Source organism: Lysinibacillus sp. GW247-5R2A, assembly GCF_059424475.1.
Map to the genome: position 1 here is coordinate 57,672 of NZ_JBWKZL010000007.1, position 115,343 is coordinate 173,014.

Consider the following 115,343-nt stretch of genomic DNA (forward strand, 5'->3'; position numbering starts at 1 on the left):
GTAATAAATCATAGATTAAATGGCGGTATACTTCAGTTTGTCGACGCACTAAAGCCTGTGTACGTTCTGCGATTTTAGCTAATTGTTCCTTCGGTGTTAACCCAGATTTATTCTCAGCTTTATGGAATCCTGCACGAATTTGATCTTGTAAGCCAGCGACACGCACCATAAAAAACTCATCGAGATTTGAGCTAAATATAGCTAAAAATTTCAATCGTTCGAGCAGAGGATTATTCACATCCTCCGCTTCCTCTAATACACGTTCATTAAAAGCAAGCCAGCTTAACTCTCGATTATTATAATACTGAGGCTTCGCAATCTCCTCTAATAATCGACTATGATTTTTTAAAAACTCTTCCTCATTCAGCTCGTTATTAGTAATTTCAGTTGTCATCCGTATTCCATCCTTCTTCAATAAAATTGATTGTCATTGGGATTTTTAATGCTCGCTCTAAATGTTTTTTATGTCGATTAGCTTGAAACTTTTCAGCTGCTGCATTGTTCTTTACATAAATATTGAGCTGTACATAATCTTCCTCTGGATGCATCTCAATTGCATGTACAACATTTCGCTTTGAGACATTTAAAGCATAGACAAATTTTAATAACGCTCCAAAATCTCGTATTTTTCGATAGTCCTCACGATTCATCCACGTGGAGAACGGGGCAGCAAATCGTTGAAAATAATCTTTGTTTTTATAAGAAGCTAGAAGGGCTAGTTTGACTCTTTCTGGGTGATTTAGACCATCAATAGATTGGTTCGCAATCAAATAAAAGGTGTGTTGGCTTGAAGAGCTTAATTCGATATATTCACCAATATTAAAAACCTTCGCTGCTTTTCTGATTAACTGCAAATCTTCTGCATGATATGGTAAATAGCCTAAATGACAACATTCGCGATACAATTGATCAGCTAAATGCATCAAATAATCAACCTCTTTTTCCGTTCGACCATACTGTCGTGCAAGCCTTCTGGCATTTCCTTCAAACACATTATATTTATCAAAGGCATTGCTATCTGTTTGCAAAATCTTTTTAATAATCAGTCCCTCACGTAAACCCTTCTTCGTAAGCTGAAATGACTTGCTTCCTACAGTATCCATTAACACTCTAAATACCTCTAAGGCAGGTAAAATAATATCAGCACGGTCTGATGACAGGCCATCCAGCTGCTTTAATTCTTGAAAGCTTAATTGACCTAAAAATAAGCTTAATTCATCTAAATTTTCTTTTGTCATTTCGTATCCATGGACACTAGCAATGGGATAGTCATGTTTTTGTTGATGAATCTGTGCAATATTACGTGCACTTCCCCCAATTGCGATAATCGGTAAACCACTATTTTGAATCCATGATAATGTTTGAAATTGCTCTTTTATAAAGGCAATAAGCTCCTTCCTTTCACCGCTATTCATGATGTCGCCCTTCACAAAACGTTGCTTTAACGAAACTGTCCCGAATGGAAAGCTATGTGATTGCTGAATTTCTTTATTTTCAAACAGCGTAATTTCGGTACTACCACCACCAATATCAATCGTAACTCCCGATTTGGTTCCACTGGAATAAGCAACAGCTACAAAACCAAAATACGCTTCTTCTTCTTCTGATAAAAGCTCAATTTGAATACCAGTTCGTACTTTCATTTCTGCAATTATTTGGTCACGATTAGACGCCTGACGGATAGCAGCCGTTGCCGCCGCTTTCACATCTGTCACTTCAAAATCTTCTAACATCGCTTTAAATGTTTGTAATGTCTCGGCTAACACATCGATACCTTCTTCAGACATCTCACCAGAGGGTTGTATATATGTACGTAAACGTGCCACCGTTTTAATATTGCCTAGTTCATGGAGTCCCTCTTCATTGTTGTACTGATATAACACTAAGCGAATAGTATTGGAGCCGATATCAATAATGGCTGTTTTAAGTTCATTCAAATAATCACATCCTTCAAGCATCTTCTGATTATTTTGTTCACAATATGTAGACCTATACAAAAAAGTCGGATACTTTAAAGGCATCCGACTTTACTTTCATTTATTTATACTTTCAGGATACCCATTATTAAAATTGTGAAGTATCATGTAAAGCACAACTATTACAGAATTAATTGGTCAACACGTAGGATGAGCTCTGCAATTTCTGGCTTACTAATTTGATCTTCTGCTCCTACCTGATCACCTTTATGACGAAGGTCATCCGTAATTAGACTTGAGAATATAATAACTGGAAGTTTTTGAAGATCAGGATGCTCTTTGATTTTTCTAGTCAAATGATGCCCATCCATTTGTGGCATTTCAATATCTGTTACGACTAATTGAATATGTTCTGCGATATCACTACCGCTCTTCGCAATTCCTTCTAAGTATTCATATGCATCTCGGCCATTTTCAAAGAACTCTACATTGTCATAGCCTGCTTCATTCATCGTATCAAATAATAACTTCCGTAATAATGGTGAATCCTCTGCAATTAAAATACGTTTACCAGTACGTTCACGTTTGCCTAGCTTTTTAACAGATTCCACACTTATGCCCGATTCAGGATTAATATCCACCATAATTCTTTCGAAATCGAGTAGTAGAATCATTTGCTCGTTTTGTTTAATAACACCTATAACTTGTGATGTTCCGCCTTGATACATATCTGAAGGCTTTTCAATTTGATTCCATGATATACGGTGAATTTGTGTCACGTTATCCACATGGAACACAACACGCTGCTTATTAAATTCAGCAACAATATATTTTTGTTGCGGGTTACGCTCAGTACTCTGAATTCCAAGTACCCGTAGCATATCCACAACTGGTAATACTTCACCTCGTAATTGAATGATTCCTTCTACATGCGGGTGCGCGTGTGGAATAAATGTTACTGGAATCGGTTGAATGATTTCTTTTACTTTAATTACATTGATACCAAATTTATTGTTAGCTACTTCAAATTCAACGATTTCTAGCTCATTTGTGCCACTTTCTAATAATATTCCTTTATGTTCCAATGCAACCCCGCTCCTTTCTCTACTTCAATTTATAATTCAATTGTATCATAGGCAATACATTTCTCCTACTTGCTATTTCCATTTTTATCATTAACTTTTAGATGTACCAATAGGCCAATGACTGTCATTACGATTAGCGTCGATAGTGCGACACGACTAGCTAATGTACCGTAATCCTTCATCCATAATGTAACTGTCCCGTATACGGCTGGCCCAATAATAGATGATACTTTCCCAGAGAAAGCAAACAAGCCAAAGAACTGTCCACGTTTCTCATCTGGTGACAATTCAATAATATAGGTCCTAGACGTTACCCACATAGAACCAAGTGATATACCAAAAAGACTACCTGCAAGCCAAAACATCCATTGTGCTGTCGCAAATACAGCAAACACTAAAGCGACAATCATAATAAGGGCTACCATAGTAATCGCGCGTTTAGCGCCTACTGACTTTGTAATATAGCCAAATGCCAAAGACCCAATGATCGTGGATACAGTAGAAACTAAATAAAGAATGATAAATTGACCCGAGCTAAAACCGACAATAGCCGTCGCGTAAACGGCCATCATTGCAATCGTAGTAGCGATAGCATCATTCAAAAAGAAATAAGCAATCATAAAAGTAAAGATCGCCTTATATTGTTTCATGTCCTTAAAGGTTTCAATAATTTCTTTATAGCCATCTAAAAATTTTAAAGACTTCCTCTGTGCTTTGGGAATTGGCGTATCTTTATTGATCAAAAATAAAGGCAGTGAAAATAATAAATATAAAATTGCCGTAGGAATAAATGCACGATGAAAATCACTGTTGCCAACATACAAATAAACAAGAAGACCAAAAAGTGTACCCAAATACCCAATTGCAACGCCATAGCCAGATATAAGTGGCATTTCTTCTTTCGACCCTAAATCTGGCATCATGGAATCATAGAATACTAGACTTGAATTAAAGAAGAACTTTGCAATGACAAAACTTGCCACGACTAAAAATAAACTAAGAGGTACCCCTGAGTAATGAGTGGTTGTCTGTAGCTCCGCAAATATCCCCATCATAAAAGTGAAAAGAATGGAAATTGAAGCAAACCAGACAATAAATCTTTTTTTATAGCCAGTATTATCAATCCACACTCCGAAAAGTGGAGAAAATACTACCAGTAATAAGCTAGCAATGGCATTCGCATACGAAATAAATGTACTAGCTACTTGTTGCATAACTTCATTTGTTCCTAATACCTCATCCATATAAAACGGGAAAAAAATCGTATTAATATTTGAAGAAAAAATTGTATTAGCAAAATCATAGAAAGCCCATGAAAGTATTGGTAATGATAAGTAAATCGCTAACTGACTTCGATGCTGGACGTCTATTGCTGAACTCGTTTTCATAAAACCCTCCCTTACATTCTCTATAATAATCAATTAATTTCTTTCCGTAATGAAAAATTCCTTTTTTTAAAGAAAATTAATATTATTTACAATATAACAGTAAATTCATTGAAACATAACTGCTAAAAGATCGATAAATAATGCCTTCTTCAAACAAAAAAGATATCCAAGCCCCTCGCTTGAATATCTTTTTTATTATTCTTCTGTTATTGCTACCCATTCAGAAGACCATTGCTCAATTGCTTTTAGTACAGGTGCAAGTGCGTATCCCTTTTCAGTAAGTTCATACTCAATGACGACTGGGGTAGAAGGAATGACAGTACGTAATACAATCTCCTCGATTTCTAGCTCCTTTAATCGCTCAGTTAATACGCGGCTGCTTATATTTAACTGATTTTTAATAACTGAATACCGCTGAGGACCATCTAATAATTGAAAAATGAGTAAAGTATTCCAGCGATGATTGACTATTTTTAGCGCCTTTTCAAATCGAGGACAAATTTTTTTTTGATCCACGTTACAAGCCTCCATTGTTAGTAGTTCATATACAACAGTATAACACTTCTTTCAATATTCAGTTCTTAAAACACATTTAGTTACTTGACAAAAGTTATTTTTAAAAATAAACTAAGTTACAAATTGTAAGTTAAAGAAAAAGGAGATATTTTAGAATGCAAAACATTGGTTCAACTATTTTACGTGTCGTTCTCGGCATTATTTTTGCGGTACATGGTTTTCAAAAATTTCAAGGAGGTATTAGCTACACGGCAGACTTCTTTGATAGTTTAGGTATACCAGGATTTATGGCGTATATCGTTGCAATTATTGAGTTAGTGGGAGGTATTGCCCTTATTTTAGGTTTAGCAACAAGAATTTTTGGAGCATTACTAACAATGACTATGATTGTAGCCATTTTCACAGCTAAGCTAAGTATTGGCTTTATTGGGGCTGATGGTTTAGCCGGATACGAATTAGATTTAGCCTTGGGTGCAATTGCTCTATACTTCACTCTAGCTGGTGCTTCTAGCTTTTCATTGGACGCCCAACTATTTGGGAAAGAGTAACAAAAAAACCTGAAGTCTCTCCAAAAAGAAGAAACTTCAGGTTCTTGTTTATCCAAATAAGGTTTTTATTATCTATAACGGTGAAGAAGAGCCTGTGTCCCATTATCACCATAGCCCTCTTCGATCAACTTTTCATACATTTCATAGGCTAACGCCAACCCTGGCAAAGTAATCCCCATTGTCTTGGATTCATCCAAAGCTATTTTCATATCCTTCACAAAATGTTTGATATAAAAACCTGGTGCAAAGTCTTCTTTGATCATGCGTGGTGCCAAATTACTTAGAGACCACGAACCTGCCGCACCTGATGCAATGGACTGCAATACGGTTGGTAAATCTAGCCCTGCCTTGAGACCGTAAGCAAGCGATTCGCATACCCCAATCATGCCTGAAGCTATGGCAATTTGATTGCACATCTTTGCATGTTGACCAGCCCCTGCCTCACCTTGATAAACGATATTTTCTCCGAAATGCTTCATCAGCGGTAAAGCCTTATCGTAAGTTGTTAAATCGCCACCGACCATAATCGACAATGTACCATTTTGCGCACCGATATCACCACCTGAAACAGGTGCATCTAAAGACTCTACACCAATAGTTTGTGCATGCTCATATATTTTCTTGGCTAAAGATGGCTCTGAAGTCGTCATATCAATGATAAGGTTGTCAGGTTCAGCTGTTTTGAAAAGGCCATTTTCTCCAAAATAAACCTCTTCAACATCTGAGGGGTAGCCAACCATTGTAAATGCAATGTCTTGATGTTTAAACGCTTCTGCTGGCGAACTAGCCCATGTTGCTCCTAAAGCTACTAGCGGCTCTGCTTTTTCTTTAGTACGAGTGTACACCGTCACCTCATGGTCATTTTTCAATAAGTGTTTAATAATACTTGTCCCCATTACACCAGTTCCGATAAATGCAATACGTTGCTTTTTCATATGTATATACTCCTTCGTCATAAAAGTTAGGATTCTTTCACCTACGTGACTTGATGTTTTCAGTTTAGGCGAATAAATAAAATAATTCAAACTCTCCCTATAACTTGTACTAATCATTAGATAACTTGCATATATACCGAATAAGCAAAAAAAAAAGAGAGCAAGTGATTGGGGGATCACTGCTCTAAAGGGGGAAATGAGAATGTTGCTGTGTTCATAGTAAGTTATTCCCCATTAAAATGCATTTTAAACATCTATTTTTAAAATGTTATTACTCTGAATACTGGAACAATCTTTTTATTCGTCTTGGTCTTTTTCTTCATCAAATGCTGTCTGTCTATAATAGGTATTCATTAACTGGTCTAATCTGCGACTCAGTTGAATGGTTTTTGCATTTTGTAACCCGTTTTCAACACCAGAGCGAATCATCAACTCACGAGTTTGTTCCATTTGTTTCAAGAGTAGATTGACCATTCATACAACCCTCCACACACAAATAATCATACCATTATTATACATTTATATTTCATTTCTTACAGCATTAACTTACGACAATGTTCGACAAATTAACTCCTAGGTATTTCGTTAAAAGTATAGATAATTCGTCCATTTTGCTTGGCCTCACCTCTGAAATGTTTAAATAAAGGATGCGCTACAAGAATTTCTCGAAATTCGTAAAAATCTTCCTTTTGAATTTCAATACTTCCTATTTCCCCATTTTGTAATTGTTTAAGCATATTTTCGTATCTTTCCATTAGTTTTATTCCTTTCTTTTCATCTTTTGTGTAATAAATTATGAATTATTTAAAAAAAGCTTTACGTTTACCATTTTTTCGTGCAAACTGTATATTATTAGTCGATGAAGGAGCTGACTGTCTGTGAAAATAGCTGAAGTTGGAAATATTATCGAGTTTAAAAATGGTCTCCAAGGCATTGTCGAAAAGGTAAATGAAAATTCGGTGATCGTTAACTTAACATATATGGAGAATTTTGATTCCCTTGAAATTGAAGAAAAAACGGTCGTCAATCATAAACGTTACAAAATTTTATATACGAATGAAGCTTAATAGTCTGAATAGTCCCTATTTGTCTTTATAGATGATATGGGGCTTTTTTTTTGATAAAATTAAAGCATGGAGGTCGTATATGCTAACAAATTCAAAACAAACAGTACTATTACTCCTTTCTCTATTATTCGTTTATGGCATGCTTGCCTTTACCTTTGCTAACCAAGCAGTATTTTGGTACATGTATGCATTTACCTTACTAGTATGTATTGCCATTGCCATATTAGCTGGTTCTATTGAAGATCAATTACCCACATGGCAATTTTTACTCTTTGGGATTGGATACGGTACCATCACTTATGGTATTATTCGCTTCGGTTATTGGCTTGCTCCATTTATTAATAATAACTTAGTACAATCCGTTCATAAATTTTTAACAAACTATGGACCACAAAATATTTGGCACTATGCATTACTTGTTTTTATTGTTGCCATCGGCGAAGAATTATTTTGGCGTGGTTATGTTCAGCAACAATTAAAACGCTTTATGCGTCCTACTCTGGCTATCCTAGTGACGGCAGTTTTATGTGCAATCTCCATCGCCCTGAGTGGTTTTATTTTAGGCGTGGTTGCTGCACTGGTGACAAGTATTATTTGGGGCTTCTTGTATGAATGGAAGAGAAGTATGCCACTTGTTATTGTAGCTCATGTTGTTTTTGTACTATTATTATTTTTAGTGTTACCTTTAACATCATAACATTATTATTTGGAAACATTTTAGCTTTACTAACGTTTAATTTAGAAAAGGAGGGTTTTTTATGCAAAAAAAATTATTTTCAATTCTTGCATTATTATTAACAGCAGTACTAGTAGTAGGTTGTAATACCTCTGAAAAAACAGAGGGTTCAGATACTCAGCAAAATGAGCCGTCTGATACTGCTGCCGATCAAAAACCATCTGGCGATGAAACAGCAGGTGAAGCACAAGAGGAAGAGAATACAGATACACCTGCATCAAATGAAACAAATACTGGGGATGCTTCTAAACAGCCTCAGCAAGATGTGACTTACAAACAAAATGGTGTAGATAAAACAGAAAAGGCAACTGAATCTAAAAGTGTTGACCAAAGCTATAAGCTACAACAACTTCCAGGGTTCACATTAACGCAAGAAGAGCCAGGTAAAGATATGCTAGTATCTAATGATGATGACGAAGTGTTTATGCGTATTGAAACAATTGAGGCATCACAATCAAGCTTTACTGAAGTAAAAACAGCTATGCAAGATTATATGAATGCTGTAGGTGAAACAGTAGCTTTAACTACTGATGAATTAGCTGCATTCAAGGATGTTCAAAATATTGAAGGTTATGTTGTAGACTTTGACACAGAGAAAGTAATCGGGGTTGTTTTTGAAAATGATGGTCTCATTACAAAATTAACGATTCACGATAATGATAAGCAAGATTTAACGAATGCTATGATGAACATGGCAGCAACTATTTCTAAAAAATAATAATTCGTAATACAAGAAGGACGATAGACAAAGCATTGTCGATCGTCCTTTTATGTATGTTTGAGATTTTTTTATCCACATGATTAAAAAGTTGTCTCAAATGAATGAGACAACTTTTTTAATACGATAAATCTTTAATAGAAAGGCCCATTTTCTTTAATAACGTAATAGCCTGCTCTTTTTCTTCTGAAGATAATACGCTCATTATTTCATGTAAATGCTGCTCATGCTTTGGGAATAGTTCTCCCATAAACGCTTCGCCTTCATCCGTGATTTCTGCATATGTCACACGACGATCCGCTGGACAGGACACACGCAATAAATAGCCTCTTTTTTCAAGCTTATCAATGACATACGTAATAGACCCACTGGCAAGTAAAATTTTATTGCCAATTTGCTGTAATGGCTGTCTTCCTTTATGATAAAGAAGCTCGAGAACAGCAAATTCAGTTGGGTTTAAACCATTATCCTGAAATAATTGATGTGTTGTCTCATTGATAGCTTTAAGTGCACGTGACAATACAATATATAATTTTAAAGATTGTTTTAAGTCTTCTGACGTCATATTCTTTTCCTCTCACTTCGCTCTTTATACTTGACATTATAGCGATATTAGAAAAGCATTGTCAAAAGCATTATCCGATTTAGAAGGTTATATTGTTGTTATCCAACCATTTTTACTCTCTTTATGTTACTAAATAGGCAGAATCTTTTGTGGATACTTCCATTGTATCCACTTGGTTAAATGTATAAATTGGGAACTGTAGATGGAAGCATGTCCCCTTCTGTAATTCACTACTAACACCTATAACTCCATCGTGCTCTTCGATAACTTTTTTCACGAAAGCAAGGCCCAGTCCTGTCCCTGTTGATTTTGTCGTGTAAAAAGGCTGGAATAGGTTTTGAAGGGTTGTGCTATCCATTCCAACGCCTTCGTCTTTAATTGTAAGTTCAACAATCGCGCAGTCATTTGTTGTCATTTCTACAGTAATCGTACCACCATTATTCATGGATTCCATCGCATTTTTGATGAGATTCATTAATACTTGCTTTAATCGATTTTCACTTCCACCAATATAAACTTGATTAGGAATTGAAATGTACTGAATCATAATATTTTTCATGAGTGCATCTGGTAACATGAACTCAATGACTTGTTTTACAATATGATCTAGTTCCAATAACTCCACTTTCATAGTTGATGGCTTGGACAAAACTAATAGCTCTGATAAGATTTGTTCCATTCGTTGAAGCTCGCTATCAATGACAGAAAGGTACATGCGTGATTCATCGTCAGCATTTATTTTTAATAAATCAGTAAAACCCTTTAAAGAAGTTAATGGATTACGAATTTCATGCGCAATACTCGCAGCCATTTGTCCAACAACATTCAAAGCTTGTTGATGCTCCACCTTATGTTGAAGTTGCTTCTTCTCTGTTTCATCATTAATAACCGTGACAATAATGTTATTGTATTCATCGAAAATACTGGAAATTTCATAATAGCAAGTTCTACTTACTTGTGTTTCATCGACAACGTGAAGACTTGCATGTTTGTCACCCATTAATTTAGAAAGGTAGGATGTAATTTGCCCTTTTTTCAATGTAAATAGATCAAATATATGCTGATGAGCTTTATGAAGCAGCTGCGAGCTTTCTACTTTGAGAAACATTTCTGCATACTTATTAAGCCCAAGAATAATACCGCTAGCATCACTTACAATAACAGCATAAGGTAAGTAATCATATGCATTAAAAGATTGGGATCTTTCATGCTCTTGACTAACGTATAATTTATGGGGGACATCTTCATTTATTGTTGAAATTTGCGCAACAATTTCTTCTGCATTTGGGTCATAGAAACATTTAAATGATAACATTTCATACTCATTTCCTACTGTGCGAATGTTGAAAATTTCTTCCGATCGTAAATCCTTTTGTAGTTGTTGGACGAACTTCGCCCATTTAAATTTAGATGGCTCGTCCATAGCCAAATTGCCAATATACGTTAAATTAAAATTAAATAGTTGGATAGCAGCCTCATTGACGTTCAAAATTTTCCCTGCTTTATTGAGTATAAGTGTTGGTGACGAAGTACTTTTCATAAGATTTCCAAAACATTGATTAATATCATTTTGCTTCAACTTTCTCACCGAACCTTTCAAAAGAGTAAAAAACCTCTAAATCGAATTTTGAGCCTTTACTATACATTATGACAGCACGATTCTATTATTACAAAATTTAGTAAATTTAAGTATTTTAAATTATTTCACGAACTGTTCACAAAATAAATAGGTAAAAAGAATTATATTGTATGTCAAATACTTGACTGATACAATTAGATACTGAAAGGAAGATTATTGTATGAATACTATTTTAACTACTTTAAACGCAAAGTATATACACACAAATCTAGCATTGCGCTATTTAAAAGGTGCCGCTGCACCCGAATTCAATCCAATTATAGCAGAATATACAATTAAAGACCCTGCTTTTAATATTGTATCAGATTTGTTCCAAAAAAAACCTGATATCGTTGGATTTAGTTGTTATATTTGGAATATTGAAGAAACAATTCATGTTATTAAAATGTTAAAAACGGTCTGTCCAGATGTTAAAATTTTGCTTGGAGGTCCTGAGGTTTCTTACGATTCTCACCATTGGCTACGCCGTATACCTGAAGTAGATTTCATAGTGATGGGTGAAGGAGAAACTTCATTTAAGCAATTGTTACGTTATTTACACGGTGAAATATTACTGGAGGATGTCCCTGGAATTTGCTATTTGGAGGACGGTAAAGTTAAGATTCACGCTCAACCACCTAAAATAGATTTGCGTGATTTAGCGAGTCCGTTTCGCTTTGAAGAGGATCTTCCTCACCTTGGGAAACGTATTCAGTACATTGAAACAAGCAGAGGCTGTCCATTTAGCTGTCAATTCTGTTTATCTTCTATAGAGGTTGGTGTTCGATACTTTAACCGAGAAAAAATTAAGGAAGATATTCGTTTCTTAATGGATAATGGCGCTAGAACTATAAAATTCGTGGATCGAACGTTTAATATAAGCCGTAGCTACGCTATGGAAATGTTCCAGTTTTTAATTGATGAACATAAACCAGGTGTTGTATTCCAGTTTGAAATTACTGCCGATATTATGCGTCCGGAAGTTATCCAATTTTTAAATGACAATGCGCCGAGTGGTTTGTTCCGCTTCGAAATTGGTGTTCAGTCCACAAATGATTTAACCAATACACTTGTACAGCGTCGCCAAAACTTTGAAAAACTAAAGAGAACAGTGACAATGGTTAAAGATGGTGGAAAAATCGATCAACACTTAGACTTAATAGCAGGTTTGCCTGAAGAGGATTACGCAAGCTTCCGTCAAACCTTTAATGACGTTTTTGCCATGCGACCAGAAGAACTCCAGCTTGGTTTTTTAAAGCTTTTACGCGGTACAGGGCTTCGAGTGGAGGCTGAGAAGTTTGGTTATACTTACGTCGATCTAGCGCCTTATGAAATCTTTTCTAATAATGTCCTTACATTTGATGATATTGTTCGCATTAAACATGCAGAGGATGTTCTGGAGAAATACTGGAATGATCATCGTATGGATCATACAATCGAATATTTAGTAACCGAGGTCTTTGAAACACCATTTGACTTTTTCCAAAGCTTCGGTACGTATTGGGAAACTAAGGGATGGTCCCGTATTGGCCATCAATTAGAAGATTTATTCCGTCGTTTACTAATGTTCTTAGAAACTGTAGATGGTGCGAATTTAAACATTATACAAAGCTTAATGCAACTGGATTATCTAACAGCTCAGCAATTCCAGCCCCGTAAACTATGGTGGAAGGAACGCCCAACAATAGAGCAACAAAAAACAATCTACCAGACACTACGTGAAAATCCGGCTATCGCTGGTGAGGCTTTTGCAGACTTTAAACTTACTGAGAAAGAGCTGTTTAAGCATACTTTGGTAATCCCACATGCTCTCAATTATGATGATTTCTTAAATGGCAAAATTGTACAAAAAGATGGCTATCTTTTAACTTATTTCCGTCATGGTCAAGCGCCTTACTTTGCAACAATCCCCACACTTTAATAACATACGCTAGTCCTGTATGAACGATCAGGACTAGCTTTTTTTATGGTCTTAAACAATTCTTAAAGATGCACTGAAAAAGAAACGGGTAGCTGTTTTATATCGTTTCTGCCTTTTTAATCTATTAGTCAAGTATTCATAGCGATTCTAAAAAAATTTAGGGCAAATTTCTTAAAAACAAACAATCTATACGTTGAAAATATACCCACTTCAAATGTTCACATTCGGGAAAAACAATTTTAAATTTTCCGAAAATTTTGTGACAACTTACACATTTAGGCGTTTTAGTACAAATGGAGCCCTCTTATTCTATATCAGACACGTTTATTTATTTGTTTATTTTTATGTATTTTATATTGTATTGGAACTACCTATTTCATTCAATAGTTAATATTAAATTCCTAAAAATGTATAGAATTAGTATAGATGGTTTTTTAATGTATATACAGTTGTAATGACAACTTTCGACAATTTTATCTCTTTTTACCCCTATATAATAGAAGAAAGTCAATTACTATTAAATGCCCTCTCTAGCTATCGAAAAGAGAATACATTCGTGTATGACTGCTTCAATATGAATACACGCTCACACAGCTATGTAACTCCCAAAGTAGCTCCCAAACAAGTACATTATTACTTAACACGTTTGACGAAAAAAGGGGCAATCTCAAGATTACCCCTCAACAAATCCTTATATATCAATGTTCTGTGTGCGTTACCCAATTATTACGCGTTCCTTTGGATAATGGAATTTCGATTTCTTTCCACGTCCACCACCACCTAGTGTATACAGGAAGGAAATCAAACCAACCCGACCAATGAACATTAACATAATAATTATTACCTTGCCAATGACCGATAAATCTGAAGTTATTCCTAATGACATCCCACAAGTACCGAACGCAGAGGTGATTTCAAAAATAATTTGAATAAGAGAGGCATGAGGCTCTGTAATAAGCAAAATAATCGTTGCAATTAAAACCATGAAAAAGGCTAATAAAATGACAACGAAGGAGCGGAAAACATCAATTAAATGAATTTCTCGCCCGAACACTTGAATATCCTCTCTTCCTCTTGCAAATGTAATTAAAAATAAAATAGCTATGGCAAAAGTAGTTGTTCGAATTCCTCCCCCCACTGAACTTGGTGAGGAACCTATGAACATGAGAAAACTCATAAAAATATCTGTCGCCTCACTAAACGTCGTCACATCGTAAGTTGTCAGCCCAGCAGATCTCGTCGACACAGAATGGAACATCGCTGAAAAAAGCGCCTCATGCCAGGACATTTCCTTGAAAGAATGGAAAGATTCGAGAAGTAAAATGACTAGAGCACCAACAACAAATAAAATGGCATAAGTAGACGTAGTGATTTTTGTAAACAAGCTAAATCGAAAATTCGCATGACGTTTGAGTAAAAAAGTTTTTAGTTCAATTAAGACAGGGAAACCGATTGCCCCTAACACAATAAGTAACATTGTCACCAGCTGAACAAAATAATCATCATGGAATGGCAATAAGCTCATTCCCGTAATGTCAAATCCCCCATTGGTCGTAGCAGAAATTGAAGCAAATACTCCGTGTAAGAATGCTTCTTCTAACGTATCAAAATAATTGGTAAAATGTAGAGTTAAAATAAACGTACCTGCTACCTCAATACCAATTAAGATTTTTAAGATTTCACGTATTAATTTCACAACACCAGACAAATTGTACTGGTTGTGGTCAATCATAATTAACTGACGCTCACGCATCCCTATTTTTTTCCCGACTAAGAGCCACACAAAGGTACCCAGTGACATAATACCAATTGCGCCTAACTGTAAAATAACAAGAATCATCACAAGTCCAAATGTCGTATACGTTTCAGAAATATTAATAGTTGTTAAACCAGTAACACTTACTGCACTTACTGCCGTAAATAGACTATCTAAAAAGGAAACCTCTACCCCTTCTTGATGAACGCCTGGAAGCCGTAATAACAGGAAGGAAATCGCTATAGCTATAAAATAATAAGAAACAAGTACCTGAAATGGTGTGACAAGTCTATTGGAAGATTTTTTCCAAGGCACTTTAACAACCCCTCCTACATATGATGCCCAACTAGATAGATTATAGTATAGAAAAAATACAAGAAAAAAGAAAGAGGAATAGTTATTACTATACTTTTTGAGAATGAGACGATATCTGAACAAAAATGCATTTTTATTTTGGAGGTGAAATTTTGAATAAGTGGTTAAAGGCTTGGAGTATATTTATTTTTACAATCGGAGGATTATTAGTATTACTAATAATTGCGAGTGTTTTGCTTTTTTTGCATCTTAAAGCTAATTTACATCCAGATGAATCTGAAGAAGCAAAGGTACTTTTACAAACATACTATCCAACGATGACATACGAAATTTCTGGTGTTGAAGCAATTTGCAAAGAAAATTTCATATCTTCTATTGAGTATTTTCATTATGATTTACCTATCGAACATACACAGGTAAAGATTTTCTCACACTGCACAATGGGTTAAGGTCAAAAAAGCTCGAAGTATGTAGGTGGAGTGACTATGTAGAAGTTGATCGGAACGTAGGGTGTCGACTCCTATGGGAAAAGCGTCCTCCCGTAGTGGAGATTAAAGGCTATACTTTATAAATTAAAATCTCATAGAGAATGAAATACCAAAAGCCATCGATCATCATACGTTCGATGGCTTTCGACTACAGGCTGGATAATTCAATCTAAGCTATTTTTTATTTCGAACACCTACTAGATAGCCTACAAATGCTATGCCGAGTAGGACAATCCAGAATGTTAACTCCCATGCAGTGGAATGTGGGAATTCTGCAGGTAATATCCCTACTTTTTCATGGGCTAATGTTAGGACAACGAGCTTCACACCTACCCAGCCTACAATTAAAAATGCAGCTGTTTCAAGTGAAGGATAATCATTTAATACTTTGACAAACCATTGGGCAGCAAAACGCATCATAATAACCCCGATAAACCCACCAAGGAGCATGACGATAAATTGTCCACCATTAATGCCACCGATATCAAAATTCCCCAAATGAGGCAATGTGACAGCGATAGCTACTGCAGCCAACATGGAATCAATAGCAAATGCAATGTCTGCAGCTTCTACTTTGAGTACTGTTAACCAGAATCCAGAACCCTTTTTCCCAGTCTTTTCACTCGTCTCTTCTTCTTCATCATCTTTATGTTTACGTAAATCATAAATATTTTTAGCCGACATAAATAGCAGATAAGCTGCACCTACTGCTTGTATTTGCCAATAGTTTACTAAAACTGTAATGACAAAAAGAGCAGCGAATCGAAAAATCAGGGCGCCAAATAGTCCATAAAATAACGCCTTTTTTTGTTGTTCTTGCGGTAAATGTTTGACCATTACAGCCATTACTACTGCATTATCAGCTGCTAGTAATCCCTCTAATACAACTAGGACAATTAAAACCCAGCCATATTGTAATATTATTGCTTCCATTTATGCTAGTGCCTCCTCTAAGCTCGAAATACCCAAATGACTAGTTCCACTAAAGTACAAAAGAAAAAAACCCCTGCCATATGTAGGCAAAGGTCTCGCTAAGTAAATTAGTACCTTATTGGTACATCAATCTACACGTCATCAGTCATCATTTTACGCATAGAGCCATTCACTATCACATCCGATGGTTAAACCATGTCTTGACGAATGTGAAACCAGGTAAAATAATTACAAAACCTGTTAGCTACTCCCCTTTGACAAAGTGTCGAAGGTATCTTCTTTCAAACATTATAGCACTATCATTTACAGCTGACAAAAATATCTATATTGTTTTTTCATTACTTAATTTGTATCTGGTAGCTCTTATCTTCTTTATGCGCTAAATAAAAATCAATCATTCGCGGCATCGTCCGAATAAAATCAGGACATGTAATGCCACCTTTTTGTAAAATTTGCTGGGCTTCAGTCGTGTCGAATGTGGCATTCCATGTTAAATAATCTAATGTCTCCTGCTCCACCCCTAGCTTTCTCCGAATAAATGGAATTTGCAAGGATAGCTTTGCCCACGCAAACGGTAAACGTCCCTTCGGATAAGCATTCGTCACTAGTTTCACCATAGTACGATATACTTCCTGTACAGGGTGAGGATTCGGATCTGTTAAATGAAAGGTCTTGCCTTCAGCCTCTTGTTCTGATGCCAAAAAAGTTGAGGCATTTAATATATAGTCTACTGGTACTACATTGATCGTAGATGTAGATTGACCGATATAAGGAATTATAGGTAAACATTTTAAACGTTCTACTAAATTTAAAAAGAAATAGGGGCCATCAAACTTAATGGTTTCACCCGTTTCCGAATGTCCCCTCACAATGCCAGGTCTAATAATGGTTAATGGAATTTCGGATTTTAAATCTTCTACTCGGAGCTCAGCCTCATACTTTGTCTCTTCATAATAATTTTTAAATGCCATTGGTCGAATCAGTTCATTTTCACGCAGTACCCCCTCACGTGAACCCGCCACATAAGCCGTACTAAAGTACATATAGCGTTTTAAATGGGGTAAAGTGCGCACAAATTCATTCACCATTGTTGTCCCATGTACATTCACTTTCCAGGCAATATCACGTGGTACTGCTAAATCGTATATAGCAGCTAAATGCCAGAGCACTTCAATTTGAGGTACGATTTCTTCAATCACTTGATTATCTAAGCCGAGGTTCGGCAAGGTAATATCACCCTCAACGATACGAATCGAACCATTAGGAAACTCCTTTAATATTTTATTTTTCTCTCGATGAGCCTTAATGGTTTCACCAGCTAATACGATTGCTATAACCTGTTGTGTTTGTTTTTTTTGGAACAATGTCCTAATTAATTGACTTGAAATGAAACCAGGAAAACCAGTAAAAAAATGAACTTTCATCTCCCATTCCCCCTCGATTCTAACGCATCTTTCTTGTTTCCTTATCCACTAAACTATAAACAATCGGTACAATATATAGTGTTAATAACGTGGACGTCACAAGACCTCCAATCACTGCAATTCCCATCGGTTGATTCATCTCTGTTCCTTCCCCAATGCCAAGTGCAAGGGGAAGCAATCCTAAAATAGTCGTTAACGCGGTCATTAAGATTGGACGGAGACGATCCTGAGTAGCCAGTAAAATGGCTTCATACGCAGACATACCATTCGCTTTTTGCTGGTTAATATAATCTACTAAGACAATACCGTTATTTACAACAATCCCTACAAGCACTAAAATTCCGATTACAGATGTCACACCTATTAATGTATTTGTGGCAAACATGGCAATTGCAACACCTATGATCATTAATGGCACCGTAAACATAATGACAAACGGATATTTGAATGATTCAAATTGAGCAGCCATCACAATATAAACTAATATAATTGCCAGAATAACGGCTAATAGCATATCATCGATTGCACTATCATAAAGCTCTCGATCACCGCTAAATACAATTTGCGTAGTAGGTGATAAATGAGCACTCTCTATTGCTTTATCTACCTTTGCTGATATTCCGCCTAAAGATTCCTTCGTTTCATATTCAACAAAAAATGCCACTGCTGCAGCCTGCTCAGAACGTCGAATAGAGACGGGACCCTCTTCTATAGAAACGGTAGCAACATCCTCTAATTTCACAAACAAGCCCGCAGGAGAACGAAGCTGCATTGCTTTTAGTGAATCCACACTATCGTTGAAGGTCTGTCCGAAACCTGTGTAGACAGGCAACACAGCACCATCCTCTGCGATTAATTGGGACGTTAATTGCCCTCTTGTCATTTGATTGACAGACTGTGCAATTTGGGCTGGTACAAAACCATAATCTTTTGCATTCTCTCGATTGACTTCAATTTGAATTTCTTGAACCGTATTATCTAAATCTGTGGAAACTTTCGTCACTTCATCAATCGCTTGTAGCTCTTGTTGTACTTTATTAACAGCCTGTTGGAGCCTTCCTTCATCAGAGTCAGTTAATCTAAACGTTAAAGTATGTGGTGATGAGCCAGTTGCTGTCGATACATTAAATGTCAGTTCAGTCTTATCTTCTAACTCTCCCTGCAAATCTTGCTCTAATTCTTCGACAAATTCAAAAATTGAACGTTCTCTATCCGCTAAAGGCACTAGCTTTACATACATTTCTGCTTGATTCGGGCTTGTTTGTCCACGTGATTGAGATTGTTGTGTGCCACCAATTAAACTAACATAAACATCTACATCTTTTTCCTGCTTTAAACGGTCCTCGATCTTCCTAACAACCTTTTCAGTTTCAGATACAGCTACACCCTTTTCAAGATTGACGCTAATGGTTGTGAATCCTTCATCGGTAGGTGGTAAAAATTCAGTACCAATTCTAGTCAATCCGAATAATGATAGACCAAAGCAAGCTACTGTGAAAATTAGTATGAGCATACGATGCTTCAGAACCCAAACAATAGACGATTTGTATCGCTTATAAAATTGAGATTGACTACGCTGCTCGTAAAAGTTAATACTTTTCATTTTTAAAAGGCGACTCGCTAGCATCGGCACTACTGTAAGGGCAACTACTAAAGAGGCAATTAAACTAAATGAAATTGTGAGAGCAAATTCTGTGAAAATCTGTCCAATCAATCCTTCGATGAACATAACAGGAATAAAGACAGCTATTGTTGTTAGTGTTGAAGCTGTGATAGCAAGAGCAACTTCCCTTGTCCCTTCCTGTGCTGCTGTAATAGGATCTTTCCCTAGCCCTAAGTGTCTTTCAATATTTTCAATAACAACAATCGCATTATCCACTAGCATGCCAATACCCAAAGCTAGAGCACCTAAAGTCATAATATTGAGTGAAAAGTCAGCAAAAAACATCAATACAAATGTCACTATAACTGAATAGGGGATGGCGATACCAATAATGATAGGGCTCTTTACACTGCGTAAAAACACAAAAAGGACGAACATTGCAAACAATCCACCTAAAATTAAGGAAGAGCCGATATTACTAATAGCAACATCCACGTAGTTGCCCTGATCTACTAATATGTCTGCTGTTATTCCCCTGTATTGCTCTTTCTCTAGCAGATCATTTAAGGTTTGTTGAAACTCCTTTGACACTTCTGCAGTATTCGCACCCGATTCCTGTATGACAGACATAAGAACTGCTGCATGCTCATTGGCACGAGTTGTCGTTACTGATGGCTGTTCTGCCCTTTTAACAGAGCCGAGATGGCCAACTGTTAACGCTTCCCCTGTTAAAGGATTCACAGAAACAATTAAATCGGCTATTTCTTCAGGGGAGGTTAATGTACTAACAATCCGTGTTGTTAACATTTTTCCATCATCAGTTAAAACAGGTTCACCAGGAAGTGATACATTGTTCGCTTGAACGATTTGAATAATATCTGCCTGTGTTAAGCCTTTTTCGACCAGCTTTCCCTCATCTAATGTAATTTGTATTTCCTCTATCAGCTTCCCAGAAACATTCACACTGGCGACACCCTCTGTCCGGCGAAGCTCCTTTTCTAAATCCTCTGCTAACAAGCGCACATCAACGTTTTCATTTTCTGCGCGCAATGATAGCTGAATAATCGGAAATTGAGATGGATCAAATTTTAAAAAGCTTGGCTTGCCCGCATCATTGGGGAGAGGCGTCATATCAATTCTTTGTAAAATATCAAGTTGGACATCTTCTAGGTTGGTGGACCAATTGAATTCTAGGACGATTAAATTGCTTCCTTCTTGCGAGGTTGACTGTAGTTTCTTAATGCCTGGTAAGGTGGCTAGTGTTGCCTCTAAAGGCTTCGTTACCCTCTCATTCACCTCTGTTGGGCTTGCTCCAGGATAGGAGGTGACTACTACACCTATCGGAGGATTTAACTCCGGAATTAAAGTAATTGGTATTTTTAATAACGATACACCGCCTAATAAAATGACAAAAAGCATCGTTACAATTGTAAAGACCGGTCTTTTAATTGAAAAATTACTAATGTTCATATGATAAACTCCTTTTTCTACCTCTTCCTTTCTATGATAGCCGAAAAGGGGATTATTTTATAAATAGGCTAATTTTCTACCATCTAGCGTGGGGCAATCTTAAATTTCCTAATACTGTATATATTCTACAGTCGGTGTCAAATTTCCTTGCAAAAAAACACGAATCGCAAAATTGTCGATTCGTGTTTGACTATTAAAGAAGGCTATAAAGTTTAATGTTCTCGTTTTTATCGTTAAACCAACGCATGGCAAATTCATTTTCGAATAAAAACACAAGGCTGTCAAAACGGTCTTTCACCAGCATTGAACGACCAGAGGACATGGACTCTTTAACATCCTCTTCATTTTCAATCCATCGTGCAATTTTTGAACCAATCGGCTCCATTCTTACTTCCACATTGTATTCATTTTTCATACGATGTTCGAATACTTCAAATTGTAGTTGACCTACTGCTCCAAGAATAACTTCCTCTGTGTGCAGTGTTTTATAATATTGAATAGCACCTTCCTGTACTAATTGTAAAATACCTTTATGGAATTGCTTCGATTTCATTACGTTTTTAGCCGTTACACGGACAAATAATTCTGGTGTAAACTGTGGTAATTTTTCAAATTGGAATGTTTTCTTACCACCCACAACTGTGTCTCCAATTTGATAAGTCCCCGTGTCATATAACCCGATAATATCTCCAGCAACTGCTTCATCTACAGTCTCACGATCATCAGCTAGGAATTGTGTAGATTGCGTAACCTTAAAGGATTTGCCTGTACGAGACAATGTCATATTCATGCCACGCTCAAATTTACCAGAAACAATACGTACAAAGGCAATACGGTCACGGTGTGCAGGATTCATATTAGCTTGAATTTTGAATATGAATCCTGAAAATTCTTCTTGTTCAAGCGGATCAATAAACTGCTCATCTTCCGTAATTCTAGGCTGTGGGATTGGTGCAAATTGTAAGTAAGTTTCTAGGAATGTTTGTACCCCAAAGTTTGTTAAAGCTGAACCAAAGAATACTGGTGTTAATTCGCCACGACGAATTTTTTCCTCCGAATATTCATTACCAGCCTCGTCTAGTAGTAAAATATCGTCCATTGCTTGAGAATAATAAGAAGTGACTTTCATTGGATGTTCAACAGCAAGTTCACCATTTCCATCTATCGGTAGAAAGCGCTCTGTCTCATCCGTACGGAACTGCTCAATACGCTTATTGTAACGATCATAAATACCAAGAAACTCTTTCCCCATACCAATCGGCCAGTTCATTGGATACGCATTAATCCCTAGTACTTCCTCAAGCTCTTCAATTAGCTCAAGCGGCTCTTTCCCTTGGCGGTCTAATTTATTAATAAAAGTGAAAATCGGAATACCGCGCATTTTACAAACCTTAAATAGCTTTAATGTTTGTGCCTCAATCCCTTTAGCGGCATCCACAACCATGACAGCACTATCTACTGCCATTAGTGTACGATACGTATCTTCTGAGAAGTCTTGGTGCCCAGGGGTATCCAAGATGTTTACACGTGAGCCATTATAGTCAAACTGCATCACGGAAGAAGTTACGGAGATACCACGCTGCTTTTCGATTTCCATCCAGTCAGATGTTGCAAACTTACCTGATTTTTTTCCTTTTACTGTCCCTGCGTCACGAATGGCGCCACCAAAAAGTAGAAGCTTTTCTGTAATCGTCGTTTTCCCAGCATCAGGGTGACTGATAATGGCAAAAGTACGACGCGATTGTATATCTTTTTCTAAATTTGAATTCATCTCGTCATTCTCCTTTTTTCATACTTAATAATAATAAAAGAAGACTTGCCTTTCGTACAACCTTTTTACATGAAATCGCCAAAAAGAAAACCCTTTAGTACTATCTAAAAGGGTTTCCTAAGATCTTATATTCCATCAAACGAATTTCAATCGGCCAGCTTCTATTGCTATTTCTGCATCACTATGTGGAAATTTTGTATTTTCAATAATTTGATAATCCTCATGGCCTTTACCAGCAAAAATGATCATATCGCCTGGTTCAGCAACCTCAATGGCATGTCGGACTGCCTCTGCTCGATCCCCAATGCAAGCAAAATTGTCATGTAACATCCCTTTGGCCAAATCACCTGTAATACTATTATAGTCCTCATAGCGTGGGTCATCTGTTGTCAGAATGACATACTCTGCTGCCGACGCCTTCTCAGCCATTGCAGGACGTTTTGATTTATCGCGGTTACCACCTGTCCCAACTAAGAAAATAAGTTTGCCCTTTTTATACGGTTGTGCTGCTTCAATTGCTTTTTCAATGGCATCAGGTGTATGTGCATAATCAACAAACATTTGAACAGGTAGATCAGAGCATACTTTTTCCATACGACCTTTAACTGGTGGGAGTTGCTCGATTTGCTCAATAATGGCTTCCATAGTATAGCCACGACCATAAAATGCCACCATCGCTGCTAACACATTATAAATGTTAAATTCACCTAATAAATTCATTTTCACACGATAAATTCCTTCTGACATCTCCACATCAAAGGATGTCATATAATCGTGATATTCACAGTTAATGGCACGGAAATCTGCTGTTTCATTTTTTAAACCATATGTCCACACTGGAAATGGTGTCATAGCTGCATATCGCTCTGACCACGCATCATCGGCATTTAGCACAACAAATTTATTTTTTTCTAAATCTTGTCCAAGCTGGGAGAATAATAAACCTTTAGCATGGCCATATTCCTCCATCGTACCATGGAAATCAAGATGATCGTGCGTTAGATTTGTAAAAATAGCAACATCATAGTCAACACCTGCTAAACGTCCAAGTGCTAAGCCATGGGATGAAACCTCCATCGTCATTAAACGACAGCCTTCCATTTTTGCTCTAAAAATCATTTGTTGCGTCGATAACGCATCACTCGTTGTATTGGCAGATTCATATAGAATTCCATTTAAATTAAAGCCAATTGTGCCAGATAGGGCAGATTTTTCACCCATACCATGCATGATATTTTGAATAATACCCGTCACAGATGTTTTACCATTCGTTCCCGTTACCCCAATCATCGCTATATCTTTGGAAGGATAATCAAAAAACTTTGCGGCTAATAAGCCAACTGCACGGTCCGTGTCTTTCACAATTACTTGAGCAATAGTCTCACCTAATGGTAATTTTCGCTCCGTTACAACAATCGTAGCCCCGCCATCTACAGCCTTTTGAGCATAATCATGTCCATCCACTGTATAACCTTTAATACAAACAAACATACTATTTGGCTGTACACTTCTTGAATCCACTACGATATCAGTTACTTGGTCTGGCAACATGCCAATTATTTTTTTCAAAGGTAATGCACTTAACAATTCCTCTGCATACATTTCATAGTCCTCCAATCAATCTCTACACTCACGTCATCATTTTTGGTTATACGACAAAAAACGACAATATGAATTCCCCCACGATCTATTGAACTTATTTTACTACTTATTTCGTGATAAATAAAATGTCTCTGTGCTGTTTTTTCAACGAAAACGCTTTCATTTGAACAAAAAACGCGTTTTCTTCGAAATTTTCATAAATAATCACAAATCGGCATTTTTCGACACACCTAGGATGGGATTTTTGGGAACATTTTTCTATACAAAGGAGGGGGTTTTTTGAATGAGGGTATCTTCATTTGAAAAAAGATACCCCCATTTTACTATTTCATAATAGAGCGTACAATTTTTACCTTTTGATTATAGGGTGGAAAAAGTACATTCGTCTCAAGCTTAGAAGATTTCTTTAAAATGGATTTTGAATGTGTAAAGTTTTCAAAGCTCGCTTTACCATGATAGGCTTTCACACCTGAGGGACCAACACCTCCAAATGGTAAATGTAAGTTACCAACATGGGTAATAGTATCATTAATACATCCTCCACCGAATGGCAATTCCTCTAAAAAGTATTGAGTCGCTTTTTCGTGCTCTGAGAAGAAATATGCCGCTAGTGGTTTCGGCAATTGGCGAATTTGATGGATAGCTAGTGGTAAATCATTATACATCATAACAGGTAGGATAGGACCAAAAAGCTCTTCCTGCATCGATGGACTTGTCCACTTTACATATTCGATGATTGTTGGTTCAATATATAAATCATCTCGATCTATCCGCCCACCAAATGTTATAGCATCTCGCTCTTCCTTAATAATTTGCTGTAAACGATCAAACTGTCTAAGATTTACGATACGTCCGTAATCAGGGCTTTTTAATGGGTTCTTCCCATAAAAAGAACGTATTGTTTCTTTTAAAATTTTCATAAAGCGATCATACACATCTTTGTGAACAAGTAAATAATCTGGTGCCACACATGTTTGCCCAGTATTTGTAAATTTACCCCATACAATCCGCTTTGCTGCTACTTCTAGGTTCGCTGTTTGATCGACAATAGCTGGACTTTTCCCTCCAAGTTCTAAAGCAATAGGAGTTAATCGTTCTGCTGCTGCCTTAGCTACCACTTTGCCGACTGCAACACTTCCTGTAAAAAAGATATAGTCAAAGGAAGCATGGATTAAGGCAGTAACCTCATCTTTTTCCCCTTCCACTACACGTACATAGGACGGGTGGAATGTTTCTTCAATTACTTTTTTTACGATGGCTGCAGTGTGCACAGATGTTTCTGACGGTTTGACAATAGCTGTATTACCACCAACAATCGCACCTACCAATGGTTCCATGACCAATTGGAATGGGTAATTGAATGGTCCAATTATTAATGTAACACCATATGGTTCACGAACAATAAAGCTCTTACCCATCTGATATTGAATAGGTGTTTTGACAGCTTCTGGCTCCATCCATTCTTCCACATGCTTCACCATATGCGAAATACTATCTAAGACAATGCCAATTTCAGTTGCATAAGCTTCAAACTCACTTTTCCGAAGGTCTAAGTATAGGGCGTTCAGTATTTCCTTTTCATATTTCAAAATGGATTTCTTTAGTTTTTTTAATTGCTCTTTTCGAAACTTGACACTTTTAGTGGCACGAGAAAAATAAAATTGACGCTGCTCTGTTATCATATTTTCCACATCTTGAGACGTAAAATTCATCAATAAAGCACCCCTTTTTCAAAAATGGCATACATAGTTTTTTCATTTCGAAACAAACTATCATTGTCTATACGATACAACATCAGGAGGGAAAAATCCTCTTTCTACATCAGGGAGGATGAAATTTGAGTATGTAAAATGTTTTAGTTTTTTTATCTCGGGAAATATACAACTACATATTAATTAAAACGGGGGCGTAGATGAATGACAACAACAACGACATGGTGGGAGTCTATTTTTTCAGGACCATTATCGCATGGGATTTGTGAAGAAAAATTAATGCTTTTACAAGATGAGGCTTTCTTATATCTTTCTTCAGCACCGGTAGAAACAGAAGAAGATCTTGAAGTAAATTAAAAGAAAGCGCATTATAGGGTGCCCCTATAATGCGCTTTTATCATATTTAATTAGCAATTAATACTCGTTGCAACTGCTTTAACTCTGCTTCCAATCTGTTGATTGCTTCTTCTTCGATGGCAAAGCCTCCTTCATCCAGACGAATAATTTGTTTATCCACAATATAAACTGAGTGTGATATTGTGGTCGCCCCGAGTACAGCCAAAACGGGCTTTAATGCATACTCTAATGCTAATAAATGACCAATAGAACCTCCAACAGCAATAGGTAGTATAATCTTGTCATGCAGAGCTTTCTGGGGTAGTACATCTAAATAAGTCTTCAATATCCCTGTAAAGGATGCTTTGTATATTGGGGTTAAAATGATCACTATTTGTGCTTCCTCGACCCATTTATTCTCTAGTTGGATACTTTCACTCCCAAAATTGGCTGTCATTAAATCTTTTGCTGGTAGCTCATGAACATAATTAGAATGGACTCCTACTCCTTGTGCCAGTAGATAATTTACAACCTTTTCATGAATTGCCGTAACTCTAGAGCTTTTCGAGTTACTTCCATTAATAATTACTGCTTTTGTCATTTCCCCACTCCTTTTATTTTTTTAAGCCATTAAAAAAGCTCCTATTTTACAATCAAACGGAAACCGCCTTGTAAAATAGAAGCCTCTAGATGCCTAGTCAACTTTAAAACCAAGTATTCTTATAAAATTAATCTAACATATATTTCTTTAAAGTCAATAGCTTTTTTATTGGTGAATGGCTTTTCCAAAAACGGCCTTGGCTGCATCTCCAATATGCTCACAGACAGTCGGATGTGGGAAGATCATTTGTGCTAATGAAAGAGCTGTACCACCTGCATTTTTTGCCGCCAATATCGCATTCAGCATTTCTGTTGCACCATTTCCAACAACACAAGCACCTAGAATTTGACCGCTACCCTTTTCTGTAATTAGCTTCACAAAGCCTTCTGTATTCCCTTCCATTAAACCTTTTGGATTTGTCTTTAAAGGCATTTTTGTCATCGTGTAAGGTACTTTTACTTGCTCTTCTAATAAACCAAATGTGGCAATCTCAGGATGTGTATAGACACAACGTGGGATAGATGCTTGGTCAATTGATGATGGTTGATTACCCACAATATAATCTACAGCATAGATTCCTTCTGCACTCGCTGAATGTGCTAGCTGATAACCACCGACCAAATCACCAATTGCATACAGATGGGGCTGACTCGTCTGTAAATGCTCATTGACGGCAATTAAACGTCCTTCAAATGCTAGCCCTAAATGCTGGGCGATCTCTGTATTAGGACGACGCCCTGTGGCAAATAGAAGATTTTCATATGTATATGTACCTTTAGTTGTATGAATAGTATGGCCTTCAAATTTTTCAAATTGGAAATCTGTTACAAGTTCAATACCAAGTTTCTTCATCTTTTCTCGAATAAGAGGTCTTGATTCTGGTTCTTCCGTTTGTAAAATATCCGTACTATGATTAAGCATGGTAATTTTCGTTCCTAAAGGTGCTAAACTAAAGGCCATTTCTACTGCAATGACACCCCCACCAATAATCGTTAACTGTGCTGGTAGCTCTTTAAGATTGAAAAACGTATCTGTTGTATAGTAAGTAGCAGTCTCTAAACCTTCAAATGGCGGGATAAATGGATGACTGCCTGTTGCCAATATAATATCCGTTGCTGTCAAAGTTTCATTTCCAACTGTTATTAGCAAGTTTTTAGTTAATGTGGCTTCACCACGATATAAAGTTATATCGTGGTTGATGATATAGTGCTCAATATTTGTTAGAAGCTCTTGAATAATTGTATCTTTTCTTTGCATCAATCGAGGAAAATTTATTCGCACATTGTCCGATTCGATTCCCCAATTTTTCCCTTGATTGATTGCCTGTACTAGTTTACTATGCTCCAATAAAATTTTAGATGGAATGCAGCCGACATTATAGCAGGCTCCTCCTAATTTATCTCGTTCAATCAACGCAACTCTTTTGCCATTTTTCGCCGCATGAATGGCCGCTACATAACCTCCTGGCCCTGCGCCAATAATCGCTATATCAAAATTTTCCATATTCCTCACCTCATGTAACACCTTATCATTTGGAAAAATTGAATGCAATATTATCAGGAATGTCTTAGAGAGGGTTTTTAAAAGAAATGCCCATAAAGTAGAATAATTCGAAAAGCTTAAAAATGACAATAACAAAAGCCATCGAGAGAAAGAACTTCTCGATAGCTTTTGTCCACAATCTAAGCCTTATACGTTTATATTTTCCTATGCTTAATAAATATTGCGTTGCCAAAATCTTTGTTGTGCGATCGCGCCTACAAATTTTTTAGCAAAATCCTTATTACCAGTTGCTAAAACAATGCCTGGTCCCACATTCGCATTAGACATATTGAAAAACGTTGTACCTGTAACAGCAAACCCAATAGGTTTATAGTGGCGATATGCCTCATTAATATAATTCACGATATGTGTATTAAATTTAGCTTGATTACTTGCCTTTACCCCTACCACATATAACGAGTCAAATAAAACGGCATCGGTTGTAATAAATGTGTCGGTTGCCGTTAATTGAACACCATTATTCCCTGTCACAACACCTAGCCGATCAGAAATAATGCTGTAACGCACACCTTGCCTTGTTAAATATTTCAATACTTCCCCTACCTCATTGGCATCGAATCCATCACCAATTAAAACACCTACCTTAAGCGTATAAGGCAATTTAATGGTATTGGCTTGACTAAGTGCAGGTGAAGAGGCTGTTACCTTGGACTGTTCCCCACTAGGAGGGTTAACACCAACATTTTCAGCAACAGTTGTAGCCATTGCTTTATCCACACGAACAAACATATCCACAACTTGTTGTCGCACCGATTTACTTTTTACTTTTCCAACCTCAAAGCTAAAAGCATCTATAATATGTTGTTTTTCAGGTGGGGACATACTGTTCCAAAAGAGCCGAGCTTGCGAAAAGTGATCGTCAAAGGATTTACTACGTGCTCTTGTGATCCGCCCTTCAACCTTTTCTTCATAATGAACGTATCCCCCTTCCCTTGCAGTAGATGTTGCAGGCGTATTATTGGCCAATGAATTTTTATGATAGCTTACTCTACCAAGATTAATTGCCTGTCGACTAAAACCATTCCGTTGATTATTATGCACAGGACAAAGAGGGCGATTAATAGGGATTTCCGCAAAGTTTGGCCCCCCGAGACGAATTAATTGTGTATCTAAATAGGAGAAGAGTCGACCTTGTAACAGTGGATCATTAGTAAAATCAATGCCTGGTACAACATTCCCTGGGTGGAAGGCAACTTGCTCCGTTTCAGCAAATACATTATCCACATTACGATTCAAGGTCATTTTCCCAATTTTCTTTACGGGTATTAATTCTTCTGGCCAAAGCTTAGTGGCATCTAAAATATCAAAATCAAATTTAAATTCGTCTTCTGGTTCAAGTATTTGTACCCCTAACTCAAACTCTGGATAATCACCAATTTCAATGGCCTCCCATAAATCCCGTCGCTGAAAATCTGTGTCTTTCCCTGCAATTATCTGTGCTTCATCCCAAACTAGTGAATGCACACCTAGTACAGGCTTCCAATGAAACTTCACAAATCTAGATCGTCCTCTGTCATTAACAAAACGGAATGTATGCACCCCGAAACCTTCCATCATACGGAAGCTTCTAGGTATTGTTCGATCAGACATATGCCACATAATCATATGTGCTATCTCTTGATTGTTCGCAACGAAATCCCAAAACGTATCATGGGCAGAGGCTGCTTGCGGCATCTCATTATGGGGCTCTGGCTTTACAGCATGAATTAAATCTGGAAATTTAATAGCATCCTGAATAAAAAAGACTGGAATATTATTGCCTACTAAATCATAATTTCCTTCATCCGTGTAAAATTTTGTTGCAAACCCCCGTACATCACGAGCTGTGTCCATCGAGCCTAAACTACCTACTACTGTCGAGAATCTAACAAACACTGGTGTTTTCTTTTTTGGGTCTTGCAAAAATTTCGCCTTCGTATACTCTCTCATTGACTCATATAATTCGAATTCACCATGCGCTGCAAATCCTCTAGCATGCACGACTCTTTCTGGAATTCGTTCGTGGTCAAAATGTGTAATTTTTTCTCGAAGGTGAAAATCCTCCATAATTGTTGGTCCGCGGACTCCTGCTTTTAAGGAATCCTCATCGTTCGACACTCTAAGGCCCTGATTCGTCGTCATTTTTGTGCCTTCGTTCTCTACACGAAATGGCTCTAGTTGCTGATCCTTGGCATTATCCTCTATATTTTTGCGTTGATTCGAATTTGGCTTATCCACGCAATCCCCTTTCATACTATTACTGATTTCGCTCAATAGACACTATATGTTTGTTTGGAATAAACATGCATTTATTTGACAATCTATCTCCGCTAAAGTAAAAAGTAGGTTCCCTATTTAACATAAAGAACCTACCAATCTTAAAATATGTATCGTATCATTTCATGTATGTTACAGTAGGGGTTGTCACGGCTCTCCGTACTACGAAGAGCCATCATGTCCGTACAATTTTTAATCGCTACCTCATGTCGTAATGCAATAGGGGCAATAAGAGACTCATCTGCCTTATGACGGAAATATCGACTCACACCAAGATGTTGTTCCATTTTGTCATTTAAGACAGCTCTTGGATATTTTTCCGAGCTATCCACTTCTTCAAAATGCAAAAGTAACCACAATTCAAAAGCTTCATTTGAATAAGCAATATGAATCCCTTTTTCCTCACAAAATTGATTTACTTCCTCCAATTGCTTTTCAGTTAAATCATCCTTATCAAAAACAATCCAGACCTCGTCAAAATATTGATAACTTGAATCCCGATAAGCATGTTGAGCAAGCTTAATTGCAGAACGTTTAACGTTTTTTATTTTCACACTCACCATTTTAGAGCGCTTCAAAATACGTAGCTGCTCAAAATAAATACGTTCCGTTTCACCTTCACAATAAATTAAAATAGTTTTCCGCAGTGTTCGGTTTCCTTGTTGTCGTACTCTCACTGCTCAGATACCTCCGTTTCATCTAAATATTGTTCAGATAAATATTCATTAATAACGGGTGTTGCGCCAAATTCTCCTTTTAAATAACGTTTTGCATATGAAAGGTCGCCACGCTTTTTTTTCAAGTCTGCAAAATCAAATAAAGAATAAAGCTCAGATTCATTTTTAAAGGTTTTATTAACAAACCAAATTTGATCGGACCGCAATGGCTGATCCAATAATTCTATTTCATGACTCGTCACGACAAATTGATTACTCGTATTGCGTTTACTATTCATGATTGCCATTAGAAATTCACAAATTGACACATGAAAAGCTGTATCAAATTCATCAATAAAAATAGTTTTTCCTTTATTATAAGCATCTACCATCACACAAGCTAAATGCAACATGCGCACAGTACCTTTAGAATCCATCGTCCAATTGATCGTCTCTGTCCCGATGGGAGCACCTGCTTCATCGAATGATAAATAATGCAGATCGATATCAACTTCTTGAATGATCTCAGGGGTGTCAAATTCGTAGCCAATGGTATTTTTTTCTCTGCGTTCCACACGTCTTGCTGTGACATCTTGAATCGAAAAATCGGCAATTTTAAGAAGTTTGATGACTTCTTTTTTAAAAGGCTCTTCTTCAAGTTTACGAATAAGGGGATGACTTGATAACCGATTCGCTTCATCGAGAAACAGGATTTTATGTAAAAACCAATCGAATACCTTTAACGCATCTGAATCGTTAAAAACATGGAGCACTGATAAAAAGGCTGTATTATTACGTGTATATTTTGTTAATTCCTGTGCCGTCGAATGAGCTGTGTCATACGAATAGTCCACACCATCCCAACGTCGGACAAAAATCTCTTCCTTCAAATTATTCGTTGTCTTGTGAAGGCGCTCATATAAAACTAAGGAAGCATTGTACTGAATTTCATAATCATACAGAGCTCCGTCCAAAAATAGGGAAATCATAAATTCTGTTGGTTTGCCCTGCTGACCTCCTAGCTTAAATGGTTGATAAGGTAGACGTAACTGTTTAATATTGTTTAAATTCTCAAAGTTAAAAAGTAAGGACCGCAAAACCTTAATTGCGGTAAAAAGATTGGATTTACCACTTCCATTTGGCCCAAAAATAAATGCACTTTTCACTACACGTAGTGAATCATCCAATTGCATGGTATGGGTATCCTTCCATTTTCTTAGACGACTTCCCGCTACCATTGAAAATAATGTATCCTCTTTATAGCTTAGACAATTGTTTACTCTAAAATCTACAAGCATATGTAAGCCTCCGTCCACATCCATTTCTTTAATGAATTATTATACTATAGACATAGAAAAAGACATATTACACAGTGTAATATGCCAAATCCTCTATTTCGTTAAATTTCCGCTAATTTATCGACTTGTAAAGCATTCAGCGTACGTTCAATTCCCTCTGCAAAAGAAATTTTGGGCCTCCAACCAATTGCATTAGCTAATTTGTCATTATTTAAAAATGAATGTTCAATATCTCCTTCTCGCGCGGGGGCATATTGAATTTCAAGAGGATGATTTAAATGCTGAAGTAGCAAAATAACTTGATGAAGTGACCATGCTTCATTTGTGGACACATTATAGATACCCTGCAATCGTGCATGGACACCAGCATAAATGGCGTCTGCAATATCATCGACGTAAATAAAATCACGTGTCTGTTCACCATCACCATAAATCGTAAAGGGTTTTCCCTCCATACTGCTTTTTAACATGCTTGGGATGACAGCAGCTTCACCTTGCATTTGTTGTCTTGGACCGAAAACATTGGCGAATCTATAAATAAGAATAGGTAACCGATAATCCTTTTGCCATTTCTCACAATAGGTTTCTCCAATGCTCTTGTTTAATCCATACATAGATATTGGTTCACAGACATCTGTTTCTTCTAGTGGCGGATAGTGACTATTTCCATACACAGCAGCTGAGGAGGCAAAAACAAAGTGCTTTACCTTATATTTAGATGATAAAAAGAGCATTTGACTTAGCCCAACAATATTCGTCAAAATATCCTTTACTGGCTCCTGTAAGGATTGTTGAACACTTGTTTGCGCTGCACAATGAATCACCACATCGAAATGTGTCTCTTTAAAAAGGTGCTCACAAACCTCATCTTCCACATTTAAAAGATAAGATTTATGCTCAAAGTCAACATTTCGTAAGTGACCCGTACTTAAATTATCAATAATATAAACCGATGCTCCTTCTTCAAAAAAACGCCTACCTACTGCACTGCCAATAAAACCATAGCCACCTGTCACTAATACATTCATCCTATCGCCCCCAAAAACAATATGATGATTTATATGCAGTATTTGCTAAAAATATGCAAGAAACTTATTCGGTGGGATTTTTTTACAAAATATCAATACTAGACTATATTATAAGCACATCCCTATTTAGAGACATATAAAAAGCATGCTTGAAAATTACTTCAAGCATGCAAGGAAAAATCTCTTTATTAAGCTGGGTTAATTTCTAACTCAACTGATACTTTAATATCTTTACCTACAAGTACTCCACCCGTTTCTAAGGCAGCATTCCAAGTTAAACCAAAGTCTTCACGATTGATCGTTGTTTCCGCTTCAAAACCATATACTTCTTGCCCCCATGGATTTGTACCTTTACCGTTAAACTCCGTATCAAATGTTACTGATTTTGTTACACCTTTAATTGTTAAGTCACCTGTTACTGAATATTCATCGCTAGATTTTTTTGTAATATTTGTTGATTTAAACGTAATGGTTGGATATTGTTCAGCATCAAAGAAATCTGCTGCTTTTAAATGGTTATCACGATCTTCACTACGTGTATTAATGCTTGCTGGGTCAATTGTAAAGCTGATGTTAGCAGTAGTTAAGTCTGCAAGATCTGCCGCCTCAATGTCCGCTGTGTATTTGTCAAATACACCTTTCACTTTTGATACCATCATGTGTTTTACTTGAAAGTTAATTGCTGAGTGCCCTAAATCAATATTCCATTTTGCCATTTTAAATTTCCTCCAATAAGTTGATTTTATCTCGATTTCGAGATATATTTTAAAATATGAAGCAACTACTGTAATTATGTTACCCAACATTATTTAGGATAAACATTTGTAGTTACTTATCTTTTTTTACCACTTTAGCTATAAAAAGCATTTGATTACTTTATGTAACTTACTATATATTAATAATTTAATTACGTCAAGTAATTAAATTATTTTTTTATTAAATGTTCATGTTGAAAACTGAGATATCCTATTCCTCTGAACATGTATACCTTTATCCATAGCCGAAGTAGCAAAAAAAGGATGGCGGTATAGAGACTTTTACAGATACTTAAAATAGTAGGTTGTTGTATAATTCTGCGAAGAACACTTGATATCAAGGAGGTATAACATATGAAAATCAATCGAATGGATCATGTGAGTATAAACGTAAATGATCTTTCAGAGGCTACAGCATTTTTTCTTGAGCTAGGACTTGAGGTAAAAGCAGAATGGGAATTGGAAGGAGAACAATTAAGCCGAATAGTTGGGCTTAATCATGCTAAAACGGCATGTGTAGGTTTGGGGATGCCTGATGGTCAAACATGGATAGAGCTAGTGAAATTTTATTCACCAACAGATGAAAAAGATATTCAGCAACCTCTTGCCAATACGCTAGGAATCCGACATATTTGCTTTAATGTTGAAGATATTGAAGGAATTATAGCTAAATTGAAAAAAAGGGGTACAGAAATTTTTAGTGAGATACAGCAATATGAAGATAGTTATAAATTATGTTACGTTCGTGGTCCAGAGGGAATTATTTTAGAGCTGGGAGAGAAAATCAACTAAAAAGAAACTGAAATAATGTAGCATATAAACGTAGACAGCTGCTTATTGAGAGTAGTCATTATGGCTTAAAAAAAAAATGGAGAACCTTGACAATAATGGTTCTCCTCCATAAAGGGTGTCGAACTTTTCGTCCTTTCCTACTATTCTTATTCTCCACGTTTTACTAATTTACCCTGCACAACAAAGCGATGATCGTCACTCATCACTGAATCCTTACAAGTAGACAATGTCAGGATTTTATCACTGGGACTTATATCGACATTCATTTGTATGGATGAGCGCTTCTGAATGTCCTCTAGAAATTGCTGATAAGCTCCGTCACTTGTAAAGTCCGTTGCAATATAATAGAAGTCAATAGTGGTCTCATATGCAGCAAATACCTCGATATCATACCCTTCATATAAGGTATCTAAATAAATAATTGGATGGTCATCTGCATAATCTTGCTTTAAATAATTTTTTAGACTACCAAACATCGTATTGTTTTTCATAGCATGACCATATAGAATTGTATTTCGATTCATCGAAAGAATATTATTCCGATAATCCATAAAGACACTGCCTGCACGACTTTCCTCGTCTCTAAAATTATGATTTAAATAAAACTCATTATTGTCAGCTTGTAGCACTGGATTATTTAACTTTGTTTCATCCACTGAAATCCATCCCACAATTTGTCGGTTCATTGCTAACAAATCTTGGAATTGAGGTCTTATCGTTGAAGGAGCTTGAGTTTCTTCCTCTTGATGTACTGGCTGATCCTCAATAGTGCTTAATGTAGCTTGGTATATATCCTGCACTTCCTTCAGTGATTTTGATGTCTCATAGTACGTATATAAATACTTTGTCAGGGAAAATGCAGAAAATAAAAATATCGCTAAATATAGAAATGTCACTAACTTTGACGCCTTCTTTTTCATCCTATCACCAATCATATTCCTATTGGCATCATATAATAGCCAAGTTGTTTATCTTCATTAAATACCGCGTCAACCCCATAAACCTCTTTAATAACATCTTTCGTGATCACATCACGCGGAGCACCCTCTGCGAATAGTTGACCATCCTTCATTAAAATAATATGGTCGCTATAGCGAATAGCTTGATTAATATCATGAAGCACCATGATAATCGTTAAGCCATGCTGCTCGTTTAATGTTTTGACAAGCTCTAATAATTCTAGTTGATAATAAATATCCAAATACGTTGTCGGCTCGTCCAAGCATAGTATTTCAGATTGTTGTGCCAAAGCCATAGCAATCCAGACACGTTGGCGCTCGCCACCTGATAACGCCTCTAAATTTGTTGTACTCTTTTGTAGTAAATTTGTACAAGCCAGTGCCCATTCAATGGCTTTTGCATCTCCTTCACTGTCTTTTTTCAGCAATGTTTGATGTGGAAGACGACCAAAGCCGACTAATTTTTCAATTGTTAAATCTTTCGGTATATCGTTTTGCTGATACACTATCGCTAGTTTTTTAGCGAATTCCTTAGGCTTATAGTTTAGTAGATCTTTATTTTCTAACAGGACATTCCCTGATTTAGGTAAATGAAGACGTGAGATAACACTTAATAAAGTTGATTTCCCACAGCCATTCGGGCCAATAATAGTAGTAATTTTGCCCTTTGTAATGGATGTTGAAACGCCATTTAGATGGTTACGTGTATTATCATGCGATACAATGATGTCTTGTATATCCATGTTTGTCACTCTTTTCGTAATAAGAATATGAGGAAGGGTCCACCAATAATTGCCATAATTGTGGACGCTGGAATTTCAAGTGGTGCGACAATTGTACGTCCAATTGTATCTGCTACTAAAATTAATAATGCTCCTGCCAGTGCAGTAAACGGAATAAGCACAGCATGATCATGACCAACCAATCTGCGAGCAATGTGAGGTACTAATAGTCCCACAAATGAAATAACACCTGCAACAACAACTGAAACGGCTGCTAATAAAACAGCCACGGCTGCAATTAATAACCGTGCTCGCGCAACTTGAAATCCTAAACTTTTAACAGTTTTGTCTTGTAATACGAGTAAATTACACCAACTATATAAAGCAAAAGCCCCTATTAATCCGATTGAACCATATGTCACAATTGTGGAAACATCTTTCCATGTTCGCATTGTTAGATTAGAACCAATCACACTAGATGCGGACATATTTAAGGAGCCACCTAAGCTAATCATAGCCTCGGTTAAGCCTGTAAACATAGCGTTAATCGCTATCCCTACTAAAATCAATTTGAGAGGGCTTAGGCCAGATTTCCAAGATAGTGCAAAAACAAGCATACAGGCTAAGGCTCCGCCCATAAATGCTAAAACGGGTGTCATAAAAAATAATGTGGGGAAAAAGGCAACAATAAATAATTGAACAAATGCTGCACCCGAAGATATTCCGATAATCCCTGCATCTGCCAATGGATTACGCATCACCGATTGTAAAAGCACCCCAGAAACTGAAAGTGCGGCACCTGCAAATAATGCGACGATGATACGTGGGAAGCGTAAATCACGGATTGCCTCCATTTGACTATTTCCTTCATCAAATAATGCCCCTATAAACTCAAAAAAGCCCATTTTAATGCTACCTGTTGTGGCTGAATAAATAACTGTCACAAGTAATAGAAAAATTACAAGTAAAAAACTGACGATTCTTTTTGTCATATCGGACTTCCTTTTTCTTTTTTTATTCCATATAGGATAAGAAAAACGCTCTATGACGAGTAAAATACTGATCATACGAGCGACATTCAAGTTACTATTTACGATAGAAAATTTCCATCAGCTGCCCTAAAGCCTGTGGTACCTGCAAGGAGGATGTCGTCCCGAATAATTCTTCCTCTAAATCATAGACTTTATCGTTTTTCACTGCTTCGAAATGTTTCCAAATATCATTTGTTTTAAATTCTTCATCAAACATTTTCACAACTTCATCCGGCATACCATGTGATAAGCGCAAAATAATATCCGGATTACTATTATGGAGATATTCCGTATTAGAAGATAGATATTCTGCATCCTGCCCTTCCATTACATTGACACCTCCTGCTCGTTTCACAAGATCCCCAGCATATGAATTTTCTGTTGCTACTAGATAACTCCCTGGTATACCTAGTAAAATTAATACGCGAGGACCTTCTTTATTCGCAGCTACACTTTGGACTGCCTCGATATTCTTCTGTAGATCTTTAACTAATGCATCGGCTTGGGCTTGACGATCATAGCGTTCTCCTAGCGATGTTATTTCCTTCAGCATGGCATCAACACTTTGGAAATTAAGAAAATCAACAGGAATATTAAGTTGTTTAAATTTATCCTGTAAATCGTATTCTAAAGTTGAAACGGATAATACTTCTGTCGGATTTAATGACTTAACTATTTCCATATCCGGCTCCATCGCATTACCGATTGTTGGCAGACCATCATAACGCTTTGCTAATTGCTTTTCTGTTTCTGGTACAGCAATTGCGTCAAGCTCCAGCTTATCTAGGATATCTGCTATAACTACCGTCCCTGCAATGATACGTTGCTCATTATCTTCTGTTACCTGTTCTTTATCAGTAACTGTCTCTTTCTTTTCTGCTTGATCACTGCTACTACATGCAACGAGAATTAGTGATAGTAATGTCAACAACAGTAACTTCAGTTTCCAATCTTTTTTCATTGTGTCATCCCCCACTTATTTCTGCTCAGTCGTCTCATTTTTGGTTTTTCTAATACGCTTTATAAGTAGCCAGCCTGATACGAGACATATAACGATTAGCCCAATAATTTTTGCGATGTTTAACGGTTCAATTGGCTGTTCTGCAGTCGTATTATTCACTACTTTATTGTCCGTAGTTTCCTCCATCGTTTGGTTATCCTCTAATGTTTCGTCTAAAGTTTCATCAGTTGGTTCATCAAGTGTACGATCAAATGTTAATTTTTCTTCCCTTGGTATAAGCAATGGTGATTGAATAACTGGTAATGTCTGTGTAGCTTTGCTAGATACACTCTCTTTACTTATTTGTGCTTGTGGCTTTTGTACCTGCTCCTTAACCGTTTCCACTGACTTGTCAGGTACAACTTGCGTAGTAGGTTTTTCGTTGATAGGTTTTTGTAAAAGCAATGCGACCTGTTTTTGATTGAATGCTAGCTGAACATAGTATTGATGATGATATGAAATGTCAGGAATATCGATTTTCACCCACATTCGTAACGGCTGTGTTAAGTCCTCAACCTCAAATTCCACTATGCGTACATTATCTAAAAGTGAAACTTGCTTCGGTTCAATCTGATTTCCCTTATCATCTACTTGTAGACCTGTCACCCAAGCTGCTTGTAAAATGGTCATTTGCGCATAGTATCTACCATCCTTTTCAATCACCTTTGCGGTTGGATTCACATAGTTATTCATCATAGAAGGTTCATTTTTACCATCCGCTAATAATACATAATCCACTGCCCATTCTTGGCCCTTTGTTTCTTCTACAACTACGTTTTCAGCATCATCTGTCTTGTTTTCTTCCTGAGGAACGGTTGGTATAAGTCCCGCCATCTCAATGCGTAGCTCTTGAGTGAATGCAAAATAAGATTCCTCAGCTGCAAGCTCTATATTGCCCTTTATAACAATCGGGTCCTGTAATGCCGAAACATCAAACTGAACTAAATTTTCTATATCTTGAGTCCAAGAAATTTCATTACCAAGCTGTTCGATATGTATATCACGTACAGAATATGGCTGTTCAAGTGCCAAAGCTAATTGATACTGTCCATCCTTTACGGTGAGAGTTGCTTTATGTTTAAAAAGATTTTCTTCAAAGCCCTCAATAGGAGAAAAACTTAGTTCAACTTGATAACTACCATCTATTATGCCAAGGTTTTCAGCTTTTGCTTGCATAAAAATGGATGGAGGAAAAACAAGCAATAAAACTGCCAAAATACAAATGTGCTTTTTTATGATTGTCATTGCATAGTCTCCTCCCATTTTAAACACATAGGAACTTCCTCCCCCATAAAATATGAGAAAGGAAGTTGCTGTAAAAATTCTTATTATTTATTCATGTATTGCAAAGAGCCATTTAAAATTTTCGCCATATGTGAACGTTTTAATGGACTATTTGCATCAATAACTGTTTTACCATCAGCAGTTGGAGAGCCAGTCATTACTTTACCTGCATATAGAAGGGCAAAGGCTTTTTTTGCTTCTTCATCTTTCACTTTTGCTCCATCAGCATAGTAAGAAAGACTTGTATCACCAAAGCTCATTTCTTTTCCTGCTACATGTGTTACAGTGCGATAAATCATTACAGCTGCTTGTTGACGAGTAAGTGTATCATTTGGATTGAAGTTTGTAGCTTTTTTAACAATCCCAGCTTCAGCTAATGCATTAATAGCTTGAACAGCTTCCGCACTAAGCTTGCCTGTATCTTTAAATCCAGCATCTTTTGTAGAAGTTACGTTCAATGAACGTGCTACCATTAAAGCAAATTGAGAACGTGTAATGTTGTCATTTGGTCTAAAATTATCTTGTGCCTTCACAATACCTAAGCTGTAAAGTGATAGGATGGCATCTTTATTCGCATCTTTACTAATGTCCTTAAATGGATTAATAACTGGCTTCACTGCACCTTCCACAGCAAAGCTAAATTGTACTGTATGATTCGAATCATACTTCACACCTTGTGCTGGTTCATTTACAACGATGTGTAATTGAGCATTTACCAGTTTCTTCAAATCTGCAACTTCAAATGAATATGTGCGTGCATTTGTTGTATCATCTTGTTTCACTAAAGTTGCTTCCTTACCCTCTACAGTGAAACCTTTTACATATTGACCTTGAGGGAATGTCATTGTTACAACATTTTTACCGTCTTTTACAGTAATCCCTACTTTTGATGCGATATACTGTTTCATCATCGACTCTTCTGTTGTACCATCTTTGTAAACAGTGACAGCTACTTCATTCACTTTCACTTCTTCTTTTACTTCTTTCACTGCTTTTAAATCAAAGTCATACCATTTATCCATATTTGCGGACGGAACGACTACATGAATTTTTGCTGATTTAACTTCATCAACAACAACAGGGAAACTGTATGTAATTGTACCGTCGTTATTTTTTACTTCTTTAGCATCTACAAATGTATCGCCTTGTTTTGTTTGCAGACCTGCAATCATTGGTGCAGATTTAGCTGTAATTGTTAATTGAGCTTCAAACTTACCGTCTTTTTCAACGATTGTTCCTTGTGGTACTAAATGAGAACTAATTGCAGGCTGTGCTTCTGTCGTACCTGTTTTAAAAATTTGGAAATTAATAACTGAATCTGTTTTAGCAGCTTTCGTTGTTTCTGCTTTCACTTCTGTATTTGTCGTTACTAATTCTGCCGCAGATGCAAAGGAAGGAACTGTAAGAGATGCTGCTAACAATGAAGCTAGTACTATTTTAGTTGCGCGTGATTGACGTTTTTTAGCCATTTTATTGACCCTCCGTTTTTGTTTGTAGTTTTTTTCTATAAAGTAAAAATGCTGACCCCACTAATGCAACGATTAATAGATAAGGTGTTGCATCATCTGTTTGTGGGTTGGGCACTTGACTTTCAGTTGTAGTTGCTGAAGAAGTTGGTTGTGATTTACTGGATTCTGTTTTTTGAGTAGAAGCCGTTGCTGAGCTTGCGATTGATGTGGCATCAAATACAAGTGATACACTGTATTCATGATGATAATTGATATCATCAATATCAATTTTCATCGCTGTTACTACAGGTTTTGTTAGGTCTTTAACGGTGAATTGTACAGTTCGTGTATCTGCTGCTTGATCTTCACTTACTACAGTAGCTCCACCTGGTGGTTGAAATTTCGTAATCCATGCACTGTTTTTTAATGTAATTTGTACTACCGCCGTACCATTTTTAACCGTAACTTTCGCAGGTTTTACAAAATAATCATTAGCAATTGATGCGGAATTACTTTCAGGTTTATTGACCTGATATTTTATCGAATGAGTGCCATCAGCTAGTTGAGCAGATGCTTGTGTTAACCCGAAGTTAACGACAAAAATACTAACAAGCATGATCAACATGAGCATTTTCTTCATGTGTTGCACGCCTCCCTTAGTCATAATAAAACATCCTAATTGATAGATTCACTTCCACGAAAACACTTTCATGTAAACGAAAATAATTCTCAATTACGATTCTACTCCCAAGAATAATCGTTACTGCCAGTCAATGTCAACCGTTAATCCAAATTCGTCCTCAATATGTCAAATTTTCCTCCTAATAAAAAGAATATCACCAAAATTTGGTGATATTCTTGCTCTTAATTTATTTAGCAAAAATCTCTAAAATACCGATCAACAATAATAGCCATCCTGAAATGGCTGTTGAGTGCCTCCCAATAAACGTTTTGGAGAGCAATGCACCACATTGACTGCCTACCCCCACCGTAACAAATGAGAAGACACCAATGGAAATTACTGTCCATATTGCAGAAATGCCATTAGCACCGATGGCAATACCTCCTGCTAAGCAATTAGCTGACAATACAAATCCGAGTGCCATTGCCTCTCGAGTTGAGATGACTAAATTTTTATCTTCATCAAATAGCTCAGGGTTACCTGCTATGCGTTGATTAGAAAAGTTATTGGACATCAAGGTCCATATCCCAATAACACATAATAGTAAACTTCCTAATAAATTGGCAGTATGCGGTGAAATATATTCAACAACAGTGCTGCCAGCTGTTACTGCGACATATGTGACAATCATTGACATGCCAGCGATCACTGCATTCGATAAAATAGGAATTTTAACTTGCTTGACACCATAGGCTAGGCCAATCCCCAAATTATCTAGATTTGCAGCAATTCCTATTAGAATAATAGTAATCCAGTGCACACTAAGCCTCCTCAAAACCCAGTCTCCATTTTCACCTATCATATGTAATCGTGTTAAAAATCTATGGGCATTTTAGAACCCTATTCAGAACCTTTTCCGTAATGAATCCCCCATTTTATTGCATGCGTTGCATGAATCATCAATTTGACAAAGGTAACAACTTCTATATAAAATTAAGTTGTTACTTGTTAATATTTATTAATTTTCACTAGGATGTAAGTAATTATTGAAAGGGGAATTTGATGAGATATTTAAAAATATGGAAGATAGGATTTGCTTTATCATGCCTACTACTATTAGCTGCATGTGGTTCTGCTGATGCGGGTACAAAAGATAAAAAAGAAATTAACTTGGCGTATGTGGAATGGGATACAGAGGTTGCTTCTACCCATGTTATAGGACAAGTTTTAGAGAATTTGGGATATGATGTGACGCTCACACCATTAGACAATGGCATTATGTGGGAGGCACTTGCGAACGGTGAGGTTGACGGTATGGTATCTGCCTGGTTACCCCAAACACACGCTCCGCAAGTAGAGAAATACAAAGATAAAATTGAGAATTTAGGCGAAAACCTTACTGGTGCTAAAATTGGCTTAGTCGTTCCAAGTTATATGGACGTTAATTCCATTGAAGACTTAACAAATCAAGCCAATAAAACAATTACAGGTATTGAACCAGGAGCTAATATGATGGCCACAACAGAAAATGCCTATAAGGAATATCATAATCTAGAGGGCTGGAATGTACTAACCTCTTCTGCCGGTGCCATGACCGCAGCCCTTAGTCAAGCCATTTCAAATAATGAAGAGATCATCATTACAGGTTGGTCTCCCCACTGGATCTTTAATGCCTACGATTTAAAATATTTAGAAGACCCAAAAGGTTTATATGGTACGGAAGAATATATTGGTACATTTGCCCGTAAAGGATTAAAGGAAGATGCTTCCGAGGCATATGATGTCCTAAATCGTTTCCATTGGACTGCCGAAGATATTGAAAGTGTGATGTTTGATATTATGGAAGGTATGAGTGCCACGGAAGCTGCAAAAAAATGGATTAACAATAACCAAGATAAAGTAGCTGATTGGACAAAAGATGTAAAGACACCATAATCGAAAAAGATCCATTTACTAATCGCTAGTAAATGGATTTTTTCTATGGAACTCTTCGGCTTGGCAATTTCCTTGTTGAAATGAAAAGAGCAACTTGTTGATTTTTCACTGATAAGTTATTAAGGACGACTTTGTGTTTTTCTATCATATAAAATAATCTACCTATTTCCTGTAAAAAGAGCTGCAACTTCTACGACTACGATCTTTACAAGCTACAGAAAAAAACTCTAAAATTTTGTAACTAATAAACAGCAATCGGCCCATAAGGACCTTCGATAATTTCTATTTTTGTTTCAAAGATATCCGTCAGAATATTTGAGTCCATTACCTCTTCTACTGTTCCGAAGGCAGCAATTTGTCCATCCTTCATAGCACAGATTCTATCTGAATACTTGGCTGCAAAATTTATATCATGCATAACCGTCAGAATGGTTCTTCCAAATTCATTAGCCGCACGTCTCAAATGCTCCATCATTTGAACAGAACGAGCAACATCAAGATTGTTCAAAGGCTCGTCCAACAGTACATATTCAGTTTCTTGGCATAAAACCATTGCTACATATGCCCTTTGTCTTTGACCACCAGAAAGCTCATCTAAATATCTATTTTCCAAATCCGTTAGGTCTAAAAAATCGATATATTTAGAAATGATAACCTCATCCTCTTTAGTTAATCGTCCCTTTGAATAAGGAAAGCGTCCAAATCCAACTAGTTGTCTAATTGTAAGCCTAGTGACAAAATGATTTTCTTGTCGCAGTATAGTCAAAATCTTTGCTAAATCCTTCGATTTAGATTCAGAAATGTCCATATTTGCCACTTGAATTTGTCCTTCCTCCATATCCAAGAGTCTTCCAATCATCAAAAGTGTCGTAGATTTTCCAGCGCCATTTGGACCAATTAAAGAAGTAAAGCCTGCCTTTGGTATTTCAATATCCAAAGGTCCGATTTTTACTTCATCCGTATAGAACTTTTTAACATTTTCAATTTTTATCATAATGCCCTCTTCCTTAAAATCACAATTAAGAATATGATTCCACCGAATAATTCAATAATAACTGAAACTACACCTTGAGCATGGAATACATGATACATTAAAAAGTATGCACTCGTTATGATTAAGAAACCGATAGCTAATGCCATTGGAAAAATATATCTATGATCATAGGTCGATGCCGCTTGATAGCTCAATGTTGCTACTAAAAAGCCATAGAACGTAAGTGGTCCGATCAAAGCCGTTGAAATGGACATTAAAATAGCAACTAATATAAGCGTATAAATTACACTAGGTTGATATTTGACTCCAAAAGTAGTAGCAACATCCTTGCCTAATGACAATATATTCAAATTCTTAGAATGAGCAAGAAGTAATATCGCTACAATAATCACCAGTGGAATAACAATAGGAAAATAGGCAGAATCTGCATTATTAACCGAACCAAACAATTTAGCCTGTAAAATATCAAACTCTGAAGGCGCAAGAAGTCTTCTCATGAAAGTTGACACAGAATTTAGCCCAGTCCCTATAATAATCCCAACTAAAAGCATCAATTGTAAATTTCCATATTTACCGGAAAGCAGCCATCCATACAGAATCAAACTCATCAAGACCATAACAACAACCTGAAACAGAAATGATCCAATACCACTAAAATTTATTAATGCACTAGCACCAAAGAAAAATATGGTACTCGTATGAATGGTTGAATAAAGCGATTCGAAGCCTAACAGTGAAGGAGTTATAATTCTATTATTTGTAATTGATTGAAAAGCAACAGTCGACAGACTCTGGCAAACTGCGGCAATAATCATTGCGACAAGCGCTACTATTCGTCTCATTACAACAGGGATAAATGAAGGCGAATCTATTGGAACTGGATTGTTATACACTAAAAGCCCATATGAAGAAAGGATACCTAAAGTAATCAATGTTATCAGTATAATCCAATAGCGCCTTTCTTCCTTCTTAGAACGAAAAGCTCTAGCTGATCTATTTCCATTCTGAAGGCTAGCATCGATTTCGACATTATCTTTATTTCTATATTCGAATGTGGTCATCGTAGCCTCCTTGGTTTTCTTTGTCTCAATAAAATCGTTATAAATACGACCGCTCCTACTGTTCCAAGTATTAAAGAAACAGGTACTTCAAAAGGCATGATAATTGTACGAGAAATAATGTCACAGGCTGTTATAGTCCCCATTCCTATCAGACATACCCAAGGTAAATTACTCCTAAGATCATCGCCTCTAAACATGGAAACAATATTTGGGACAATTAAACCCAAGAAAGGTAAGTTACCAATAACAGCTGCAACAATCCCAACTGCAAAAGAAATAAGGGCTGTCCCCAAAAGAACAATCCTATTGTAATTCACGCCAAGGCTGGTTGCGACATCTTCTCCTAGTCCAGCTAAAGTCAGTCTATTAGCATAAATAAAAATAAGTAAAGTAACGATAACAATTAGCCATAAATATTCATATCTTCCCACCTGAACTGACGCAAAAGAACCTACAAACCAAGCTTCAATACTTTGCGTCATTTGAAAAAGAAGTCCCGTAAAAGTGGATACTGCTGAAACAACAGCTCCAAGCATTAATCCAATAATAGGAACAATTAAAGACGACCGAAGTTTAACTCTTCTTAAAAATAAAAAGAAAATCATCGTTCCTATAAAAGAAAAAATGATTGCCCCCGTCATTCGTTGAACTAAAGTTGGAGAAGGAAATAATAAATAAACTAGGAGCAGCCCTAACCCTGACCATTCAATAGTCCCCGTTGTAGTAGGCTCAACAAAGCGATTCTGTGTAATCATTTGCATGACGAGTCCTGCCATTGCCATTGCAGCTCCCGTAAGCATTAATGCAGCTGTTCTTGGAACACGAGTTATGAAAAACATCTCCATTCCATCCTCTTGTCCACGTATATCATAAACTCCAGTAAACAGTGATATAATGCCTAAAATAATAACAACTATAATCGTTAATATAAAAGGTTTTGTACATATTTTATTGTGGTTATAAAACTGGGGTTGAGAAAAATTCTCAACCCTAGAAATTATATTTTTTGGCACTATTCATACCCCTCTACACTACTTAGCTAAAGTATTTGTAAGATTTTCAAATAACTCTATATAAGTCTGAATGGATTCATTAGTGTAAGTATCTGCTGGTGCATAGATAATCTGTTCTTTAGAAACAGCAGTTGTTTTTTGAAGAGCAGGTGCGTTAGCAATAACATCCTGAGCAGGAGTAGAAGTAGCGGCATCAGATGTACCTGCATCACGATCTAATACGAAAAGCCAATCAGGATTACTTTGTGCAATAGCTTCAACAGAAACTTCATCACCTTTATGATCGGTAGTTGAATCAGTAACTTCTAATGCTGGAACCCATCCGAAAATTTCATACATTGGTCCCCATACACGTCCAGAATGAGGTGCTGCAAAACCAATATCTCCACCAGAAACAATAACACTCATCACTTTATCTGTTCCGTTATATGCAGATTTAGCATCTTGGATCACTTTATCAAAATCAGCTACCAATTGCTTAGCTTCTTCATTTTTATCAAAAATTTTCCCTAAAGAAATTGTAGAATTTTTAAGTCCATTTACTAGGTTTTCTCCAGGCGTTGAAGCTTCCTCAGAAACATCAACATTAAGATCAATAACAGTTGCATTTGGCACTAATTTTTTGATTTCTTCGTAATAGTCAGCAAATCTTTGACCGACAATGACAAGTTCAGGGTCTGCTGCCGCTAGAATTTCAAGGTTTGGTTCACGGTGATTCCCAATATTTTTGACTGAATCATCACTTTTATATGATATACCCTCAGGCATTACATCCTTTGGAACAGCTGCTAGTTCAATTTTCCAATCAGCTAAAGTTTCAAATGTTCTATTATCCAAAGCGACTACATTTTTTGGATTGACTGGAACAGTAACAGTTCCATGGGCATCAGTGATTTCTACTGTTGTTGGTTTTACCACCTCTTCACTTCCGTTAGCTTCAGAAGACTTTGTTTCTTCCTTACCTTCATTACTTGAACTTGAGCAAGCTGCTAGCATCAACGTCAAGACAGCCATAAGGACAACTAATTTTAAAGACATAAATTTTTTCATGCATATACTCCTTATAATGTAATTTATTTTGAAAATGATAAAATCTAATGATTAAATGGGATATTATTCACTTTCCAAGCTAATCGTTATTGATAATCATTTTCATTTGAACGTCCTGTGGAATAGTATAGTCATTAATTATGTGAAAATCTTGTGAAGCGTGTAAGTTAATAAATAATGTTACTACAAGAACAAATTAGCTATAGAAAGTGATAAGGAAAGTATTTTTTGTCTAGTCTCCTTCATACTTTCCACAAAAAAACGAGCAAAACTGGTTAAAACAGTTTTACTCGTTTTTTCTCCATTATTTTAATATTGATTACTGTGACAAACTAAAATTGTTCTCTTAGCTATTCAATCATTGAATAGCCCCTACCATGTATTGTATGAATATATCTATTTTTTTTCTCACACTTTAGCTTTTTTCTTAGATAACCGATATATAAATCCACTACATTTGGATTTACGGCTACATCATATCCCCAGACCTGGTTCAAAAGTATTTCACGGCTCAGTATCCTGTTTTTATTTTTGATTAAAAAAACAAGTAGGTCATACTCTCGCTTAGTAAGTAAGAAATTTTTTCCATTTTTAGTCACAATACTATGGGATGTATCAACCGAGAGATCTTTAAAACGAACAAAATTTGTTTCGATTGGCTGGATAGCGTCCCATCTTCTTAAAATGACTTTTATCCTTGCTACTAATTCTTCTTTCACAAAGGGCTTTCGTATATAATCATCTGCTCCTGCTTGTAACCCTGCTATGCAATCCTTGCTAGACACATTATCGGTTACAATGATGATTGGTGTCGTTTTAACCGCTCGTATTAATTTGCAAATTTCCGGTCCAGATATACTTAACGAATCCCAATCCAATACGATAATATCCCAATCTTGCTCATACACTATATTCAAACCTTTATTTTCATTGTGAAGTGTTAAAATGAAACAGCCTTCCTTCGTTAGACCACTTACGATTTTCTTTGCTAAAGACCGTTCATTCTTAATTACTAACACCTGCTTCACCTTTGATTCACCTCACTTCATAACATAAAGTTAGTATTCTCAAAAAAAATCTCGAATTTCTAAAATTCTATTATAACAACTAATTGTGATAGATATGAGCAAATTTACACAAATTATGTATAAAATACACTTATTTCAAAACTGAAAAACGCTTTCATATAAAGTAACCAAAATATTGGTATACTGTAAACAGAAGTTTACTCAACAACTATTTTGTTAAAGGAAATGCTACGAGTAAGAATGTTTAGGAGAAAAATAGAAGCTAAAGAGTCATTTCAACAGGTTGAACGATAAGAGATGGAATACATAACAAGTACTTTATAATAAAAAACCCGCCTTTTTGAAATTAGCCTAATCAAAATGAGTGGGTTTAAATTTATATATATATAGTTTAATATAAATCACTTTAAATATCTTGCTTCAAACATATATTGATCGTATAGTTTACCACTTTCAAATTGGCTTATTGAATCCAGAATAGACTCTAACATTCCAATTTTCCATGTTATCTCTATATCAGAGCTTGTCCTTACTGCTTTATTCGTTCGTTTATATTTTTCTAACTCTAAACTTCTTTCTATCAGTTCTTTATATGCTTTTAGGGAATTTCCTCCATGCTCAAAAGGTCTACTTAAATCAATCTCAACGATTTCTTTTTTGTACTTTTCCATTGCTTCTCTACTCTTTAAAGCAGCCCTATCTGCTTTCATTTGCATAGGTCCGAATCTAAATTTTGAACGCCAAGCTGTAAAGGTTTGCAAGGGGACACCTAGTAATTCTGCCCCCTCCCACTTCTCCAATTCTTTTTCTACACAAACTTCATGCATTATTTCCCTAAGAGATTTACCAAATGTTTCTTCTACAATGATTTTATAATCCACACCTATCACTCCTAAATCATTCGGAATTATTACACCTATTTTGAATCAAAGTACAATTTTAAATTAGCTTCTCTTAATTTATTCGCTTCTTGAATGAAGTTGATTTTTTTCTCATGAATTTTTTTTAGTGAGCTTATTGCATTTTCTACGATTGCCGGAGCATCCTTTCCTAAATTCGGAAAGTTTTGATTTAAATATTCGTATATAGCCTGTTTTTCCATATCGGATGGAACGATTGGTGCTAGAGGCAATTCGAATGGAGAGCTGTTATCTGACAATTGTGGAGGCGTATTATATATAAACTGAAAGGCATTCTGGAGCTGCCTTTTTTTGCTTTCATCTGTCACCTCATACACTCCTTGTGAGTCAAGAGTAATTCTGTTAAATTCAACCATCACTAATTTGTCTGGTTTTCTATTTTTGGTTCTGTAATACAGCATAGCCTTTAAAACATCCTGCTCAGACAGCTCTTTTATTTCTTTATATCTCCCATTTTTAGGATTAGGAACCTTATAAATTTTATATTCTTTAGAAATAAACAACCATTTTATGCCGCCCATAATCAACCCTCCTAATAAAATAAGTGAAAGTACACTGTGAGCATTTATATTAAAACAAAAGAAATTTCACCCATTGATCTAATCTGGAGTTAAATCAATGTTTTTAAAAAATCCACGAGGATTTACCCCATGGATTTTCTACTTTAGTGAAATTGGATGAATGTAACGCTTCTAATTTTTTAGGATTTCTTTTTCCCAGTTTGAGAATCTAAATGCTGCATTTGTCTGAAAGAAATCTTCTTCAATTATTGGCTTTGTCAACAGTTTCCTATCAGTTTACTTTACGGAAAAGTATAGCCCTATCTTCTGTGAAAATCTTGTGAAACCATATTACTAAAGGAAAATATAGGAATAATTACTCGAAGTAAAATATGAAGTTTTAGTTCCCCACATGAACAAGACCTTACTATATTAGTAGCCTGTTGACAAAATACCTCACGAAATTCCGTTTCCTTGGCCTTTGCCTTATATCTCCCGACAATAAATATAAATGAGTGAATTTACTTATACTTCTTAACTTTTTTAACCTCAAGATTTATGATTACTAGTAATGATAGAAAATTTTAAAGCATGTTTTTGGTCATCATCTTTTATATAGCTTTTCCCGCACAGCCTTTCAGTTACATCTTTTACTATATATCGAAAGAAAAGGAGTCTTTCATGAACTTAAATCTCAAAGCATTGTTTCCTTCCTATCGTTATTTCCGTTCAAAGCCAACTCAACTATCCCATGATTCTCATATTTTTTATCATCACGAAACTAAGGAATGGTTTTCTATTTCCAAGCATGAGGTTTCACAGCGGGACTTCGAATGGTTGACGGTTTTTTATACTGAAGTTACCTCTTCGCTAGTTCAGGCATCAGATTTATGGTATGAATTTATTTATTCAAATGGTGACATTCCATCCAAGTTAACGTTTAACAAAGCACGGGTTATTCAAATAACGTTTATTAACGAAAACCCTCCTTTAGAAGCTTTAAAAGAAGCGCTTTATAATTTTTTTCAGGAGGATACGGTATTCCTTCAAGTTGCTAAAAATCAATTTTTACTTATTGAACCTGAAAAACATTCAATATGTGAGAAGGAAGATTTTATTGCCCTTATCCGGACGATTGAAGCCGATTTTTATGTACGCATTCATTTATATTTGGGAGAATTTTATGCCATCAATCAAGATTTTTCCGTTAAATTCCAAAGGGAAGCACAATGGTTCAAGGAATGTTTACATCTAAGATTTGCTGAACCTTATTATTCATTTCAAACAATATTCCCTATTTTACTAACTGAACAATTGCCCACTTCTATTCTTACATTTATCGAGGAGCAAATTATTATACCTTTAAAATCTGACAAGGAATTACTGGAAACGGTTAAAACCTTTTGTGAATGTGGTTTCAATATTTCTTTGACATCAAAAAAATTACATATGCATCGTAATACGCTTACCTATCGATTATCCAAGTTCCAAGAAATCACCAATATTCATATCAAAAATTTAGATGGTGTTATTCTTGTTTACTTTGCTAGTTATCTTTGGTCATTTTCACAACATGCACAAAAATAATTAACTGAAAATTATGCACATTAGACATTGGTTTTCTTCATTACTTTATTTACACTGAATAAAAGGACAAAGGGGATTAGACATGGAGAAAATTGTACTTAATCATATTTATAAAATATATGATGGCGGTGTAACAGCTGTATCTGATTTTAATTTAACTGTTCAGGATCAAGAGTTTATTGTACTTGTTGGTCCTTCAGGTTGTGGAAAGTCAACAACATTACGTATGATCGCTGGGTTAGAGGAAATTTCGGAAGGCGATTTTTTAATTGATAACAAGAAAATGAATGATGTGCCATCTAAGGAACGTGATATTGCGATGGTTTTTCAAAACTATGCTCTCTATCCACATATGACGGTTTATGACAACATGGCATTTGGCTTAAAGCTCCGTAAGTTTTCAAAACAACAAATTCAAGAACGTGTCCACAATGCAGCAGCCATACTGGATTTAGAAAAGTATTTAGATCGTAAGCCTAAAGCTTTATCAGGTGGTCAGAGACAACGAGTTGCCCTTGGACGAGCAATTGTTCGAGATGCAAATATTTTCTTAATGGACGAACCATTGTCCAATTTAGATGCAAAACTACGAGTGCAAATGCGTGCAGAAATTACTAAGCTCCATCGACGATTAAAAACAACGACAATCTACGTAACACATGACCAAACTGAAGCCATGACAATGGCAACACGTCTTGTTGTCATGAAAGACGGTATTGTTCAACAAGTCGGTACTCCTGAAGAAGTATACGGTCTACCTGAAAATAAATTCGTTGGTGGTTTTATAGGCTCACCATCGATGAACTTTTTTAAAGGGATTTTCCATGAAAAAGGGTTTCAAATAGGATCTATTTCATTAACCCTCCCTGCAGAAAAATCCAAATTATTAGTAGAAAAAGGTTATTTACAAAAAGAGCTGATCTTGGGCATTCGTCCTGAACATATTTATGAAAATTCTTCTGTCCATTCAGAGCCGTTCTTCTCAGCTATTGAGGCAGATATCGATGTATCCGAATTAACAGGGGCTGAGCTGATGTTACATTCACAGTTAAATGGTCAGCCCTATATTGCACGTGTAAACTCTGATACTCGAATAACTCAGGGTCAGGTAGCAAACCTACTATTTGATATGTCACGCGCTCATTTCTTTGACTTAGAATCAGAACAGCGTATTCGGTAGAGTAAAAGCTTTATTGAAAGGGATTCAGATAACGAGTCTGTTTCCCTTTTACAGTTCAACATTGGTTTTTTAGCTATGTTGATTCCATTTTAGAAGGCGATTAGTGTTTCCCCATTGGAACAACCACATTTATCTTCCTAACAGTTCGCCATCCTCCGCTACCTTACGTCAATCAAAATGTTGACGAAAAAAACCCAATTTCTCAATATAAGCTATATAAAGAAGCTGGGTCTTTGTATGAAATTTTTATCGCTGTAATTTTCCATTTTCCTCATCACGCCACTGTTTTTGATTACTTCAATGCTGCCCCATACAGTCCCGTCTCACCTTTAAGAATACTACTCTCTATAATTTGCTCTTTCCCTTCAAAAGGAGTATTCAACAGGCGCTGCTGAATTACGTCTTTAATCAGTTCAATAATTTTCGGCTGATGATTGAAAAAACCTCCGCCTAATACTATGCAGTGTGGATCAAGCATTAAAATCATTTGATGTAACTGTTTTTCCATGCAATAAATGATTTGCTGCAATACTTTCTCCATAATAGGGTCACCCTTGTAATAGAGCTCCATCATATCTTTTAATCGGATATTTGAATTTCCCAGTAATGTTCTTCCCAGCTTTTCTATAACTGGCCCTGCGACACTTTCTTCTAAAGTTTCACCAGCTTGACCGACAATATTAAAACCTATTTCACCAGCTAATCCTGTTCCTCGTAAAAACTCACCATTGGCAATGGTACAACAGGATATCCCTGTACTTAATGTTAAATATACCATCGTTTCCTTCCGAAATCCTCTAGCATTATACTCTCCCCAAGTAGCCATATGCACATCGTTATCCATCATAATCTGTGCATGGGGGAAAAATTCAGTTAATCGTTCACAAATCGGAAAGTTACTCCACGGTATATTATTTTGGTAGACGGCTAGACCCTTTTGAATATCAACAATACCAGGTACACCAATACAAACCTTAGAAACTTCATTAAAAGAGAGCTTCTTCTCCGTACAGAGCATTTCAAAGCTATCAATTAAACAATGGAATAAAGCTTCTCTTGTGGAAATATCACTTGGTACCTCTCTTTTAATTAAAATCTGCTGATGTTGGTTGAATAAAGCCGTGGCTAATTTTGTTCCACCAACATCTGCTACTAAAATATGACTCATCTTTACATCACCAGTTCTCCCCACAGGATTTACTTAAATTCAAAATTATCAGAAAGTAATAAGTGGAATAATATCTATTACTTCTTGAATAGGTTTTTATTATGAAAGTTTAACGACTTGTGTTAAATTACGTGGTTTATCGGGGTTACGCCCTTTAAATATTGCATGTTGATAAGCTAAAAGTTGAAAGTAAGGGACCGCTTCAACAAGGCGATTTATATCATTTACTTCTGCTGATAGCTTAAAAATTAAATCCGCTTCTAATTCCTCTGAAGCTATACCAATAATAACAACGAAGCCTCCAAGCCTTTGAATATCCTTTACTAAAGCCTGATCATATTCCATTGTTTCATTTTGTGTAAATATAATAACAACCGTTTCCTTATCAACGATAGAAATTGGTCCATGTCGGAATTCCAGATTTGAGTAACTTTCACATTCCGTTTGAGTCATTTCTTTTAGCTTTAAGGTTGCTTCTTTAGCCAGCCCATTATAAGCACCGGACCCTAAAAAGATAAAGCGCTTTTTTGAAGCATCTTCCGTCACCTGCGTTAATTGTTGTCCATTGCCTAAAGCTGATTGAACAAGAGCGGGGATTTTCTCTAACTGTTCCAACATATCCGCGCGTCCACTAATTTTCGCAGCATATAATTGCAAGGCGTATAGCATATTAGAAAATGATTGTGTCATGACCACACTTTTTTCTGATATATCATTTAAAGCAATCAATTCATTTGTTAATTTAGCCATAGGTGTGTCGCCATTACATGTTACTGCCATAGTACGGATATTTTTCGCACCATTCAAATGCTCTAAGGACATAATAATTTCCGAAGTTGTCCCCGACCGTGAAATTCCAATAATTAGATACTTTTTATGCGTTAAAATAAATGTGTCTGTGTGTAAAAATAACTCAGATGCGGGTACAGCAATGGCAAACGCTCCAGTAACAGTTTGATAATAACGTGCTGCTGCAATCGCTAAATAATAGGATGTTCCACATCCTGTGAAAAGCACTACATCTACAGCATCTTTATTGAAAGTCATTAATTGCACAATGTCTTTTGTTCTTTCTAACTTTTGTCCCTGTGCCATAATTTCATTGTAAGTGTACATAAGCAAATCCCTACTTCTCTTTTATTTTAGTTATTTGTATCTCCTCTAAGAGTTTTTCCACTGTATCTCTTTGGACTTTGGCAATCTCTTTATGTGCTGCATTCGCTGAGCCACATGCAACAGCCCATTTATATGCCTCTGTATGGTCTGAACCATGTGAGAGCTTATAAATAAGTCCACCTAAAAAGGCATCACCACTTCCTACTGTATTGACCACATTTATCCGTGGTGCATTCACTTTGTAAACCCCTGACGGATGAACAAATAGAGCGCCTTGCTCGCCCAATGAAAAGCATACATGCTCAATGCCTAATTTTTGAAATTTTATACCCGCCTGAACTAAGTCTTCATGAGTTAAAGCAGGTCTACCGATTAATTGAGTAATTTCATCCTCATTTGGCTTAATAATGAAAGGTATTGCTGTAATACCTTTTCTCAAAGCATCGCCACTTGTATCAAGTGCGACTCTAATACCTTTTTCCTTTAATAAATGGATAATCGTTGCATATGCCGTTTTTTGTATACCTTGAGGAAGGCTCCCTGACAATACAAAATAGGTAGCATGTTCTGCTTTAGTTTCAATCCACTTTAACATGTCTATCCATTCTTGCTCATGAATGGTTGGCCCTACCTCTAACAGCTCGCTCATTTCCTTCGTTTGCTGATTAATAATCGTTAAACAAATGCGATTTTCTTCCTCTATTTGTATGAACTCTGTTTGGAGATTTTCTTCCTGTAAAAGCTCGACTATTTTACTGCCATTTAATCCACCAACGAAACCGCCAATATTCACTTCACCACCAAGTGATGCAATTACACGAGCTACGTTAACCCCTTTCCCACCACCTTGTTGTGATTTCTGCAATACACGATTTGTTTGACCAATCATTAAAGAGTCCAGCTCATATACTTGGTCAATGGCTGCGTTTAAGGTTAATGTAGTAATCATTTTTGTAACATCACAATCTTTTGCTCTACTAATTTAATTAAAGATTCACGTGCAGGAAGGAAATACTTTCTTGGATCATTTTCTGTTGGATGATCATTAAAATAAGCTCTTAATTCTTCAGCAAATAAGTCTTTCAGCTCGGTAGAAAAATTCACTTTTGCAATTCCATACTTCAAAGATTCACGTACATCCTCTTCTGGCACCCCAGAGGCTCCATGCATGACTAATGGAATATTAGTAGAGCTATGGATTTCTTGTAAAAGCTCAAATAGCAATTTTGGCTTTTGCTGATACTTACCGTGTGCTGTACCAAAAGCAGGGGCAAATGAATGAATTCCTGTAACTTTCACAAAATGCTCCGCTTGCTTTGGGTCAGTAAAGAATGCATTCTCTTCCTCTACGCTTACACTATCCTCGACACCACCAATTGTCCCAAGCTCTGCTTCAACAGGCACATTTACCGCACTTGCAGCTTCAACAACTTTTTTTACTAATAAAATATTTTCCTCATAAGGTAAGGAAGATCCATCAATCATTACTGAGGTGTAGCCTGCTCGTAAACATTCCATAACAGTATGATAAGATTCGCCATGATCCAAATGTAATGCCACCGGTACTTTTGCCTGTTCCGCTGCTGTTTTTGCCAGCGCAATTAGATAAGGCATCTCTACATATTTATACGTGCTTGAAGTTGTTTGCAAAATTACAGGTGCTCCCACTTTTTCTGCCCCAGCAATTACAGCTTTAATTACTTCTAAATTATGTGCTCCAAAAGCACCGATTGCATAATTATTTTTATAAGCGTCTTCTAACATATCTTTAGTTGTCACTAATGGCATTATAGAATTCCTCCCTCAATGGGTTGTTGGTATAATCTAAAACAAAAATAAATAAAGCAAACGATTAGATTTTAATTTAATTCCGTATAAAAACGGCAACGATCCCCTCTTACAATTGAAATACAGAACTCCACTGGTTTTCCTGAAGTATCAAACGCAGTCCTTTCTAGCAATAAAGCTGGTTTTCCAGCATCTGTTTTCAATAAAGGTGCTTCGTCTTTATTGATAAGGACCGGTTCGAAGGCTTCTCTGGCCCTTACAACAATAATGTTAAAACGTTCGGCTAATAAGCTGTATAATGATGAAGATGTTACTTCTCTTAAAATGTCAATATCCTTAATAAGGCGTAAAGGTAAAAAAGATGATTCCAAAATAATCGGCTCATTATCGGCAAATCGTAAACGCTTCATTTCTACAACTTGTTCATTTTCCTCTAATGCTAAATTCGTTCTAACCTTAGTTGATGGATACACCTTTTGTATTTCTAATACCTCATCTTTTTGATTAAATCCTTTTTCTTGAATCATCCGACTAAAGCTATAAAACCCTCCAAGAGATTGTTCAAGTCTTGGCTTGGAAACAAAGGTTCCTTTTCCTTGAATACGATATAATTTATCTTCCTTTACTAATTCCTCAATTGCTTTTTTTACTGTATTTCGACTAACATGGAACATCTCCATCAATTGATTTTCCGAGTCAATTTTATCTCCAGGTTTCCATTCACCTGATTGAATTTTTCCAAATAAAATTTGTTTCAATTGATGATATAATGGGATTACACTAGATTGATCTAATAAATGCATCTTTTTTCCTTCCTTCTCTAGGTTTTGTAATCAATATACCATCTATATAATACGATGCCTATTGATATATCAATCCTTTTCAAAGGCAAGATTCCCTAGGCAAAAGGTTTTTTCTACGTCTCCTTCTTCGTTCAACCAAACGATATCTGCGTCTTTTCCTAGTGCAATAGACCCTTTTCGATTATCTATACCTAAATGCTCTGCTTGATTTAAAGTAACAACACGTATTTGCTCAGCCAGTGAAAGTGTAAGCCACTCTTCTATGTTTTGCCTTGCGGTATTCATATTTAACACACTTCCTGCTAAAGATCCTGTTTTACGTTGAATACATTGATTATTCATGACTTCTACCTCATTACCACCTAATTGATACAAACCATCTGGCATCCCCTTGGCACGCATACCATCTGTTATGACGAGCAATCGATTTAAGCCCATCATTTTGTAAACCATTGGTAGTAGATCTTTATGAAAATGGACATTATCTGGAATTATCTCCACATACACATCTTCGGCTAGAAGTACTGCTCCCACAACACCTGGATCACGGTGATGTAGTCCACTCATGCCATTAAATAGGTGTGTTACATGGGTAATACCAGCTTTTATTGCTTGTTGTGCTATATCATAGTCAGCGTCGGAGTGACCAATAGATGCAATAACTCCTTTACTAGTTAATTCGTGTAGTAATTCAAAACCGCTATCTTCCTCTGGTGCAAATGTGACAAGGCGAATTGAATGATGAGACTTATCATACAAATCATTAAATTGGTGAACATTTGGTTTTAAAATAAACGCTTCGGATTGAGCCCCTTTTTTAGCTTGACTAATAAATGGACCTTCTAAATGAATTCCTAACATCTCAGGTACTGCTGTTGGTTGGTTTTTATAATAATAGGCAAGTGCCTCAACAGCAGCTTCGATCTCAGACATAGGACCTGTCATCGTTGTAGCCAAGAAAGCAGTTACGCCCTCACTTGCTAAGTATTTGGCTATTTTCGAATAATAAATATGGCTCGCATCCATAAAATCATGACCTACAGCACCATGAATATGGATATCAATCATTCCAGGGATGATATAGCCTTTTTGCTGACAGTCTATTACATTCTCTCTTAAAGCGAATGAAGGGCAATTTGCCATTTGATCAATTACTGTAATTTTCCCTTCCGACATTTCTAGAAATCCGTTAGTCATAATTTTATTTTCCATTACGATATTCGCATTAATAATCCATTTTTTATTCATGAGGTGATCCCTCTCCCAGCAGAGTAATATAGATTAGTATGTTCCTCTGCTTCTCTATCATTCTTAAATATATGGGATGACATCCACGTTAAAAATAAGGCAGCTAAACTAACACCGAAAAACGGTATTAGGCCTGGAAACCAGCTATATAGTTTATAAAGAATTATAAGCCCAATAATATTGCTAATCATTTGTAATGGATACGCAATACTAAATATGATGGAAGCAGCAAAGTAGCGCAATGTTGGTAAATCATAATGAGCGTATAGCTGAAATATATTCACGACAATCATAACGAACAGTATACTAATAGAAATAAACACTGTGAGTAATAGTAAGCCTAGTAAGCCATGTAACGATGAAACTATTTGAAAATTAATCGTTAAAAAGTAGCCAACACTCAGTAAGATCATACCTATTTTATTTGATGGAATAAATTCAACTTTATATGTATTCCAATAGATTTTGACTAATTGTTTTAAGCCATCTTCTCCTTGTAATCTTTTCCGTAAAGTAGTAAACATGGCAACAGTCGCTGGGGCTACTCCAAATAGCAAAAGTCCAAGTAAAGTTAAACCTGTCCATAGTAACTGTAATACTGCTAATAATGTGATCCATTCTACAAACCAGTATAGTTTACCTTTCCACCCTTCCAATTCCATGCCCATTACCTCCCTACGATTTACATATTACTATCTCTACATTTTTTTCATTTACAATCGCTACATCCATCAATAGAAGGTTCAACAAGCGTGCGTCACATAAGCCAAGTTGAATGGTAATCTTTCAGCTTATGTGACCTTCTACTTGTTAAGTTTGAAGAAATTGAACCTCCTTATTTGGAACGGTCATATGCCCCTTGTGCTACTTCCATATAGTCTTGCAAGCCCATTTTTTCAATTGTATTCTTATAGTCATTCCATTTATCGAAGCTTTCTTTTCCTGTAATAAAGCTTGCTGTCATTTCATTTACATAGGTTTGAATGTCTGTTAAAACAGCGGACACTCGATCATTTTCTTCCACTGTGAAATTCAAGCCTGGAATAATATCTTCATCCTTCAAAGCATATGGCATAACTTGCTTGGCATTGTTAAGAGAGTTTTCCTTAGCCTCTGCTCCTTGGAAATACTTTTGCGTTACAATCCCAGGATAATAACCACCCGGCCATGTTAAATAATCGCTTATTGCTTGGTCTAAATTTTTGCCATCTGGATTATTCGTAATATTGTCGATATATTGAATTGTTCCATCCTCATTTTCTTCGTAAGTGACACCTTCAAAGCCCATAAAGAACATTTTAGCTCCCTCATCACCATATAAATGGTCAATCCAACGAACCATTGCTTCAGGATTTTTTGCTTTATCTGTTACTACAAACATCCCTAGATTCCCAAGACCATTAGACATGGCAGTGTATTGTCGATCCCCATTTGGTCCTTCTAATACTTGTGCACCCGTATAACCATCCAGCTTAAATAACTCTTTAGGATCTACTTCACTAAGCATGCCAAACGTTCCTTTGGCTGCTTCTGCTGCAAATTTTTGAGGCTCTGTCGTAAATACATCCTTATTAATTAAACCTTCTTTATAAAGCTTATTTAAATATTCAAGTAATTGTTTATATTCGTCGGTCGTTGGCACGAATCGGAATTCCTCAGTACCTTCTTTAAAATCTAAATTCAGATTCATCGTTCCTTGTTTGTTCAAGCCAAATGATCCTCTTAAGTAATTAATAATTTGATTCACACCATAACCCGTTCCCCAGCCTTGCTCATCTTGTAAACCATTACCATTCGGATCATTTTCTTTAAATGCCTTTAGTACTTTATACAAATCATCTGTTGTTTCTGGTGATGGCAAGCCTAGATGATCAAGCCATTCCTGGTTAATCCACGGCGCTCCAACGCGAAGTGATGAAAATTTCGGATCATAAATTGTTGGGAAGCCATAAATATTTCCATCTGCCATCGTCACACCCTGCTCGACAGATGGGTATTCTTCTAATAGCTTTTTAAAATTGGGTGCATATTGATCGATGTATTCATTCAACGGCAAGAATACACCTTGTTGACCGTATTTGATTAAATCTGTTTTTGAAAATGCCGATGCAAAAAATATTTCTGGATAATTCCCTGAAGCTAAAAGCAAGTTCTTTTTGTCCGCTAATACCTCCGTCTGAACAGTTGTCCAATTCATATGGATATTAGACATTTTCTCGTATTCTTCCCATAACATTAGTTGATTCCAATCCTGAGATGCAAAAAACTTTGCTGCAAAACCATCTACTTCAATTTTCTCCTTTGTAATCGGCATATCGGTCGCATTCAAATTATCGATATTTTCACTTTTCACTCCACTAGTTGCTTTATCATCCGAACATGCTCCTAGCAAATTTGTAGCTAACATTAGGCTTGCTACGATACCATAAACACGCTTTTTTCTCATTTCCACTTAAATCGCTCCTATTCTTTAACCTTTTAATGAACCAATCATGACACCTTTTACAAAATATCTTTGTAAAAATGGATAAAGCATTAACATTGGTAGGTTAGCAACGATTAAAACTGCGTATTTTAACCCTTCAACGCTAAGTTTTTGAGCTAAAAAGCTTTCTGACGTCGCTTGAATCATATCGTCAGCTTGTCCTTGAATTAATATTTGCCTCAGGATAAGTTGTAGTGGAAACTTATCTTGGTCTTGCAAGTAGATCAATGCCTGGAAATAAGAGTTCCAATGCCCTACAGCGTAAAATAAAACCATGACTGCCATAACAGGTAATGATAGTGGTAGAACGATACTCCATAAAATACGGAAGTTCCCTGCGCCATCGATCATGGCTGATTCCTCTAACTCATAAGGAATGGATTGGAAAAATGTTCGCATAATAATGATGTTCCATACAGCCACTGCATTCGGAATAATCATGACCCAAAATGTATTTATCATACCCAAATCACGGATTAATAGATATGTAGGAATTAGTCCCCCACTGAAAAACATGGTGAATACCATAAATGCCATAATAAAGCCCTTCCCTTTTAAATTTTTACGTGAAAGAGGATAAGCTGCACAAATGGTCATCACGATATTTAGTAATGTTCCAAAGAATGTGTATTTCAAAGTGTTGATAAATCCATTAATAATATCTGGATTTTGGAATACTTTTTTGTAAGCCTCCACTGTAAATTCCTTTGGCCATAGCCATAAATCCCCTGAAATGACGTACTCGGGATTACTAAGAGAAGCACTTAAAACAAAAATAAGTGGATACAAAACAACAACTGCTACGATTGCTAAAAAAATATAATTAAAGATAGTAAATGCACGATCGCCCTTTGATTCTTTCATGTCAATCTCTCCTTTACCATAAACTTGTATCACTCACTTTTTTGGCTATTCTGTTAACCATAATAAGGAGGATAAAATTAATGATAGAGTTGAAGAAGCCCACTGCTGCTGAAAAGCTATACTGTGCTTCTAAAATTCCGCTACGATAAACAAAAGTGGATATAACATCTGATGCCGACATATTTAAGTCATTTTGCATTAAAAATACTTTCTCAAAACCAATAGCCATGACAGACCCAACATTTAAGATGAATAAAATGATAATTGTCGGCATAATCGCAGGAATATTAATATGAATAATCCTTTGAAATTTTGATGCCCCATCTATCATTGCCGCCTCATGCTGTGCCGGATCTACGGCAGCTAAAGCGGCAATATATATGATGGAACTCCATCCCATCGTTTGCCAAACATCCGACAGTACATAGATGGATTTAAACCAGGCTGGTTCTGAAATAAAATCAATGGGTGTACCCCCAAACAGCATAATGATTTGGTTGATCATCCCATCTGATTTTAAAAATAGTAATAGCATCCCAACTACGACTACTGTTGATAAAAAATGTGGGGCATAAATGACTGTTTGTACAAATTTCTTAAAGCGAAGACTCTTCACTTCATTTAAAAGCAATGCAATGATGATTGGTACAGGAAAAGATATAAGTAACGTGAATACACCAATCCCAATTGTATTTTTGATTAAACGCCAAAAATAATAACTATCAAAAAAACGTTCAAAATGCTTTAATCCTACCCATGGACTCCCCGTAATTCCCTTTGTAGCAATAAAATCTTTAAAGGCAATTTGCAACCCATATAGTGGGTAATAATGGAAAATCAAAAAGTAAAGTATAACAGGGGCTAGTAATAAATAAAGCTCCCAATTTTTCTTGATAGATTTTTTCCACTCTACCAGGTGATTTTTCTTTACCTTTGATTGCTTTTTGAAAAAACGTTTTGTTTTAGAAGATTTATCCTCAACGGTTGTTTTATCTAAAAGCGTCATAACTACACCCCCTATTTATCAATGTTGCAGAATGGTAGATTCCTGCTTTATCTCAATAACCTTACCTCCGTTACGAATAGATTCTGTTGCTGCACAGCCCACCGCGACACTCATACGTCCTGCAAATGGCGTTGTCAAAGGTTTTTTATCGTAGAGGATGAGTTCTACAAAATCTTGGGCAATTTTCGGATCAGCTCCGCCATGGCTACCTTCCTCAGGCTTCATTTCATACACAACATCACTCAATTCCTCCCAAGAATTTGATTTACGTGTTTTTAAATAAATTTTATTATTGATATCATCATTTTCGAGACGCCCCTTCGTACCGATAAATGTATAATTTCGCGAATAGTCAGGTGTAAAGTGACATTGTAAATAAGAAGCCTTTATGCCACCTTCCAACTCCATCATGACCATATTATTATCCTCTACATCAATTTCTTCACGGAACGCACATTCTGTAAATGTATGGGCAACATATTCTGGACAAGTTTTTTTCTGATCACAGGTTGGACATGTTAATGTATTAGGTTGATTTCCACCGTAATAATCTAAGCTTCCAAACGCAGATACTTTCTGTGTATATTTCCCTGAAATCCAATGAATAACATCTAAATCATGTGAGCCTTTTTGAAGTAATAAGGAGGTTGTATTTTTTGAATTACCATGCCAATCGTGGTAATAGAAATAACCACCGAATCCAACAAAATGACGCACCCATATTGCCTTTAATTCTCCAATGGCCCCTGAATCGATAATGCCTTTCATCGTTTGATACATACTCATATAACGCATATTAAAGCCAACCATCAGATGCTTTCCTGATTTTTCCCAAGCATCTAATATTCGATCGCAGCCTTCCACCGTAATAGCTAATGGTTTTTCCGCATACACATGCTTACCCGCTTGTAAACAAGTAATAATATGCTCCTCATGTAAATAATCTGGCGATAAAACCGCAATTGCATCGATGTCATCTCTTGTTAATAACTCTTTATAGTCCTTTGTTAAAAATAACGGTGTATCAAATTTTTCCTGAAATTTTTCTAAACGTTCCTGAGAAATATCGGCTAATGCTACTATTTCTGATTCCCCATTAGGTTTATGCCAGTATTGTGCCAAGCCCCCCCTTAAGCCAGCTCCAATCACACCTATTCGTATTTTCTTCATGTTAGATCCCCCTCGTTTCATCCTTGTGTCTCTGTATTTCGTAAACGTTTGCAACAAAATTTATATTATCCGAAACAACACAACTACACGTCAACACGTTGTAGGTACAAGTTAATATATAATGAATATTCAAAAAATTTAACTGGAATAAATATATAATTCCAATACTTAGTATGTCAATACCCTAGATTATGGTTGCTTGAATGCACCAACTGCTATCAACATGAGTTGACCCATCCAAAAATTTAGAATATAAAACACTTCTTCAAGAGCTCAATCTACCACTCCTTTTGTTTAAAATTTTTTCTGACATGCTATATTCTTCAGCAGTACCCTAGCTACTTTAAATACAATCCCCCCTGTTTGACCTAAGCAAAAAAATATCTGAATTTAGGAGTTGACCTGACTCAAATATTATATTAGGAGCTTCTTCAGCTTCTTTAACTGAACGATAATGTTAATATAATTTTTAAGCGTAAAGATTAAGATGCTGGTATCAAGGACTTTACTATAATTGAGGTAGTAATTCTCGATCCTTTTGATAAACCCATTCCAACAGACGAAGTCATAAAATTGTATTCTCTAGACAAATAATATAAAACAAAGGGAGATGGTTTCTCTCAACTTAGAAACCATCTCCTTTTTTTACTTCAGTTTTCACTAGTGCCCGTTTATACCTCTTAGCGTAAACACTGAACATGCCGCTAGAAGTATGTAATGCCTGATTTTATTGCTTAGCTGGAATAAACCCAGCGGCTTTTGCTTCTTCTTCCGTACAGAACATCTCTTCTGCTATTGTATTCTCATAGTCCCGTTGCCCTGGCATATGATAAATTTTATTACCCTTGGAGTTAATATTTCCTTTGATATGGCAACTGCCCTTGTTGTTATTGGTATTCGATTTATCCTCAACTATGTTAGACGGATTTTCATTTTTTATAGCAGCATAATATACATCTTTATCGTATCCACGATTTGTTACATAGTCTTCAACTGACCATATCCCAATAGCTGACTGTTGTGCAGTTTTTTGAATCGATTTAAACCACTCTACATGCTTCGTATTTGGATCATATATATAGGCAACACGTGCTAATCCATTTTTCAATAACTGCTCCTGAACACTTATACCTTCTTTCGTATAAATATAGGCAAGTAGTCTTTTATATTTATCACGATAAGAAACGTCAAATTCTAAATAGACTGTATCCTGACCAGCTAATAGTTGCTTAGTAAATTCTTTAGCTTCTGGTCCGTACGGTTGCTCTCCTAATGTCTCATGATTAGTTTCTGGGGTATCCACAAGTAAAAAGCGAACTTTTTCAGAGCTACCGTTATATTTTATCCTTATTGTGTCGCCGTCAATTACACTTTCTAGTTCATATTCTTCAAACTTACTTACATCGTGTTTCTCTGCATTTTCTATCGTTGAAGATATTAGATCTCCTATATCTTCAGTCTTAATACTATTCGTACTAGTTTCTTCTGTGCATGCACTCAGAAGCAATATAGAAATCAATAAAACGAAAATAATTTTCTTCAAATTTACACTCTACTTTCTAATTTATATCCCCTGCAACTAAAAATCTCCTCAGTTAACTAATTTTTTCATAAATGGTTGCCTTCACCCATTGCAAGATTGCTCCTTAATGAATGAAAAGCCTTCAGTCATTGTAACAACTGAAGACTTTTATACATATATTTATTTAAATATTAAATATAAAACAACAGCCAAAATAATTGTTCCACTAGTTATTAGCGTTTTAATATCTGATTGTTTCACTTTTATCTCCCTCAGCTATTTATTTACACTAATCATAACATGTCCTAGCCCTTTTTATATAGATTCAAAATTATTCTAAACAAAAAGATTATGTACAGTAACTACATAATCCCCTTGTAACAAATATATATTTTTTTATAATTCTTTGAATGTTTTAAAAGACTTTCATTATATACAACTACATTTTATTTATGCAAAATAAATAATGTAGATATTCCATCCTATGCATTAATATAGTTTAATTAAAGGTTGTTCATTTTCAGCGGAAACCTGCCAAATGTCTCTATTGTACTATAATATGACAGCCATCATATTGAAACGGCAACCCAATGATTTGGAGAAACTTCTACAAGCTGGCTATTTTCTACCTCGTAGTGAACTTTCACGTCGTCTGTATTTTCCGCATCACTATATTTTTGCTTTTCAATCGCTGGATCGGGAATTGGTATGGACTGTAATAAGGCACGTGTATAAGGATGCTGAGGATTAGCATATAGCTCCTCACTTTCAGCTAATTCTACAATTTTCCCCGCATACATAACTGCTACCCGATCACTAATATGCTTCACCATCGATAAATCATGTGCAATAAATAAATACGTCAACCCAAGCTTTTGTTGTAATTCCTTTAGTAAATCCACAATCTGTTTTTGAATGGATACATCTAAGGCTGACAAAGGTTCATCACAAACTATAAAATTAGGCTCAACCGCTAATGCTCTAGCAATCCCTATACGTTGTCGTTGACCTCCAGAGAATTCATGTGGATAACGCATAGCGTGTTCTTTCTTCAAACCAACAAGCTCAAGCAGTTCCTCTACCCGTCCCAGTCTTTCACTATGTGATTTCACTAGACCATGAATATCAAGTGCTTCCCCAATAATATCCAAGATTTTTTTACGAGGATTTAATGATGAATAGGGATCTTGGAAAATAATTTGCATATGGCGGCGCATCGCCTTTAACTGCTTTTTCGTTAGTCTCGTTACAGGAATCCCTTGATATAAAACTTCTCCATGAGTAGGCTGATGAAGCTGTAGAATTGTTCGGCCCGTGGTAGATTTACCTGATCCTGATTCGCCGACTAAGCCTAAAGTTTCCCCTGGAAGTATATGGAACGATAAATCATTGACAGCTCTTAATGTTTGCCCTTTGCCTAAAGAAAATTCCTTTGACAGATGTGTGACTTCGATCAAAGGTTTATTTGGATCAATATCTGGTTGGATATTTGAAATTTCTTTTGGCTGCTTTTTTTCATGTAGCTTTGGTAGCGCATTCAATAATTTTTGGGTGTATGGATGCTGCGCATTCGCAAAAATCTCTTCCGTCGTACCCTGTTCAACAATTTCTCCTTCTTTCATGACAATGAGGCGATCACACATACCAGCAACGACGCCTAAATCATGTGTAATTAATATAATAGATGTGCCCATTTTCTTTTGCATATCACGCATCAATTTCAAAATTTGGGCTTGTATAGTTACATCCAATGCTGTCGTTGGCTCATCCGCAATCAGCAGTGACGGATTACATGCAAGTGCCATAGCAATCATTACACGTTGTCGCATACCACCTGAAAATTCATGTGGATATTGTCGATAACGTTCTTCTGCATCCCGAATGCCAACAAGTTTTAATAATTCAATGGTTTGCGTATAGGCTTCCGTCTTTGACATGGATTGATGCTTGATTAAACTTTCAGCCACTTGATCTCCTATTCGTATGGTAGGGTTTGTAGATGTCATAGGATCCTGAAAAATCATACTAATATCTTTCCCACGAATTGTTTCCATTTGTTTTTCCGCTAATTCCGTTAACTCCTGACCTTTGAACTTAATAGTGCCAGATTTTAAAAATGAAGGTGGAGATGGTAATAAGCGCATAATGGAGCGTGCCGTTACACTTTTCCCACTCCCAGACTCACCTACAATTCCAAGTGTTTCACCTTTATTTAAATGGAAGCTTACATCTTTTACAGCTTCAAACTCTGTCTCCCCAGTAAGAAAGGAAACACGAAGATTATTGATTTCTAAAAGCTTTTCGCTCATTCGAATCATCCTTTTTAAAATTAGTATTGACTTAATTTCAAGCATAATCCATACTTTCTAAAATTTGTGATGGTTTTACTTTTATATGTATAACCCATCTTTTTTTAAAAATTTGTGATTGACTTACTTTCGAGTATAATCCATACTTTACAATACTGATAGGAATTATACAATATAGTGTTGAATATTTTATTAACGCTTGGAGGAAATGCATGGTTACTTCAAAAAATTATTTAAAACCTAAGGAATTTACGTTCTTTTCTATGGTTTATCAAAAACTAATGCACCAAAAGCCTTACAATATACTACTTTTCCTTTTAAGTATTTTAGTTCATCCATTTACATACTTTATCTATCGAAAAAGGAAACATTCAAATACGTATGACCAGGCTTTTGAATTACGTAGTCAGTATTACTTGAAGAATGGTTTATTTGCCCAATGGCAGCAATCTTTTGAACAACAAGAAATAGCAAAGGCTTCATTTTTTCAAGAAGCAGTATCAGCATCGCAAATACAGCAAACTGCTAATGAATTAGCCAAGAAAAGGCTTCAGCAGCAAGTAGATCACGATTTACAAAATGAAGGTATACACCCATTAACGTATAATCAATTTTTTAATCAGCAACTGAAAAACAAATATTTTGTAGCTCTTACCTTTCTACCAGCTGTTTTATTTTATGTAGTGCTAATCTTATTTGCGAACCCATTTTTGCAATTTATCATTGAAAGAATTTTACAAAGCTTCATTGTCATTGTGGGTGTGGCAACATTAGTGTTTACAATTTTGTATCTATCACCTTTCGATCCCGCCAGAAACTTACTCGGTGTTGAGGCGACAGCAGAGCAAATAGCCAACTTTAATCGCATTCATGGTTTGGATCAACCTTATTTATCTCAATTATGGCATTCACTTTCTGGCCTATTTACTTTTGACTTAGGCACATCCTTTGCAGGGAAAGAAGATATTACGCACAGTATTACAAATAAATTTCCTGTCACACTTGAAATAGCCGTATTATCCCTGTTAATGGCAATTGCTATCGCCATTCCAGTCGGTATTATTTCGGCGGTTCGTCCTAATTCGTATTTGGATTATACGTTTATGTTTATTGCTTTAATTGGTTTATCTATTCCAAGCTTTTGGCAAGGTTTAATTTTTATTTTAACGTTCGCGTTAAAGCTACAATGGTTTCCAGCGACCTATAACCCCCAAAATTGGTTATCCCTGATCATGCCAGTTATCGTCTTGGGGACATCCATTACGGCATCCATAGCTAGGATGACAAGGTCGAGTATGCTTGAGGTGATCCACGAGGATTACATTATTACAGCTAAAGCAAAAGGCTTGAATGAGTTTAAAGTAATTTCAAAACATGCCATTCGTAATGCCATGATTCCAATTATTACGGTGATTGGACTTCTTTTTGGAGGTATGTTGGGAGGCGCATCTGTTACAGAAAAGGTATTCAATATTAGTGGGATTGGTAGCTATATTGTCGATAAACAATTTATTCCTGATATTCCCGCAATCCTTGGAGGCGTTGTTTATATCGCTATTACGATCTCCATTGTCAATTTATTGATTGATATCATGTATGCCTTTTTTGATCCACGCATTCGCTCGAAAATGAAGAAGTCTTAAAGGAGGATCACCTGTGAAAAACATCTTACATGTCAAACTACTTTTGAAGATTACACAGGAATATGTCAATTCTCATTTTACTTTTGTCTTTTCCTTACTGTTTTCTTTATTGTTTCTAGCCTATAGCTATAATTTTTCTACCCATAGCTGGCGACCAATTGTTCTACTATTCTTTGTTATTTATGGCATTACTGCGATCTATGTGGCTTTTGTAAATTTACGAATAAAAAGAGATTTAGCAAAGTTTGGGGAGATCCAAAGAGGTACTCGTATTTTCGGCTATCCATTATTATTAACCGTTCTTTCTGGCAATATTTTTTCTACATCATTTGCGTTTATGCTTGTGTCCACTAGAAAGACTGCTGAATATACGTTTGCTGCCTATGCCTTTATTACACAATTATTCATCATTGGCATTGCAGCATTGAATTTATTTAAGCCCTATGTAACAGATACCTTTTTACTGGCGATGGGTGTTTTCCTCATACTTGCGCTTATTTATATCGTGATGACCATACTATGCGTTAAGTTTGTCACACCGACAGCGGCTCCAAGATGGATGCTTATCCCAGGTATTTTATTACTATTGGCTACTTTCACAGGTAATCTATTTGCTACATTACTAGGTTATAGCCTTATTCAAAAGGCTCGAAAGGCAAACCCCTCTTCTATTGAAAAGTGGCAAAAAATATGGGAGAAAATTTTACGAAATACGATGGCTGTATTCGGGCTATTTTTCATTATTTTTATGTTTTCATTGTCCGTCACAAGTACTTGGACTTTTGACTATGACTTTGCTACAGAAAATAACTACGGTGCCCTGCTGCAAACACCATCATTAGAACATCCTCTAGGCACAGATAATTACGGGCGAGATTTATTTTCCCGTATTGTATTTGGGGCACGCATTTCATTAATCGTCGGATTTTTCTCAACGATTATTCCTGCGTTAGTCGGAGGCACGTTAGGGGCATTTTCCGGCTATTACGGAAAAACAACTGACAATGTCATCATGCGAAGCCTAGATATTTTATATGCTATTCCGGGCATTCTGTTAGCCATTGCTATTATTGCTGCATTTGGTGCTAATACGATCAATCTCATTATTGCACTTAGTGTTGGGGCAATTCCAACCTATGCACGTACAATGCGGGCAAATGTCATGCAGCTAGCAAATTTTGAATTTGTGGAATCTGCCCGAGCTTTAGGGGCATCTGATGCGGCTATTATTTTCAAGCACATTGTCCCTAATTCATTAGCACCTATGATTGTTAAAGCAACACTTACAATTGGTGGAGCTGTTATTTCAACAAGTAGTTTAAGTTTTTTAGGGCTTGGTATTGAGCCACACATTCCCGAATGGGGCAATATTTTAAAGGTTGGTAGTACGTACCTGGAAACTCATTCATATGTTGCGATTTTCCCAGGTCTTTGTATTATGCTTCTTGTCCTCTCCTTTAACTTCTTAGGAGACGGTTTACGAGATGCTTTAGATCCAAAAACAAATTAATTGGAGGTACCTATGAAGAAATTACTTGTATTTTTATTCGTCGCAGTATTAGCTTTAGCTGGCTGTGTACAGACGAAAACTGACGTAGAAGGAAGTAAAGATTCAAAAGATAGTGACAAGAGCGATGGTAAAGTAGCCATTGAAGTATTAGGCATGGCCGCTTCTGAAGAAGATATGAATATTGTTCGAGACCAATTAGTAAAAAACGGCTTTGATGTAAAGCTTAATATTCAACCAGATTACGGTTCATTCTCTGCCCAAAAAGAAGCAGGAAACTATGATCTTGCCCTTTCAAGCTGGACGACAGTAACAGGGAACCCGGACTATGCTGTTCGTGGATTATTTAAAACGGGTGGAGATTACAGTGTTGTTGCAGATTCAAAATTAGATGCCCTAATCGATGAGGCGAGTACATTAACTGGTGAAGAAGCAGCAGCTAAATATAAAGATTTAGAGCAATTACTAGTATTCGATCAAGCTTATATTGCGCCTTTATATATTTCCAATAAGTATCAAGGGATCTACTCGGAGTTAGTAAATCCTAAAACTGTACATTTACCAAAATCTCGTGCGCAAGTATGGGAAAAAATCGAATTTAATGATTCTGCTAAAAATGCGACTGAACCATTAATTTTACATCAAACAATTAATTCTCTTACTTCGCTAGATCCGATTAAGGGAAATGATGGTTCCATCAACACATTAAATACAAATATGTATGTTCGTCTTGTTAATTTAACAAACACGGATGACGTTGTTTCAGATGGTTCATTATCTTATAATCATGTAATGGCAGAAGGCAATCAAGACTATTACTTCATTTTACGCGATGATATTCATTTCGCCGCAGTGAAGGATGGCGCAGCTGTCGATACAGGTGATTTAGTATCTGCTGAAGATGTGGTCTTCTCATTAAACCGTGCTAAAGATGCTAATTCAGTACCAGATCACCGTACTTATAGTATCCATGAAAATATTGAAACAGTAGAGATTGTTTCAGATTTAGCTGAATTACAAAATAAAAAAGTATCTGGCTCTGATCAATCAGTTCTCGAAGCATTATCACAAAGCCTCCCTGCCTCTGTAGCGCAATTAGCAAAAGACAAAGGGTCTGTTAACAATGCTTCTGGTTCATACCAAGTTGTTAAAATTACAACACCAACACCATTCCCGCAAGTGTTAAACTATTTAGCACACCAATCTGGTGGTATTGTATCTGAAAAACAAGTAACAAGTATTAATACGTATGATGTAGCTAACTATGACCCTGACAAAGATATTGCCTATGGTGATCAAGCTACAATCACTGAAGGATCAGCAACTTTCAACAATCAACTGTATGCAAGTGGTCCTTATATTTTAGTAAAGAAAAATGATTATGAAGCACAATTTGTGAAAAATCCTGCCTACCGTGCTGGTAGTGAGTATGAACCAAAAATTTCGAAAATCAATGTTCGTTTCATTTCTGATGTTGACAGTGCTTTATCAGCATTACGTAATGGAGAAATACACGTTCTTCAAACAGTACCAGAAACAAAACTGGATATTGTGAAAGCTGACGATAAATTAACATTAAATACTGCCGATAGCAATGCTGTTTCTTACTTACAAATGAATACATCTGGTCGCGCAGTTTCAGATTCAGCTGACTTACGTAAAGCGATTTTGTACTCCATCAACCAAGACGAGTTCATTAGCTATTACCAAGGCAATAAGAAACCTGCTGTATCAACTGTATCTCCTTTAGTTGACACAGGGTTAAAACTTGAAGCCGATAGCGAAAAAGTAAAAGAATTTTTAAAAGCCTATAATGATAAAAAGTAATAAAGGGATTTTTTAAAAGAATAAAATGACAAAAGCCATTGAGAGTAAAAATTCTCGATGGCTTTGTCTATCCTTCCCCATATTTAAGAAAGTTCATTTTTTATAGTAGAAACTCATTTTATATTTCATTATGTGATTTTGGCTTTGGTCCTAGCTCTTCTGGCTCGATATCCGCAAATGTCTCGCCCTCTTCCTCTAAATCACGCATACGGTGAGCAATTCGTGATGCTGCTGAAGCCGCGATACTGCCAACTAAATCATCTAAAAACGTGTTAACATGATGCCCAGGCTCAGTATCTAATTTTTTAATAATGCCAATTTTTTGCTTGTCTAAATGACCAAATGTGGTTACTGCAATGCTGCCATATGTAAAAACAGATCCTAGTGCGATTGTTTCGTCCACACCAAATAAACCTTCATCAGATTCTATAATTTGCTGTAATGGTGATGATAATAATTTTTTCTCAGCTAGCTCATCTAATTCAATTCCTACTAAAAGTGCATGTTGCACTTCTCGTTTACGCAGTACACGCTCAACCGAATGAACACAATGATCCAGTGTTAAACCTTCATTATAGGTTTTTTGCATTTCGTAAACAATTTTTGCGATATCCTCGATCGCCACACCTCTACGAATTAACGCGGCATGTGCTGCCTTCGCTACTTCATCAGAGTGCACACGAATACTTTTATTATGCATAAGCTACCCCTCATTTCGATTTTATTGCTAGTATAGTGCTAGCCCAACCTATTATACCTTTACTTTCGTAATATGGTACAATTTTGTTACAAACATAAGAAGGAGTGTCATCATTGGATAAGGGAACAGTACAGGATTTAACATTCTATAGTGAGGCATTACAGGAAGAATTACAGCTCTATATTTATGTTCCTGCAAATTATTCTCCACTATATAAATACAATATTCTAATCGCATCAGATGGTAAAGATTATTTCCAGCTTGGTGGTATTACAAAGCTAGCTGATGAACTGATTGATGACTATGAAATCGAAAATTTAATTATTGCTTTTGTTCCATACAAAGATATTAACGATCGACGTCATAAATATATTCCTAGTGGTGAGCAGCATGAAGCTTATCTCCGCTTTTTAGCACATGAGCTAGTACCTTATTTAGATAATGAGTTTTCCACGTATCAAATGGGTATGAGTCGTGGAGTAATTGGAGATTCGATGGCTGCTACAGCTTCCTTAATGGCTGCATTAAAGTATCCAAGTATTTTTGGCAAGGTCATTCTTCAATCACCATACGTGGATGATGACGTTTTGAAGGCAGTCGAAAATTTCAAAGATCCAGCAGCCATTTCTATATACCATATAGTTGGTAAGGGTGAAGACCAAGTAGTGACTATGGATAAATCTGTGAAGGATTTTTTAACACCTAATCGTCAGCTCCATGATCTTATGATCCATAAAGGGTTCTCTATATTTTATGACGAGTTTGATGGCAATCATACATGGAAATATTGGAAACCAGACCTTCGCCGTGCATTAATTGAAAATTTTAATTAATGTGAGTGATTAAATTACGAAAATTGGATTTTCTGATATACTTAAATAGAAAAATTGTTTATTTACGGGAGGTAATGGACTATGAAGTACGGTATTGTGGCATTTCCATCAAAAAAATTGCAAGATTTAGCGAACACTTATCGCAAACGATATGATCCTCATTTTGCGAAGATTACACCGCATATGACGTTAAAAGACAGCTTTGATGCGTCTGAAGAAGAAATTCAAACCATCGTTAAGCAATTGGATGACCTTGCTGCTAAATATGCACCTTTAAACATTCATGCATCACGCATCAGTTCGTTTTTCCCTACAACCAATGCCATTTATTTCCGCATTGAACCAACTGAACAATTAGCTGCTTTCCAACATGAAATCCAAGAAAATATTTCTTATGGAGAAACGAAGCATGTATTTGTACCTCATATTACAATCGCTCAAAAAATGTCGGATTCTGAGCATGACGACATCTTTGGTCAATTACGTATGACTGGTGTAGATGAAAAAGATACAATTGACCGCATTCATCTTCTATATCAATTAGAAGACGGTTCATGGACAACATACGAAACATTCCGTTTGTCTGGAGCTGAGTGATGATTGTATAACGTTAAGATTGTTGAAACAAAGCAAGAACATGACGATGCGTTTACTGTACGAAAAAAAGTATTTGTTGAAGAGCAAGGCGTTCCACTCCATTTGGAATGTGATGCTGAAGATGCAACTGCAACGCATTTTATTATGTATGAGGACGATGAGCCTGTAGGAGCAGCGCGTTTACGTAGTATTGAAAACAATACAGCAAAAATTGAACGTGTTTGTATTTTACAATCTCAACGTGGTAAAAAACTAGGGGCTTTACTAATGAAGGAAATGGAGAAACACGCCATTTCTATCCCTAAAGAAACATTGAAGCTTCACGCGCAAAGCCACGCGATTCCCTTTTACGAAAAGCTTGGCTATGCGGTAACTTCTCCAGAATTTCTGGATGCTGGTATTCCGCATCGAGCAATGGAGAAAAGAATTTAATGAAAGGGTGTTACGATATTGTTCAATGTCGTAACACCCTTTTTTAAACCAAAATCCGCTTGCCACCATTTATCTACTCTATCGTAACAAGCTGCTTTGCCAAGTAGATATGCCATGCGCTACTTCATCATTTTAGTGATTTTATCGAAATCTAGTGATGCTCCATCTTGAATAATAGATTGTACTAATTTATCTTCTAGCTCTTGTGTAATCGTTCTGTTAGATATCTTAGCAACACGTCGTACGATTTTTCTTACTTGTTTTTCACTTGTAAAATCCGCATGTTGAATGGCATTGGCTAATGCGAAGATTTCATCCATCGAAACACCTGTTTTTTGCTCAATTGAATTAAATAACGAGCGATGCATGTTTTCCCTCCTATCATTAAAACTCAATTTAACCTTGCGACTTGCCCGAAGCATTCACAAATGGTGGAGGCCTTAACTTTATTTAGGTATGTGAACCATCTAAATAAGAGTTAAAGCCTTTACAATATGTTCATCAAATTAGATGTAAGTAGCGCCAACAATAATTAAAAGAATAAATAGAACAACAATTAGAACAAATGTTGAACCATAGCCAGAGTTGTTGCCTCCACAATAACTATAGTTATTGCCTCCGCAATAGCTATTGTTCCACCCACCAACATTATTTCCATACGGTTGTGAGGACCAGCCTTGATATCCCATAAAAGCACCCCTCCCTTCTACAACCTATAATATGTTTAGGTTGTAGAAATGGGAGGGGTATTCGTCTAGTCGATATTTCCTTTAGGCTTAAAAATTAATGCACCAATAAAGGCAAAAACAATAGCAGCACTAATACCTGAGCTTGTTACTTTAAACATTCCTGTTAAGACGCCAACCAGTCCATGTTTTTCTGCCTCAGCCATTGCCCCGTGTGTTAAAGAATTACCAAAAGAGGTAATAGGTACGGTAGCTCCTGCGCCAGCAAAATTAATTAATGGCTCATATAACCCCATGCCATCCAATATAGCACCGAGGACAACGAGTGTACTTAATGTATGGGCCGGTGTTAAATTACCGACATCCATTAATAATTGGCCGATGACGCAAATAATGCCTCCAACAATAAATGCAAATACAAATGTCATTACCATAATATATGCCTCATTTCATTGTAATTTCGATGGCATGTGCCGTACATGGAATCGTCTCACCTTGTTGAAACGATAATGGAGACAATAATGCCCCAGTTGCCACTAGTAATACACGCTTATAGCTACCCGCTCGCATCTGCTGAAGAACGTAACTAAAAAAAACAGCTGCTGAACAGCCAGCTCCACTTGCCCCTGATTGAAAGGATTCATCTTGCCCATAAAACTCAGCACCTGCATCGCGTAAAAGAGTTAGTTCCTCATTTTTCACACCATTTTCAACAAGCATTCCCTTCAAAAGCTTTAACCCAAGCTGACCTAAATCGCCCGTTAAAATTAAATCGTAATGATAGATTTTCTGATTTCGTTGTTGTAAATGAGATTGAATCGTTTGAAAGGCCGCAGGTGCCATGGCAGCACCCATATGGAAAGGATCATCCATGCCGTAATCCACAGACTTTCCAATTGTGGCAGCTTCGATGGAAGGATACTCTTCACGGTGTTTACCGATTAGCGCATAGCCAGCAGCCGTTACAGTCCATTGAGCAGTTTGTGGCTTTTGTGCACCGTAATTGATGGGATAACGAAATTGACGTTCTATCGCATTATGCTGACTTGACGCACCGGCTAATGAATAATTAGCAGCACCTAATTCTGTTAAAAGACAGGCAATAATGACGGAGGAAACAGAGGTGGCACACGCAGAGAATAGTCCAATAAATGGGATTTCTAAGTCTCTTGCTGCAAAATTGGTCGGTGTCATTTGATTGACCAAATCTCCACCCATTAAATAATCAATATCTCCACCTTGTACATTCATTTTCTTCATGGCCGCATCACAGGCTTCTTCAATCATTTTACGATGCCCCTGTTCATTGGTTTTCATTTGCCAACGTTCATCATCATACACAGCATCAAAATACTGACTAAATACACTTCGGTTCTCTAACGGTCCTGCTACAACTCCACCTGCTAATAGGGATGGTTTCGATTGAAAAACAATTACCATGAAACCACTCCTATCATCACGAAGATATATTTAATAAGTGCTACGAAAAAGGCTGCTACTACACCAAATAAAACCACTGACCCTGCTAGCTTAAATAAATTACCGCCAACTCCTAATACTAAGCCCTCTGATCTATGCTCGATGGCTGCGGAAATAACGGCATTACCAAATCCAGTTACTGGCACTGATGAGCCTGCCCCAGCAAATTGACCCATTCTTTTATATAGACCAAGCCCTGTTAACAACATGGCAAAGAACACCATGGTAGCTACGGTTGGATTACCAGCTGTCGCTTCTGTAAAATTGAAGAAAATAATATAAAAAAGGGACACAGCTTGGCCAATTGTACAAATAAGACCGCCGACAAAAAACGCCTTTGCTATATTCTTTATATATGGAGGTTTTGGTGTCACATTTTGCTCCAACTGCTGATATTGCTCTTTTTCCATTTATGTCTTCTCCTTTGCAAGCTCTTTAAGTTCTTTAATTTTATCGCTCAATTTATTATCTTCAATCTGATCCTTTTTTATTTTATTGGCTTCATAAAAAATTTTATAATCAGCTGAGACAAAAACATCTTTATTTGGATATTTCTCATCAAATTTTTTCTGCAACTTTTTCTCTAACTTAGTCTTTTTCCACTTTTCCCATGGTTTAATTTGTACTGCAACAAGCATACTATCGTCATAATGGATAACGGTTGAACGCTCCACATAGTCCTCTTCTTTTATAAGGGCCTCGACTTCACTTCCATTTTGGGATGGACCGTAGACGATAAATTTTTCTTTTTCAGCACAACCATTTAACAGCAAAACGACTAAGAGAGGTAACGTCATTCCAAGTAGCCTCAAATTTTACCCTCCTTTTCTTTAAAGTTTCTCCACACATAAAAAAACTATTCATAGATACAATAGCCCGAGTCCAAATTTGAAAAGCACATATTGTAGAAGTAGTAACAAGGAAAGGAGGTGACAATATGGGTTGTGGTAAGCCAACAAATCCTATTGGACCAATCCATTCAGCAGGCTGCGTTTGTGACGTAGTGCGCGCTATTTTAGATATTCAAAATCAAGCGGTGCGAGATGAGTGTTCTCCATGTACAGCTAACTGTTTCTTAGAACCACTAGGCGGGATTGTTAGTCCTGCTCGCTCTCAAGCAGATACACGTGTATTTATGTTAATTACAAAAGATGGTACTCCTTTCAAAGCATTCTTTAATTCCCCAACTGCAGATCCTTGTATTTGTACATCCGTATTCTTCCGCGTTGAAGATATGTTTGATGAGTGTTGTGCGACTTTACGTGTTTTAGAACCTCTATGTACATTCGATTCTAGCGAAAGTACAGTAGATTTATTAAGTCGTGACGGCTGTTGCGTAAATATGAAGAAGATCTGTAAAGTGGATGATTGGAACTCAACAGATAGCTGTATTACTGTAGACTTATCTTGCTTCTGCGCTGTACAATGTATCGCTGATGTTGACTTAGGGATTTGTGACTAATTTCTTTCACCTTTGACACACACACATAAAAAAAAGTGTACAGCATCCTCTGCTGTACACTTTTTTTATAATGATGGTAATTGTCTTCCTCGCCAAAGAACTTGTTTTATATCTTCAAAATAAATGATTTCCTGTGTTTTTAATTCTAATGAGGTAAGCATTAAAGAATCATTTTGTACATCTGAAGCAGAACCCGTTAATTTTCTACCATCTTTCAAACAAACTAAAAGCGGCTGATAGGCTCGCTGACGAAATGGCTTTTCTAAAAATTGAAGTTGTTTTAGTAAATGCGGATCCACTTCCACATCTTTTACAACTTCTTCTTCTTCTTCAACCGTTTCATCTACATAAGTATTGTCCTTGACGTATACTGATGTACTTTCATCTAAATCAAGTTCATGCAGCACCTTAGAAATATTTAAAAAATACGATGGTGATTTTATAAACAAGCGTGGTTCTTGACCCACAATACTCACTTCCCCTTTTTCCATACAATATGCGAAAGTGAGTAAATTGGTTCTTAGCCTATTTGACTTAAGAAAACTGTTGCTAAACCTAAATAAATTAAAATACTTGTAATATCATTTAAAGTTGTAATAAACGGGCCAGAGGCAACAGCTGGGTCAATTTTTAAACGGTGCATTAACAAAGGTATAAATGAACCAGCCAATGTCGCAACTAAAATCGAGCCACAAAGTGCAGCACCTACTAACATCCCGAGTACTAGTTCTTGTTTCCAAAAATAAACGATACCAATGACAATTAACCCGCAAACAATTCCTGACATTAAGCCTGTGCCCGCTTCTCGTAGCAGTAACTTTAATTTACTATGTTCTTCTACATCACCTGTAGCAATACCTCGAATAGCTACGGCCAAAGCTTGTGTTCCACTATTCCCCGATGTTCCTGAAATTAACGGAATAAAGACTGCCAATAAGGCAACCTTATCTAAAGTATCCTCAAATTGCCCCATTAAATTGGCTGTTAGCATACCTAAAAATAGTAGTACCACCAACCATGGCAAACGTTTTCTAGCAGCTTGGAGTGGTGTGACATCAAATTTATCCATATCGGAAATACCGGCTAGCTTAGAGTAATCCTCAGATGCCTCTTCATCAATAACGTCGATAATATCATCGACGGTAATAATCCCAAGTAATTCACCTTTATCATCAATAACAGGTGTCGCTAAGAAATTATAATCTTTCATTATGTGTGCGACTTCCTCTTGGTCATCTCCTACATGTACCATAACGACACGTTCATTCATAATTGAACGAATAAGTGTATCCTCTTCAGCAATAATTAAATCTCTTAAAGAAATAACACCCGTTAAACGGTGCTCTTCATCTACTACGAAAATATAATAAATGGTCTCAGCATCTGGTGCCTCTTTACGTAAAATGGCCATTGCTGAACGCACTGTAGAGTTTTCTGGAATAGCGACATATTCAGTTGTCATAATGGACCCAGCTGTATATTCATCATAGCTTAGTAGCTCATTAATTTCTTCAGCCGTTTCCTCATCCATCATTTCCAGATAGCTTTCACGTTGCTCCAGATCTAGTTCATTTAAAACATCGGCTGCATCATCTGCATACATATGAGAAAGCATTTCTGCCCCATAGGATGGTTCCATTTCAGCTAGATACGCTTTATACTCATCATCTTCAATATCGATTGCCTCAAAAATATCAGCCATTTCTGTCGGAGACAAGAACGAATAGATGATCTTCCTTATATCAGGTTCCACCTTTTCGTAAAACGTTGCCTGATCATATGGATGAAGTTCTAAAAACTCATCACGGAATGCTTCAATATTATGTGCTTCGAGCATACCTCGTAAATGTGCTTCGTCAAATTGCACATCATCCTTTTCATTTCTATCCTCTATCATGCTTGTCCCCTCCTTCCGAGCTATCCATCATTGTTACGGGCAATGCCGTAAATCTACCTTCTATATAATAGAGCGAATTAACCCCTTCTGCAAACCCTTTTTTGTTTATTTCCCTGAGGATTTACATGGCCTTCTATATAATGGTATTCCTTCCTATAAAAATCGTGATGTATTCTATTTTACTATACCCTATATTTGTACTGGCCAAATGAACAAGGTGTAAAGAACCCTTGATTTACTATCAAAAATGATAAGGAGATGCCCGTTGTGCGAACATCTCCTTATCATAATATTAAAAGGAAGATCCTTTAAGCAAATTTTGCATATCTTCATTTAGCATACTTGTGAACTGCAAATGTTCACTTGTTAAGGGATGTGTCATATTTAAGGATACACAATGAAGTGCCTGACGGTCCATATGAAGTCGACTTCCTCCATAAAGTTCATCACCAACAAGTGGGTGACCTAACGACGACATATGTACACGAATTTGATGTGTACGTCCTGTATGCAATTTAAGAGCTACATGTGTCATCGGTTCAGCCCCTAAATAAAAACGTTGGATGACGGTTACATCCGTATGAGCATATTGCCCATCCTCACGTACTTCTCGCTCAATAATGCTCGTTGCTTTACGCCCAATAGGTGCCACGATTGATTGGCTATCCTGGTCAACATGCCCGTGGACAATTGCCTCATATTGCCTTGAAATCTCGCCATTACGCTGAGCCAAGCCTGTCAAATGATGAATATGTGCATGCTTGGCAATACAGAGTAAACCTGAAGTATCTCGGTCAAGTCTCGTTACGATATGAGCAGTGGACGCTAATCCTTGCTGCTCAAAGTAGCCACAAACTAGATTGGCAATACTTTTGTTTGGGTGTTCACGTGAGGGAATGGTACTTTGATGAGCCGGTTTATTTAACACCAAGATTGTATCATCTTCATATACAATAGCCAAATCGCCATGCTCGATCATAAGCCCCTCACTCTTTTCCTCAGGAGGAAATGTCACTTCCACACAATCATCAACTTGAAGGGCATATCTCACATTCCGTTCGATCCCATTCACCGTTAATAACCCTCCATCGAACTTTATCGCTGTTAATGCTCGTTTTGATATACGCCATTCTTGTAGAGCTTCTCGTAATAATTGGCCTTCTTTCTTAGCCATAAAGCGCAATGTAAATCTTGAATCCATCTTACTCATTTGCAACAAAAGATTCATGCACACGTTCCCAAAATGGGAATGGACGGAAACGTGCGAAACGTACCCTTTCATTAGCCACGTTAAATACAATTGCCTTTACATCACCCTGTGTAATTTGTAAATGGTCCACAGTCATATTAAAGTTTTGTTCATTTACTGGACGTAAAACACAATGATGGTGGGCGGGTAAAATTAATGGAGAACCAACTGTCCTGAATACACGATTATTAATCGATGCAATTTCTGTAATTTGAAGTGCTGCTAAAGTTGGATGGATGATTGCTCCTCCAAGCGCTTTATTGTAGGCTGTACTTCCAGAAGGTGTTGACACACAAAGACCATCTCCTCTGAAACGCTCGAATTGGTTGCCATTTAACTCAACGTCCATTACAAGTGTGACATCTGGCGATTTAATTGTTGCCTCGTTTAAAGCTAGATACGTATTTGATTCTGCATTATGATGCTCCACCTTCACTTCTAACAGCGGATATTCCACTACATTGAAATCCTTTTTAGCAATGGACAAAACTAACTTTTCTAATTCTGAAGGCTTCCAGTCTGCATAAAAACCTAGGTGTCCTGTATGGATGCCGACAAATGCCACTTGATCTAATAAATGAGAATATCGATGAAAGGCATGTAAAAGCGTCCCATCTCCACCTATAGAGACAACAATTTCTGGTGCTTCCTCATCATACGTTAAGCCAAAATCCTGTAAGTAGGTTTTAGCTAGCTCCATTAGCTCATTGGATTGTGCATCTCGACGTGATTGAATCGCAAATTTCATTGTGAGTCACGCTCCTTCTCCGATAGTAAATTAGGATTCGATGCTTCCTTGTATTCGCTGAAATACGCCTGTGCTTCTTGAATTTCACTACGAATAGATGACATTTCCTCATCTAAGCGAAATGCTGCCTCAGCCGCACTTTGCAAGCGATTTTTTATTTCCTCTGGGAACATGCCCTTATATTTATAATTTAAAGAGTGCTCAATAGATGCCCAAAAATTCATAGCGAGTGTTCGTATTTGGATTTCGGCTAACACTACCTTTTTTCCCTGGATCGTTTCAACAGGGTATTCAACAATCATATGGTAGGAGCGATAACCACTTGGCTTATTATGTGTAATATAATCGCGTTCTTCCACTACACGCATATCTTTTCGTTGACGAATAAGCTCCGTTACTGTAGCAATATCATCCACAAATTGACACATAATTCGAAGACCGGCAATATCACCGAGTTCATCACCAAGTTGTTTAGATGGCTCAAAAGCTAACCCTTTTTCCAATGTTTTATCATATATACTTGCTAAGGGCTTTACACGACCTGTTACAAATTCGATAGGTGAATTGGCATTAACAATACCGAATTGCGAACGCATGCCCTTTAATTTTACTTTTAGTTCATCTACTGCTTGTTTATAAGGACTTAAAAATATTTCCCATTGTCCCATCACAAAAACCTCCCGACATTCGGTATCGAACACCGTCTGTTCGTTTTGTCTTTCTATTCAGCGAGAATTGCCTTGAAGTGTTGTTCCACTGTTTGGACAAATTCTGCCCCGTAATTGTAATTTCCTTCAATATTATACACGAGCATTTCCAATTCATCGTAGAAATTTGTAAGCTCGATTGCTTCTTCACTTATTCGTAGTATTGGATCTTTCTTTTTTTGTAAAATATGTACAAGATTCTCCCAACTACTCGGTGGAAAACGCAAGTAATGATAGTCCTCGCCTGCATCCAGTAGATAAATAAATGCAAAATCATCTGAATCTGCAATAAGTTGTCCAGCAGGTTTTAACTGTAAATTTACTTCATTGTCGTTTAAACTAAAATGAAGTTGATCTTGTTCAAAATTCGATGTTTCTATTGTATAAATTTTACGCACGTGCGGTTCCCCTTTTCGTTGTACTCTTCCTCTTATTTTAGCACAGAGGGTAAATAGTTGCAGTGTGTAAATGTTAAATCAAGCGAAACAGCGAATGAAAAATAAAAAAATAAATAGGTGAATATAAATGACACAAGAAATTGAAATCGAGTTTAAAAATCTTCTAACTAAACATCAATACGAGCAACTATTACAAGATTTCCACATTCGAAATAATGCTATTCATCGTCAAACAAATCATTATTTCGACACACCTACTCATGCGATTCGCAAGCTACAAAGTGGACTGCGCATTAGGCAAATCGGTGAATATTATGAATGCACACTTAAAGAAAAAAATGCTGAGCATGCTCACCTTGAAACTACGGACCAATTAACAGCAGATCAAGCTCAGAAAATGCTGGAGGGCGAAGGCTTTTTTGCTCAAGAGGTTGCCAAAAAACTTGCCCTTCATGGCATTCCCTTAGACCAATTACGAGTGTTTGGCTCACTTACTACAGATCGTGTCGAAATTCCATATAAAGAGGGGCTTCTTGTTTTTGACCATTCTTACTATTTGCAGTGCGACGATTATGAGGTAGAATATGAAGCAAAAGATGCCATAAAAGGAAAAGCAATCTTCGACGAATTTTTACAACAATATGGTATTCCAAAGCAGGAAACTGATAAGAAAATCGCCCGCTTTATGAAGGCTTTACAGCAGCAAAATTCATAATAGTATAAAAAGAAAGGTGACTAACTTCTTGGATATTCAATCACTACGATCTTTAATGGAGATTCAAGCATTACAAACACTTGGATCAACAGATGGTTCATCCACAAACGCTTTGACAGACAATCAATCTATTTTCTCTGACATGATGAATGAATTATTAGGGGACGCTTCAACTGCCGGCAATGCCAAGCTTTCTAGCTTACTAGGCTTAGGCACAGCAAACGCTGATATCTTCAATCAATTAGCTAATACTTCAGAAGGCACGCTTGAATCATTGTTATACAAAGGTTCTAATGCTGTGTACATTCCTGAATCCGTTAAGGAGGCATTAGCAAGCTCTTATGGGCATACGAAACTCGATTCCTATGTTTCAGATAATGTTATTGGCTCAACAGCGTATGCAAACTCTTTGGCAGGAGCAGATCAATATGCTGCTATTATCGAAAAGGCCTCAGCAACCTATGGTGTACCTGAGAAGCTTATTGCAGCCGTTATAAAACAGGAATCTAATTTTAATCCATCTGTAGTTAGTCATGCAGGAGCCCAGGGCTTGATGCAATTAATGCCTCAAACAGCACAGTATCTAGGAGTTACCAATGCTTTTGATCCAGAACAAAATATTATGGCAGGGGCAAAATATTTGCGCCAAATGCTAGATAAGTTTAATAATGATCCTACACTAGCATTAGCAGCCTATAATGCTGGCGCTTCTCGTGTCACAAAATATGGAGGCATCCCTCCTTTCAAAGAAACACAGAATTATGTCAAAAAAGTAATGAATTACTTCACCGTGTAATCGCATTTTTCTTACTATCTATCTATTTTCCAGCAAATTTCACCCTCTGTGGTGAAATTTGTGCTTTTATAGCGAACAACAATTCGAAAGAGCTCTTTATTTGTGAAAACGAAAAGACGTTGATAGAATGAAGGTAGTCACAAGAAATTCACATTTTAATGACGGAGTATATAAATGGTACTTTACGATATAAAGAATTAAAGGAGCATATAACTTATGAGTCGAAAATACACTGTTCCTTATGAGGAGCTGGGGGCTGAAAAACTGGCAGAGCTTATTCATGCATTCTATAAAAGAGTTGCTCAGCATCCTGATCTTATTCCAATCTTTCCAGAGGATTTAACAGAGACAGCCCGTAAGCAAATTCAATTTCAAACACAGTATTTAGGTGGACCAAATCTCTTTACTGAAGAACATGGACATCCAATGATGCGTGCACGCCATATGAATTTTCAGATTACACCAGATCGCGCACAAGCTTGGCTGGAATGTATGTCAGAAGCTATGGATGAAGTAGGTTTGGAAGGGAAGTTCCGTGAAACTTATTATCAACGTTTAGTATTAACAGCTCATCACATGGTTAATACGCCTAATGACGATGAGGGGGAATTGTTACGTGAATAATATTCAAATGCTACAAGAACCAACGCCAACGATTTCTACTGCCAATAAGCCTATTGAATTGTATATTTTCGTAGATCCACTTTGTCCTGAAGCTTTTAGTATGCAAGCTGTGCTTCGTAAATTACAGCTTGAATACAACCATTACTTCACGTGGCGTTTTGTTTTAAGCACTGAGCTTACTTCTTTAAACTGCTTAAGTAAGCGTGTAAAGGGTTGTATATCAGGCATAGAGCTAGATATTAATCACCCTGTATTACCTTCTATCGCTATTAAAGCGGCCGAATTACAGGGCAAACGCGCAGGTGCACGATATTTATCGAAATTACAAGAATATGTATTACTAAGCCATCAAGATGTAAACTCCTATGCTACGCTTTTAAAGATCGCAGAGGATATTCAACTAGATATGAATGAATTTACCGTTGACTTCGGCTCAAAGGAAGCAGCACGAGCTTTCCAATGTGATTTATACATTAAACGTGAAATGGAAGTTGACGAAGTCCCAAGTATCGTATTTTTCAATGAATGTATAGAAGATGAGGGACTAAAGGTTAGTGGTAGCTATGCCTATGAAGTTTATGAACATATTTTAGAAGAAATGCTCAATGAGCAGCTTGTACGTCAGCCTTTACCATCAATAGAGGACTTATTTTCAAAATTCCATACACTTTCTACAAATGAAATAGCATTTATCTATTCATTAACAGAACAAGCAGCTGAACGTGAACTAAAGAAACGTATGCTGCAACAAAAGATTGAACGAATCCAGACAACTCACGCTACATTATGGCGTCTTAAATAATACACGTTAAGGACTTAGCTAATAATCATTAGTTGAGTCCTTATTTTATTACTTAAAAACAAAGAAACGCCTCTATCCTCGACCGATAGAGACGCTTCTTTTTCACAAAGGGGATGGGAGAAATGTTCACGTTCAAACAAAGGGGTGTATGTTTGTTTTGTGATTTATTTCACAAGAATTACTCTATCATGGAATAATATATTTAGCAATGAATCCAATACTAGATTCACAAATTTGTCAAATAGAAAGCGATTTCAAACAGTATTTTTCCAAGATGCACTCTTTTAAAGTATTTATAAATCAAAAAAAATCATTATTCTTTCCATTCAATTAAAGCTGTCTATGAAAAAAAACAGGCTATAGGAATATTCCTATAGCCCAATAAATTAGTTATTCAACAATAATTTTTCTAACTCAATTAAACGCTCTTCAAATACTTTACAAGCATCCTCTATTGGCTTCGCGACGTTCATATCAACACCTGCTGCCTTTAATACTTCAATTGGGAAATCCGAGCAACCTGCTTTTAAGAAGTTATTAATATAACGTTCTACAGCCGGTTCTCCCTCCTCTAAAATCTGTTTACTCAATGCTGTAGCTGCCGATTTACCTGTCGCATATTGATAAACATAGTAATTATAATAGAAGTGCGGAATACGTGCCCACTCTAAACCAATTTCCTCATCCACAGCCATATCATCACCGAAGTATTTTTTATTAAGTTCATAATACACTTCAGTCAATCGATCAGCTGTCAAAGACTCACCATTCTTATCCATTTGATGAATTAGGTGTTCGAATTCAGCAAACATTGTTTGTCTGAAAACTGTACTTCTGAAACCGTCTAACCAATGATTTAGCAAGTAGATTTTTTGTTGAGGGTCATCAATAGTTTTTAGTAAATAGTCATTTAATAGTTCTTCATTACATGTCGAAGCAACCTCAGCGACAAAAATAGAGTAATCCCCATAAACAAATGGCTGATTATTTCTTGAATAATAACTATGAACACTATGACCAAATTCATGTGCCAACGTAAAGAGATTATTCACATTATCTTGCCAATTCATTAGAATATAAGGATTTGTTCCATAAGCACCAGATGAGTATGCACCACTTCGTTTCCCTTTATTCTCTAAAACATCTACCCAACGGTTATCTAGTCCGTTTTGAACGATGTTTTGATATTCCTCACCTAATGGCGCTAAAGCCTTCACTAAAATATCTTTAGCTTCGTCGTAAGTAACCTTCATTTCCACCTCTTTTACAAGAGGTGCAAATAAATCCCACATATGCAATTCATCCACACCTAAAAGCTTCTTACGTAACGAAATATAGCGCTGCATCGCAGGTAAATACTTATGAATCGTTTCTACTAGTTGATCGTAAACATTTTCAGGAATGAAATTATTAGACATTGCTGCCTCACGTGCAGAGTCATAATGACGAATACGAGCACTCACATTATGTTTCTTCACATTCCCTGTTAGCGTTGACGAGAACGTATTTTTAAACTTGCCATATGTTGCGTACATGGCTTTAAAAGCACCTTCACGAACTGAGCGATCTTTGCTCTCTAAAAACTTGATATAGTTACCATGCGTAAGTTGTACTTCTTCCCCATCTTCATTTTTCACATAAGGGAATTCCAAATCTGCATTATTTAACATGCTGAATGTATTAGAGGCAGTGCCAGTTACCTCAGACATTTGAGCGAGTAATGCTTCCTGTTCTGCTGGTAAGACATGTGGGCGTGCCATTGTTATTTCCTTTAATGATTGCTTGTACAATTGTAGGTCTTGATTTTCAGCTAAATAGCTTTCGATTGTTTCTTCATTTAATGCCAAAATTTCTGGCGTTAAAAATGATAGACCAGCAGAAATACTCGTTGCCAATGTTTGAATACGGCTATTCATATCCTGATAAAAACTATTTGTCGTATCCTGATCATAGCGCATATGAGCATATGTGTAGAGCTTCATTGCACGTTCATAAATATGATCGTGATACTGTAAAGCTGCTAATAACGCTTGTGCTCCATTGTTTAAAGTACCTGCAAAAGTAGATGCTTTTTTAGCAAGCTCTGCAACTTCCTTGAACTCACCTTCCCAAAGTGCATCGGATGCAAAAATATCCTCTAATCGCCATGTTAATTCTTCAGGTACTTCATTTCGTACCAAAATTTGATTACTCTTACTAGCCATGTGCATGCCAGCCCCCTTTATATGTGCTTTTTTCCCTATACTCTCATATTTTCTCAGTATATTGCGTCAATTGCAAATAATTGTGCGTACACGATCTCACAAATATCCTGTCGTTTCTGATCTTGTTCTATTTTATTCAATATGAGGCTATATTGCTGAACAGCTTTTACTGCCTGTCCGGTATATTCTAAATGAGACTGCATGAGAAAATCTTGAATATGGTGTTTTTTTAATTCATATGGCTCTAAACCTAACTGTTGACTAAAATGCAACAGCATCGTTTGCCATTCACTTGCAAATAGTGAAATTGCCGTCCCATCTTTTACCGGAATACCGATATAAGTGGGCATTGCCGGAATAGAAAAATTCAACTCATAACAACTTCGTAAAAATGTATCCTGCACGCCTTGTTTACTATGGAGGAGGCGCCTATTTGCAAATTGCTGGCAAGCATGTTTATAGAGCTGCCAATACTGTTGAAATTCTTCTAAGGAAATGCAAGTTGGTAAATAAAATGGAAAGCGTTGCTTATCTATGGGGATTTTTTGGACTTTCCCTATAAAAGTATGCCCATGCACATGAAGGAGATTCGTCCAATATTCAAAATGGGCTGTTTTAGCATTATAGGTCATTAAATAAGGAAGGCCTGTTGAAGTGGTCATGAATGACTTTTGTAGTAATGGAGAAATGCTTATTTTTCGAATTCCATTGATTGCTTCGTATCTCTGAGGCGTTAAAAAGAGCCAAATGGCTTGAATGTTATTTTTTTCATAGCCTGTTGTCCGTTCCTGCCATTTATGATGAGTAAGTGGGCTACATTGAAATTCCAGTGCGACGTTGTTAGTTTCTAAAGCAACAAGTAAATCTGGACGCTGAGAAAGCTCTGTTAAATAGGGCTCCAACTTCACTTGATGTCCAAGCTTTTGTAGCCATTCAAACAATTGAATTTTACCTTGTAAATGAAGTTTGGATTCACCTTCAGCAAATAGTTTCGGACATTGACTTTGCGTATGATGTGCAAAATGAGGGATATTATAGGAACCAATTTTTAAATGAACTGGTTCTAGACATTGAGGACAAAAAAATGTCATCTGGCGCCTATATGTCTGCAATGCTTTTCTCGTATATTGATATGCGTGAAAAAGCTGCTGTAAATTATTATAGGCAATTAGCATATAATCAGCTCCTTTTGGCCAACTATAGTAAACATTATTAGCTATCACAAATTAAAAGCTGTTTTTTCTTGAAATTTATAAAATGCCACACTACTGAGCTTTTCGTATAAAAAAACTGTAGTGAATCTCGATAAATTTACCGAGTTCACTACAGTCTAGAAAATCAAGTAAACATATGCTTATGCAAAGTATTTTCGAACTGTCTCAAAGCAATTAAATTCCATTATTTTTTCGCCGTATTCTTCTAAACGATGAATCGTAAAATTAGATGGCGTTAAAAATTCTTTGATGACCGCATTTCGATCGTGACGATTTAACTCTTCATCTGCATTTCCGAAATCAACCACTAGATAGTACCAATTTTCATATTTAAATAATGAGGAATCCACTAATTCGTCCATCATTCGTTTTGCAACAGGGATTAACTCATCAATATCTTTAAATTTATATACATAAATGTCTGTATCCATAAATAATTCTGATTCATCCATGTCACCAAATTGAGTTAGTTGGCTAAGAAGATCGTCCCCAACTTCATCGAATGGTGCAAACATCTCTTTGTGTTCATCAAAATTCGAATGACCATCTAATGTTTCACCGTCTTTTAAGATATGTGCACGTGTGACAATGATTTCTAAGCCTACTTCAGATGCATTGATATGAATCCAAATCGGACCTTCTACATCAAAATAATCCTCCGTATTTACTTCATCAATCATATCCCAAAAAAGCTGTTCACCCTTCGCTCGATTGTACCAGATTTCTTCACGACTATAGCCGCGATCCTCTATATCATTGTACGTAATAAAGAGCTTAAGTGTATTTTCATTTACACGTTCGATGTCCACTAGACCTCATCTCCCTTCACTGTCATATGTCGAAAAACAGTTTTGTTTCATTAGTATGCTTTTATTCTTTGTTTTTAACCTTCATACTGCATTTGTTTTTCAACCTTTGACCACACCAGTAAAACCACACGAGGAACTGCAAACATTAAATTTTTTTATTTACAGTTGTCTCTAACACTATTGTATGCTGTTCTGTCATAAAATGAAAAGGATATACACCATTTCACAGAAGATATTTGAATTATTGAAATTGTAGTAAACTATTTAACTTAAATCAAGTTTAACATACTTTAACGGAAATATATGACTTTGCCCTATTAATTATTATACTTTATATAGAAGGTTTTACATAAGTAAAACATAAAAAAATAGATGTCACAATATGCATCTCACATCTGTAACATCTACTACTTATTTTATTCAGAATAGATAAAATTAATTCACCATTCTTTGTGCTTCTTGCAATTGATATGCTCGAACTTTTCGAGGTAAGAAACGACGAATTTCATCTTCGTTATAGCCAACTTGTAGACGTTTTTCATCTAGAATGATTGGTCGGCGTAATAAACCAGGATATTCCTGAATTAATTCATATAAACGTTGTAAAGGTAAACTTTCCACATCTACATTTAATTTTTGGAATATTTTAGAACGCGTAGAAATAATTTCATCTGTGCCATCTTCCGTCATACGTAAGATTTTTTTAATTTCACTAATACTTAGTGGTTCAGAAAATATATTACGCTCTGTATAGGGAATTTCGTGCTCCTCTAGCCATGCTTTCGCTTTACGGCAAGAGGTACAACTTGGTGATGTAAATAGAGTTACGATCATTCGTTCTGACACATCCTTTCATTTTGTAATCATATCTATAAACCAGTGTGTTAAATTAGAATTAATGTAATGTAAAATATACAGTACCATTATACAGCACTCAGCTGTTTTTGAATATAGTTCCAATAAAAAAAAGAATGGGCGTCTTGCTAAATTTTCTGTCTTTTTATATACCTTTTAATGTATATACTTTTTTCACAACATTCCGAACTACTACTACTATTCCCACTTTAAGTGTATTTTAAACATCTTTTTACGTCGCTCTGCTGTTCTCATTTATCTAAAATAAACGAGAAAATTGTCAATTCGACGTGTACACCACAAGTTAATTTTAATAAAAAAGTTTCTTTTTATAACAAATTTACACAACAAAAAAAGCATATAATTTTTTCTCTAAAAAAAACACCGCCAAAAGTCTGACTTTACACAATGAAATCTTTATAATATAATTCAATGCAATAAAATCAATTTCATGTTAAATTGAGAAAAACGCTGACGAAGAGTAGTACATATGTTAATGACACGTTTAGAGAGTCTGTGGTTGGTGAAAACAGATCGTGAGGCATATGGAATGGACTTCCGAGTTAGCTTTGTGAACGTTTCATGAATAGAAACTACTAGCAAGGCTCGTCCCTTCACGTTACGAAGCTGAGTGGCCGTTAAGGCAAGCTGGGTGGTACCGCGGATTCAAACATCATTCGTCCCTTCATTAGAAAAAGTCTAATGAGGACGCGTGATGTTTTTTATTTGAATTCGAGGAGGAAAATTTTATGACAACCATCTTTTCTGGAGTACAGCCTACAGGAATTGTAACTTTAGGGAACTACTTAGGAGCCTTCAAGCAATTCCCTGCCCTTCAAGATGAAGGAGATGCAATCTATTGCATCGTCGATCAACACGCTATTACAGTCGCTCAAGATCCAAAGGAATTACGAGAAAGTATTCGTAAGCTTGCTGCTACTTATATTGCCACTGGCATCGATCCTAAAAAATCTACATTATTTATTCAATCAGAGGTGCCAGCACATGCTCAGGCAGGATGGATGTTACAATGCGTTGCATCTATCGGTGAACTTGAACGTATGACACAATTTAAAGATAAATCTCATGGTAAAGAGAGTGTCTCTGCGGCTCTTTTAACATACCCACCATTGATGGCTGCAGACATTCTACTTTACAACACAAATATTGTCCCAGTGGGTGATGATCAGAAACAACATATCGAGTTAACACGTGATCTAGCAGAACGCTTTAATAAACGTTATGGTGACGTTTTAACAATCCCAGAGATTCAATTACCAAAAGCTGGTGCTCGCATTAAATCTCTACAAGAGCCAACAAAAAAAATGAGTAAATCTGATCCCAATACAAAGGCGACAATCAGATTGCTAGACACAGCAAAAGATATTGAGAAAAAAATTAAATCAGCTGTAACTGATTCTGATGGTATCGTAGCATTTGATGTAGAAAATAAACCAGGTGTTTCAAATTTATTGACGATTGAATCGGCTATTTCAGGTATTTCTATTGATGATCTAGTTAAAAAATATGAAGGCATTGGTTATGGTGGCTTCAAGCAAGGTGTAGCTACTGCTGTAATCGCTCACCTAACGCCAATTCAAGAAAAATTCTATCATTTAGTAGAATCCTCTGAATTAGACGTCATCCTTGATGAAGGTGCTGAAAAAGCAAATGCAATTGCCAGTGCCACATTAAAACGTATGGAAGAGGCGATGGGCCTTGGTCGTGCACGCCGTTAATCAATTATAGCTTATCTGACGTTCGATCAAAGCCTATATCAAGAACGACAGCACATATGATGATACAAGCACCAACCGCCATATAAAATTCCGTAGTTTGAAAAATAAATTTGAACACAACTTTCCAAGAATACCCTAGCGTACGGTAATTTAAATACAATATAAGATTCCCTATTGAGAGGATCATGAGACCATAGCTTACTAAAAATAAAAAGAGTCGGAACAATGTAACGGCATCCTTTCTATTTCTTCTTACTTATCATTTATTCACAAAACTATAAAAAAAGACGTCAGCCAATTAAATTTGGCTGACGTTTTTTGAGTTTAGATGTACTATTTATGCTTCATATTTTTTAAATAGAAGACTTGCATTATGACCACCAAAACCAAGAGAATTACTCATTGCATATTGAATGTTTGCTTCTCTCGCTTCATTTGGAACATAATCTAAATCACAATCAGGATCTGGATCTGTTAAATTAATCGTTGGTGGTAATATACCTTCTTTAAGTGCAAGAGCGGTAAAAATAGCTTCTACGCCCCCTGCTGCCCCTAATAAGTGTCCTGTCATAGACTTTGTAGAACTCATAGCTAGGTTATAAGCATGGTCACCGAAAGCAGTTTTAACTGCTTGTGTTTCAAATAAGTCATTATATGGCGTACTAGTGCCGTGTGCATTAATATAATCAACTTGAGATGCCTCTACACCAGCATCTGTCAATGCTTGCATCATTGCACGTGCCGCACCTTCACCCTCTGGAGCTGGAGCAGTAATATGATGAGCATCTCCTGTTGCACCGTAACCTAATACTTCCGCATAGATTTTAGCACCACGAGCTTTTGCATGTTCGTATTCTTCTAAGATGACAATACCTGCACCCTCACCAATAATAAATCCATCACGATTTTTATCAAATGGACGGCATGCTTCTTGTGGATTTTGATTTAAAGATAATGCAGTATTGGCACAGAAACCTGCGACAGCCATCGTTACGATTGGTGATTCCGCACCACCTGAAATCATAACATCTGCATCCCCACGTTCAATAACTTTAAAAGCATCTCCAATTGAGTTTGTTCCAGAAGCACATGCCGTTACTGAGCAAGAGTTAATTCCCTTTGCACCTAAATGAATCGACACTTGACCTGAAGCCATATCTGGAATCATCATTGGAATGAAGAATGGGCTAACTCGTCTTGCCCCACGCTCTTGGAATGTTAAAAACTGTTGCTCATAGGTTTCCATTCCACCAATACCCGAACCAATCCAAACACCCGCACGTGGAGCTAACTCCTCATCAATTGTTAGCTGTGCATCTTCCATAGCCATGATTGAAGCAGCTAATGCATAATGTGTAAAGCGGTCCATCTTTCGAGCTTCTTTACGATCAATATATTTTTCAATATCAAAATCTTTCACTTCTGCTGCAATTTTGGCTGCAAAAAGCTCTTTATTCAAACGTGTTAGCTCACCAATGCCAGATTTACCAGCTTTAATGTTCGCCCATGTTTCTTCGATGCTATTTCCTAGTGGTGTAACTGCGCCAATTCCTGTAATTACTACTCGTCTTTTACTCATTGTCTTACTCCCCTCAAGCATTATTCCTACTTATTTTCCCCATCTCATGGCTACGGCACCCCATGTTAAGCCGCCACCAAAACCAACAAGGACTAATAAATCATCCTCTTTAATTTTACCTGCTTCAAGCTCATCTACCAAGGAAATACCAATCGATGCTGCAGAAGTATTCCCATATTTATGAATCGTTTTTGACATTTTTTCTGGTGGTAGCTCTAATCGCTCACGAGCAGATTCCATAATACGTATATTTGCCTGATGCGGCACTAAAAAATCTACGTCTTCTTTTGTTAATCCTGCTTTATCTAACACACTGACAGCCGATTCACCCATTTGGCGTACAGCAAATTTAAATACTTCACGACCATTCATGGCAATTGTGTCTTGTTTTGTTAAATAAAGATTTTTACCGCCTGTGCCATCTGCACCAAGCTCAAATGATAAAATACCTCTGCCTTCAGATACTGGCCCTACAACTGCTGCGCTCGCGCCATCACCGAATAATACTGCTGTATTTCGATCATTCCAATCAATGACTTTTGACAGCTTTTCAACACCTACTACTAAGACATATTTATAAGTGTTTGCCTCTACAAAATGTTTAGCTGTCACTAAACTATATATAAATCCTGCACATGCGGCTGCTTGATCCATCGCCGCAGCATTTACTGCTCCGAGTTGTTCCTGAACCATACATGCTACACTTGGGAAAGTTTGATCCTGTGTGACAGTTGCTACAAGTATTAACCCAATCTCCTCAGGCGTAATACCCGCTTTTGCAATAGCTTCTTTAGCAGCGGCTACTGCTAAATCTGAAGTTTCCTGATCATCTGCCGCAAAATGACGTTCTTCAATGCCTGTTCGCGTACGAATCCACTCATCCGAAGTATCCATTATTTTTTCTAAATCAAAATTTGTCACGACTTTCTCAGGAACGTATTTGCCTATTCCTAAAATACCAGCGTTCATATAGCAACCCCTCAGCTTTCTTACTATCAATTATTAGTAACTGGTCATAATTATAACGCATAGTAAAGGAATGACGCAAGACGATTTAAAATTATTGTATGTTAAACGCGTCGTTTCTTTGTTTTAGAAGGTAGGCTTAGGGTTATACTGCATATAGTGTAAAATCTATAGAGTTGCCTAATTCCCTTTTTCAGGTTTGCATACTTTGGCAAATTGAATGCCGCAAAAAATACATGAGAATTATAAAATGCAAAACCTTGTATTTGTTGTGACAAAATCGCCATGTTTCACATAAAAGATTCATTTTTTTTCGATTTATGTTATGATATGATAATGAATATGAGTAAAAACTTATGATGAAAAAAGTTCGGTTGAGGTGAAATTAATGCAATATATCGTAACGTTCGTATGGTCATTCCTACTAGTTTCAATGTTAAACTATGTAGTCAGCTCTGTACTTGGTGCACCATTTGATTTTAAGACAGGGGCAATCGTTTCAGTTGTATTCTCCATCTTAATTTTTATTATTGGAGCAATCCTTCCAAACGATCCTACACCAGAGGCTGCAGACCATCATTAATTCAGCTAGAAAAAACCTGTTCCGCATTATGCGAAACAGGTTTTTTCTGTTATTTTTCCACTATACAATGGCCATCATTCATTTTTACATGCAATGTTTCTCCAGGCAATACCTCGCCCCGTAGCAGTTCCTTTGCCACAGCCGTTTCGATATGTCGTTGTACGAAGCGTTTTAGTGGTCTTGCCCCAAATTGAGCATCTGCTCCTTGTAGCACAACCCAATCAATAACTTCTTGGTCGACAGCTAATGTAATTTCTTGTTCAGCCACACGGTTAATTAACTGCTCTACATACTTCCAAGCAATTGCTGTAAAGTGTTTATTTGATAAGGCATGGAAAAAGATAATATCATCCATACGGTTTAATAACTCTGGTTTGAAATGCTGTCTGAGAGCAGTCATAACCAAGTCTTCAACGGTTGGATCGTCATCTTTTGCCTCCATTAAATAACTAGAGCCGATATTCGACGTTAAAATCACTACGGTATTTGTAAAATTGACCATACGTCCTTGACTATCTGTAATGCGACCGTCATCTAAAATTTGCAATAAAATATTAGCCACATCTGGGTGTGCTTTTTCAATTTCATCTAATAACACTACAGAATAAGGATTGCGACGGACAGCTTCCGTTAATTGACCGCCTTCCTCATAGCCAATGTACCCTGGAGGAGCACCAACTAAGCGAGACACACTATGCTTTTCCATATATTCACTCATATCAATTCGAATAAAATGATCCTCTGAATCAAATAATTGAGCAGCTAGTGCCTTAGCAAGCTCTGTTTTCCCAACACCTGTCGGACCTAAGAATAAAAAGCTACCAATTGGACGCTGCGGATCTTTAATGCCTGCACGAGCACGCCATACAGCCTCTGTTACTAACTGAACAGCTGTATCTTGGCCAACTACGCGTTCATGTAATGTATCTTTTAAACGTAATAGTTTTTCTCGCTCGCCCTCCACTAATTTTGTCACAGGAATACCTGTCCAGCGAGAAACAATTGCTGCGATTTCTTCAGCTGTCACTTCTTCACGTAAAATACGGGACTCTGCGCCGCTTTCTAATTCTTTTTCGAGCACCTGAATGTCTTTTTCAAGTGTTGGAATTTTACCATGTCGTAATTCTGCAGCTTTATTTAAATCATACTTACTTTCCGCTTCATCTAAATCACGACGGTACTTATCTAATGTCTCTCGTTTTTTCTGAATATCATGTAGCTTTTCCTTCTCTGCCTCCCATTGTTGCCGCATTCCTTCAGAGGACTCTTTTAACTTTGCCAATTCCTCTCGTAATTGCTCCAGACGTTTTTTACTTGCTTCGTCCTTTTCCTTACGCAACGCTTGTTCTTCAATTTCTAGCTGCATAATACGACGAGTCACGGCATCAAGTTCCTGTGGCATTGAATCAATTTCTGTTCGAATCATGGCACATGCCTCATCAATTAAATCAATCGCCTTATCTGGTAAAAATCGCTCTGTAATATAACGATTGGATAGTTCTGCTGCGGCCACAATCGCGCGGTCATGAATACGTACTGCATGATGTAATTCAAAGCGTTCTTTTAAGCCTCTTAAAATAGACACAGTATCCTCAATAGAAGGCTCACGTACAAGAACTTGCTGGAACCGGCGTTCTAAGGCAGGATCTTTTTCAATATACATACGATATTCATCTAATGTAGTAGCACCGATACAATGTAATTCACCACGAGCTAGCATGGGCTTTAACATATTTCCTGCATCCATAGCGCCATCCGTTTTGCCTGCGCCTACAATTGTATGAATTTCATCTATAAATAAAATGATTTGACCTTCTGAATCTTTCACTTCTTTTAACACGCCTTTTAAACGCTCTTCAAATTGGCCACGGTAGCTTGCACCTGCAATTAAGGCACTCATATCCAGCTCGTATAGCACGCACTCTTTCAAGCCCTCTGGTACATCACCCTTCACAATACGTTGCGCTAAGCCTTCTACAATTGCTGTTTTACCAACTCCTGGCTCACCAATTAATACAGGATTATTTTTTGTTTTACGTGTTAAAATACGAATGACATTTCGAATTTCCTCATCGCGCCCAATGACAGGATCCATTTTGCCATTTTTAACTTCTTCTATTAAATTACGTCCAAATTGCTCTAATGGCTTTTGATTATCTGTTTGTTGAAATTGCATAGCTAGCACTCCTTTACTTTAATATTTCGCATAATTTTTATACCCATTCTGGTTCTTTTTAAAAGTTTGACCTTCTTTGACTAACTTTATTTTACATCACTCGACAGTTCTTCGCAAAGAAATAGCACTAAATTTTTACACTTATTTATGAAAATTTACGTTATAATAATAGTATGTTTCTATGTTTTAGTATCGAAAAATCCACTGTCCTTTTGTAATAATCGCCATTTATTACAAAAAGAAAGCGATGTGTTGGAGATATGGTTTCAATGGATAATATGTTTGAAAAAATTATGGACCTTTTTCAAAAGCATGGTGTTTTTATCAAAGTAAATAAAGGGAATAAAATTTTTCTAGAGGGTGAACGGTCAAAGGAAATATACTATATTAAGTCAGGTGTTATATCGATTAGTCAAGAAACCGAAGCTGGCAAGGAATTGACGATTCGTATATGTGGTCCTAATAGTATCATTGGAGAGGGTTCATTATTTTGTAACCTTGTCTATAACTCCATGACTGCAAAAGTTTTAGAATCTGCTACGCTATATGTTTTAAGTAGAAAATCATTAGAACATTTACTGGAAGAACAGCCTACAATCATGGTGGAATACATGAAGTGGCTACAGACAGAAAATTTAAAACATCAGAGTCGTTTGCGTGATTTAGTGTTAAATGGGAAAAAGGGTGCCTTGTTTTCAACACTCATTCGTCTATCTAATACGTATGGTAAACCTTTAGAGGATGGTTCCATTTTTATTGAGTTTCAACTAACAAATACGGAAATTGCCAATTTGTGTGCGACTAGTCGTGAAATGATTAATCGTATGTTGAATGATTTAAAAAAACATGATATTTTGACTTTTGACAAAGGTTTTATTACTATTCACGATTTACAATTTTTAAAAAATGAGATTGCCTGCGAAAATTGTCCTTTACAAGTATGCCGTATCGATTAATTCGTTACATGCTAAATCCCTGCTTATTTTTTATAAGCAGGGATTTTTAATAGCCACTATTAGCGTACACCCAATGCCATTTTTGCATAGCGTGACATTTTATCTTTTGACCAAGGTGGATTCCATACAATGTTTACATTTGTACTTTTCACTTCTGGTAGTTCATTTAATGCTGTATTCACTTGATCCACAATTACTGGGCCAAGTGGACACCCCATCGATGTTAGCGTCATTGTAACCGTCGCTACACCTTCATCATCTAATTCTACATCATATACTAAACCTAAGTTGACGATATCAATTCCAAGCTCAGGGTCAATTACGTTTTCTAATGCACCTAACATGCTATCTTTCATATCTTGATCCATTCTCATTTCTCCTTCCATCATAGTGTTAACCTTATCATAGCAGATGCATCATATTATGCCAAATGCTCTGCAAGCCAATCTGTTGCTGCTAACATTCCGTCACGTGGTACAGCATGTCCAGCCTTTTTATTCACCATGAATGTTAAATTTTCAGGGTTTGCTTGATAGTATTCCCGTAATGTTTCATAAAATTTATAGGTTTCATGGAAAGGTACAGTTTTATCTAATTCACCGTGCCAAAAGAAAATCGGGCGTCCTGCAAATTTTTCAGGAGTTAGACTGACATCATAGGTTGCGAGGACCTCATTAATCTTTTGCACATCTTCCTCTGTCATGGGCCAATTGACACCGCTTTTTGAAAATTGCTGCAATTGGTATTCACCCAATTTTATAAAACCAGGCGCACCCATACATACTGCAGCCGTTTGAATCCAATCATACAGCTTAAGACAGCCTGATGTCACAATACCACCCATGGACGTACCTGCTATGCCAATTTTATGATGAGCTATTAAATTTTTATTCTTTAATTCATTATATAATTGTTCCACTTCATGAATAGAATTTATAACAATGTCCCAAAATTTCAAGTTCATTTGCATCTCTGTGAGGCCTTCGCTACGGTCACCATGAAATTTTGCATCTGGTAATAGGACACGCACCCCCTTATGCACCAACTGATATGCATAGTGTAAGTTATGTTCTTTTGCACTCATAAAGCCATGTAAAAAGATCACTACTGGGGTATCTTCATTCATACTGTCTGTATGTATATGTAATAAAGGAATATTTCCCCACATTTCTTTTTCTACAAACATTCTTGTCACTCCCAACTCTTGTCTCATCTTTATGTTAGCAAACTTTTTTCACTGTGACAAAATTTTGACGAATGAAAGACAAAGAGATACTATTCAAACTATAGGAAAGGGGCAACAAGCTATGAAACCGCATTTAATCGTATTGGATTTAGATGGTACTTTATTAACAGACCAACAACAAATTTCCGCAAAAACAAAAAAATCATTATTGCAGGCTAAGGAACAAGGACACCAAGTAATGATTGCAACTGGCCGTCCATACCGTGCCAGTGATATTTATTATCATGAGCTTGGGCTTACAACACCAATAGTCAATTTTAATGGAGCCTATGTGCATCATCCTAAAAATGTCTCTTGGCAGCATATGCACACTCCCATTGATTTAAGTGTTGTCCATGATGTCGTTAATTCCATTAATAGTTACGAGTATGAAAATATCATTGCAGAGGTGAAGGATGATATTTATGTACACACAGAGGATGATCGCATCTTAAATATTTTTAATATGGGTAATCCAAAAATTACACTTGGGGATTTATATACACATCTCTTAGATAATCCTACAAGTTTACTGATACAGGCAAATGAAGCCAATTCTGTCATTATTCGCGACCACTTACAGGCAGTGCACGCTGAAGTTATTGAACACCGTCGTTGGGGCGCACCTCTTCATATTATAGAGATTGTTCGACGTGGCTTAAATAAAGCAGTAGGCATTGCACACGTAGCAAAGGATTTAGGTATTCCACGTGAACGTATTATTGCCTTTGGTGATGAAGACAATGATTTAGAGATGATCGAATATGCTGGACTTGGCGTAGCGATGGGGAATGGTATATCAACCCTTAAAAATATTGCCAATGAAATAACTACTACAAATAATGATGACGGGATTGCAAAAATACTCATCGAACGCTTGAAATTATCATAGTTACGTAGTAAGTTCAAGTTACCATACCATTTTTACCAGTTTAACTTTATTCAGTGGTACCCCTTCTGGTTGATTTAAGTGAGTACCGACTGAATAAAGCTAAAAAGGCTTTAAAAAGTAAGTTGAAATTAGGGGGACAAGAGAATGAAGATTTTTACGGATAGTGGATGTGATCTACCAAAGTCTTACTATGAAGAAAATGATGTCGTGCTACTCCCTTTACGAGTGCAATTGAACAACAAAGAATATGATGATGTCATTTCCATTGATTCCAAAGAGGTTTATGATGGAATCCGTCAAGGTGCCCAACCCAAAACATCTCAAGTGTCGCCAGAGCTTTTTTTGAAGCACTTTGAAGATTTAGCTAAGAATGAAGAAGAAGGTATCTATATTGCCTTTTCATCAGAGTTATCCGGCACATATAGTACTGCTCAAATGATACGTAATCAAGTATTAGAACAATATCCTTCATTGAAATTAGTCATTATCGACTCTAAATGTGCATCACTAGGACATGGTCTTGTTGTGGAAGAGGCTGTTCGTCTTAGAAATTTAGGTACCTCATTTGAAGATGTAGCGTCTAGAATTAGCGCTTTCGCTCCTCAAATAGAGCATTTATTTACAGTTGAAGATTTGGACTACCTTGCTAAAGGTGGCCGTGTCTCAAAAGCTAGTGCCTTTTTAGGTGGCCTTCTAAGCATTAAGCCTATTTTAAATGTAGAAGATGGCAAACTTGTACCGATAGAAAAATCACGTGGTCGTAAAAAGGCCCTTAATCGTATGCTGGATTTAATGCAGGAGCGTGGAGGTAACTTTACGAATAAAATTGTTGGTATTAGTCATAGTGATGATATGGCCTTTGCCAATGAAGCAAAAGCATCCATTCAGGAGCGTTTTTCTCCACAGGCTGTTCAAATTACGATGATTGGCTCAGCCATCGGTTCACATGTGGGTCCAGGCACTATCGCGATTTTCTTCACGAATAAGAGCTATGAAGGCTAAACTATGGTAGCTTGGAATTGCCGAGCTATTGGAGTATTACTAAATGAAAACAAAAATAGCATGTTAGGATAACTCCTAGCATGCTATTTTTTGTGTAGATATTAAGAAGCGTCTTGTTCTTGACGACGAACTTTTCCTCGTTTAATGATGATTACAACAAAGCCAATAAAAATGACCCAAACTAAACCAAGGGCAACCATATACGGCATGTTTAGCCCCTCATCATTGCGAACCTGATATATCTCTACCATTTCTCTGTCTAAAATGACTGGATACACTTGCTTTTCGTTTATACGAACTTTTTCCTCATGTAAAATCCCGTTTAGCATTTTCCCTTCACCCAGTTGTTCAGGTGTTAAATCCACGCGCTGGGTTTTGCTCGTATTATTGACCATAATTACCCATTGCTCTTCATCCGAAGTACGTGTAAAGACAAGTAAACCATTTTCATTTGTAATGACGTTAAAATCACCATTACGTAAAGTGGCAGACTGATTTCGTAAGGATTGAACATTTTTAATATAGTCAATTAATTCTTCATCTGTTTTAAAGTTATAAAGTTGATGTGTATCAGGTTTAGCTTCCCCGTTCATGGCAATTTCTGTACCATATTGGACAACTGGAGTCCCTGGCATCATAAATAAAGCACCCATAGCCATTTTTAAACGTGTAGGTGGGAACATGTTTTCATTCGCAGAATCGAAAGTAAAACGGTGGGTTTCTAAAGAATCCACCATAATTTGCGTCGGTTTTTCTCCTGCAAACGGCTCTGTTAATTTAGATGAGTCCATATCAACGTTCTTAAAGATATTGCGATAAATTTCTGCTGTCGCTGGTGAGAAGGTTGCATCAAAATCAGCATCGCTCGCTTCATTTGTTATGACATAAAGAGATGATTTTGTCTCTTTTAATGCCGCTATCATTTTATTAATAAAATCCGTATCAGCATCAGAAATATGAGTTAATCGAATTCCACCAATATCATATGTAGAAACAAAATCGATTGCTGCTTGAATAAGTGCTTCTTGCACATCTGTATTCGTTAAATCCCATTGTACTTGTGCATTATTCGTAGAAGCAATCCAGTCTGCTTTCGCAGCATCCTTTGCCCATTCATGATTAGGACTTACATCATTGAGTGGAAAATCCACCATTATAGACATATTTTTAGCTTTATAAGCCTCTACAACACTTTGGAATTCTTCTGCAGTTCCAAAATGGCGTTCAATCGTAGAATAGCTTGTGAGCATGGATCCATCATATTTCTCTGTAGAATAAATAGGTCCAATGGAAACAATCGTATAGCCCATTTCACCGATAAATTTTAATTTATCTTGTAAACCTGTAAAATCCCCTCCTGCAAATTTCGAAGGGTCTTGCGTATTTGTATCAAAATCGTTTGTGCCCGAGCCATTAAAGAAACGGTCAACGAGTAAATCATAGATGCTCTCTTCTGCAATCGATGTTGTCGCTTTTTCATCCGCATGCGCTACAGGTGTAGTACTTACGAATGTAGTAGCTAGTAAAAGTGATGCAGCTGTCGCACTTATCCACTTCTTGAATTTCACTGTTATTCCCTCTCTTTCAAACCAATCCATCGTCATTTTACCAAATATCACTGTCACGTCGCTATCTTTTCAAAAGATTTTACGAAAATGCGGAAGGAATTACGGCAAAAAGGTGTCCGTTCCCTTCCATTTCAGTATGATCGCTGTTTTTAATAAAATAAAAGCCGCGAAGCAAATACTTCACGACTTTCACCAAATATTATGCTAAGAAATTTTGACCCATTGGTAGCTTGAAGCCTAGGAACAATGTAATCAATAAGAATACTGCAAATAAAATCCAAAACATGCCAGTTGGTTTATTTTTCTTTTGGCGTACTAAAACCATTTCCATCATACCAATTACTAGAATACCGCCTATGAATTTAAAGCCGTAAAGCATGCCCATGTTGTAATTCATGCCTTCAATGAATAATGCCCCACCTGTAATAATAATTAGTACATAAAATAGACGCAATGTCATATGTAAGCCTTTTGATTGCTTGCCCATTAGCGCAGCGATTAAAAAGATAACAATAGCTACTACCCAAGTAGTAATATGCAAATGCGTTTGGCTAGTTAAAAAACCCATGTTTGTCCCACCTCATTCATTTTTCTATCAAACTCTATCCTACCATGCGATGGAAAGGGTTTCAAACATTACAATAGTGTTCACATAATTTACACCATTTGTGACTTAGAAACTCCCTAAAAAGCAACTTACACGATAAGTACTAAAAAAATCCGCGGAGTAAAGACTCACGCGGATTCCCTATTATTATTCAAAATGGTTGACTAAAGTACCGATGCCTTGAATAGATACTTTTACCGTATCTCCAGCCTTTAAGAATTGTGGCGGGTTCATGCCTTTTCCAACTCCAGCTGGTGTACCTGTTAAAATAACATCACCTGGCTCAAGTGTTACATGCTGAGATAGGATAGATACTAAAGTTTCCACTGAGAACATCATGTCCTTCGTCGAGCCATTTTGGCGCACTTCATCGTTTACCTTTGTGACTACTGTTAAGTCTTGAGGATTTGGAATTTCATCCTTTGTCACAAGATATGGTCCAAGCGGACAAGTGCCCTCCAAGCTTTTACCTAAGAAGAATTGTTTATGCTTCTCTTGTAAATCACGAGCTGTTATATCATTGGCAATTGTATAACCAAATACATAATCATATGCTAAGTTTTTCGGAATGTTTTTACCACGTTTTCCAATGACAATCGCAAGCTCCCCTTCATAATCCATTTTCGATGAAAGGTCCGCGTGAATGGAAAGTGTTTGTCCATCTGCCGAAATAGCCGTTGGCGATTTTGTAAATACCATTAATTCCGTTGGTGCTGCTTCTGCCCCCATTTCTTTGGCATGTTCATTATAATTTTTACCTATACACATAATATTTTTGGGTGTACGTGGAATGGGTGAAAGCCACTCGATTTCTGTAAATTCACGTTTAAAACTATTAGCACGATCTGATTTTTCAGCTGCTTCTACTAATTTACGAATCTGTTCAACGAAATCAAAGCCTAGTGCAATACCATCTACAATAGAACTTGAAAAAGAAGGGAGAACTTGAAGTTCATTTTGAATAGCGAGTACATCCCATACCGCTTCTTCTTTTTTTACTTTTGGTCCAAAGCTTACATGTCCACCTAATTTGAATGATAAAATTTTCATGATTGAAAGAGCTCCTTCTTTTTTCTACATGATACAACAATATGATAGAAATTGCCTCACTTTTGCGACAATAATTTTATAAGTTGTTATATCTTCATAGATTATGCATGTGAAGCGGAATATATTATCACATTTCTACTTTTTCCTTATACGTTAATTTACGCCATAAAGCCTCTAAAGGACCTTGCTTCCATTTTGTGAACCAAATTTCGGCGATGATCATTTGCACAACAATTATTCCAATGGCAATGAATACGCCTGTTTCTACACTTACCTTCCCATACCAGCCAAAGCCAAATTGATAGAATAAACACGTGCCGATAATGGATTGCATAATATACATCGTTAACGACATCCGTCCGATTTTACCAAAAGGACTAAGTAGCTTAGGTACAATTGGCAACAGGCAAAGTAGCACTATGACCGCGACATAACCCACTGAAAGGATAGGGCCACCTATGTATACCTTTAAATAATCCAATAAATACGTCCGTGTAAACATAATGGGTAAACTTTTGATCGTTATACCTATAATCAACCCCGTAATCGCAAGTGCTAGCCATAGCCATTTTAATTCTTTCGCTCGCTCTACTAATCGCCATTTTGATGCAGCAGCCCCTATTAACATATACGGTAAAATAGTAAACAATGCCGCAAACCACATTCCTATACCTGCTTGTGTCGATAAGTCTGTTAAGCGTTGCAGAAAAGCATCTAGCCAGTTTCCAGTACCATAAGCTGTAATCGCCTTCTCTACAGATACAATATCTAAATAGTCATCCACCTTCGTATTAAATTGCATAATCCCAATGACAAATAACATAAAAACTTGCATCAAACCGTTAATCATAACTGCACTAACCACTAACCAAATAGGGCTTAAACGTAGTAAAAGCACTAAAAATATTCCGCAAAATGCGTACATCATTAAAATATCGCCCCACCATATTAGCACGGCATGTATGAAGCCAAAGGCAAATAATACAGAAAGTCTACGTAATCCTAGCGTATAGAAATTTTGCTCCCGACTTTGTGCTTTTTGCCACTGCATGGCAAGCCCATATCCAAATAGCATCGCAAACAGTGGGTAAAAGCTACTTTGTACATAAATATCTAAATTTTTCTGCCATACGATATCGGATGGTGTTGTAAACCAAGTTGCTAAATCAATATGCGGCATTGGCAAATAAAAGGTATACATATTTACGAGCAAAATGCCTACTAAACTAATACCTCGTAAAATATCTAATGTTGCTAGTCGATCCTGCAACATTGTCGGTTTGAACTCCACAAAATAGCCTCCTCTTAAATAGCAGCTATGGTTGAAGCAGAGCAAGCAAAAAATTGCATCCTCCGCTTTTCCATAACAAAAACTTATGCCTGTACAGTTTGTTCATTATCGAATAAATACAGTACTTTATCGCTTACTTTAATTTGTAAAATCGACTCAATAGCCTCACTATAAACACGAAGCTGAACAGCGTAACGCCCCATTATTTCTTTTGTCAGAGCGGGCTCCTTTGCAAAATGAGGCAAAATACGGTCTGTCTTATAATCTAGTAAGACCCAGTTGCCATATTCATCCTCAAACAAACAGTCGATAATCCCTTGGACGATTTGAGCATCCCCATCTTCATCTACTCTACTAATAGTAAATGGCATTTCTCTACGAATCTGTCTTGCTTGCTTAAAGCGTTGCCCAATTTCGGTATGAAAGAAATGAAAAACTTTCGCTATAGGGACGACTTTTCCTTCTGCCTCTGTCAGTAGCTGTTTTGCTACTAAGTCTGCTACAAAGCCTTTTACAGCTTCAATATCATCAAAGCCAAACTGTGGAATATGCTGCATCACTGTATGGACAGCTGTTCCTATTTCGGCACCTGTTAGCTGTTGATCCTGTAAAAACGTTGGTCGTGGTGCAATTGAAGCTGACGTCTGCTTAGCTGGAGTCGCAAAATAATATTCTGGCTCCTCCTGACGCTGTAAATTTTCAATACGTTTAATTTCACTAACCGACGTTTTAGAACGTTTTCTTGTTGATTTTTGATACGTATACTGCGCTTGAAAGCGTGTCGTTATTTCGGATAAAAGCGCCTCGTCCTCTTGTGTTGTAAGGAGTTGATGTATTTCATCATCAAATGCCTGTATATCATATGAATAATGTTTCGTATCAACCGGCTGTATCCACCAATGGGATGGACTGTCCAATTCCTTATATGAAGTCGTAGCTTGAGAGGCAAAGTCACCATGCCTTGCCACGGCTGGGCCAACCCAGTCTAGATAGCTATTTGCTCTAGCCCGCAAATATTCTTGAAGCGGAGCATCACTTGGTATATTTTGCGCATCCTTCCAGTTGTCTCGCGTTTTCTCCCAATTTTTCACGGAACCCACTAAAATCAGACGCTCCTTAGCACGTGTCATGGCAACATATAAGACACGCATTTCCTCTGCACGCATTTCCAGCTCTTTCTTTTCTTTCAGCGCCAAAAACGGTAATGAAGTATAAGTAATACGATTTTCTGGGTCAATGGCCTTTACAGCTAGTCCAAAATCTTGGTCGAATAAATAAGGATTATGAAAATCCATTTTATTAAATGGACGTCCCATCCCTGCGACAAAGACTACAGGATACTCTAATCCTTTGGAGGAGTGAATGGTCACAAGGCGTACTACATCGTCCTTTTCACCAACTGATTTAGCCGCACCTAAATCATCTCCGCGTGTGCGCATCCGATCAATAAAGCGTAAAAAGCGGAAAAGACCTCGAAAGGCTGTTTGCTCATACATTAATGCACGATCATGTAAAATCCGTAAATTGGCCTGACGCTGCTTACCGTTGGGCATTGCGCCAACCATTTCATAATAATGTGTATCTAAATAAATTTTCCAAATTAAATCTGATAGTGACCCACGACGTGCTAAATCTCGCCAATTTTCAAAAGCTAGCATAAAGCGTTGAAGTTTTTCAAACGTAGTTGTCTGTATCTCATGTCCTTCACTTCGGATAAATTGTCGGAGCGCATCATAGAAAGGTACCTTTGAATCAGCTAAACGGATTTTAGCTAATTCATTTTCTGTTAAGCCAACAAACGGTGCACGCAGTACGGAAGCTAACGGGATGTCCTGATAAGGGTTATCTACTACCTTTAGGACATTTAACATAATCATGACTTCCAGTGCATCAAAATAGCCTTTGGACGACTCTGCATAGAGTGGAATACCTGCTAGCTTAAATTCCTCCACTAAATCTGTCGACCATGTCATAGAACGCATTAAAATAACAATATCACTATACTTTAACGGCCTTCCTGTCAGTGATTTCGTGTCATAAACAGTTGTTCCATCCTCCATCATTTGTCGAATACGATCAATAATAAAACGTGCTTCATATTGTGACTTTTTTAATTCCTCTAGCTCAGTCACTTCTTCCGTCTTATCCTCTTGCTCGTCCACTGCTTCCTCATCCTGTGGAGGGTGCATTACGACAAGCTCAACAGGTACTTCTTTTTCATCATAGGGCGCTGCGGGCTTTAATGACGCATTGTCATCATAAAGAATTTCGCCAACACGCTCACCCATAATTTGTGCAAAAATATAGTTCGTCGCGTTCAATACCTCTTTACGACTACGAAAGTTGGCATTTAAATCAATACGCATGCCCGTTACATCAGGCGTTTCCAAGAACTCACTATACTTCCTCATAAAGAGCTTAGGTTCAGCTAAGCGGAAACGATAAATACTTTGTTTGACGTCTCCCACCATAAACAGATTACCATCCTGTTCTTCCCCTGACTTGACAAGTTGTAAGATTGTTTCCTGTAGCATATTTGTATCCTGGTATTCATCCACAAGTACTTCTTTAAAATGTTTTTTCAAATCAAGGGCTACGGGAGATGGCTGTAACTCTCCATCGATTTCGACTGTTAAAATTTGCAGTGCATAATGCTCTAAATCTGAAAAATCAATAATACCCCGCTCTAATTTGGCAAGTCGGAATTGCTCACTAAAAATCGTCGTCAATTCCACTAATGTGCCAATGATTGGCGCCATTAAGCGTATTTCTTCTAGCAATCGTGCAGGGGTGCGAATAAAATAGGTTTCTTTCATTTTATTCATAATTTTTTTCGCAGCTTCCCGTTTTTTCTTTGCAAGCTCCTGTAGCTCCACGTCTACTAAAGCATCCTTGGATACTCGTTTTAATGTAGACCATTTAACGGTCGCAAAATAATCAAAGAGTTCCTGCCACGTACCTTCCTGACTTATTCGAATCCCTTCCTGAATCATAGCAAAATCAATTTCTGCCGTTTCAGCGTAGGGGGCAGGTCCATCGGGTTGGAGGGTAATTGCTCGCATTTCTGAAATGAGGACAAAGGCTTCCTCTAAGCTATGTCGAACAGTCAATTTAACATAGTGAGATAGCTCTAAATCATCAATCGTCACTTCCTCCGCTAATTCATAAGCTTTTGGTAAGCTCCTTAGCCATCTCTGTGGCTCTGCGTGTACACGGGAAGTATCGTAAAGCTTACTTATCAGTGTTTCAATCGCTTGATCATCTCGATCCGATGTAAAGCTATCCACAAGTCGATAAATAGCTTGTATCTGTGTCTCTTCTTCAGAATCATAGGCTCCTTCTAGAACATCCGCGACAATATCATCTCTTAATAAAGCTACCTCTGCTTCATTAGCAATACGAAATCCAGGATCGATGTCGAGCATATAAGCATATTGTTTAACAATTGCTAAACAAAAAGAATGCAATGTTGATATTTGAGCCTTATTAATAAGACTCAGTTGTCTTCTTAAATGATTAGAAGTTGGATTTTCTACTATAGCCTTTTCTAGAGCTTCTGACATTCGATGGCGCATTTCAGCTGCTGAAGCATTCGTAAAGGTCACCACCAGTAGCTCATCTACATTGATGGGATTGTCAGTAGCAATAACTTTTTCAATCATACGATTAATCAATACCGCTGTTTTCCCAGACCCCGCCGCAGCCGACACAAGTGTATCCTGCCCACTAGCGTAAATGGCCTTCCATTGATCGTCTGTCCAAGAGACATCCGCTGGCTTTATAGGAATTGTTTGGACCATGCTACTCTATCTCCTTCCGAATTTTATCAACAATTTCATTTGGTTTCGTTTGCATCAACTGACGATAGTTTTGTTTACCATCAGATGGATCAAATTGGCAAACCGCGGCAAATTGACAATAGTCACAGGCTGTTTTGGATTTTAATTTATACGGGCTGATAGCAGTATCGCCAGACAAAATCCCATTCCCTGCCTCCTGATGCTTACGGCGTACGAAATGCTGTAGTCTTTTCATATCATTCACAGGCACAATGCGTGATTGCGATTCAGAAGGTGTACCATCTTTTTTCATATAAACAGGGATAATTTTTGAGTGTCCACTACTTTCCTCTAACTGCTCGTCCATCGATAAAATGGACTCAGCATTCTCAGACAGCAGACCCTTCATTTTATATTGCTTTAACCGGTCCTCTTCTATTTCACTATCCGTCATATCCTTATCTAGTTTTAACATAGGATTATGGACATGGACATACAGTACCCCAGCTGGTTCCGTTTCCCCTGGAAGCCAATAGGAGCTATTTTCCATTGCCACATCTAAATAAGTAAGTACCTGTAAAGACAATCCATAATAAACCTCATTTAAATCTAAATCTCGGGCTGATGATTTATAATCAACAATCCGCAAATAAGAACGGTCATCTATCGTGGCACTATCGATACGATCAATACGACCTCGCATAAACATTTTTTTACCACTAGTCAAATCAATCTCAAGAGGTGGAAGCTGTTCATGTTGCCCTGGCCCAAACGATGCCTCTATCGCTATTGGCTTAAAGTGAGACACATTCGCATGCTGTGTCAATGCCATCATCGTGCGCTCCACAATTCGAATAAGCTTCCGCTGAATATAGCGATAACGGGCACTAGATAATAAAATTTGATGGGAGAAGACAGGAACAATTTGCTCTACTGCTTGACGTGCCAACTGTTTAATTTGCTGTTTTGTTAAACGAATCCAAGATAGCTGCAGTCGGTGAGTTTCCTCTGTTATCCACTTTAATGCCTCATGGAATAGATCACCCATTGCAAAGGTTTCTAATCGGTACTCCGCACGTTCCTCTAAACGTAGTCCATACGTTGTGAAATGAGAAAATGGACATCTAAAATATTTCTCTATTCGAGACACACTAGATGTGAGTTTTTTCCCATATAGCTCTTGAGTTATATAGGTTTCCAATGGCTGTGCTTCATTTTTATGAGTAATCGGATAATGTACTCGTTCAAAGATAAGTGCCCAGTAAGGGTCCTGCTGATAAAATTTTTGTAACGCCAGCCATTCAGGTGCCAGTTCACGGCTATGCTCTGCCTGACGTAGTTGTACCATTAAATGGGCTAAAGCTGTTCGTGGATGGCGTAAATACGGTAAAGCATTTCCATCTAATAATTCTATTGGATCCATTACAACCCGCTCCGCTTGAACCCCACTTAACAGACCAGCTGTTTGATTATTTCCAATGAATTTTTTTATATAAAGAGACGATAACAGTGCCTTTCCTTCTTCATCTGCTGTAGGATACGTCAAATAAAGCTTATCTGACGGTGTTGTGACAGCACGATAAAATAAGAAATTCTCCTGTAATAAACGGTTAGAGGAGGTTGGTGCAAGCTCATAACCAATTTGACTAAACCATTCACGCTCTGTATCTGACAATAAACCCTCATATTCCATTCGAGTTGGATATACACCATCATTCATTCCTAAAACGAAGGCCACTTTAATATTGGATAAACGAGCTAAATCAACCGTCGCTACCATAACCTCATCTAATGTTGGTGGTATGCGAGAAAATTCTAATGTATCAAAGCCTTCATCAAGAATTTTAGCCGCTTCCTCCACTGACATCTCCTGCTCGCCAAACATATAGACAAATTGATCCAATACATGGATCCATTCATTCCAGGCTTGCTCATGTTCACTCGCTGCGAGTGCATCCCCACGCTCAAGCTCACGATCCTTCATAGCTTGAAGCTTCTCATATACTTGTAATGACTCTACTAGCTCAAATAAAGCAGTGGCAACATCCTTACCCGTTGGCGCCATACTCAGTTTGTCTTGAAACTCCTTTAAAGGCTGACGAATTTCGTCACGAATTGCCTCAATTTCTGCTTGCATCGCACGTTCTTCATCTGTTTGTACACGTGAATGGAACTCAAGCCCACGATACTTTTTATAAAACCAACGAGCCTCTTCAAACCAACGTTCGCCATAGATTCCTTGTGCTAAGCAATAGTTTTCCAATCGATCTGCTCGCTCACGCCAAATAGTTAGCTCTGCTTGTAAGGGGAAAAACAAATCTGTTTTTACACTTCGAAATACAGGTTCATACTTCCAATTAGACGTCATGATTTCTAATGCCGAACGACTAAGCTCAATCAAAGGATGATGGAGCATTGTTTTTTTAGTATTTGTAAAAATAGGAATGTCATATTGTTGGAAAATACTTGTAATCAATGGGTCATAAAGTTCTGCTTGTCGATATAAAAGGACAATATTTTGATAACGATAGCCATCTTCTCTTGTTAACTTTGTTATTTCC

108 protein-coding genes and 1 other annotated feature (2 of these 109 cut by a window edge) are annotated in these 115,343 nt (G+C 36.8%); of the genes, 27 read left to right on the forward strand and 81 right to left on the reverse strand.

What is annotated here, in order from left to right; all coding sequences use genetic code 11:
* From AC07YC_RS12050 to AC07YC_RS12070, 5 genes are all read right to left on the reverse strand, one after another.
* Positions 1–394: the 5' portion of an RNA degradosome polyphosphate kinase gene (locus tag AC07YC_RS12050; RefSeq protein WP_494919502.1), read on the reverse strand. It extends 1,763 nt beyond the left edge of the window; the window shows 394 of its 2,157 coding nt (coding positions 1–394); its start codon is at positions 392–394; its stop codon lies off the left edge, out of view.
* On the reverse strand, positions 384–1,937 hold the full coding sequence (locus AC07YC_RS12055) for a Ppx/GppA phosphatase family protein (RefSeq protein ID WP_494919503.1): 1,554 nt from the start codon (positions 1,935–1,937) through the stop codon (positions 384–386). Before AC07YC_RS12055 ends, AC07YC_RS12050 begins: the two co-directional genes overlap by 11 nt.
* Positions 1,938–2,098: 161 nt before the next feature.
* Entirely contained in the window at positions 2,099–3,001 is a 903-nt protein-coding gene (locus tag AC07YC_RS12060) for a chemotaxis protein (protein WP_008174137.1), read from the reverse strand.
* 65 nt (positions 3,002–3,066) lie between these two features.
* On the reverse strand, positions 3,067–4,389 hold the full coding sequence (locus tag AC07YC_RS12065; RefSeq protein WP_494919505.1) for an MFS transporter: 1,323 nt from the start codon (positions 4,387–4,389) through the stop codon (positions 3,067–3,069).
* A 195-nt stretch (positions 4,390–4,584) separates the two neighbouring features.
* Positions 4,585–4,905 (reverse strand): winged helix-turn-helix transcriptional regulator, encoded by a 321-nt coding sequence (locus tag AC07YC_RS12070; protein WP_043989697.1) that lies wholly within the window; start codon positions 4,903–4,905, stop codon positions 4,585–4,587.
* Positions 4,906–5,060: 155 nt separating this feature from the next.
* Between AC07YC_RS12070 and AC07YC_RS12075 the strand changes: the two genes are divergently transcribed.
* Positions 5,061–5,453 (forward strand): DoxX family protein, encoded by a 393-nt coding sequence (locus tag AC07YC_RS12075; protein ID WP_008174140.1) that lies wholly within the window; start codon positions 5,061–5,063, stop codon positions 5,451–5,453.
* A 68-nt stretch (positions 5,454–5,521) separates the two neighbouring features.
* Here AC07YC_RS12075 and AC07YC_RS12080 read toward each other — a convergent pair whose 3' ends face one another.
* The 3 genes from AC07YC_RS12080 to ykzS form a co-directional block, all read right to left on the reverse strand.
* Positions 5,522–6,388: an NAD(P)-dependent oxidoreductase gene (locus AC07YC_RS12080; protein ID WP_494919506.1), complete on the reverse strand. Its 867-nt coding sequence runs from the start codon at positions 6,386–6,388 to the stop codon at positions 5,522–5,524.
* Positions 6,389–6,685: 297 nt separating this feature from the next.
* Positions 6,686–6,862 (reverse strand): aspartyl-phosphate phosphatase Spo0E family protein, encoded by a 177-nt coding sequence (locus AC07YC_RS12085; protein ID WP_008174142.1) that lies wholly within the window; start codon positions 6,860–6,862, stop codon positions 6,686–6,688.
* Between the two features lie 92 nt (positions 6,863–6,954).
* Positions 6,955–7,143, reverse strand: a complete 189-nt coding sequence (ykzS, locus tag AC07YC_RS12090) for a protein YkzS (protein WP_336636748.1) — start codon at positions 7,141–7,143, stop codon at positions 6,955–6,957.
* Positions 7,144–7,266: 123 nt separating this feature from the next.
* On the opposite strand from ykzS, the gene AC07YC_RS12095 reads away from it, so the two are divergent.
* The 3 genes from AC07YC_RS12095 (at position 7,267) to AC07YC_RS12105 (ending at position 8,909) form a co-directional block, all read left to right on the forward strand.
* Positions 7,267–7,455: a YkvS family protein gene (locus tag AC07YC_RS12095; RefSeq protein ID WP_004224583.1), complete on the forward strand. Its 189-nt coding sequence runs from the start codon at positions 7,267–7,269 to the stop codon at positions 7,453–7,455.
* Positions 7,456–7,534: 79 nt separating this feature from the next.
* A complete protein-coding gene (locus AC07YC_RS12100) occupies positions 7,535–8,152 on the forward strand; it encodes a CPBP family intramembrane glutamic endopeptidase (protein ID WP_144788400.1) in 618 nt (205 codons plus the stop codon).
* 61 nt (positions 8,153–8,213) lie between these two features.
* The gene (locus AC07YC_RS12105; RefSeq protein ID WP_494919507.1) at positions 8,214–8,909 is read left to right on the forward strand and encodes a DUF8580 domain-containing lipoprotein; all 696 of its coding nucleotides are present in this window, start codon (positions 8,214–8,216) and stop codon (positions 8,907–8,909) included.
* A gap of 118 nt (positions 8,910–9,027) precedes the next feature.
* On the opposite strand, the gene AC07YC_RS12110 is transcribed toward AC07YC_RS12105, so the two are convergent.
* Positions 9,028–9,474: a MarR family winged helix-turn-helix transcriptional regulator gene (locus AC07YC_RS12110; RefSeq protein WP_336636276.1), complete on the reverse strand. Its 447-nt coding sequence runs from the start codon at positions 9,472–9,474 to the stop codon at positions 9,028–9,030.
* A 121-nt stretch (positions 9,475–9,595) separates the two neighbouring features.
* Complete coding sequence (locus AC07YC_RS12115) at positions 9,596–11,014, reverse strand: PAS domain-containing sensor histidine kinase (protein ID WP_494919508.1); 1,419 nt, start codon at positions 11,012–11,014, stop codon at positions 9,596–9,598.
* Positions 11,015–11,273: 259 nt separating this feature from the next.
* Here AC07YC_RS12115 and AC07YC_RS12120 point away from each other — a divergent pair, with 259 nt between their 5' ends.
* A complete protein-coding gene (locus AC07YC_RS12120) occupies positions 11,274–13,013 on the forward strand; it encodes a B12-binding domain-containing radical SAM protein (RefSeq protein ID WP_494919509.1) in 1,740 nt (579 codons plus the stop codon).
* A gap of 715 nt (positions 13,014–13,728) precedes the next feature.
* On the opposite strand, the gene AC07YC_RS12125 is transcribed toward AC07YC_RS12120, so the two are convergent.
* Positions 13,729–15,084 (reverse strand): TrkH family potassium uptake protein, encoded by a 1,356-nt coding sequence (locus AC07YC_RS12125; RefSeq protein ID WP_494919511.1) that lies wholly within the window; start codon positions 15,082–15,084, stop codon positions 13,729–13,731.
* 152 nt (positions 15,085–15,236) lie between these two features.
* Between AC07YC_RS12125 and AC07YC_RS12130 the strand changes: the two genes are divergently transcribed.
* The gene (locus tag AC07YC_RS12130) at positions 15,237–15,533 is read left to right on the forward strand and encodes a hypothetical protein (protein WP_494919512.1); all 297 of its coding nucleotides are present in this window, start codon (positions 15,237–15,239) and stop codon (positions 15,531–15,533) included.
* Between the two features lie 213 nt (positions 15,534–15,746).
* Here the strand turns inward: AC07YC_RS12130 and AC07YC_RS12135 are convergent, their stop codons facing one another.
* The 6 genes from AC07YC_RS12135 to AC07YC_RS12160 form a co-directional block, all read right to left on the reverse strand.
* The gene (locus AC07YC_RS12135) at positions 15,747–16,505 is read right to left on the reverse strand and encodes a TerC family protein (RefSeq protein WP_036123499.1); all 759 of its coding nucleotides are present in this window, start codon (positions 16,503–16,505) and stop codon (positions 15,747–15,749) included.
* Between the two features lie 338 nt (positions 16,506–16,843).
* Positions 16,844–17,929, reverse strand: coding sequence for an SDR family oxidoreductase (locus AC07YC_RS12140; RefSeq protein ID WP_494919513.1), 1,086 nt, complete (start codon positions 17,927–17,929; stop codon positions 16,844–16,846).
* Positions 17,930–17,948: 19 nt separating this feature from the next.
* Complete coding sequence (locus AC07YC_RS12145; protein WP_494919515.1) at positions 17,949–21,002, reverse strand: efflux RND transporter permease subunit; 3,054 nt, start codon at positions 21,000–21,002, stop codon at positions 17,949–17,951.
* Between the two features lie 193 nt (positions 21,003–21,195).
* Positions 21,196–22,773: a peptide chain release factor 3 gene (locus tag AC07YC_RS12150; RefSeq protein WP_336636269.1), complete on the reverse strand. Its 1,578-nt coding sequence runs from the start codon at positions 22,771–22,773 to the stop codon at positions 21,196–21,198.
* A gap of 135 nt (positions 22,774–22,908) precedes the next feature.
* Positions 22,909–24,375: a UDP-N-acetylmuramoyl-L-alanyl-D-glutamate--2,6-diaminopimelate ligase gene (locus tag AC07YC_RS12155; protein ID WP_336636268.1), complete on the reverse strand. Its 1,467-nt coding sequence runs from the start codon at positions 24,373–24,375 to the stop codon at positions 22,909–22,911.
* A 323-nt stretch (positions 24,376–24,698) separates the two neighbouring features.
* Positions 24,699–26,087 (reverse strand): aldehyde dehydrogenase, encoded by a 1,389-nt coding sequence (locus tag AC07YC_RS12160; protein WP_150908090.1) that lies wholly within the window; start codon positions 26,085–26,087, stop codon positions 24,699–24,701.
* Positions 26,088–26,291: 204 nt separating this feature from the next.
* Here AC07YC_RS12160 and AC07YC_RS12165 point away from each other — a divergent pair, with 204 nt between their 5' ends.
* On the forward strand, positions 26,292–26,444 hold the full coding sequence (locus tag AC07YC_RS12165; protein ID WP_336636267.1) for a hypothetical protein: 153 nt from the start codon (positions 26,292–26,294) through the stop codon (positions 26,442–26,444).
* Between the two features lie 46 nt (positions 26,445–26,490).
* Here the strand turns inward: AC07YC_RS12165 and ssuE are convergent, their stop codons facing one another.
* The 7 genes from ssuE to AC07YC_RS12200 form a co-directional block, all read right to left on the reverse strand.
* Positions 26,491–27,024, reverse strand: coding sequence for an NADPH-dependent FMN reductase (gene ssuE, locus AC07YC_RS12170; protein WP_494919518.1), 534 nt, complete (start codon positions 27,022–27,024; stop codon positions 26,491–26,493).
* Positions 27,025–27,189: 165 nt separating this feature from the next.
* Positions 27,190–28,527, reverse strand: coding sequence for a dihydrolipoyl dehydrogenase (gene lpdA, locus AC07YC_RS12175; protein WP_494919519.1), 1,338 nt, complete (start codon positions 28,525–28,527; stop codon positions 27,190–27,192).
* A gap of 210 nt (positions 28,528–28,737) precedes the next feature.
* Positions 28,738–30,819: a catalase gene (locus AC07YC_RS12180; RefSeq protein WP_336636264.1), complete on the reverse strand. Its 2,082-nt coding sequence runs from the start codon at positions 30,817–30,819 to the stop codon at positions 28,738–28,740.
* A 125-nt stretch (positions 30,820–30,944) separates the two neighbouring features.
* A complete protein-coding gene (locus AC07YC_RS12185) occupies positions 30,945–31,520 on the reverse strand; it encodes an RloB family protein (protein ID WP_089987213.1) in 576 nt (191 codons plus the stop codon).
* Positions 31,517–32,797 carry an AAA family ATPase gene (locus AC07YC_RS12190; protein WP_494919520.1) on the reverse strand — a complete coding sequence of 427 codons (1,281 nt, stop codon included), beginning with the start codon at positions 32,795–32,797 and terminating at the stop codon, positions 31,517–31,519. The genes AC07YC_RS12185 and AC07YC_RS12190 overlap by 4 nt, the downstream gene beginning before the upstream one ends.
* A gap of 101 nt (positions 32,798–32,898) precedes the next feature.
* Entirely contained in the window at positions 32,899–33,825 is a 927-nt protein-coding gene (locus AC07YC_RS12195) for an NAD-dependent epimerase/dehydratase family protein (protein WP_008174188.1), read from the reverse strand.
* 188 nt (positions 33,826–34,013) lie between these two features.
* Complete coding sequence (locus tag AC07YC_RS12200) at positions 34,014–34,541, reverse strand: YceI family protein (RefSeq protein ID WP_036123473.1); 528 nt, start codon at positions 34,539–34,541, stop codon at positions 34,014–34,016.
* A gap of 393 nt (positions 34,542–34,934) precedes the next feature.
* Between AC07YC_RS12200 and AC07YC_RS12205 the strand changes: the two genes are divergently transcribed.
* On the forward strand, positions 34,935–35,372 hold the full coding sequence (locus AC07YC_RS12205; protein WP_336636261.1) for a VOC family protein: 438 nt from the start codon (positions 34,935–34,937) through the stop codon (positions 35,370–35,372).
* Between the two features lie 146 nt (positions 35,373–35,518).
* Here the strand turns inward: AC07YC_RS12205 and srtB are convergent, their stop codons facing one another.
* The 8 genes from srtB to AC07YC_RS12245 all read right to left on the reverse strand — a co-directional run bounded on the left by srtB (position 35,519) and on the right by AC07YC_RS12245 (position 43,258).
* Positions 35,519–36,307: a class B sortase gene (gene srtB / locus AC07YC_RS12210; RefSeq protein WP_494919522.1), complete on the reverse strand. Its 789-nt coding sequence runs from the start codon at positions 36,305–36,307 to the stop codon at positions 35,519–35,521.
* Positions 36,304–37,074, reverse strand: coding sequence for an ABC transporter ATP-binding protein (locus AC07YC_RS12215; RefSeq protein ID WP_261613150.1), 771 nt, complete (start codon positions 37,072–37,074; stop codon positions 36,304–36,306). Before AC07YC_RS12215 ends, srtB begins: the two co-directional genes overlap by 4 nt.
* A gap of 5 nt (positions 37,075–37,079) precedes the next feature.
* Positions 37,080–38,045, reverse strand: coding sequence for a FecCD family ABC transporter permease (locus tag AC07YC_RS12220; protein ID WP_089987217.1), 966 nt, complete (start codon positions 38,043–38,045; stop codon positions 37,080–37,082).
* A gap of 94 nt (positions 38,046–38,139) precedes the next feature.
* A complete protein-coding gene (isdE, locus tag AC07YC_RS12225) occupies positions 38,140–39,045 on the reverse strand; it encodes a heme ABC transporter substrate-binding protein IsdE (protein ID WP_494919523.1) in 906 nt (301 codons plus the stop codon).
* A 15-nt stretch (positions 39,046–39,060) separates the two neighbouring features.
* The gene (locus tag AC07YC_RS12230) at positions 39,061–40,329 is read right to left on the reverse strand and encodes an NEAT domain-containing protein (RefSeq protein ID WP_494919525.1); all 1,269 of its coding nucleotides are present in this window, start codon (positions 40,327–40,329) and stop codon (positions 39,061–39,063) included.
* A gap of 83 nt (positions 40,330–40,412) precedes the next feature.
* Entirely contained in the window at positions 40,413–41,837 is a 1,425-nt protein-coding gene (locus tag AC07YC_RS12235; protein ID WP_494919526.1) for an NEAT domain-containing protein, read from the reverse strand.
* A 1-nt stretch (position 41,838) separates the two neighbouring features.
* Positions 41,839–42,456: a heme uptake protein IsdC gene (gene isdC, locus AC07YC_RS12240; RefSeq protein ID WP_230584834.1), complete on the reverse strand. Its 618-nt coding sequence runs from the start codon at positions 42,454–42,456 to the stop codon at positions 41,839–41,841.
* A gap of 229 nt (positions 42,457–42,685) precedes the next feature.
* Positions 42,686–43,258 (reverse strand): manganese efflux pump, encoded by a 573-nt coding sequence (locus AC07YC_RS12245; RefSeq protein ID WP_036147235.1) that lies wholly within the window; start codon positions 43,256–43,258, stop codon positions 42,686–42,688.
* Between the two features lie 242 nt (positions 43,259–43,500).
* On the opposite strand from AC07YC_RS12245, the gene AC07YC_RS12250 reads away from it, so the two are divergent.
* The gene (locus tag AC07YC_RS12250) at positions 43,501–44,373 is read left to right on the forward strand and encodes a glycine betaine ABC transporter substrate-binding protein (RefSeq protein ID WP_494919528.1); all 873 of its coding nucleotides are present in this window, start codon (positions 43,501–43,503) and stop codon (positions 44,371–44,373) included.
* 241 nt (positions 44,374–44,614) lie between these two features.
* Here the strand turns inward: AC07YC_RS12250 and AC07YC_RS12255 are convergent, their stop codons facing one another.
* The 7 genes from AC07YC_RS12255 to AC07YC_RS12285 all read right to left on the reverse strand — a co-directional run bounded on the left by AC07YC_RS12255 (position 44,615) and on the right by AC07YC_RS12285 (position 50,960).
* Positions 44,615–45,367, reverse strand: coding sequence for an iron ABC transporter ATP-binding protein (locus tag AC07YC_RS12255; protein WP_025113698.1), 753 nt, complete (start codon positions 45,365–45,367; stop codon positions 44,615–44,617).
* The gene (locus AC07YC_RS12260) at positions 45,364–46,428 is read right to left on the reverse strand and encodes an iron chelate uptake ABC transporter family permease subunit (RefSeq protein WP_336636255.1); all 1,065 of its coding nucleotides are present in this window, start codon (positions 46,426–46,428) and stop codon (positions 45,364–45,366) included. The genes AC07YC_RS12255 and AC07YC_RS12260 overlap by 4 nt, the downstream gene beginning before the upstream one ends.
* On the reverse strand, positions 46,425–47,441 hold the full coding sequence (locus AC07YC_RS12265; RefSeq protein WP_025113696.1) for an ABC transporter permease: 1,017 nt from the start codon (positions 47,439–47,441) through the stop codon (positions 46,425–46,427). The genes AC07YC_RS12260 and AC07YC_RS12265 overlap by 4 nt, the downstream gene beginning before the upstream one ends.
* A gap of 18 nt (positions 47,442–47,459) precedes the next feature.
* Positions 47,460–48,491, reverse strand: coding sequence for a siderophore ABC transporter substrate-binding protein (locus AC07YC_RS12270; protein ID WP_494919530.1), 1,032 nt, complete (start codon positions 48,489–48,491; stop codon positions 47,460–47,462).
* Positions 48,492–48,841: 350 nt separating this feature from the next.
* Positions 48,842–49,519, reverse strand: a complete 678-nt coding sequence (locus AC07YC_RS12275; protein WP_324730006.1) for a response regulator transcription factor — start codon at positions 49,517–49,519, stop codon at positions 48,842–48,844.
* A 401-nt stretch (positions 49,520–49,920) separates the two neighbouring features.
* Positions 49,921–50,400: a hypothetical protein gene (locus tag AC07YC_RS12280; RefSeq protein ID WP_324730005.1), complete on the reverse strand. Its 480-nt coding sequence runs from the start codon at positions 50,398–50,400 to the stop codon at positions 49,921–49,923.
* A 35-nt stretch (positions 50,401–50,435) separates the two neighbouring features.
* A complete protein-coding gene (locus AC07YC_RS12285; RefSeq protein WP_494919533.1) occupies positions 50,436–50,960 on the reverse strand; it encodes a hypothetical protein in 525 nt (174 codons plus the stop codon).
* A 660-nt stretch (positions 50,961–51,620) separates the two neighbouring features.
* Here AC07YC_RS12285 and AC07YC_RS12290 point away from each other — a divergent pair.
* Both AC07YC_RS12290 and AC07YC_RS12295 read left to right on the forward strand, forming a co-directional pair.
* Complete coding sequence (locus AC07YC_RS12290; protein ID WP_494919534.1) at positions 51,621–52,526, forward strand: PucR family transcriptional regulator; 906 nt, start codon at positions 51,621–51,623, stop codon at positions 52,524–52,526.
* A gap of 82 nt (positions 52,527–52,608) precedes the next feature.
* Positions 52,609–53,706 (forward strand): ABC transporter ATP-binding protein, encoded by a 1,098-nt coding sequence (locus tag AC07YC_RS12295; RefSeq protein ID WP_336636252.1) that lies wholly within the window; start codon positions 52,609–52,611, stop codon positions 53,704–53,706.
* A 292-nt stretch (positions 53,707–53,998) separates the two neighbouring features.
* On the opposite strand, the gene AC07YC_RS12300 is transcribed toward AC07YC_RS12295, so the two are convergent.
* From AC07YC_RS12300 to AC07YC_RS12360, 13 genes are all read right to left on the reverse strand, one after another.
* Positions 53,999–54,874: an ROK family protein gene (locus tag AC07YC_RS12300; protein ID WP_494919536.1), complete on the reverse strand. Its 876-nt coding sequence runs from the start codon at positions 54,872–54,874 to the stop codon at positions 53,999–54,001.
* Positions 54,875–54,973: 99 nt separating this feature from the next.
* Positions 54,974–55,969, reverse strand: a complete 996-nt coding sequence (locus AC07YC_RS12305; RefSeq protein ID WP_494919537.1) for an SIS domain-containing protein — start codon at positions 55,967–55,969, stop codon at positions 54,974–54,976.
* A 31-nt stretch (positions 55,970–56,000) separates the two neighbouring features.
* Positions 56,001–56,939, reverse strand: coding sequence for a 1-phosphofructokinase (pfkB, locus tag AC07YC_RS12310; protein WP_494919538.1), 939 nt, complete (start codon positions 56,937–56,939; stop codon positions 56,001–56,003).
* A complete protein-coding gene (locus tag AC07YC_RS12315; RefSeq protein ID WP_036226095.1) occupies positions 56,936–57,778 on the reverse strand; it encodes a class II fructose-bisphosphate aldolase in 843 nt (280 codons plus the stop codon). Before AC07YC_RS12315 ends, pfkB begins: the two co-directional genes overlap by 4 nt.
* A gap of 71 nt (positions 57,779–57,849) precedes the next feature.
* Positions 57,850–58,581 carry a GntR family transcriptional regulator gene (locus AC07YC_RS12320; RefSeq protein ID WP_494919539.1) on the reverse strand — a complete coding sequence of 244 codons (732 nt, stop codon included), beginning with the start codon at positions 58,579–58,581 and terminating at the stop codon, positions 57,850–57,852.
* A 69-nt stretch (positions 58,582–58,650) separates the two neighbouring features.
* Positions 58,651–59,829 carry an N-acetylglucosamine-6-phosphate deacetylase gene (gene nagA, locus AC07YC_RS12325; protein ID WP_494919540.1) on the reverse strand — a complete coding sequence of 393 codons (1,179 nt, stop codon included), beginning with the start codon at positions 59,827–59,829 and terminating at the stop codon, positions 58,651–58,653.
* Entirely contained in the window at positions 59,826–60,491 is a 666-nt protein-coding gene (locus tag AC07YC_RS12330; protein ID WP_494919541.1) for a YesL family protein, read from the reverse strand. The genes nagA and AC07YC_RS12330 overlap by 4 nt, the downstream gene beginning before the upstream one ends.
* A 173-nt stretch (positions 60,492–60,664) precedes the next feature.
* Positions 60,665–62,275, reverse strand: a complete 1,611-nt coding sequence (locus AC07YC_RS12335) for an extracellular solute-binding protein (protein WP_494919583.1) — start codon at positions 62,273–62,275, stop codon at positions 60,665–60,667.
* Positions 62,276–62,299: 24 nt separating this feature from the next.
* Positions 62,300–63,178 (reverse strand): carbohydrate ABC transporter permease, encoded by an 879-nt coding sequence (locus AC07YC_RS12340; protein WP_494919542.1) that lies wholly within the window; start codon positions 63,176–63,178, stop codon positions 62,300–62,302.
* 13 nt (positions 63,179–63,191) lie between these two features.
* Positions 63,192–64,184: an ABC transporter permease gene (locus tag AC07YC_RS12345; RefSeq protein ID WP_494919544.1), complete on the reverse strand. Its 993-nt coding sequence runs from the start codon at positions 64,182–64,184 to the stop codon at positions 63,192–63,194.
* A gap of 18 nt (positions 64,185–64,202) precedes the next feature.
* Positions 64,203–65,354 carry a Gfo/Idh/MocA family protein gene (locus AC07YC_RS12350; RefSeq protein WP_036123436.1) on the reverse strand — a complete coding sequence of 384 codons (1,152 nt, stop codon included), beginning with the start codon at positions 65,352–65,354 and terminating at the stop codon, positions 64,203–64,205.
* A 727-nt stretch (positions 65,355–66,081) separates the two neighbouring features.
* Positions 66,082–66,897 (reverse strand): thermonuclease family protein, encoded by an 816-nt coding sequence (locus AC07YC_RS12355; protein WP_336636244.1) that lies wholly within the window; start codon positions 66,895–66,897, stop codon positions 66,082–66,084.
* Between the two features lie 548 nt (positions 66,898–67,445).
* Complete coding sequence (locus AC07YC_RS12360; RefSeq protein WP_494919545.1) at positions 67,446–69,185, reverse strand: ABC transporter ATP-binding protein; 1,740 nt, start codon at positions 69,183–69,185, stop codon at positions 67,446–67,448.
* A 212-nt stretch (positions 69,186–69,397) separates the two neighbouring features.
* Here AC07YC_RS12360 and AC07YC_RS12365 point away from each other — a divergent pair, with 212 nt between their 5' ends.
* Genes AC07YC_RS12365 through AC07YC_RS12375 form a run of 3 tightly spaced genes read left to right on the forward strand, consistent with a single transcriptional unit; the run spans position 69,398 to position 74,162 of the window.
* Positions 69,398–70,828 carry an ABC transporter permease gene (locus tag AC07YC_RS12365; protein ID WP_336636242.1) on the forward strand — a complete coding sequence of 477 codons (1,431 nt, stop codon included), beginning with the start codon at positions 69,398–69,400 and terminating at the stop codon, positions 70,826–70,828.
* A 13-nt stretch (positions 70,829–70,841) separates the two neighbouring features.
* Positions 70,842–72,338, forward strand: a complete 1,497-nt coding sequence (locus AC07YC_RS12370) for an ABC transporter permease (RefSeq protein ID WP_494919546.1) — start codon at positions 70,842–70,844, stop codon at positions 72,336–72,338.
* 12 nt (positions 72,339–72,350) lie between these two features.
* On the forward strand, positions 72,351–74,162 hold the full coding sequence (locus AC07YC_RS12375; RefSeq protein ID WP_324729991.1) for an ABC transporter substrate-binding protein: 1,812 nt from the start codon (positions 72,351–72,353) through the stop codon (positions 74,160–74,162).
* A 118-nt stretch (positions 74,163–74,280) separates the two neighbouring features.
* On the opposite strand, the gene AC07YC_RS12380 is transcribed toward AC07YC_RS12375, so the two are convergent.
* Positions 74,281–74,862, reverse strand: a complete 582-nt coding sequence (locus AC07YC_RS12380; protein WP_008174245.1) for a phosphatidylglycerophosphatase A family protein — start codon at positions 74,860–74,862, stop codon at positions 74,281–74,283.
* 113 nt (positions 74,863–74,975) lie between these two features.
* Between AC07YC_RS12380 and AC07YC_RS12385 the strand changes: the two genes are divergently transcribed.
* From AC07YC_RS12385 to AC07YC_RS12395, 3 genes are all read left to right on the forward strand, one after another.
* Positions 74,976–75,695 carry an alpha/beta hydrolase gene (locus AC07YC_RS12385; RefSeq protein WP_069480143.1) on the forward strand — a complete coding sequence of 240 codons (720 nt, stop codon included), beginning with the start codon at positions 74,976–74,978 and terminating at the stop codon, positions 75,693–75,695.
* A gap of 81 nt (positions 75,696–75,776) precedes the next feature.
* On the forward strand, positions 75,777–76,292 hold the full coding sequence (locus AC07YC_RS12390) for a YjcG family protein (protein ID WP_402796275.1): 516 nt from the start codon (positions 75,777–75,779) through the stop codon (positions 76,290–76,292).
* Between the two features lie 3 nt (positions 76,293–76,295).
* A complete protein-coding gene (locus AC07YC_RS12395) occupies positions 76,296–76,724 on the forward strand; it encodes a GNAT family N-acetyltransferase (RefSeq protein WP_494919548.1) in 429 nt (142 codons plus the stop codon).
* 119 nt (positions 76,725–76,843) lie between these two features.
* Here the strand turns inward: AC07YC_RS12395 and AC07YC_RS12400 are convergent, their stop codons facing one another.
* From AC07YC_RS12400 to AC07YC_RS12425, 6 genes are all read right to left on the reverse strand, one after another.
* Complete coding sequence (locus AC07YC_RS12400) at positions 76,844–77,092, reverse strand: stage VI sporulation protein F (RefSeq protein WP_324729988.1); 249 nt, start codon at positions 77,090–77,092, stop codon at positions 76,844–76,846.
* Between the two features lie 138 nt (positions 77,093–77,230).
* The gene (locus AC07YC_RS12405) at positions 77,231–77,413 is read right to left on the reverse strand and encodes a YjcZ family sporulation protein (RefSeq protein WP_012292972.1); all 183 of its coding nucleotides are present in this window, start codon (positions 77,411–77,413) and stop codon (positions 77,231–77,233) included.
* A 65-nt stretch (positions 77,414–77,478) separates the two neighbouring features.
* The gene (spoVAE, locus tag AC07YC_RS12410) at positions 77,479–77,838 is read right to left on the reverse strand and encodes a stage V sporulation protein AE (RefSeq protein WP_008174255.1); all 360 of its coding nucleotides are present in this window, start codon (positions 77,836–77,838) and stop codon (positions 77,479–77,481) included.
* Positions 77,839–77,854: 16 nt separating this feature from the next.
* Complete coding sequence (locus AC07YC_RS12415) at positions 77,855–78,850, reverse strand: stage V sporulation protein AD (protein WP_036225980.1); 996 nt, start codon at positions 78,848–78,850, stop codon at positions 77,855–77,857.
* The gene (spoVAC, locus tag AC07YC_RS12420) at positions 78,844–79,299 is read right to left on the reverse strand and encodes a stage V sporulation protein AC (protein ID WP_008174259.1); all 456 of its coding nucleotides are present in this window, start codon (positions 79,297–79,299) and stop codon (positions 78,844–78,846) included. The genes AC07YC_RS12415 and spoVAC overlap by 7 nt, the downstream gene beginning before the upstream one ends.
* Positions 79,300–79,701 (reverse strand): YhcN/YlaJ family sporulation lipoprotein, encoded by a 402-nt coding sequence (locus AC07YC_RS12425; protein ID WP_225316259.1) that lies wholly within the window; start codon positions 79,699–79,701, stop codon positions 79,300–79,302. It abuts the gene before it with no gap.
* 125 nt (positions 79,702–79,826) lie between these two features.
* Here AC07YC_RS12425 and AC07YC_RS12430 point away from each other — a divergent pair, with 125 nt between their 5' ends.
* Entirely contained in the window at positions 79,827–80,351 is a 525-nt protein-coding gene (locus tag AC07YC_RS12430; protein WP_008174263.1) for a CotY/CotZ family spore coat protein, read from the forward strand.
* A 65-nt stretch (positions 80,352–80,416) separates the two neighbouring features.
* On the opposite strand, the gene AC07YC_RS12435 is transcribed toward AC07YC_RS12430, so the two are convergent.
* The 6 genes from AC07YC_RS12435 to AC07YC_RS12460 all read right to left on the reverse strand — a co-directional run bounded on the left by AC07YC_RS12435 (position 80,417) and on the right by AC07YC_RS12460 (position 85,350).
* Complete coding sequence (locus AC07YC_RS12435; protein WP_036123427.1) at positions 80,417–80,842, reverse strand: hypothetical protein; 426 nt, start codon at positions 80,840–80,842, stop codon at positions 80,417–80,419.
* Between the two features lie 29 nt (positions 80,843–80,871).
* Positions 80,872–82,248: a magnesium transporter gene (gene mgtE, locus AC07YC_RS12440; protein ID WP_336636238.1), complete on the reverse strand. Its 1,377-nt coding sequence runs from the start codon at positions 82,246–82,248 to the stop codon at positions 80,872–80,874.
* Between the two features lie 292 nt (positions 82,249–82,540).
* Positions 82,541–83,449: an RluA family pseudouridine synthase gene (locus AC07YC_RS12445; RefSeq protein WP_494919584.1), complete on the reverse strand. Its 909-nt coding sequence runs from the start codon at positions 83,447–83,449 to the stop codon at positions 82,541–82,543.
* Between the two features lies 1 nt (position 83,450).
* Positions 83,451–84,245, reverse strand: a complete 795-nt coding sequence (locus AC07YC_RS12450) for an NAD kinase (RefSeq protein ID WP_336636236.1) — start codon at positions 84,243–84,245, stop codon at positions 83,451–83,453.
* Positions 84,242–84,913, reverse strand: a complete 672-nt coding sequence (gene yjbM, locus AC07YC_RS12455; protein WP_008181494.1) for a GTP diphosphokinase — start codon at positions 84,911–84,913, stop codon at positions 84,242–84,244. Before yjbM ends, AC07YC_RS12450 begins: the two co-directional genes overlap by 4 nt.
* A 53-nt stretch (positions 84,914–84,966) precedes the next feature.
* Positions 84,967–85,350, reverse strand: a complete 384-nt coding sequence (locus AC07YC_RS12460) for a UPF0738 family protein (protein WP_036123426.1) — start codon at positions 85,348–85,350, stop codon at positions 84,967–84,969.
* A 127-nt stretch (positions 85,351–85,477) separates the two neighbouring features.
* Between AC07YC_RS12460 and AC07YC_RS12465 the strand changes: the two genes are divergently transcribed.
* From AC07YC_RS12465 to AC07YC_RS12480, 4 genes are all read left to right on the forward strand, one after another.
* Positions 85,478–86,065: a CYTH domain-containing protein gene (locus AC07YC_RS12465; protein WP_036147202.1), complete on the forward strand. Its 588-nt coding sequence runs from the start codon at positions 85,478–85,480 to the stop codon at positions 86,063–86,065.
* A 28-nt stretch (positions 86,066–86,093) separates the two neighbouring features.
* On the forward strand, positions 86,094–86,861 hold the full coding sequence (locus AC07YC_RS12470; RefSeq protein WP_336636235.1) for a lytic transglycosylase domain-containing protein: 768 nt from the start codon (positions 86,094–86,096) through the stop codon (positions 86,859–86,861).
* Between the two features lie 216 nt (positions 86,862–87,077).
* Complete coding sequence (locus tag AC07YC_RS12475) at positions 87,078–87,485, forward strand: globin domain-containing protein (RefSeq protein ID WP_336636234.1); 408 nt, start codon at positions 87,078–87,080, stop codon at positions 87,483–87,485.
* A complete protein-coding gene (locus AC07YC_RS12480) occupies positions 87,478–88,287 on the forward strand; it encodes a DsbA family protein (RefSeq protein ID WP_008181503.1) in 810 nt (269 codons plus the stop codon). The genes AC07YC_RS12475 and AC07YC_RS12480 overlap by 8 nt, the downstream gene beginning before the upstream one ends.
* A 386-nt stretch (positions 88,288–88,673) precedes the next feature.
* Here the strand turns inward: AC07YC_RS12480 and pepF are convergent, their stop codons facing one another.
* The 4 genes from pepF to spxA form a co-directional block, all read right to left on the reverse strand.
* The gene (gene pepF, locus AC07YC_RS12485) at positions 88,674–90,491 is read right to left on the reverse strand and encodes an oligoendopeptidase F (protein ID WP_494919549.1); all 1,818 of its coding nucleotides are present in this window, start codon (positions 90,489–90,491) and stop codon (positions 88,674–88,676) included.
* Between the two features lie 53 nt (positions 90,492–90,544).
* Positions 90,545–91,666, reverse strand: coding sequence for a competence protein CoiA (locus AC07YC_RS12490; RefSeq protein ID WP_494919550.1), 1,122 nt, complete (start codon positions 91,664–91,666; stop codon positions 90,545–90,547).
* Positions 91,667–91,845: 179 nt separating this feature from the next.
* Positions 91,846–92,514, reverse strand: coding sequence for an adaptor protein MecA (gene mecA / locus AC07YC_RS12495; RefSeq protein WP_241601758.1), 669 nt, complete (start codon positions 92,512–92,514; stop codon positions 91,846–91,848).
* A gap of 435 nt (positions 92,515–92,949) precedes the next feature.
* Positions 92,950–93,345, reverse strand: coding sequence for a transcriptional regulator SpxA (gene spxA, locus AC07YC_RS12500; protein WP_025116803.1), 396 nt, complete (start codon positions 93,343–93,345; stop codon positions 92,950–92,952).
* Between the two features lie 486 nt (positions 93,346–93,831).
* Positions 93,832–94,057, forward strand: a binding site (T-box leader).
* Positions 94,058–94,118: 61 nt separating this feature from the next.
* Here spxA and trpS point away from each other — a divergent pair.
* Positions 94,119–95,108 carry a tryptophan--tRNA ligase gene (trpS, locus tag AC07YC_RS12505; protein ID WP_336636231.1) on the forward strand — a complete coding sequence of 330 codons (990 nt, stop codon included), beginning with the start codon at positions 94,119–94,121 and terminating at the stop codon, positions 95,106–95,108.
* 4 nt (positions 95,109–95,112) lie between these two features.
* On the opposite strand, the gene AC07YC_RS12510 is transcribed toward trpS, so the two are convergent.
* The 3 genes from AC07YC_RS12510 to AC07YC_RS12520 form a co-directional block, all read right to left on the reverse strand.
* Positions 95,113–95,334, reverse strand: a complete 222-nt coding sequence (locus tag AC07YC_RS12510) for a YuzI family membrane protein (RefSeq protein WP_080709365.1) — start codon at positions 95,332–95,334, stop codon at positions 95,113–95,115.
* A 111-nt stretch (positions 95,335–95,445) separates the two neighbouring features.
* Positions 95,446–96,687, reverse strand: a complete 1,242-nt coding sequence (gene fabF, locus AC07YC_RS12515) for a beta-ketoacyl-ACP synthase II (protein ID WP_036123416.1) — start codon at positions 96,685–96,687, stop codon at positions 95,446–95,448.
* A 30-nt stretch (positions 96,688–96,717) separates the two neighbouring features.
* Positions 96,718–97,656, reverse strand: coding sequence for a beta-ketoacyl-ACP synthase III (locus AC07YC_RS12520; protein ID WP_008181752.1), 939 nt, complete (start codon positions 97,654–97,656; stop codon positions 96,718–96,720).
* A 385-nt stretch (positions 97,657–98,041) separates the two neighbouring features.
* Here AC07YC_RS12520 and AC07YC_RS12525 point away from each other — a divergent pair, with 385 nt between their 5' ends.
* Positions 98,042–98,236: a YjzD family protein gene (locus AC07YC_RS12525; protein WP_336636229.1), complete on the forward strand. Its 195-nt coding sequence runs from the start codon at positions 98,042–98,044 to the stop codon at positions 98,234–98,236.
* A 49-nt stretch (positions 98,237–98,285) separates the two neighbouring features.
* Here AC07YC_RS12525 and AC07YC_RS12530 read toward each other — a convergent pair whose 3' ends face one another.
* Positions 98,286–100,412, reverse strand: a complete 2,127-nt coding sequence (locus tag AC07YC_RS12530) for an ATP-dependent Clp protease ATP-binding subunit (protein WP_336636227.1) — start codon at positions 100,410–100,412, stop codon at positions 98,286–98,288.
* Between the two features lie 269 nt (positions 100,413–100,681).
* On the opposite strand from AC07YC_RS12530, the gene AC07YC_RS12535 reads away from it, so the two are divergent.
* Positions 100,682–101,368: a Crp/Fnr family transcriptional regulator gene (locus AC07YC_RS12535; protein ID WP_144788448.1), complete on the forward strand. Its 687-nt coding sequence runs from the start codon at positions 100,682–100,684 to the stop codon at positions 101,366–101,368.
* A 59-nt stretch (positions 101,369–101,427) separates the two neighbouring features.
* On the opposite strand, the gene AC07YC_RS12540 is transcribed toward AC07YC_RS12535, so the two are convergent.
* Both AC07YC_RS12540 and AC07YC_RS12545 read right to left on the reverse strand, forming a co-directional pair.
* Positions 101,428–101,736, reverse strand: a complete 309-nt coding sequence (locus tag AC07YC_RS12540; RefSeq protein WP_036123413.1) for a metal-sulfur cluster assembly factor — start codon at positions 101,734–101,736, stop codon at positions 101,428–101,430.
* Between the two features lie 53 nt (positions 101,737–101,789).
* Complete coding sequence (locus AC07YC_RS12545; protein ID WP_336636226.1) at positions 101,790–102,554, reverse strand: prolyl oligopeptidase family serine peptidase; 765 nt, start codon at positions 102,552–102,554, stop codon at positions 101,790–101,792.
* A 121-nt stretch (positions 102,555–102,675) separates the two neighbouring features.
* Here AC07YC_RS12545 and AC07YC_RS12550 point away from each other — a divergent pair, with 121 nt between their 5' ends.
* Together AC07YC_RS12550 and AC07YC_RS12555 are read left to right on the forward strand one after the other, a co-directional pair.
* Positions 102,676–103,485, forward strand: a complete 810-nt coding sequence (locus AC07YC_RS12550) for a Cof-type HAD-IIB family hydrolase (protein ID WP_336636225.1) — start codon at positions 102,676–102,678, stop codon at positions 103,483–103,485.
* A gap of 144 nt (positions 103,486–103,629) precedes the next feature.
* Entirely contained in the window at positions 103,630–104,487 is an 858-nt protein-coding gene (locus AC07YC_RS12555) for a DegV family protein (protein ID WP_025116792.1), read from the forward strand.
* Positions 104,488–104,588: 101 nt separating this feature from the next.
* Here the strand turns inward: AC07YC_RS12555 and AC07YC_RS12560 are convergent, their stop codons facing one another.
* From AC07YC_RS12560 to addB, 6 genes are all read right to left on the reverse strand, one after another.
* Entirely contained in the window at positions 104,589–106,085 is a 1,497-nt protein-coding gene (locus tag AC07YC_RS12560) for an alpha-amylase family glycosyl hydrolase (protein WP_494919551.1), read from the reverse strand.
* Between the two features lie 169 nt (positions 106,086–106,254).
* A complete protein-coding gene (locus tag AC07YC_RS12565; RefSeq protein WP_012292941.1) occupies positions 106,255–106,623 on the reverse strand; it encodes a YisL family protein in 369 nt (122 codons plus the stop codon).
* 186 nt (positions 106,624–106,809) lie between these two features.
* Complete coding sequence (locus AC07YC_RS12570; RefSeq protein WP_494919552.1) at positions 106,810–107,712, reverse strand: fumarylacetoacetate hydrolase family protein; 903 nt, start codon at positions 107,710–107,712, stop codon at positions 106,810–106,812.
* Between the two features lie 127 nt (positions 107,713–107,839).
* Positions 107,840–109,003, reverse strand: coding sequence for a DUF418 domain-containing protein (locus AC07YC_RS12575; RefSeq protein WP_494919553.1), 1,164 nt, complete (start codon positions 109,001–109,003; stop codon positions 107,840–107,842).
* Positions 109,004–109,086: 83 nt separating this feature from the next.
* Positions 109,087–112,803 (reverse strand): helicase-exonuclease AddAB subunit AddA, encoded by a 3,717-nt coding sequence (gene addA, locus AC07YC_RS12580; RefSeq protein WP_494919554.1) that lies wholly within the window; start codon positions 112,801–112,803, stop codon positions 109,087–109,089.
* 1 nt (position 112,804) lies between these two features.
* Positions 112,805–115,343, reverse strand: partial view of a helicase-exonuclease AddAB subunit AddB gene (addB, locus tag AC07YC_RS12585; RefSeq protein WP_494919555.1) — the 3' portion only. Its footprint extends 971 nt past the window's final position; 2,539 of the gene's 3,510 nt are visible here — the last part of the coding sequence; its start codon lies off the right edge, out of view; the stop codon is at positions 112,805–112,807.

Coding starts and splice junctions, on each gene's coding strand:
- spoVAE (WP_008174255.1), bottom strand. CDS start 77,838: ATGACATTTGTATTTGCATTTATTGTTGGAGGCATTATTTGCGTCATC.
- AC07YC_RS12230 (WP_494919525.1), bottom strand. CDS start 40,329: ATGACAATCATAAAAAAGCACATTTGTATTTTGGCAGTTTTATTGCTT.
- AC07YC_RS12340 (WP_494919542.1), bottom strand. CDS start 63,178: ATGAAAGAATCAAAGGGCGATCGTGCATTTACTATCTTTAATTATATT.
- AC07YC_RS12295 (WP_336636252.1), top strand. CDS start 52,609: ATGGAGAAAATTGTACTTAATCATATTTATAAAATATATGATGGCGGT.
- yjbM (WP_008181494.1), bottom strand. CDS start 84,913: ATGGGACAATGGGAAATATTTTTAAGTCCTTATAAACAAGCAGTAGAT.
- nagA (WP_494919540.1), bottom strand. CDS start 59,829: ATGAATAAAAAATGGATTATTAATGCGAATATCGTAATGGAAAATAAA.
- AC07YC_RS12150 (WP_336636269.1), bottom strand. CDS start 22,773: ATGAATTCAAATTTAGAAAAAGATATACAATCGCGTCGTACTTTTGCC.
- ykzS (WP_336636748.1), bottom strand. CDS start 7,143: ATGGAAAGATACGAAAATATGCTTAAACAATTACAAAATGGGGAAATA.
- AC07YC_RS12215 (WP_261613150.1), bottom strand. CDS start 37,074: ATGGATATACAAGACATCATTGTATCGCATGATAATACACGTAACCAT.
- AC07YC_RS12430 (WP_008174263.1), top strand. CDS start 79,827: ATGGGTTGTGGTAAGCCAACAAATCCTATTGGACCAATCCATTCAGCA.
- AC07YC_RS12145 (WP_494919515.1), bottom strand. CDS start 21,002: ATGAACATTAGTAATTTTTCAATTAAAAGACCGGTCTTTACAATTGTA.
- AC07YC_RS12110 (WP_336636276.1), bottom strand. CDS start 9,474: ATGACGTCAGAAGACTTAAAACAATCTTTAAAATTATATATTGTATTG.
- AC07YC_RS12195 (WP_008174188.1), bottom strand. CDS start 33,825: ATGAATGTATTAGTGACAGGTGGCTATGGTTTTATTGGCAGTGCAGTA.
- AC07YC_RS12080 (WP_494919506.1), bottom strand. CDS start 6,388: ATGAAAAAGCAACGTATTGCATTTATCGGAACTGGTGTAATGGGGACA.
- pepF (WP_494919549.1), bottom strand. CDS start 90,491: ATGGCTAGTAAGAGTAATCAAATTTTGGTACGAAATGAAGTACCTGAA.
- AC07YC_RS12380 (WP_008174245.1), bottom strand. CDS start 74,862: ATGCATAATAAAAGTATTCGTGTGCACTCTGATGAAGTAGCGAAGGCA.
- AC07YC_RS12220 (WP_089987217.1), bottom strand. CDS start 38,045: ATGACAAAAAGAATCGTCAGTTTTTTACTTGTAATTTTTCTATTACTT.
- AC07YC_RS12100 (WP_144788400.1), top strand. CDS start 7,535: ATGCTAACAAATTCAAAACAAACAGTACTATTACTCCTTTCTCTATTA.
- AC07YC_RS12190 (WP_494919520.1), bottom strand. CDS start 32,797: ATGCTTGTAGATTTTAGAGTAAACAATTGTCTAAGCTATAAAGAGGAT.
- pfkB (WP_494919538.1), bottom strand. CDS start 56,939: ATGATTACTACATTAACCTTAAACGCAGCCATTGACCAAGTATATGAG.
- AC07YC_RS12535 (WP_144788448.1), top strand. CDS start 100,682: ATGGATAATATGTTTGAAAAAATTATGGACCTTTTTCAAAAGCATGGT.
- srtB (WP_494919522.1), bottom strand. CDS start 36,307: ATGATTGGTGATAGGATGAAAAAGAAGGCGTCAAAGTTAGTGACATTT.
- AC07YC_RS12135 (WP_036123499.1), bottom strand. CDS start 16,505: ATGGAAGCAATAATATTACAATATGGCTGGGTTTTAATTGTCCTAGTT.
- AC07YC_RS12255 (WP_025113698.1), bottom strand. CDS start 45,367: ATGATAAAAATTGAAAATGTTAAAAAGTTCTATACGGATGAAGTAAAA.
- AC07YC_RS12250 (WP_494919528.1), top strand. CDS start 43,501: ATGAGATATTTAAAAATATGGAAGATAGGATTTGCTTTATCATGCCTA.
- AC07YC_RS12365 (WP_336636242.1), top strand. CDS start 69,398: ATGGTTACTTCAAAAAATTATTTAAAACCTAAGGAATTTACGTTCTTT.
- AC07YC_RS12260 (WP_336636255.1), bottom strand. CDS start 46,428: ATGACCACATTCGAATATAGAAATAAAGATAATGTCGAAATCGATGCT.
- AC07YC_RS12085 (WP_008174142.1), bottom strand. CDS start 6,862: ATGGTCAATCTACTCTTGAAACAAATGGAACAAACTCGTGAGTTGATG.
- AC07YC_RS12205 (WP_336636261.1), top strand. CDS start 34,935: ATGAAAATCAATCGAATGGATCATGTGAGTATAAACGTAAATGATCTT.
- AC07YC_RS12570 (WP_494919552.1), bottom strand. CDS start 107,712: ATGAAAATTTTATCATTCAAATTAGGTGGACATGTAAGCTTTGGACCA.
- isdC (WP_230584834.1), bottom strand. CDS start 42,456: ATGAAGAAAATGCTCATGTTGATCATGCTTGTTAGTATTTTTGTCGTT.
- AC07YC_RS12200 (WP_036123473.1), bottom strand. CDS start 34,541: ATGGCAAAATGGAATATTGATTTAGGGCACTCAGCAATTAACTTTCAA.
- AC07YC_RS12405 (WP_012292972.1), bottom strand. CDS start 77,413: ATGGGATATCAAGGCTGGTCCTCACAACCGTATGGAAATAATGTTGGT.
- AC07YC_RS12180 (WP_336636264.1), bottom strand. CDS start 30,819: ATGAAAGGGGATTGCGTGGATAAGCCAAATTCGAATCAACGCAAAAAT.
- AC07YC_RS12545 (WP_336636226.1), bottom strand. CDS start 102,554: ATGTTTGTAGAAAAAGAAATGTGGGGAAATATTCCTTTATTACATATA.
- lpdA (WP_494919519.1), bottom strand. CDS start 28,527: ATGGAAAATTTTGATATAGCGATTATTGGCGCAGGGCCAGGAGGTTAT.
- AC07YC_RS12565 (WP_012292941.1), bottom strand. CDS start 106,623: ATGGGTTTTTTAACTAGCCAAACGCATTTGCATATTACTACTTGGGTA.
- AC07YC_RS12390 (WP_402796275.1), top strand. CDS start 75,777: ATGAAGTACGGTATTGTGGCATTTCCATCAAAAAAATTGCAAGATTTA.
- fabF (WP_036123416.1), bottom strand. CDS start 96,687: ATGAGTAAAAGACGAGTAGTAATTACAGGAATTGGCGCAGTTACACCA.
- AC07YC_RS12345 (WP_494919544.1), bottom strand. CDS start 64,184: ATGACGCTTTTAGATAAAACAACCGTTGAGGATAAATCTTCTAAAACA.
- AC07YC_RS12320 (WP_494919539.1), bottom strand. CDS start 58,581: ATGCATTTATTAGATCAATCTAGTGTAATCCCATTATATCATCAATTG.
- AC07YC_RS12330 (WP_494919541.1), bottom strand. CDS start 60,491: ATGGAATTGGAAGGGTGGAAAGGTAAACTATACTGGTTTGTAGAATGG.
- AC07YC_RS12065 (WP_494919505.1), bottom strand. CDS start 4,389: ATGAAAACGAGTTCAGCAATAGACGTCCAGCATCGAAGTCAGTTAGCG.
- AC07YC_RS12530 (WP_336636227.1), bottom strand. CDS start 100,412: ATGCAATTTCAACAAACAGATAATCAAAAGCCATTAGAGCAATTTGGA.
- AC07YC_RS12140 (WP_494919513.1), bottom strand. CDS start 17,929: ATGAAAGTTCATTTTTTTACTGGTTTTCCTGGTTTCATTTCAAGTCAA.
- AC07YC_RS12450 (WP_336636236.1), bottom strand. CDS start 84,245: ATGAAATTTGCGATTCAATCACGTCGAGATGCACAATCCAATGAGCTA.
- AC07YC_RS12490 (WP_494919550.1), bottom strand. CDS start 91,666: ATGCTAATTGCCTATAATAATTTACAGCAGCTTTTTCACGCATATCAA.
- AC07YC_RS12105 (WP_494919507.1), top strand. CDS start 8,214: ATGCAAAAAAAATTATTTTCAATTCTTGCATTATTATTAACAGCAGTA.
- AC07YC_RS12270 (WP_494919530.1), bottom strand. CDS start 48,491: ATGAAAAAATTTATGTCTTTAAAATTAGTTGTCCTTATGGCTGTCTTG.
- AC07YC_RS12315 (WP_036226095.1), bottom strand. CDS start 57,778: ATGCCATTAGTGACAACTAAAGATATGTTAGAAGACGCTTATAAAAAT.
- AC07YC_RS12155 (WP_336636268.1), bottom strand. CDS start 24,375: ATGTATGCAGAGGAATTGTTAAGTGCATTACCTTTGAAAAAAATAATT.
- AC07YC_RS12400 (WP_324729988.1), bottom strand. CDS start 77,092: ATGCATCGCTCGTTATTTAATTCAATTGAGCAAAAAACAGGTGTTTCG.
- AC07YC_RS12445 (WP_494919584.1), bottom strand. CDS start 83,449: ATGGATTCAAGATTTACATTGCGCTTTATGGCTAAGAAAGAAGGCCAA.
- AC07YC_RS12300 (WP_494919536.1), bottom strand. CDS start 54,874: ATGAGTCATATTTTAGTAGCAGATGTTGGTGGAACAAAATTAGCCACG.
- AC07YC_RS12375 (WP_324729991.1), top strand. CDS start 72,351: ATGAAGAAATTACTTGTATTTTTATTCGTCGCAGTATTAGCTTTAGCT.
- AC07YC_RS12075 (WP_008174140.1), top strand. CDS start 5,061: ATGCAAAACATTGGTTCAACTATTTTACGTGTCGTTCTCGGCATTATT.
- ssuE (WP_494919518.1), bottom strand. CDS start 27,024: ATGACAAAAGCAGTAATTATTAATGGAAGTAACTCGAAAAGCTCTAGA.
- spoVAC (WP_008174259.1), bottom strand. CDS start 79,299: ATGGAAAAAGAGCAATATCAGCAGTTGGAGCAAAATGTGACACCAAAA.
- isdE (WP_494919523.1), bottom strand. CDS start 39,045: ATGAAAAAAGATTGGAAACTGAAGTTACTGTTGTTGACATTACTATCA.
- AC07YC_RS12335 (WP_494919583.1), bottom strand. CDS start 62,275: ATGAGAAAAAAGCGTGTTTATGGTATCGTAGCAAGCCTAATGTTAGCT.
- AC07YC_RS12160 (WP_150908090.1), bottom strand. CDS start 26,087: ATGAATTTTACGTCTCAAGATGTGGAAAATATGATAACAGAGCAGCGT.
- AC07YC_RS12475 (WP_336636234.1), top strand. CDS start 87,078: ATGAGTCGAAAATACACTGTTCCTTATGAGGAGCTGGGGGCTGAAAAA.
- AC07YC_RS12555 (WP_025116792.1), top strand. CDS start 103,630: ATGAAGATTTTTACGGATAGTGGATGTGATCTACCAAAGTCTTACTAT.
- AC07YC_RS12465 (WP_036147202.1), top strand. CDS start 85,478: ATGACACAAGAAATTGAAATCGAGTTTAAAAATCTTCTAACTAAACAT.
- AC07YC_RS12235 (WP_494919526.1), bottom strand. CDS start 41,837: ATGGCTAAAAAACGTCAATCACGCGCAACTAAAATAGTACTAGCTTCA.
- AC07YC_RS12560 (WP_494919551.1), bottom strand. CDS start 106,085: ATGGATTGGTTTGAAAGAGAGGGAATAACAGTGAAATTCAAGAAGTGG.
- AC07YC_RS12120 (WP_494919509.1), top strand. CDS start 11,274: ATGAATACTATTTTAACTACTTTAAACGCAAAGTATATACACACAAAT.
- AC07YC_RS12520 (WP_008181752.1), bottom strand. CDS start 97,656: ATGAACGCTGGTATTTTAGGAATAGGCAAATACGTTCCTGAGAAAGTC.
- AC07YC_RS12115 (WP_494919508.1), bottom strand. CDS start 11,014: ATGAAAAGTACTTCGTCACCAACACTTATACTCAATAAAGCAGGGAAA.
- AC07YC_RS12550 (WP_336636225.1), top strand. CDS start 102,676: ATGAAACCGCATTTAATCGTATTGGATTTAGATGGTACTTTATTAACA.
- AC07YC_RS12360 (WP_494919545.1), bottom strand. CDS start 69,185: ATGAGCGAAAAGCTTTTAGAAATCAATAATCTTCGTGTTTCCTTTCTT.
- AC07YC_RS12305 (WP_494919537.1), bottom strand. CDS start 55,969: ATGGCACAGGGACAAAAGTTAGAAAGAACAAAAGACATTGTGCAATTA.
- AC07YC_RS12285 (WP_494919533.1), bottom strand. CDS start 50,960: ATGGGCGGCATAAAATGGTTGTTTATTTCTAAAGAATATAAAATTTAT.
- trpS (WP_336636231.1), top strand. CDS start 94,119: ATGACAACCATCTTTTCTGGAGTACAGCCTACAGGAATTGTAACTTTA.
- AC07YC_RS12540 (WP_036123413.1), bottom strand. CDS start 101,736: ATGGATCAAGATATGAAAGATAGCATGTTAGGTGCATTAGAAAACGTA.
- mgtE (WP_336636238.1), bottom strand. CDS start 82,248: ATGATAGAGGATAGAAATGAAAAGGATGATGTGCAATTTGACGAAGCA.
- AC07YC_RS12165 (WP_336636267.1), top strand. CDS start 26,292: ATGACAACAACAACGACATGGTGGGAGTCTATTTTTTCAGGACCATTA.
- AC07YC_RS12525 (WP_336636229.1), top strand. CDS start 98,042: ATGCAATATATCGTAACGTTCGTATGGTCATTCCTACTAGTTTCAATG.
- addA (WP_494919554.1), bottom strand. CDS start 112,803: ATGGTCCAAACAATTCCTATAAAGCCAGCGGATGTCTCTTGGACAGAC.
- AC07YC_RS12350 (WP_036123436.1), bottom strand. CDS start 65,354: ATGAAGAAAATACGAATAGGTGTGATTGGAGCTGGCTTAAGGGGGGGC.
- AC07YC_RS12435 (WP_036123427.1), bottom strand. CDS start 80,842: ATGGAAAAAGGGGAAGTGAGTATTGTGGGTCAAGAACCACGCTTGTTT.
- AC07YC_RS12290 (WP_494919534.1), top strand. CDS start 51,621: ATGAACTTAAATCTCAAAGCATTGTTTCCTTCCTATCGTTATTTCCGT.
- AC07YC_RS12415 (WP_036225980.1), bottom strand. CDS start 78,850: ATGGTAATTGTTTTTCAATCGAAACCATCCCTATTAGCAGGTGGAGTT.